General features: G+C 67.3%; 103 protein-coding genes and 5 pseudogenes (2 of these 108 cut by a window edge). 54 read left to right on the plus strand and 54 right to left on the minus strand.

The genetic code is table 11. The features are described 5' to 3' along the window. From istA to acnA, 5 genes and pseudogenes are all read right to left on the minus strand, one after another. Positions 1 to 378 (minus strand): annotated as a pseudogene (istA, locus tag E5679_RS21565) (IS21 family transposase); it reaches 858 nt to the left of the window's first position. 652 nt (positions 379 to 1,030) lie between these two features. Further along, positions 1,031 to 2,512 carry an NAD-dependent succinate-semialdehyde dehydrogenase gene (locus E5679_RS02795; RefSeq protein ID WP_138413576.1) on the minus strand — a complete coding sequence of 494 codons (1,482 nt, stop codon included), beginning with the start codon at positions 2,510 to 2,512 and terminating at the stop codon, positions 1,031 to 1,033. 59 nt (positions 2,513 to 2,571) lie between these two features. Further along, positions 2,572 to 3,492: pseudogene (locus E5679_RS02800) on the minus strand (thiamine pyrophosphate-dependent enzyme); the annotation flags it as partial. Between the two features lie 183 nt (positions 3,493 to 3,675). Further along, positions 3,676 to 4,158: a ribonuclease E activity regulator RraA gene (gene rraA / locus E5679_RS02805; protein WP_138413577.1), complete on the minus strand. Its 483-nt coding sequence runs from the start codon at positions 4,156 to 4,158 to the stop codon at positions 3,676 to 3,678. A gap of 33 nt (positions 4,159 to 4,191) precedes the next feature. Beyond that, complete coding sequence (acnA, locus tag E5679_RS02810) at positions 4,192 to 6,816, minus strand: aconitate hydratase AcnA (protein ID WP_138413578.1); 2,625 nt, start codon at positions 6,814 to 6,816, stop codon at positions 4,192 to 4,194. Positions 6,817 to 6,887: 71 nt separating this feature from the next. On the opposite strand from acnA, the gene E5679_RS02815 reads away from it, so the two are divergent. From E5679_RS02815 to E5679_RS20740, 6 genes and pseudogenes are all read left to right on the plus strand, one after another. Continuing rightward, positions 6,888 to 7,601 carry a GntR family transcriptional regulator gene (locus E5679_RS02815; protein WP_249335913.1) on the plus strand — a complete coding sequence of 238 codons (714 nt, stop codon included), beginning with the start codon at positions 6,888 to 6,890 and terminating at the stop codon, positions 7,599 to 7,601. A 168-nt stretch (positions 7,602 to 7,769) separates the two neighbouring features. Beyond that, entirely contained in the window at positions 7,770 to 9,110 is a 1,341-nt protein-coding gene (locus E5679_RS02820) for an MFS transporter (protein WP_138413579.1), read from the plus strand. A gap of 1 nt (position 9,111) precedes the next feature. Then, positions 9,112 to 10,197, plus strand: a complete 1,086-nt coding sequence (locus E5679_RS02825; protein WP_138413580.1) for a lactonase family protein — start codon at positions 9,112 to 9,114, stop codon at positions 10,195 to 10,197. Positions 10,198 to 10,515: 318 nt separating this feature from the next. Then, a pseudogene (locus E5679_RS02830) lies at positions 10,516 to 10,997 on the plus strand (recombinase family protein). Between the two features lie 75 nt (positions 10,998 to 11,072). Next, a complete protein-coding gene (locus E5679_RS21405) occupies positions 11,073 to 11,207 on the plus strand; it encodes a hypothetical protein (RefSeq protein WP_275092537.1) in 135 nt (44 codons plus the stop codon). A 111-nt stretch (positions 11,208 to 11,318) separates the two neighbouring features. Continuing rightward, positions 11,319 to 11,480, plus strand: coding sequence for a hypothetical protein (locus tag E5679_RS20740; protein ID WP_171042227.1), 162 nt, complete (start codon positions 11,319 to 11,321; stop codon positions 11,478 to 11,480). 178 nt (positions 11,481 to 11,658) lie between these two features. Here E5679_RS20740 and E5679_RS20745 read toward each other — a convergent pair whose 3' ends face one another. From E5679_RS20745 to E5679_RS02840, 3 genes are all read right to left on the minus strand, one after another. Continuing rightward, positions 11,659 to 11,799 carry a hypothetical protein gene (locus tag E5679_RS20745; RefSeq protein WP_171042228.1) on the minus strand — a complete coding sequence of 47 codons (141 nt, stop codon included), beginning with the start codon at positions 11,797 to 11,799 and terminating at the stop codon, positions 11,659 to 11,661. A gap of 308 nt (positions 11,800 to 12,107) precedes the next feature. Further along, positions 12,108 to 13,514 carry an NAD(P)-binding protein gene (locus E5679_RS02835; RefSeq protein ID WP_138413581.1) on the minus strand — a complete coding sequence of 469 codons (1,407 nt, stop codon included), beginning with the start codon at positions 13,512 to 13,514 and terminating at the stop codon, positions 12,108 to 12,110. 350 nt (positions 13,515 to 13,864) lie between these two features. After that, on the minus strand, positions 13,865 to 15,037 hold the full coding sequence (locus E5679_RS02840; RefSeq protein WP_249335914.1) for a serine hydrolase domain-containing protein: 1,173 nt from the start codon (positions 15,035 to 15,037) through the stop codon (positions 13,865 to 13,867). 243 nt (positions 15,038 to 15,280) lie between these two features. Between E5679_RS02840 and E5679_RS02845 the strand changes: the two genes are divergently transcribed. Further along, on the plus strand, positions 15,281 to 15,625 hold the full coding sequence (locus E5679_RS02845) for a hypothetical protein (protein WP_138413582.1): 345 nt from the start codon (positions 15,281 to 15,283) through the stop codon (positions 15,623 to 15,625). Between the two features lie 42 nt (positions 15,626 to 15,667). On the opposite strand, the gene gvpJ is transcribed toward E5679_RS02845, so the two are convergent. Further along, positions 15,668 to 16,117 (minus strand): gas vesicle protein GvpJ, encoded by a 450-nt coding sequence (gene gvpJ, locus E5679_RS21675; RefSeq protein ID WP_249335915.1) that lies wholly within the window; start codon positions 16,115 to 16,117, stop codon positions 15,668 to 15,670. A 197-nt stretch (positions 16,118 to 16,314) separates the two neighbouring features. Next, positions 16,315 to 16,851 (minus strand): GNAT family N-acetyltransferase, encoded by a 537-nt coding sequence (locus E5679_RS02855; RefSeq protein ID WP_138413584.1) that lies wholly within the window; start codon positions 16,849 to 16,851, stop codon positions 16,315 to 16,317. Between the two features lie 203 nt (positions 16,852 to 17,054). Here E5679_RS02855 and E5679_RS02860 point away from each other — a divergent pair, with 203 nt between their 5' ends. The 6 genes from E5679_RS02860 (at position 17,055) to E5679_RS02885 (ending at position 21,349) form a co-directional block, all read left to right on the plus strand. Beyond that, complete coding sequence (locus E5679_RS02860; RefSeq protein WP_138413585.1) at positions 17,055 to 17,417, plus strand: hypothetical protein; 363 nt, start codon at positions 17,055 to 17,057, stop codon at positions 17,415 to 17,417. 15 nt (positions 17,418 to 17,432) lie between these two features. After that, positions 17,433 to 17,729 carry a hypothetical protein gene (locus E5679_RS02865; protein ID WP_138413586.1) on the plus strand — a complete coding sequence of 99 codons (297 nt, stop codon included), beginning with the start codon at positions 17,433 to 17,435 and terminating at the stop codon, positions 17,727 to 17,729. Between the two features lie 172 nt (positions 17,730 to 17,901). After that, entirely contained in the window at positions 17,902 to 18,498 is a 597-nt protein-coding gene (locus E5679_RS02870; RefSeq protein ID WP_138413587.1) for a TetR/AcrR family transcriptional regulator, read from the plus strand. Positions 18,499 to 18,845: 347 nt separating this feature from the next. Next, complete coding sequence (locus E5679_RS02875) at positions 18,846 to 19,244, plus strand: hypothetical protein (RefSeq protein WP_138413588.1); 399 nt, start codon at positions 18,846 to 18,848, stop codon at positions 19,242 to 19,244. Positions 19,245 to 19,335: 91 nt separating this feature from the next. Next, positions 19,336 to 19,539 (plus strand): cold-shock protein, encoded by a 204-nt coding sequence (locus tag E5679_RS02880; protein ID WP_138413589.1) that lies wholly within the window; start codon positions 19,336 to 19,338, stop codon positions 19,537 to 19,539. A 772-nt stretch (positions 19,540 to 20,311) separates the two neighbouring features. Next, positions 20,312 to 21,349, plus strand: coding sequence for a LysM peptidoglycan-binding domain-containing protein (locus E5679_RS02885; protein ID WP_171042229.1), 1,038 nt, complete (start codon positions 20,312 to 20,314; stop codon positions 21,347 to 21,349). A 118-nt stretch (positions 21,350 to 21,467) separates the two neighbouring features. Here E5679_RS02885 and E5679_RS02890 read toward each other — a convergent pair whose 3' ends face one another. Further along, positions 21,468 to 22,544, minus strand: coding sequence for a transglycosylase domain-containing protein (locus tag E5679_RS02890; protein WP_138413591.1), 1,077 nt, complete (start codon positions 22,542 to 22,544; stop codon positions 21,468 to 21,470). Positions 22,545 to 23,026: 482 nt separating this feature from the next. Here E5679_RS02890 and E5679_RS21155 point away from each other — a divergent pair, with 482 nt between their 5' ends. Then, on the plus strand, positions 23,027 to 23,299 hold the full coding sequence (locus E5679_RS21155) for a TetR/AcrR family transcriptional regulator (RefSeq protein WP_249335916.1): 273 nt from the start codon (positions 23,027 to 23,029) through the stop codon (positions 23,297 to 23,299). Further along, positions 23,299 to 23,535: a hypothetical protein gene (locus tag E5679_RS21160; protein ID WP_249335917.1), complete on the plus strand. Its 237-nt coding sequence runs from the start codon at positions 23,299 to 23,301 to the stop codon at positions 23,533 to 23,535. Before E5679_RS21155 ends, E5679_RS21160 begins: the two co-directional genes overlap by 1 nt. Before the next feature lie 101 nt (positions 23,536 to 23,636). On the opposite strand, the gene E5679_RS20750 is transcribed toward E5679_RS21160, so the two are convergent. Beyond that, positions 23,637 to 23,813 (minus strand): hypothetical protein, encoded by a 177-nt coding sequence (locus E5679_RS20750; RefSeq protein WP_171042230.1) that lies wholly within the window; start codon positions 23,811 to 23,813, stop codon positions 23,637 to 23,639. 299 nt (positions 23,814 to 24,112) lie between these two features. Between E5679_RS20750 and E5679_RS02900 the strand changes: the two are divergent. Continuing rightward, positions 24,113 to 24,940: pseudogene (locus E5679_RS02900) on the plus strand (ComEC/Rec2 family competence protein); the annotation flags it as partial. 232 nt (positions 24,941 to 25,172) lie between these two features. Here the strand turns inward: E5679_RS02900 and E5679_RS02910 are convergent. The 8 genes and pseudogenes from E5679_RS02910 to E5679_RS02940 all read right to left on the minus strand — a co-directional run bounded on the left by E5679_RS02910 (position 25,173) and on the right by E5679_RS02940 (position 37,085). Beyond that, the gene (locus tag E5679_RS02910; RefSeq protein ID WP_138413593.1) at positions 25,173 to 25,904 is read right to left on the minus strand and encodes a cyclodeaminase/cyclohydrolase family protein; all 732 of its coding nucleotides are present in this window, start codon (positions 25,902 to 25,904) and stop codon (positions 25,173 to 25,175) included. Between the two features lie 13 nt (positions 25,905 to 25,917). After that, complete coding sequence (locus E5679_RS02915; RefSeq protein WP_138413594.1) at positions 25,918 to 29,085, minus strand: HAD-IA family hydrolase; 3,168 nt, start codon at positions 29,083 to 29,085, stop codon at positions 25,918 to 25,920. Positions 29,086 to 29,092: 7 nt separating this feature from the next. Beyond that, positions 29,093 to 30,247: an acetate/propionate family kinase gene (locus E5679_RS02920; protein ID WP_138413595.1), complete on the minus strand. Its 1,155-nt coding sequence runs from the start codon at positions 30,245 to 30,247 to the stop codon at positions 29,093 to 29,095. An 8-nt stretch (positions 30,248 to 30,255) separates the two neighbouring features. Beyond that, positions 30,256 to 32,406 (minus strand): phosphate acetyltransferase, encoded by a 2,151-nt coding sequence (gene pta / locus E5679_RS02925; protein WP_138413596.1) that lies wholly within the window; start codon positions 32,404 to 32,406, stop codon positions 30,256 to 30,258. Beyond that, positions 32,403 to 33,944, minus strand: a pseudogene (locus E5679_RS02930) (phosphoketolase family protein); the annotation flags it as partial. The pseudogene E5679_RS02930 and the gene pta, both read right to left, overlap by 4 nt. Then, on the minus strand, positions 33,863 to 35,728 hold the full coding sequence (ppsA, locus tag E5679_RS02935) for a phosphoenolpyruvate synthase (protein WP_420821039.1): 1,866 nt from the start codon (positions 35,726 to 35,728) through the stop codon (positions 33,863 to 33,865). The gene ppsA and the pseudogene E5679_RS02930, both read right to left, overlap by 82 nt. Before the next feature lie 83 nt (positions 35,729 to 35,811). Beyond that, positions 35,812 to 35,937, minus strand: a complete 126-nt coding sequence (locus tag E5679_RS21410; protein WP_275092538.1) for a hypothetical protein — start codon at positions 35,935 to 35,937, stop codon at positions 35,812 to 35,814. 92 nt (positions 35,938 to 36,029) lie between these two features. Next, the gene (locus E5679_RS02940) at positions 36,030 to 37,085 is read right to left on the minus strand and encodes a zinc-binding dehydrogenase (protein ID WP_138413598.1); all 1,056 of its coding nucleotides are present in this window, start codon (positions 37,083 to 37,085) and stop codon (positions 36,030 to 36,032) included. Between the two features lie 111 nt (positions 37,086 to 37,196). On the opposite strand from E5679_RS02940, the gene holA reads away from it, so the two are divergent. Continuing rightward, positions 37,197 to 38,234, plus strand: coding sequence for a DNA polymerase III subunit delta (gene holA / locus E5679_RS02945; protein ID WP_138413599.1), 1,038 nt, complete (start codon positions 37,197 to 37,199; stop codon positions 38,232 to 38,234). Positions 38,235 to 38,320: 86 nt separating this feature from the next. Here the strand turns inward: holA and rpsT are convergent, their stop codons facing one another. Further along, a complete protein-coding gene (rpsT, locus tag E5679_RS02950) occupies positions 38,321 to 38,581 on the minus strand; it encodes a 30S ribosomal protein S20 (RefSeq protein ID WP_138413600.1) in 261 nt (86 codons plus the stop codon). A 286-nt stretch (positions 38,582 to 38,867) separates the two neighbouring features. On the opposite strand from rpsT, the gene lepA reads away from it, so the two are divergent. Both lepA and hemW read left to right on the plus strand, forming a co-directional pair. After that, complete coding sequence (gene lepA / locus E5679_RS02955; RefSeq protein WP_138413601.1) at positions 38,868 to 40,721, plus strand: translation elongation factor 4; 1,854 nt, start codon at positions 38,868 to 38,870, stop codon at positions 40,719 to 40,721. A gap of 65 nt (positions 40,722 to 40,786) precedes the next feature. Beyond that, positions 40,787 to 42,025, plus strand: coding sequence for a radical SAM family heme chaperone HemW (hemW, locus tag E5679_RS02960; protein ID WP_138413602.1), 1,239 nt, complete (start codon positions 40,787 to 40,789; stop codon positions 42,023 to 42,025). A 34-nt stretch (positions 42,026 to 42,059) separates the two neighbouring features. Here hemW and E5679_RS02965 read toward each other — a convergent pair whose 3' ends face one another. Both E5679_RS02965 and E5679_RS02970 read right to left on the minus strand, forming a co-directional pair. Beyond that, the gene (locus E5679_RS02965; protein WP_249335918.1) at positions 42,060 to 42,464 is read right to left on the minus strand and encodes a DUF4870 domain-containing protein; all 405 of its coding nucleotides are present in this window, start codon (positions 42,462 to 42,464) and stop codon (positions 42,060 to 42,062) included. Positions 42,465 to 42,515: 51 nt separating this feature from the next. Next, the gene (locus E5679_RS02970; RefSeq protein WP_138413604.1) at positions 42,516 to 43,358 is read right to left on the minus strand and encodes a DUF3097 family protein; all 843 of its coding nucleotides are present in this window, start codon (positions 43,356 to 43,358) and stop codon (positions 42,516 to 42,518) included. Between the two features lie 232 nt (positions 43,359 to 43,590). Between E5679_RS02970 and hrcA the strand changes: the two genes are divergently transcribed. The 3 genes from hrcA to E5679_RS02985 are packed head-to-tail and all read left to right on the plus strand — an operon-like array spanning position 43,591 to position 46,525. Further along, entirely contained in the window at positions 43,591 to 44,604 is a 1,014-nt protein-coding gene (gene hrcA, locus E5679_RS02975) for a heat-inducible transcriptional repressor HrcA (RefSeq protein WP_138413605.1), read from the plus strand. 13 nt (positions 44,605 to 44,617) lie between these two features. Beyond that, complete coding sequence (dnaJ, locus tag E5679_RS02980) at positions 44,618 to 45,748, plus strand: molecular chaperone DnaJ (RefSeq protein WP_138413606.1); 1,131 nt, start codon at positions 44,618 to 44,620, stop codon at positions 45,746 to 45,748. Continuing rightward, on the plus strand, positions 45,749 to 46,525 hold the full coding sequence (locus tag E5679_RS02985) for a 16S rRNA (uracil(1498)-N(3))-methyltransferase (protein ID WP_138413607.1): 777 nt from the start codon (positions 45,749 to 45,751) through the stop codon (positions 46,523 to 46,525). Between the two features lie 28 nt (positions 46,526 to 46,553). Here the strand turns inward: E5679_RS02985 and E5679_RS02990 are convergent, their stop codons facing one another. Continuing rightward, positions 46,554 to 47,498 (minus strand): GerMN domain-containing protein, encoded by a 945-nt coding sequence (locus E5679_RS02990; protein ID WP_138413608.1) that lies wholly within the window; start codon positions 47,496 to 47,498, stop codon positions 46,554 to 46,556. A 214-nt stretch (positions 47,499 to 47,712) separates the two neighbouring features. On the opposite strand from E5679_RS02990, the gene E5679_RS02995 reads away from it, so the two are divergent. The 5 genes from E5679_RS02995 to E5679_RS03015 all read left to right on the plus strand — a co-directional run bounded on the left by E5679_RS02995 (position 47,713) and on the right by E5679_RS03015 (position 53,100). Beyond that, positions 47,713 to 48,792, plus strand: coding sequence for a PhoH family protein (locus E5679_RS02995; RefSeq protein ID WP_138413609.1), 1,080 nt, complete (start codon positions 47,713 to 47,715; stop codon positions 48,790 to 48,792). Beyond that, positions 48,789 to 49,262: an rRNA maturation RNase YbeY gene (ybeY, locus tag E5679_RS03000; protein ID WP_138413610.1), complete on the plus strand. Its 474-nt coding sequence runs from the start codon at positions 48,789 to 48,791 to the stop codon at positions 49,260 to 49,262. The genes E5679_RS02995 and ybeY overlap by 4 nt, the downstream gene beginning before the upstream one ends. Beyond that, the gene (locus tag E5679_RS03005) at positions 49,259 to 50,587 is read left to right on the plus strand and encodes a hemolysin family protein (RefSeq protein WP_138413611.1); all 1,329 of its coding nucleotides are present in this window, start codon (positions 49,259 to 49,261) and stop codon (positions 50,585 to 50,587) included. Before ybeY ends, E5679_RS03005 begins: the two co-directional genes overlap by 4 nt. Continuing rightward, the gene (gene era / locus E5679_RS03010) at positions 50,580 to 51,557 is read left to right on the plus strand and encodes a GTPase Era (protein ID WP_138413612.1); all 978 of its coding nucleotides are present in this window, start codon (positions 50,580 to 50,582) and stop codon (positions 51,555 to 51,557) included. Before E5679_RS03005 ends, era begins: the two co-directional genes overlap by 8 nt. 67 nt (positions 51,558 to 51,624) lie before the next feature. Next, positions 51,625 to 53,100 carry an LCP family protein gene (locus E5679_RS03015; protein WP_138413613.1) on the plus strand — a complete coding sequence of 492 codons (1,476 nt, stop codon included), beginning with the start codon at positions 51,625 to 51,627 and terminating at the stop codon, positions 53,098 to 53,100. Between the two features lie 109 nt (positions 53,101 to 53,209). Here E5679_RS03015 and E5679_RS03020 read toward each other — a convergent pair whose 3' ends face one another. Further along, on the minus strand, positions 53,210 to 55,177 hold the full coding sequence (locus tag E5679_RS03020) for a M13 family metallopeptidase (protein ID WP_138413614.1): 1,968 nt from the start codon (positions 55,175 to 55,177) through the stop codon (positions 53,210 to 53,212). A 265-nt stretch (positions 55,178 to 55,442) separates the two neighbouring features. Here E5679_RS03020 and leuA point away from each other — a divergent pair, with 265 nt between their 5' ends. The 3 genes from leuA to E5679_RS03035 all read left to right on the plus strand — a co-directional run bounded on the left by leuA (position 55,443) and on the right by E5679_RS03035 (position 58,901). Further along, the gene (gene leuA / locus E5679_RS03025) at positions 55,443 to 57,197 is read left to right on the plus strand and encodes a 2-isopropylmalate synthase (protein WP_138413615.1); all 1,755 of its coding nucleotides are present in this window, start codon (positions 55,443 to 55,445) and stop codon (positions 57,195 to 57,197) included. A gap of 82 nt (positions 57,198 to 57,279) precedes the next feature. Continuing rightward, complete coding sequence (gene recO, locus E5679_RS03030; RefSeq protein ID WP_138413616.1) at positions 57,280 to 58,089, plus strand: DNA repair protein RecO; 810 nt, start codon at positions 57,280 to 57,282, stop codon at positions 58,087 to 58,089. After that, the gene (locus E5679_RS03035) at positions 58,086 to 58,901 is read left to right on the plus strand and encodes an isoprenyl transferase (protein ID WP_138413617.1); all 816 of its coding nucleotides are present in this window, start codon (positions 58,086 to 58,088) and stop codon (positions 58,899 to 58,901) included. Before recO ends, E5679_RS03035 begins: the two co-directional genes overlap by 4 nt. Here the strand turns inward: E5679_RS03035 and E5679_RS03040 are convergent. Then, positions 58,826 to 59,791: an alpha/beta hydrolase gene (locus E5679_RS03040; RefSeq protein WP_171042231.1), complete on the minus strand. Its 966-nt coding sequence runs from the start codon at positions 59,789 to 59,791 to the stop codon at positions 58,826 to 58,828. The genes E5679_RS03035 and E5679_RS03040 overlap by 76 nt on opposite strands. A gap of 67 nt (positions 59,792 to 59,858) precedes the next feature. Between E5679_RS03040 and E5679_RS03045 the strand changes: the two genes are divergently transcribed. Beyond that, positions 59,859 to 60,950 (plus strand): quinone-dependent dihydroorotate dehydrogenase, encoded by a 1,092-nt coding sequence (locus tag E5679_RS03045; protein ID WP_138413619.1) that lies wholly within the window; start codon positions 59,859 to 59,861, stop codon positions 60,948 to 60,950. Here the strand turns inward: E5679_RS03045 and E5679_RS03050 are convergent. Next, on the minus strand, positions 60,925 to 61,512 hold the full coding sequence (locus E5679_RS03050; protein WP_138413620.1) for a DUF3043 domain-containing protein: 588 nt from the start codon (positions 61,510 to 61,512) through the stop codon (positions 60,925 to 60,927). The two genes, E5679_RS03045 and E5679_RS03050, sit on opposite strands and share 26 nt — an antisense overlap. Before the next feature lie 95 nt (positions 61,513 to 61,607). On the opposite strand from E5679_RS03050, the gene E5679_RS03055 reads away from it, so the two are divergent. The 6 genes from E5679_RS03055 to E5679_RS03080 all read left to right on the plus strand — a co-directional run bounded on the left by E5679_RS03055 (position 61,608) and on the right by E5679_RS03080 (position 67,598). Continuing rightward, positions 61,608 to 63,011 carry a dipeptidase gene (locus E5679_RS03055; protein ID WP_138413621.1) on the plus strand — a complete coding sequence of 468 codons (1,404 nt, stop codon included), beginning with the start codon at positions 61,608 to 61,610 and terminating at the stop codon, positions 63,009 to 63,011. A 100-nt stretch (positions 63,012 to 63,111) separates the two neighbouring features. Then, positions 63,112 to 63,477: a HesB/IscA family protein gene (locus tag E5679_RS03060; RefSeq protein ID WP_138413622.1), complete on the plus strand. Its 366-nt coding sequence runs from the start codon at positions 63,112 to 63,114 to the stop codon at positions 63,475 to 63,477. Positions 63,478 to 63,691: 214 nt separating this feature from the next. Continuing rightward, positions 63,692 to 64,549 (plus strand): aa3-type cytochrome oxidase subunit II, encoded by an 858-nt coding sequence (ctaC, locus tag E5679_RS03065; RefSeq protein ID WP_138413623.1) that lies wholly within the window; start codon positions 63,692 to 63,694, stop codon positions 64,547 to 64,549. Positions 64,550 to 64,557: 8 nt separating this feature from the next. Continuing rightward, a complete protein-coding gene (gene ctaD, locus E5679_RS03070; RefSeq protein WP_138413624.1) occupies positions 64,558 to 66,276 on the plus strand; it encodes an aa3-type cytochrome oxidase subunit I in 1,719 nt (572 codons plus the stop codon). Further along, entirely contained in the window at positions 66,277 to 66,678 is a 402-nt protein-coding gene (locus E5679_RS03075) for a cytochrome c oxidase subunit 4 (protein ID WP_138413625.1), read from the plus strand. 185 nt (positions 66,679 to 66,863) lie between these two features. Beyond that, positions 66,864 to 67,598 (plus strand): GntR family transcriptional regulator, encoded by a 735-nt coding sequence (locus tag E5679_RS03080; protein ID WP_138413924.1) that lies wholly within the window; start codon positions 66,864 to 66,866, stop codon positions 67,596 to 67,598. Positions 67,599 to 67,719: 121 nt separating this feature from the next. Here E5679_RS03080 and qcrB read toward each other — a convergent pair whose 3' ends face one another. The 4 genes from qcrB to ctaE all read right to left on the minus strand — a co-directional run bounded on the left by qcrB (position 67,720) and on the right by ctaE (position 72,093). Beyond that, positions 67,720 to 69,393 carry a cytochrome bc1 complex cytochrome b subunit gene (gene qcrB, locus E5679_RS03085; RefSeq protein WP_138413626.1) on the minus strand — a complete coding sequence of 558 codons (1,674 nt, stop codon included), beginning with the start codon at positions 69,391 to 69,393 and terminating at the stop codon, positions 67,720 to 67,722. Then, positions 69,390 to 70,445: a cytochrome bc1 complex Rieske iron-sulfur subunit gene (qcrA, locus tag E5679_RS03090; RefSeq protein ID WP_138413627.1), complete on the minus strand. Its 1,056-nt coding sequence runs from the start codon at positions 70,443 to 70,445 to the stop codon at positions 69,390 to 69,392. The genes qcrB and qcrA overlap by 4 nt, the downstream gene beginning before the upstream one ends. Before the next feature lie 111 nt (positions 70,446 to 70,556). Beyond that, entirely contained in the window at positions 70,557 to 71,342 is a 786-nt protein-coding gene (gene qcrC, locus E5679_RS03095; RefSeq protein WP_138413628.1) for a cytochrome bc1 complex diheme cytochrome c subunit, read from the minus strand. Between the two features lie 85 nt (positions 71,343 to 71,427). Further along, the gene (gene ctaE, locus E5679_RS03100; RefSeq protein ID WP_171042232.1) at positions 71,428 to 72,093 is read right to left on the minus strand and encodes an aa3-type cytochrome oxidase subunit III; all 666 of its coding nucleotides are present in this window, start codon (positions 72,091 to 72,093) and stop codon (positions 71,428 to 71,430) included. A 145-nt stretch (positions 72,094 to 72,238) separates the two neighbouring features. Here ctaE and trpD point away from each other — a divergent pair, with 145 nt between their 5' ends. Further along, positions 72,239 to 73,297, plus strand: coding sequence for an anthranilate phosphoribosyltransferase (gene trpD, locus E5679_RS03105; protein WP_138413629.1), 1,059 nt, complete (start codon positions 72,239 to 72,241; stop codon positions 73,295 to 73,297). Between the two features lie 21 nt (positions 73,298 to 73,318). Here trpD and E5679_RS03110 read toward each other — a convergent pair whose 3' ends face one another. Together E5679_RS03110 and E5679_RS03115 are read right to left on the minus strand one after the other, a co-directional pair. Next, positions 73,319 to 73,597: an Lrp/AsnC family transcriptional regulator gene (locus E5679_RS03110; RefSeq protein ID WP_138413630.1), complete on the minus strand. Its 279-nt coding sequence runs from the start codon at positions 73,595 to 73,597 to the stop codon at positions 73,319 to 73,321. Positions 73,598 to 73,651: 54 nt separating this feature from the next. Then, a complete protein-coding gene (locus E5679_RS03115; protein ID WP_249335920.1) occupies positions 73,652 to 74,050 on the minus strand; it encodes a DUF3054 domain-containing protein in 399 nt (132 codons plus the stop codon). A 103-nt stretch (positions 74,051 to 74,153) separates the two neighbouring features. Between E5679_RS03115 and E5679_RS03120 the strand changes: the two genes are divergently transcribed. From E5679_RS03120 to E5679_RS03130, 3 genes are all read left to right on the plus strand, one after another. Next, positions 74,154 to 74,624 (plus strand): VOC family protein, encoded by a 471-nt coding sequence (locus E5679_RS03120; RefSeq protein WP_138413631.1) that lies wholly within the window; start codon positions 74,154 to 74,156, stop codon positions 74,622 to 74,624. Positions 74,625 to 74,707: 83 nt separating this feature from the next. Beyond that, positions 74,708 to 75,082 (plus strand): YciI family protein, encoded by a 375-nt coding sequence (locus E5679_RS03125; protein ID WP_138413632.1) that lies wholly within the window; start codon positions 74,708 to 74,710, stop codon positions 75,080 to 75,082. Further along, entirely contained in the window at positions 75,079 to 76,305 is a 1,227-nt protein-coding gene (locus tag E5679_RS03130; RefSeq protein WP_138413633.1) for an RNA polymerase sigma factor, read from the plus strand. Before E5679_RS03125 ends, E5679_RS03130 begins: the two co-directional genes overlap by 4 nt. Here the strand turns inward: E5679_RS03130 and E5679_RS03135 are convergent. After that, positions 76,282 to 76,770, minus strand: a complete 489-nt coding sequence (locus E5679_RS03135; protein ID WP_138413634.1) for a hypothetical protein — start codon at positions 76,768 to 76,770, stop codon at positions 76,282 to 76,284. The two genes, E5679_RS03130 and E5679_RS03135, sit on opposite strands and share 24 nt — an antisense overlap. Before the next feature lie 469 nt (positions 76,771 to 77,239). Here E5679_RS03135 and E5679_RS03140 point away from each other — a divergent pair, with 469 nt between their 5' ends. Continuing rightward, complete coding sequence (locus E5679_RS03140; RefSeq protein ID WP_249335954.1) at positions 77,240 to 77,932, plus strand: sigma-70 family RNA polymerase sigma factor; 693 nt, start codon at positions 77,240 to 77,242, stop codon at positions 77,930 to 77,932. Between the two features lie 62 nt (positions 77,933 to 77,994). Here E5679_RS03140 and E5679_RS03145 read toward each other — a convergent pair whose 3' ends face one another. Continuing rightward, entirely contained in the window at positions 77,995 to 78,543 is a 549-nt protein-coding gene (locus E5679_RS03145) for a dihydrofolate reductase family protein (RefSeq protein WP_249335921.1), read from the minus strand. Positions 78,544 to 78,669: 126 nt separating this feature from the next. Here E5679_RS03145 and E5679_RS03150 point away from each other — a divergent pair, with 126 nt between their 5' ends. After that, a complete protein-coding gene (locus E5679_RS03150; RefSeq protein WP_138413637.1) occupies positions 78,670 to 78,948 on the plus strand; it encodes a DUF2277 domain-containing protein in 279 nt (92 codons plus the stop codon). A gap of 12 nt (positions 78,949 to 78,960) precedes the next feature. Here E5679_RS03150 and E5679_RS03155 read toward each other — a convergent pair whose 3' ends face one another. From E5679_RS03155 to E5679_RS03170, 4 genes are all read right to left on the minus strand, one after another. Beyond that, positions 78,961 to 81,354, minus strand: a complete 2,394-nt coding sequence (locus tag E5679_RS03155; RefSeq protein WP_138413638.1) for an ATP-binding cassette domain-containing protein — start codon at positions 81,352 to 81,354, stop codon at positions 78,961 to 78,963. 58 nt (positions 81,355 to 81,412) lie between these two features. After that, positions 81,413 to 82,702 carry a hypothetical protein gene (locus E5679_RS03160; RefSeq protein ID WP_138413639.1) on the minus strand — a complete coding sequence of 430 codons (1,290 nt, stop codon included), beginning with the start codon at positions 82,700 to 82,702 and terminating at the stop codon, positions 81,413 to 81,415. A gap of 12 nt (positions 82,703 to 82,714) precedes the next feature. After that, positions 82,715 to 83,353, minus strand: a complete 639-nt coding sequence (locus tag E5679_RS03165; protein WP_138413640.1) for a hypothetical protein — start codon at positions 83,351 to 83,353, stop codon at positions 82,715 to 82,717. Positions 83,354 to 83,772: 419 nt separating this feature from the next. Beyond that, complete coding sequence (locus tag E5679_RS03170) at positions 83,773 to 84,699, minus strand: hypothetical protein (RefSeq protein ID WP_138413641.1); 927 nt, start codon at positions 84,697 to 84,699, stop codon at positions 83,773 to 83,775. A 93-nt stretch (positions 84,700 to 84,792) separates the two neighbouring features. Between E5679_RS03170 and E5679_RS03175 the strand changes: the two genes are divergently transcribed. The 3 genes from E5679_RS03175 to E5679_RS03185 all read left to right on the plus strand — a co-directional run bounded on the left by E5679_RS03175 (position 84,793) and on the right by E5679_RS03185 (position 88,195). Continuing rightward, positions 84,793 to 85,020, plus strand: a complete 228-nt coding sequence (locus tag E5679_RS03175; RefSeq protein WP_138413642.1) for a phospholipase D-like domain-containing protein — start codon at positions 84,793 to 84,795, stop codon at positions 85,018 to 85,020. A gap of 65 nt (positions 85,021 to 85,085) precedes the next feature. Continuing rightward, the gene (locus E5679_RS03180; RefSeq protein ID WP_138413643.1) at positions 85,086 to 87,068 is read left to right on the plus strand and encodes an APC family permease; all 1,983 of its coding nucleotides are present in this window, start codon (positions 85,086 to 85,088) and stop codon (positions 87,066 to 87,068) included. Positions 87,069 to 87,109: 41 nt separating this feature from the next. Next, positions 87,110 to 88,195 (plus strand): Gfo/Idh/MocA family protein, encoded by a 1,086-nt coding sequence (locus E5679_RS03185; protein ID WP_138413644.1) that lies wholly within the window; start codon positions 87,110 to 87,112, stop codon positions 88,193 to 88,195. Here the strand turns inward: E5679_RS03185 and E5679_RS03190 are convergent. The 6 genes from E5679_RS03190 to E5679_RS03215 all read right to left on the minus strand — a co-directional run bounded on the left by E5679_RS03190 (position 88,192) and on the right by E5679_RS03215 (position 95,053). Continuing rightward, the gene (locus E5679_RS03190; RefSeq protein WP_171042233.1) at positions 88,192 to 89,055 is read right to left on the minus strand and encodes a GNAT family N-acetyltransferase; all 864 of its coding nucleotides are present in this window, start codon (positions 89,053 to 89,055) and stop codon (positions 88,192 to 88,194) included. The genes E5679_RS03185 and E5679_RS03190 overlap by 4 nt on opposite strands. Before the next feature lie 36 nt (positions 89,056 to 89,091). Continuing rightward, positions 89,092 to 90,594: an arylsulfotransferase family protein gene (locus E5679_RS03195; RefSeq protein WP_138413646.1), complete on the minus strand. Its 1,503-nt coding sequence runs from the start codon at positions 90,592 to 90,594 to the stop codon at positions 89,092 to 89,094. Positions 90,595 to 90,720: 126 nt separating this feature from the next. Beyond that, a complete protein-coding gene (locus tag E5679_RS03200; protein ID WP_138413647.1) occupies positions 90,721 to 92,865 on the minus strand; it encodes a beta strand repeat-containing protein in 2,145 nt (714 codons plus the stop codon). Beyond that, the gene (locus E5679_RS03205; protein ID WP_138413648.1) at positions 92,862 to 93,365 is read right to left on the minus strand and encodes a hypothetical protein; all 504 of its coding nucleotides are present in this window, start codon (positions 93,363 to 93,365) and stop codon (positions 92,862 to 92,864) included. Before E5679_RS03205 ends, E5679_RS03200 begins: the two co-directional genes overlap by 4 nt. Before the next feature lies 1 nt (position 93,366). After that, on the minus strand, positions 93,367 to 94,509 hold the full coding sequence (locus E5679_RS03210; RefSeq protein WP_249335922.1) for a COG1470 family protein: 1,143 nt from the start codon (positions 94,507 to 94,509) through the stop codon (positions 93,367 to 93,369). 91 nt (positions 94,510 to 94,600) lie between these two features. Next, the gene (locus tag E5679_RS03215; RefSeq protein WP_138413649.1) at positions 94,601 to 95,053 is read right to left on the minus strand and encodes a hypothetical protein; all 453 of its coding nucleotides are present in this window, start codon (positions 95,051 to 95,053) and stop codon (positions 94,601 to 94,603) included. Between the two features lie 397 nt (positions 95,054 to 95,450). Between E5679_RS03215 and E5679_RS03220 the strand changes: the two genes are divergently transcribed. Genes E5679_RS03220 through E5679_RS03230 form a run of 3 tightly spaced genes read left to right on the plus strand, consistent with a single transcriptional unit; the run spans position 95,451 to position 97,933 of the window. Then, on the plus strand, positions 95,451 to 96,341 hold the full coding sequence (locus E5679_RS03220) for a LysR family transcriptional regulator (protein WP_138413650.1): 891 nt from the start codon (positions 95,451 to 95,453) through the stop codon (positions 96,339 to 96,341). A gap of 21 nt (positions 96,342 to 96,362) precedes the next feature. Continuing rightward, positions 96,363 to 97,238, plus strand: a complete 876-nt coding sequence (locus tag E5679_RS03225) for a hypothetical protein (RefSeq protein WP_138413651.1) — start codon at positions 96,363 to 96,365, stop codon at positions 97,236 to 97,238. Between the two features lie 47 nt (positions 97,239 to 97,285). Then, positions 97,286 to 97,933: a peptide deformylase gene (locus tag E5679_RS03230; RefSeq protein WP_138413652.1), complete on the plus strand. Its 648-nt coding sequence runs from the start codon at positions 97,286 to 97,288 to the stop codon at positions 97,931 to 97,933. On the opposite strand, the gene E5679_RS03235 is transcribed toward E5679_RS03230, so the two are convergent. Beyond that, a complete protein-coding gene (locus E5679_RS03235) occupies positions 97,930 to 99,951 on the minus strand; it encodes a S9 family peptidase (protein ID WP_138413653.1) in 2,022 nt (673 codons plus the stop codon). The genes E5679_RS03230 and E5679_RS03235 overlap by 4 nt on opposite strands. A gap of 41 nt (positions 99,952 to 99,992) precedes the next feature. On the opposite strand from E5679_RS03235, the gene E5679_RS03240 reads away from it, so the two are divergent. Continuing rightward, entirely contained in the window at positions 99,993 to 100,850 is an 858-nt protein-coding gene (locus E5679_RS03240; RefSeq protein ID WP_138413654.1) for a methyltransferase domain-containing protein, read from the plus strand. On the opposite strand, the gene yczE is transcribed toward E5679_RS03240, so the two are convergent. Beyond that, positions 100,828 to 101,592 (minus strand): membrane protein YczE, encoded by a 765-nt coding sequence (yczE, locus tag E5679_RS03245; protein ID WP_212746903.1) that lies wholly within the window; start codon positions 101,590 to 101,592, stop codon positions 100,828 to 100,830. The genes E5679_RS03240 and yczE overlap by 23 nt on opposite strands. 60 nt (positions 101,593 to 101,652) lie before the next feature. On the opposite strand from yczE, the gene yczR reads away from it, so the two are divergent. The 4 genes from yczR to E5679_RS03265 all read left to right on the plus strand — a co-directional run bounded on the left by yczR (position 101,653) and on the right by E5679_RS03265 (position 105,278). Beyond that, positions 101,653 to 103,053, plus strand: a complete 1,401-nt coding sequence (yczR, locus tag E5679_RS03250; protein ID WP_138413655.1) for a MocR-like transcription factor YczR — start codon at positions 101,653 to 101,655, stop codon at positions 103,051 to 103,053. A 100-nt stretch (positions 103,054 to 103,153) separates the two neighbouring features. Further along, positions 103,154 to 103,621, plus strand: coding sequence for an NfeD family protein (locus E5679_RS03255; RefSeq protein ID WP_249335923.1), 468 nt, complete (start codon positions 103,154 to 103,156; stop codon positions 103,619 to 103,621). A gap of 21 nt (positions 103,622 to 103,642) precedes the next feature. Beyond that, entirely contained in the window at positions 103,643 to 104,752 is a 1,110-nt protein-coding gene (locus E5679_RS03260) for an SPFH domain-containing protein (RefSeq protein ID WP_249335924.1), read from the plus strand. A gap of 181 nt (positions 104,753 to 104,933) precedes the next feature. Continuing rightward, positions 104,934 to 105,278 carry an RNA polymerase-binding protein RbpA gene (locus E5679_RS03265; RefSeq protein WP_138413656.1) on the plus strand — a complete coding sequence of 115 codons (345 nt, stop codon included), beginning with the start codon at positions 104,934 to 104,936 and terminating at the stop codon, positions 105,276 to 105,278. A 92-nt stretch (positions 105,279 to 105,370) separates the two neighbouring features. Here the strand turns inward: E5679_RS03265 and E5679_RS03270 are convergent, their stop codons facing one another. The 7 genes from E5679_RS03270 to E5679_RS03300 form a co-directional block, all read right to left on the minus strand. Continuing rightward, positions 105,371 to 106,105: a polyprenol monophosphomannose synthase gene (locus E5679_RS03270; RefSeq protein WP_138413657.1), complete on the minus strand. Its 735-nt coding sequence runs from the start codon at positions 106,103 to 106,105 to the stop codon at positions 105,371 to 105,373. A 379-nt stretch (positions 106,106 to 106,484) separates the two neighbouring features. Continuing rightward, on the minus strand, positions 106,485 to 108,122 hold the full coding sequence (locus E5679_RS03275) for an amidohydrolase (RefSeq protein WP_138413658.1): 1,638 nt from the start codon (positions 108,120 to 108,122) through the stop codon (positions 106,485 to 106,487). Between the two features lie 55 nt (positions 108,123 to 108,177). Further along, positions 108,178 to 111,129, minus strand: a complete 2,952-nt coding sequence (locus E5679_RS03280; protein WP_138413659.1) for a DEAD/DEAH box helicase — start codon at positions 111,127 to 111,129, stop codon at positions 108,178 to 108,180. 9 nt (positions 111,130 to 111,138) lie between these two features. After that, positions 111,139 to 111,933 carry a twin-arginine translocase subunit TatC gene (gene tatC, locus E5679_RS03285; protein ID WP_138413929.1) on the minus strand — a complete coding sequence of 265 codons (795 nt, stop codon included), beginning with the start codon at positions 111,931 to 111,933 and terminating at the stop codon, positions 111,139 to 111,141. A gap of 44 nt (positions 111,934 to 111,977) precedes the next feature. Next, positions 111,978 to 112,262: a Sec-independent protein translocase subunit TatA gene (gene tatA / locus E5679_RS03290; RefSeq protein WP_138413660.1), complete on the minus strand. Its 285-nt coding sequence runs from the start codon at positions 112,260 to 112,262 to the stop codon at positions 111,978 to 111,980. 27 nt (positions 112,263 to 112,289) lie between these two features. Next, complete coding sequence (locus E5679_RS03295) at positions 112,290 to 112,676, minus strand: hypothetical protein (protein ID WP_138413661.1); 387 nt, start codon at positions 112,674 to 112,676, stop codon at positions 112,290 to 112,292. A gap of 9 nt (positions 112,677 to 112,685) precedes the next feature. Beyond that, on the minus strand, positions 112,686 to 114,614 hold the 3' portion of the coding sequence (locus E5679_RS03300; RefSeq protein WP_138413662.1) for a helix-turn-helix transcriptional regulator. Its footprint extends 51 nt past the window's final position; the window shows 1,929 of its 1,980 coding nt (coding positions 52-1,980); the start codon falls outside the window, past its right edge; its stop codon occupies positions 112,686 to 112,688.

Below are 114,614 nucleotides of genomic sequence, written 5' to 3' on the forward strand. Positions count from 1 at the left end.
CCCTGGGCGGGGAACCACAGGTCGCACTGGGCCTGGTCGCCCGGGGCGTACTCGAGCCGGTCGGCCGGGTCCTTGGGCGCATACTCCGGGCGCAGCAGCGCGACCTTCTTCCGGAACCAGGAGGCAGACCCCTCCCAAGCCCAGACGCTCCGCGATCACCGAGGCCGGCATCGAGGGGAACTCGGCTAGCAGGGCCCGCACCCGGGCCTCGAACCCGTCAAAGGCCGAGGACCGGTGCGGCGCGCGGAACTCCGGCGGCCCATCGGACGCCAGCGCCTTCAGGACAGTGGTCCTGGAGATCCCGAGGTCTCTGGCGATCCGAGCCTTCGGTATCCCTTCAGCCAGATGAAGCCTGCGGATAAGGGCCCAGTCTTCCAATCTGATCACCCATCCAATCGTGGTGAGGTGTCCAGATCTGCAAGAGCGAAAGTGTTCAGTTCTTCAGGAGCGCTGACAGCGCGGGCTAAAACGTACCGCGCAAGTACCGCAGCTGCTTGGGCACTCCCCTCGGTTCGATGAGCGCTCGGGGGCGGGCTAACGCTCGTGGGTCAGTGGCCAGATTCGGGAACGAAGGGGATCTGGTTCGTGGGTTCACTGCGGCGACCTCGTCGAGGGCGATTGTGTGGCCGTTAGTGGCGCTCCCAGGGCGTGGACAACGTGGTGCTGGACCAGACATCGACACCTCGATCGTGCTGGGGAAAATGTTCCACAGCTTCGGGGTGAGATGAGGCAACGGCAAGCGTCGTCGCGTGGGCTGCACGGAGTTGGAGCAGCCCGAGCTGGACGATATGGACGGCATCGTCGCGCTGCCCGCCGGTACCATTCACTGGCTACCAGCTGCCCTAGAACCGGAGGGGTGGAGTTACGTCCGGATCACGAGCGCTGATGCGCGATGCCTATATGACAGTGGCGACTGGGACAGCATCGTTCAAAGCCTTGGTTTGCGTCAACGCAGATCAGGGCAGCAAGGGGCCTCCCAGTTGCGAGAACGGGAGGCCCCTTGCATCGTTTGGCCGTTTGCTGTGCAGCTCTAGCCGGCGTAGGGGTCGGCGATGCCGACGTATTGGGTGGAGAGGTATTCTTCGATGCCTTCGGAACCGCCCTCGCGGCCCAGGCCCGACTGTTTGACGCCACCGAACGGCGCGGCAGCCGTGGAGATGACGCCAGCGTTGAGGCCGAGCATGCCGGTCTCGAGCCTTTCGCTAACGCGCAGGCCGCGGCTGAGGTCCCTCGTGAAGACATAGGCGACCAGGCCGTACTCGGTGTTGTTGGCCAGGCGGATGGCGGCGTCCTCGGAGGCGAACGTCACGATCGGTGCAACCGGTCCGAAGATCTCCTCCCGGAGGATGCGGGCGTCCTCGGCGACGTTCTTCAGCACGGTGGGCTGGTAGAAGTAGCCGGGGCCGTCGACGGCTGCACCGCCGGTGACTGCTTCGGCGCCACCTGCCAGCGCGTCGCTGACCAGGGCATGGACGCCGTCGCGGGCTTTGCCGTCGATCAGCGGACCGACCGTGCATTCGGGCTCGGTGCCGCGGGCGGTGGTGAGGGAAGTGATCTTCGCCGCGAACTTCTCCGCGAAGGCGTCGGCGATGGACTCGTGGACGATGAAGCGGTTGGCCGCGGTGCAGGCCTCGCCCATGTTCCTCATCTTGGCGGCAAGGGCGCCTTCAACGGCCTTGTCTAGATCGGCGTCCTCGAACACGACGAACGGTGCGTTGCCGCCCAGTTCCATGGAGGTTCGTAGGACCTTGTCCGCTGCCTCCTTCATCAGCGCTTGTCCGACCGCCGTTGATCCGGTGAAGGAGATCTTGCGGAGGCGGTCGTCCTTGATGAGCGGGCCGGTGACAGCGCCTGCGGTGGAGGTCTGGATGACGTTCAGGACGCCGGCCGGGAGGCCTGCTTCCTCCATGACCTGGGCGAACAGGAGGCTGGTCAGCGGGGTCAGGTTTGCGGGCTTCAGGACCATGGTGCAGCCAGCGGCGACGGCCGGGGCGACCTTGCGGGTGGCCATGGCCAGGGGAAAGTTCCAGGGGGTGATCAGCAGGCAGGGCCCGACGGGCTTCTTCTGGACCAGAAGGCGGTTCTTTCCGTCCGGCGCGGGCAGGTAGCGTCCGCCGATGCGGACCGCTTCCTCGGAGAACCAGCGCAGGAAGTCTGCGCCGTAGGCGACTTCGCCCCGGGCTTCCGCCAGCGGCTTGCCCATTTCGAGGGTCATGAGGAGGGCGAAGTCTTCTGCGCGTTCGGTGACGAGATCGAAGGCGCGGCGCAGGATCTCACTGCGTTCGCGCGGCGCGGTGCGGCCCCAGCCGGCTTGGGCGGACGCTGCGGCATCCAGTGCGGCGGCGCCGTCTTCGGTGCCGGCGTCGGCGATGCTGAGCAGGACCTTGCCTGTGGCGGGGTCTTCGACGTCGAAGGTCCTTCCGGACGACGCCGGACGCCACTGGCCGTTGATCAGCAGGCCGGTGGGGATGGAGGTGAGGAGCAGGGATTCGTCGTTCAGGGAATCAGGCATTGTCTTCCATTCATTCAGGGTGCACGGCATGGCTGGGGCCGGGGCGCCGGCCGCCGGGGCTAGTAGGCCTTGACGCGCTGCTCGACTACGAGGTGGACGAGGGCGAACACCCTATCCCGCTCGATCGCCTGCAGGGCTGCTTCGAGTGCGGCCGGGATGTCCCTGTCGTGTTCGACTCTGGCGCCGAAGCCGCCGAAGGCCTGGGCCATCAGCGCGAAGTCCGGATTCTTCAGCTGGGTGCCGGAGATCCGCTGCGGGTACTGCCGCTCCTGGTGGGTGCGGATCGTGCCGTATTCCTGGTTGTCCATGACGATCACCAGCGGCGTGGCTCCGTACTGGGCTGCCGTTGCCAGCTCCTGTCCGTTCATGAGGAATTCGCCGTCGCCGACGATGGTGACCACCCGCCGATCGGGGTAGGCCAGTGACGCGGCGATCGCAGATGGCACCGAGTAGCCCATGGAGCCGTTTCGGGCGCTCAGCATGGAGGCGTAGCGCCGGGTCGGGAAGTAGCGGTGGGCCCAGTTCGTGTGTTCGCCCGCGCCGAAGGTGACGATGGCGTCGGAGGGAAGCGCGGACACGAGGTTCGCCATCAGAGTGTCCATGCGTGCTGGTCCTTCGCCTGGGGTCGCCGGCGGAAGGGCCGAGAAGGACTCCTGTTCAGCGCGCATTCTCGCGCTCCACTGCCGCCACTCATCCTTGACGGGGAGTTCGAGCTTGGAGAGGTCGCGGGCGAAGACGTCGGGTTTGGCCACGATCTGGTGGGAGACGGGCCCTGACCGGCCCCGCAGTGACGGGTCGATGGTGACAAGGAAGTTCTTCTTGTTCCAGTCCTGGCGGCACACGAATCCGTCGGTGATGACGTCGCCGGGGACGGTTCCGACGAAGACCAGCAGGTCGGTCTCTTCGAGGAGGTCGTAGGTGGGGCGTGGCCGGCCGTAGCCGATCGGGCCGACGTAGACCGGGGAGTCGAAGGGGATGGTCCTGGGGTCGAAGTCCCGGGAAGCCATCTGGCGTGGGGTCTCCGGGTACATGGATGTGTCCTTTCTGGTGGCGGTCCGCCTTCACAGCCGCAGCTACAGCGGCGCCGCGGGGACGAGCAGCGACGCGGCCATGCCGATGCCGACGACGGAGCGGCAGGGCCGCCACGGGCAGGGGGACGGGTGTCAGCGTTGGACGAGGATGCCGTCGTCGTCGCAGTAGACGGTCGCCCCGGGGCGGAAGACGGCTCCGCCGAAGGCCACGACGAGGTCGGTCTCGCCGGCGCCGGTCTTGGTGCCCTTGCGGGGGTTGCTGCCGAGGGCCTTGACGCCGAAGGGGAGGTCGGCGAGCTCTGCGCGGTCGCGGATGGCGCCGTTGACGATGACGCCGGCCCAGCCGTTCTCGAGGGCCTGGGCGGCCATGTTCCCGCCGAGGAGCTCGCAGCGGAGGGAGCCTCCGCCGTCGACGACGAGGACGGCGCCGTTGCCGGGGGTGGCGATGGTCTGCTTGAGCAGGAGGTTGTCCTCGTGGCACTTGAGGGTGCGGACGGGGCCGTGGAATCGGGTCCGCCCGCCGAAGGACTGGAACTGCGTGCTGACGGACTGGAGCTGTTCGCCGTACTCGTCGTAGAGGTCGGCGGTGTTGAGCTCTGCCTGCTGGCCGGTCATGGGATGGGTTCTCGTTTCTTCGGGGAGCTGCGCTCAGACGGCCTGGGTGTTCTGGGCGAGGATGGCGGGGATGACGCCCCCGTGGGCGAGGAGGCGGGTCTCGAAGGCGGTCTCCACTGCCGCGGTGGCGGTGAACTCAAGGGCGGGCTGGCCGGCCTTCAGGAGGGTGACCGGGATGGGCGCCTGGGGGTGGATGTTCGCGGGGGAGGCGTCGATGTGCAGGGTGTCGCCGGGTGCCATGCCCTGGAGCTCCTCGCGGACGCCGGCCGGGATGAGCAGGGGCAGGACGCCCATTCCGATGAGGTTGGAGCGGTGGATGCGCTCGAAGCTGTCGGCCAGGACGGCGCGGGCGCCGAGGAGCCGCTGGGCCTTGGCGGCCCAGTCGCGCGAGGATCCCATGCCGTAGCGTTCCCCGCCGACCACGACGACCGAGTCGCCGTGGGCGCGGTAGCGCTGCGCCGCGTCCCAGAGCGGCATGAGTTCCCCACTCGGGCCGTGGACGGTGTGCGCCACGGGAGCCGCGGGGGCGAGGGCGTTGCGGAGGGTCTTGCTGTGGAAGGCGCCTCGCACCATGACCTCCCAGTTGCCCCGCCGGGAGGCGAAGACGTTCAGGTCGTTGCGGGCTTCGCCGCGTTCGACGAGGAAGTCGGCGACGGCGCTGTCCCGGGGGATCGCCGAGGCAGGGGAGATATGGTCAGTGGTGATGTCGTCGCCGAGGACGAGGAGAGGATGGGCGGTGTACTCGCCCAGGAGGCACCCTTCGCCGAGGGAGGCGAACGGTGGCCGGCGCAGGATCGTGGAGGACTCGTCCCAGGGGAAGAGGTCCCCGGTGGGGGCCTCGATCTCGGCCCAGAGCCGGTTCTGGGAGGCGACGCGGAAGTCGCGGGCGAAGTCGGCCGGGTCGAGCGCCGCCGCGAGGGCGGCGTCGATCTCGTCGGCGCCGGGCCAGAGGTCGGCGAGGTAGACCTCGCGGCCGTCGGCCGTGCGCTGGACGGGCTCGGAGGAGAGGTCCTTGGCGGCGTCGCCGGCGAGGGCGTAGGCGATGATCATGGGTGGGGACATCAGGAACCCCAGGTCCAGGTCGGGGTGGACGCGGCCGGGGAAGTTGCGGTTGCCCGAGAGGATGGCCACCGGGCGGCTGCCCTCCGCCTGGAGGGCCTGGGCCACGGGCTGGGTGAGGGAGCCCGAGTTGCCGATGCAGGTAGTGCAGCCGAATCCGACGATGCCGAAGCCGACGGCGTCGAGGTCCTCGGTTAGGCCCGCCCGCCTGAGGTAGCTGGCGGCTGCGGGGGAGCCCGGGGCGAGGGAGGTCTTGACCCATTCCGGCACGGTGAGCCCGAAGGCCCGGGCGCGCCGGGCGAGCAGCCCGGCGGCGACGAGGAGCCTGGGGTCGGTGGTGTTGGTGCAGCTGGTGATCGCGGCGATCGCGACCGGGAACTCCGGGAGCCCCCCAGCGGCATGGGTCGACGGGCGCCGCTCGGCGGCGAGGGCGGCCGGGATGGCGCTGACGGGCAGGAGGTCCTGGGGCCGGCGGGGCCCGGCGGCGCTGGTCTCGATCGCGGAGAGGTCGATCTCCAGCGTTCGGGTGTAGACGGGCTCGGCCGCGGGGTCGAACCACAGGCCGGCCCGGCGCATGTACGCCTCGACGAGGACGACCTGCGACTCGGTCCGGCCGGTCTGCCGGAGGTACTCGACAGTCCGGGCATCGACAGGGAAGAACCCGGTCGTCGCCCCGTACTCCGGGGCCATGTTCGCCACGACGGCGCGCTCCCCGACGCTCAGGGCGGAGACGCCGGGGCCGTAGAACTCCACGAACTCGCCGGTGACCCCGAGCTCGCGGAGGCGGTGGGTGACGGTGAGGGCGAGGTCGGTGGCCAGGACGCCGGGGCCGAGGCGGCCGGTGAGGCGGACGCCGACGACGTCGGGGATCCGCAGGGTGGTGGGCATGCCGAACATGACGGTCTGGGCCTCCAGTCCGCCCACGCCCCAGCCCAGGACCCCGAGGCCGTTGACCATGGGGGTGTGGCTGTCGGTGCCGAGCATCATGTCCGGGACCGCCCAGCGTTCCCCGTCGCGTTCCTGGACCGTGACAACCGTGGCGAGCTGCTCGAGGTTGATCGTGTGCATGATCCCGGTGCCCGGCGGGTTGATGTGGACGTTGTCCATCGACTGCGCCGCCCACTTCAGGAAGCGGTACCGTTCGCGGTTCCGGCGGATCTCGTGGGCCATGTTACGCACCGGCGCTCCGGCGTGGGCATAGTCCTCCACCGCCAGGGAGTGGTCGATCGAGACCTCCACCGGCAGCAGCGGGTTCAGCGCCGACGGGTCCCCTCCTGCCTCGGCGACCGTGCTGCGCATCGCGGCGATGTCCACTAGCGCCGGGGTGCTGGTCGTGTCGTGCATGAGCACGCGGCCCGGCAGGAACTCGATCTCCTCCTCGCTGCTGGCCCGCTCGAGCCAGCGCACGAGGGCAGCCAGGGACCGCTCCCGCTCCCCAGCTTCCACGTTGCGCAGGACGTTCTCGGCGAGCAGGCGCAGGACCACGGGCCACCGCGCGAAGGCCTCTCCCGCCGCGGCCTGCACGTCCACGACGCGCAGCTCCGCGGCGTCGTGCACCAGACGTCTATCGGCGACAGTGCGCTCGGCTATGCGGCCCATTCCGCAACCTCCTAAGGTGAAAGACTCGTTATAGCTTATAACCTGCATCCTGTCGCCTACAACCGCTATTCTTGGAAGAACGTCTGACCCTCGAGATCGGAGCCGATGTGAGCGCCCCTGCGACCGGCATCTTCACCAAGAACGACTACGCCTACTCGGAGCTGCGCACCCGGATCCTCACAGGCCAGCTCGAGGCCGGGTCCGTCATCCCCCAGGTGCACCTGGCCGAGGAGCTGGGCCTGAGCACGACCCCGCTGCGGGAGGCTATCCGTCGGCTGTCGGCCGAGGGGATGATCCAGCTCGAGGCCCACCGCGATGCCAGGGTGACGGCTGTCAGCGCCGCGGAGGCCCGCCACCTCTACGAGGTGCGCGAGAGCGCCGACCCGCTCGCCGCAGGCCTCGCCGCCGAGCGGCGCACGGCGGCGGACCTGGCCCGGATCGAGGCCGCCCTCGGCCGCCTCTCCCCGATCAGGGACGCGGCGGACCTGAATGCACTCCTGGCCCACCGCGACTTCCACCGCGCCGTCTACAGCTCCTCGCACAACCCGATACTGACCGACATCCTCGAGCGGCTCTGGGACAAGGCCGACCGCTACCGCCTCGTCGGGCTCCGCTCCCGCGGGGACAGTCCCGGGGACAGCGAGCGGGTCGCCGCAGAGCACCGGGCGATCTTCGAGGCCGTGCGCAGCGGCGACAGCGAGGCAGCGGCCGCCGTGATGCGCGAGCACATCAGCGCCAGCCTGGGCCGACGGGCCATCGAGGCCCTCGAGCAGAGCCAGCGCTGATCAGGCGCACGAAGCCGGTGGTGGATATCACAGATTGCAGGTTATAACCTATATCCTGTGACTCGGATCGCACCCGGTCTCACCCCCCATACTCCGAAGCCTTCTTTCAGGAAGGCCTTCGTTATAAGCTATAACGGCCCTGCAGGGCCGGGACCCAGGAGAAACGCTTTGTCTGTCAACGCCGACCAGACGCTGGAGAAGCGCACGGTCAGGAAGATCGCCTGGCGCATCGTGCCCTTCGCCTTCCTGCTCTACATCGTCAACTACATCGACCGGGCCAACATCGGCTTCGCGTCGCTGCAGATGAACAAGGAGCTCGCCCTCACGAGCCAGGCCTTCGGCCTCGCCGCCGGCCTGTTCTTCATCGGCTACTTCCTCTTCGAGGTGCCCAGCAACGCGGCCCTGGCCAAGTTCGGCGCCCGCAAGTGGATCGCCCGCATCCTGCTGACCTGGGGGGCGCTGGCAACGGTGATGGGCTTCGTGCAGAACGACGTCCAGCTCTACATCGTCCGGTTCCTGCTCGGCGTGGCAGAGGCCGGGTTCTTCCCCGGCCTGATCGTCTACCTCGGCTACTGGTTCCCCCGCCGCTACCTCGGGACGATGATCTCCCTGTTCGTCGCCTCGATCCCCGTCTCCTACATCATCGCCTCCCCGCTGAGCACGTGGATCATGGAGCGGGTCGACTGGGCCGGGCTGGGCGGCTGGCGCTGGATGTTCGTCTTCGAGGGCGTCCCCGCGGTCATCCTCGGCGTCGTGTGCTACTTCGTCATGACCGACAAGCCCGCCGCCGCCCGCTGGCTCACCGGCGAGGAAAAGGACTGGATCCGGGACGAGCTCCAACGCGAGCAGGACGCCGACAAGGGCCACACCAAGCACCTGAGCGTCTGGAAGACCCTGGCCAACCCGAAGGTCCTCTACATGGGCGCGATCTACTTCATCTACCAGGTCGGCAGCCTCGGCACCGGCTACTGGCTGCCGAAGATCATCAAGAGCCTCTCCAAGGACCTGAGCACCTTCCAGATCGGCCTCGTCGGCATGATCCCCTACGCCGTCGCCACCGTCGCTATGATCTGGTGGTCGCGCCGCTCCGACAGGAAGAACGAGCGCAAGTTCCACAGCTGGCTCCCGCTGGCCGTCTCCGCCGTGGCCATGTTCCTCGCCGGCGTCCTCGCCCAGCCCTGGCTGGTCATCGCCGCCATCAGCATCGCCCTGGCCGGCCTGTACGCCTACAAGTCTCCCTTCTGGGTCGTGCCGAACCAGTTCCTCTCCGTCCCCACCGCCGGCACGGCGGTCGCCGCGATCAACTCCATCGGCAACCTCGGAGGCTTCGTCGGCCCCTACGCCCAGGGGATGATCACCGACGCGACCGGCTCGCCCCTGGTCGGGCTGCTCTTCTTCGCCGGGCTCACCGCCGTCGCCGCGATCATGATGGCCGCCATGCGGCTGAAGAAGGCCCCCGCCGGCGCAGAGGCACCGGCGCCTTCCGAGCACGCGGGGACCACCCACTGACATGGCACGGGAGCGCTTCGCCTATGTAGGGACCCGCACCACGCGGGAGCGGGACGGCCAGGGGCAGGGCATCGCCTGCTTCAGACTCGACGGGGAGGCCTGGGAGCAGGTGGCGATCACCCCGGCGGTCAACCCCGGCTTCCTCGCCCTGGACGCCCGCCGCCGGGTCCTGCACGTCGCCCACGGCGACCAGGACTACCTCACCTCCTACCGCATCGGGGAGGCAGGGAATCTGCACGAGATCGGCCGGCGCCAGAGCGAGGGCACCAACCCGGCCCATCTCGCCCTCGACCCCACTGGCCGGTTCCTCCTCGCGGCCAACCACACCAGCGGCTCCGTCACGGCCTTCCCGATCGAGGCGGACGGCTCCCTCGGGACCCTGTCCGGGAAGGTGCAGTTCACCGGCGAGCCAGGCCCGCACCGGAGCGACCAGAAGGGCTCCAAGCCCCACCAGGTGGCATTCGCGCCTGAGGGCGACGTGTTCCTCGTCCCGGACAAGGGCCTCGACACGGTATTCACCTGCGCGCTCGACCCCCGCTCGGGCCAGCTCGACATCCTCGCAGCGACCCGGCTGCGCGAGGGCAGCGGTCCACGGCACGTGGCCTTCCATCCGGGCCTGCCCGTCCTGTACAGCGTCAACGAGCTCGACAACACGGTCACCGTGCTGCGCCGCCGGGCCGCCTCGCCCGAGCTGCTGCCCCTCCAGATCGTGCCCACGATGCCCGACCGCGACGTGCGCGACAGCCGCTCCGCCGAGATGGCCGTCAGCCCCGACGGCAGGACCCTGTACGCCAGCAACCGCAGCGGAGCCGGCGATCGCACCCCGGGAGGCCCGGGCGAGGACACGATTGCCGTCTACCGCATGGGCGACGACGGTCTGCTCACCCTGCTCCAGCACGCCTCCTCCGGCGGCATCCGCCCACGGTTCATAACCCTCGGCCCCGACGACGAGGCCCTCTACGTAGCGAACGAGCGCACCGGCAGCATCGCGGCCCTCGCCCGCAGCCCCGAGGGCGCCCTCGGAGCACCACGCCGCATAGCCCAGGTCGGCTCGCCCGTCTGCATCGTCTTCTTCGAGCGTCCCTGAAACGGCCGCAGCAGGCGGTTCGGATGCCGCTTCGGTCGCCTCGCCTCGTGGGCCCACCCATGTCGGCGCATGGGCGAGACGGAGCCCCCAGTCAGCTTTCCGCTGGCCGGGGCTTCATCGCTGAGTGGGCACGACTCCCTCGTGATCGTCTCGTTAGATCCCAGAATTCGTCCTATTAGATAATCCTGCAAGCCCTAGGGGTGAATAGGACATGATCTTCGGCTATACCCGCGTCTCCAGTGTGGAGCAGGACGCGGCGCTGCAGCGGCGGGCACTGCTGGCCGCCGGCGTCGACGAGAAGCCATCTTCTCCGACGAGATCACCGGTGCCTCCGCTGCGGCCGCGCGCCCGGCGATGGCGAAGCTGCTGGACTACCTGCGGCCAGGGGATGAACTCCTGGTGTGGAGGATAGATCGGCTCGGGCGCAGCGTCGCCGACATGGTCGCCACTGGGAGCTCCTCCAGGAGAAGGGCGTCAAGCTCCGCTCCCTGGTCGAGCAGATCGACCCTGACACCCCGAACGGGCGGCTCATGCTGAACTTCATGGCGGTCCTGGCGGAGCATGAGCGGCAGCTGAACTCCGAACGGACGAAGGCCGGCATGGCCGCCGCGCGCGCCCGCGGGGTTAAGTTCGGCCGCAAGGGCCCGGACGCCAAGACGATCGCCGCCAAGCTCGCCACCGCCAAGAGCATGCTCGCCCAGAACCCCTCCGCGAAGGAGCCGCCAAGGCGATCGGCTGGTCCCGCTCCACCCTCTACCGCCATCTCCGCGAGCAGGAGGCGGTGCGGAGCGGGGGAGTAACGACGCGAGCCCGTGCCGCCTCCTAATACGCCTCCCTCTAGACCCTGCCCGCCAGAGACTGACAGGCAGCGCTTCATGAACGGGATCCTTGATGGCCGGCGACGGGATAAGCCCGAGCCGGTGCTCGAGCAGGTGCTCCTGCCCGAGCGGCACGAGTTGCGGGTCGCCGTCCCCGAGGGCGTCATAGTCCACGGGTATGTGCCCAGCTAAGAGATCTGGAACGAGTTCGTCCGGGTCAACATCGCCTTCGTCGACTTCCAGCAGGCCGCGGTCCATGACCGGCCTGCCCTTCAGCTGGCGGACGGGTCGTTTGCGCGGCTGGTGCAGGGGAGCGGCGGCGGGGGAGTGCGGTTCAGCAGTTGGTCGACGGCTTTCGTCCGTCCCGCCGCGGGCGCCGTGACGCTCGGGCTCGGCGGGGGACACCTCGGAAAGCCCGAGAAGGGCGTCCGGTTCACCCCGGTCATGGACCTCGAGATTCCCTAGCCGTGGGATAGCGGTGGCGCCGCCAGATCAAGAGCCTTTGGTCCTGAGACTGGCGAAAGCGCGGTGTTGAGAATGTGACTGGTGCGGGTTCGCCTGGGCGCCGGGCAGGTAGCGGGGCCCAACCCCCAGTGGCGAGCCCGCACCCGCTCGTGGCGCGATCACCGGAATTCTCCAGGGGTCAGGAGACGACGATCTCCTCGCTGTCGAAGAGCCCGTCCTCTTCGTCCCAGGAAGGCTCCTCTGGTGCGTCCTGGAAGTCCAGAGCGGGGTCCTCCCAGTTGGGGTGGCGGGCAGCATTGCGGTGGTCGCCGTTGACCATGGCACTCCTTCATCGTGGGAAAGAGGCCGCCCCGGTCGTGGTTGGCCGGGGCGGTTTGTCACATACGCGCTGAAGGGAGTCAGCCGCACGGGAGTGAGACTACGCCTCTCATCTGCTGCTGTACATGTGCGGAGGGCCCTAGCCGAGACGGCCCACTGCGCTCCCGGCCATAGACGTTCAACCGAATTTGCTCCCTAAGGGACGAATTCCTCATCGTATTCCTGCGTCGGCTGATCCGTCGTCTGGCGGCCGCGCGTGGCGACCCGGACCGTGGTCCCGGGAGCGTGCAAGGCGGAGTCCCCGCTCGGTCACAGTGGGACTGAGGCGGCGATCAGCCGCTGAAGGTTCGCCGGCGCGGCCGATGCGGCCTGGCCGTACCTGTGCAGCAGGGCGATCCGCGCCTCGTCTGTCGGGCTGACGTTCCGGGCCAAGCCGGAGAAGCTGTCGAGCCTGGAGCGGACGAGCCATTCCCTCAGATCGGGGTCCTGCCTCCAGCGTGCCTGGGCTGCCAGGTTGAACAGCATCGCTCCCAGCCAGTCCTGCGGCCGGTCGGTCATCGGGAATGGGGCGCAGAGCTCGTTCTTCTCCGCCTCGTCCCCCTTGGTGGCCTCTATGTGGGCGATGATGGCGCTGCTGAAGACGGGCTGGAGCGGGCGCACCATCTGCGGGGTGATCTTGCGCCCCTCGAAGACGGGGAAGGCGGGTCGGACGGCGACGCCCCGGGCCGAGCAGTCGATGTAGAGGCGGCGAAGGTCCGCTTCGACCGTGCCGTCGTCCAAGACGATCCTGTCGGGCTGGAGGCGACGGACCCGCCCCATGCGCACGACGCTGCGGATCTGCCGCAGGGCCTCGAGCTCGGCCTCGGAGACGGTCGCGCCGTGGTACATGCCCGGGGCCACCCCGGGGTCCAACCGCAGCATCTGCCCTGCGGCTTCCAGGCCGGTGAAGAGTTCCCCGACCGTGGCTGCAGTGGCCGCGATCTCGGCCTGGACAGCGAACGCGGTGAAGGTCTGCTCGAAGAACTCCTCGGCAGGCTGCAGCTTGGCCCGGTTCTGCATCCACGGATCGCGCGGCACGATCCAGGTGATCAGGTCCGGGGAAACGCCGTTCTCCAGCAGCCAGAGGCACACGTCGATGCCGGTCTTTCCCGCCCCGATGACCACGTACCCGCTCGGCGGCCGCGCCTGCTCCGGGAGCAGATTGGGCGGAATGCAGTGCACGCCGGGGGCCACCTCATACACGGGCGGGTGGGTCGAGGGGACCTCCGTGCGGAGGTACGAGGTGTCCACGACCTTCTCACGGACGCGCAGCTCGAGCGTTCGGCGGTCGAGCCGGGATGCAAGGCGGTGCGTCTGGTCGTAATCACCCTGGTAGTCGGTGAGGGGGAAGTAGTGCACCCGTCCGGTGGCGAGGAATTCGCGCATCACCTGCTCGTAGTAGGACAGGATCGTGGCGCTGCTGGCACGGTCGCAGAGGCCCAAGTTGAGGGGCGTGGTGTCGCGGGAGCCGTCGCTGAGCTGGCGGGAGTTGACCCCGTAGGTCGCCGAAGGCTGGTGGAGGCGGATGAAGGGGTAGGCCTCGTTCCAGTGACCGCCCGGGGCGTGATGTCGGTCTACGAGGGCAACCGTCGAGTCTGTCTCGTGGACCAGGACGTCGGCGAACGCCATGCCCACGGCACCGCTGCCGACGATCAGGTAGTCCGCTTCAAGGCTCACATTATCCTCCCGGGTCAGGCACGGAGATCAGGGGCCAGGGCAGAGAGCGCAGTGGGTCAGCCAGCTGGGTGGCCGTGCGAACAGTGTTCCTGCCCGGGCGGGATCTCATGTCCCTGGATGCAGGTCCTCTCCGGAGGGAGCGGTGGATCGTGCGAAGTGAAGAAGATTCCGCTCGATCCTCCCGACACCCCGGCATCTTCTCGCTTCAGCCATTCACCCAGATGCAATCCGTGGCGCTTCGGGTGCTCTTCGGACCCATGCTCCTTGTGCTCGAACGGGTTCTTGGCCATCGTGATCTCGTCCTTCCTGATTAGCGCCCCAAAGGATATTGGGAGTGGTTTCCGCTGGAGTCAATGGGCACTGCATAGCGAGTTGACCGTCTCGCTGAGCGTGGACTGCATCTGCTCGCCCATCGACTGGCGCTGCTGGTCAGCGCTGGGGTCCTCGGGGGTTCCGGGCAGGGGTGGCAGAGCGAGGACCATGGTCGCTGTGTACTTTCCGTCGCTGCTGGCCACGGCGACGGTGAAGGTGTACTCCTCGTTGCCCGCGATGTGGAACGATCCGCTGCTCGTGCAGCCCTGCGGGCCCTTCCAGATGCCGAGGGCGTAGGGCGCCGGCGAGGCGCCCTTCTCCATCTGCGCCAGCGATGCTGGCGAGAGGAGCCTGCCGCCGAAGAGGGCTGCGAGGAAGGCGTTCACGTCGCCCACCGTGGAGATCAACCCTTCGGCGGAGGAGCCGGCTAGGTGCGTGTTGTCCGTGGTGTCGATCCTCTGCCCGTGCAAGGTCAGGTAGCCGTGGAGGATGTCCTTCTGGGTCAGGTCGAGCCGGGACGTGGACGTGTGGGCCAGCCCGAGCGGGGCGATGACCTCTTCGTTGAGGACGTCGGGGAAGGGCTTCTTCCGCAGCGTCTGGACGAGCAGGCCGAGGGCTATGTAGTTGGTCTCGTCCCATTGGTAGTTTCCGACGGCGCTTGCGGGCCAGGGCTGGCCGGCGGCGTCCTTGAGCGCCTGCTCGAGCGTCAGCGGCTGGGCGAGGGCCGGGCGGAAGTCCACGCCGCCCATCGAGGCGGGGATGTAGCTGGGGATGCCGGAGGTCTGGCCGAGCAGCTCCCTGACGGTGATCGGCCCGGGCGGGTGGAGCTCGGCCTCGAAGCCGGGGATGACGCCGTTCACGGGGTCGTCGAGGCCGATCAGGTGGTCGTCGACCAGCTTGAGCACGGTGACCGCGGTGAACGTCTCGGTCAGGCTGCCCACCGACACCATGTCCCCGGGCTGGGCCGGGTCCTTTGTGTCGAGGTCCCGCACCCCGTAGGCGCTCGACCATTGCCCGCCGGGCCATCTCACTTGGGCGACGGCGGAGACGGCCCCACTGCCGATGAACAGCTTGGCCTGCTCGTCGAGGGAGGCAATGGCGGGGGACAGGCTGGCGCTCGGGGTGGATGAAGAGGTCGAGCCCGAGTACTGGCAGGCGGCGAGCATGAGAGCGAGGGGCAAGGCTGCGGCCATCCGTGACCGGCGTGCCATCGGGACCACGTCCCATCAAGTTTGAGGAATGACCGGCCTATGAGGCCCAGGCGGCGCCGAGGAGCGCGGACGTCCCAGCGGCATCAGGGTAAGCCCGAGCCCTCGGGGAGCGGGAGGGCGTGACGCGTCCACTTTCCCTCCAGCCGGGGACCTTTGCGACCGTTTGGGCGCGTTCTCGACCGCTGGCAAGCGCGCGTGTGGCAGTGTCGGTCGGGGGAGCATCGATGAAGATGGGGGATTGCGGTGATCGACAAGCGCGCGGCCAAGAACCTGCGGGCCCGGCTCGAGAAGGCGGCGAAGGACCTGGGGCCGGACGAGAAGCTCTGGCTCGAGGTCCACTCGCTCAGGCACCGGCGACGCGGCGGCAGGTGGAAGGCCGCGATCTGCCGGCGGCAGGAAACGAGCAAGGTGATTTCGGGCATGAGTTCAGACGGAGTCGTCTTCGGTCTCGACTATCCCAGCCAGCTCCCAGATTGGCTCGATGCCCTCGGGGTGGCCCCCGTGGAGCCGATGCCGGAGGACTGGAACGACATCACGGTCTTCGGGTGCGACGTCGAGGTCCTCGAGAATGAGACCGCCAGGTCCTGAACTCGACGCCAAGGCCGGGGCGTTTATCGCGATCTTCGCAATTCAGTCCTGGCCTCCGTCGTCGTCGCCGACGAGGTTCTCGGCTGCGTCCATGACGTGGCTGACCGCGCCCTCGACCTTCTCGGCAACTGTGGTGACTACGTCCTCGACCTTCTGCTGGACCGTCTCGATCGCATCCTTGGTCTTGTCCTTCGCGACTTTGCGGGCGAGGCCTTCGACGGTATTCTCGACCCCTTTCTGGACGATCTCCGTCAGGGGCCTGCCGCCCTGCTTCGTCAGGTCGAGGCGGCTGGTCGCCTCGGCGAAGCGGAGATAGGTGTCCACGCTCGCGACAACGATCCTGGCGTCGACGGTCAGCAGCTGGATCCCGAGCAGGGACACGCCAACGTAGGCGTCGATGACCAGGCCCTTGTCGAGGATCACGGTCAGGACGTCCGCCAGTGAGCTCGAATGGGGGCGGTCGAGGTAGCCACCACTGGAAGTGATGCTCACGGCTTCCATGCCTCGCGGTTCTGACAGCGGATGCCTGAAGTTGCCCAGCCGAGGTGGCCCCCAATCTGGTGCTCCCTTCGTCTGGGGGCAACGCTGGAGTACCGGGCGGAGAGCCGCCCCCTGGCGTCATTCGTCGCCCAGGACAGCAGATCGACTTCCTCATCGGCCTAATTCTTCGGGGCACCGAACGGTCCCGGTCACAGGATGCGCTGGTACATCCGGTGGTCCTCCCACGAGCCGGCGATCTGGATGTACTTGTGCGCGAGCCCGTAGAACTCGAAGCCGTTCTTCTCCAGCACCCGCTGGGAGGGCACATTCTGGGGCAGCGTCGCGGCCTCGAGGCGGTGCAGCCCGAGCCCGTCGCGGGCGATCTCCACGAGGACCCCGATCGTCTGGGTCATGATCCCTTGCCCCTGGGCGTGCTCGGCGATCCAGTACCCCAGGTGGGCGTTCTGGAACGCGCCGCGCACGACCGATGAGAGGGTGGCCCGCCCGATGATCGAGCCGTCCTGGACGAGGACGAGCGGTAGCGCGGTTCCCCTGAGGAGCTCCTCGAGGGAGTGGCGGATCGCCTGCTCCTGCCCTTCCTCGGTGTACCACTCCTCGGGGCGCACCGGCTCCCACGGTGCGAGGTACTCGCGGCTCTGGGCGTACGCACGCGCGAGCGGTTCGGCGTCCTCTGCCCTGAGGAGGCGCAGCATGGTGCCGTGGGCGAGCGTCCTGTCCGTCTCCATCGAAAGGAGCCTAGCCATCGCACCTCCCGCAACCTCGAACGAAGCCCAAGGGCGCCGCTTGTCGTGTTGCGTGACTGCAACTGTCATGTGCGGTCGGGACCAAAGTCCCTCCAGCCGCTTTCAAAACGCTGGATAAATTGGGGGCCTCGTACACCGCTGGGGGCAGCGCCTCCGCGTTGGAATCACTCGGGGGAGGTCTTTGCGTGGCACAGGAGGAAAGCGCCGGGACGGGCGCACTGTTCGAGGTGGGGGAGCGAGTACGGTTCCGCCGCGAGGTGAAGGACCCTGCAATGGCGCAGGTGAGGGCGGCAACGGGCGACCTCGGCGTGGTGGTCCACGTCCTTCCGGGCCTGAGCCCGGCGGCGGTCGTGGTGAAGCTCGACCGGGCACGGCTGCCGGAGTTCGCCCGGCTGGTAGTGCCCGCGGAACAGCTCGAGCTCGCCTTCCCCTCGGGCATGGAGGCGGCAGAGGTGGTGGCGGCCGCGGAGGCCATCACCCGCACAGCCTGGGCCGTCCCGCGCCCTCCGGCGACCGATCGGGGTGCGGGCCGGGCCAGACCCCAATGATGATCGCCGAGCACAGTGGACAGCTCCGCGAACCACCCTCCCGGCGGCTCTGAGGACCGGGCCCTCTGGGATGAGGCCGGGCTGCCATGCCGGGTCATCGCCGTCACACAGCACGGCGAGATCCACGGGTACCTGATCAGCAGGACCGATGAGAGGGGCAGGGTCGCCTGGCGCACCGCCTCGGGCCGGGTCCGGTACCTCCTCGCCCGCCCCTCCGACCTCCACCCGCCCAGCGGAGACCGGCCCTGGGAGGGTTTGGAGATCCCCTGGCTGCTCACGAGCAGGCCTACAGCACGCCCCAGGTCCGCCTGATCCGAAAAGAGCAGCCGCCGCATTGTGTATCCGGGCGGGCGCGACCACGGACAGAACGAGGAACCCGCGCGCCGGCCCCTCCGGCAGTCCGGACGGAGGGCCAAACGCCGCCCTGTCGGTGCGACCGCACGGACCGTTCTGTCTACCCGAGAGTAGTCAGTAACATGCGGGAATGACCATCGGCGAAGCAACGGGCAAACGGCTCACCCGTGCCGCGGTACCCGCACGACAGCGGGTCCTGGATGCCTCCTATGAGCTTTTCGCCCGACGCGGCATCCGGGATGTCGGGGTCGACGAACTGATCCACGCCTCTGGCGTGGCCAAGGCCACCTTCTACAAGCACTTCAAGTCCAAGGACGATGTCGTGCTCGCGTTCCTCCAACGCTGGTACGAAGAACGCACTGCCGCCATCGAGCAGGCAGTCGCCCGGTACGGGAACCGGGACGGGGGCGCCGTCCTGACCATCTTCGACCTGTTCGACGACTGGTTCCGGCAAGGGGCCGTGCAGGTCACGGCCTTCCTGCACGTCATGATGGAAATGGGCCCCCAGCACCCTCTCGGCAGGGCGAGCATCAGCTATCTCGAGAAGACCCGGCAGCAGATCGCGGACCTGGCCGAATCCGCAGGGCTCGCCGATCCCCAAGACTTCGCCTGGTCCATCCACATCCTCCTCAAGGGGGCCATGGTCGCCGACGCCGAGGGCGACGAGCATGCAGCCCAGAGGGCGAAACGAATGGCCCGAATCCTGATGGACTACCACCGGCCGTAAGCAAGGGCGGCACCGGCTGCCTTCTCGAGACGCCCGCGGCCGAGCTCGTGGCCTCCCCCGCGCCCGCTCCGACAAGGAGGGAACGGCTCGAGCAGCTTCCTCGAAACGCTCCAAGGAATGGCCGATGCCAGCCTCACCGCGGCCCACGCCCTTCGGCGAAGGCATCCGGCCTTCACACAATGGACAGTGGCTTCGGCGAAGGCATCCGGCCTTCACACAATGGACAGTGGCTTCGGCGCGCCTCTAGCCTCTAATCGAGTGAAGAAACCGGCTCATCCCCAACAGTGAAGCCCTTCGTGGGCGCCGCCAGGGCGGCCCCAGTAGCGCCTTGATGGGAGGGAGTCAGTGTGGACGACACAACCCTTGTGGCAAACCTCGTGTACGGGGGCACCTTCGTGGTCGGCAGTCTCGTGCTGTTCATCCTGGCAGCCCTTCTGATCGGCATGATGCTCCTTGCAGGGGTGGCCAGGGCAGTCCTGTCCCTCGCCGGCAGGGCCCGGCGCCCGTTCCTTTGGCAGGCGCAGCACTCGGCGGCAGCCGAAGCTGCGGTACCCTCGGACCCGCGGAATGCGGCGTTGCTTGAAAAGGCCAACGCGATCCTGGCCGCATTGCACGCCGGTGCGACCGAGGAGCAGGACGACGGGGCGGAGAACGGCCCCGCCACCGAAACTGCAGCGGTGCGGCGCGAGCGGCCAGGTGCTGACCCGGACACCGCCGTCCCGGTCACCACCGCTTGGAGGCAGTGAGCGCGGACACATAGGGTGGCAGGGAAGGACTGGCGTGAGAAGACCGGCCGCGAAGACTGCGGCCACGGCGCCAGCGGGGAAGGCAGCACCAATGGCTACAGGCACCGTGAAGTGGTTCAACTCGGAGAAGGGCTACGGCTTCATCGCCCCCGACGACGGGTCGGCGGACCTCTTCGCCCACTACTCGGAGATCGACGCGCGCGGCTACCGTTCTCTCGACGAGGGCCAGAAGGTCGAGTACGAGGTCGGGCAGGGCCAGAAGGGCCCGCAGGCCCAGAAGATCCGCCCCCTCTGAACGGACGGCGCGGCTAAACCCGGAACGGGGCTTCCCATTGGGAGGCCCCGTTCCGCTGTCCGAGGGCTCGGTTCAGCGCCGGCCGCTGGAGCTCGAGTTTCGGTGCGAGTCCGGGCCGTGCTGCTCGGACTGCTGGTGGTCGGCGGCCTGGGTCGGGACCGGCTGCGGCTGGGCCGCCTTACGAGCGATAGGCTGTGGTCACCCATAAACCACCCACTTTTGGGTGACCTGGCGGGAACAGTTGGGTAAGCTCGGCTCCACCTATTGGATAGTTTTCGCAGGTGAGAGGCTGAATCGGGGATGCGTTGGGCATCGTCGGGATCGTGCTTCTGTAAACAGAGGGTCACCGGTTCGAATCCGGCAGGGGGCTACGTGATCCATAGGATCCGGGGGAGCGGAGGCCCCCAAAGATCCCCGAGCTGTCTTCGTCGGGCGAGCCTTCGAGCGGGAGATGAGTGGGGGAGTGCGTTGTCCTCGGCGCGGATGCGTCCCAATCAGGTGGCGTAGTTCTGAGAAGGTATATGACTAGTGGCTACGGGATCCCGCCTTCTTCGACCGGCAGTTAACCCTCGAATCAGTAGAAGACGCGCCGCCGCTGCCATACCCACCGATCTCCGACCCACGTCATGACGCACTTGTAGCAAAGTTCAAGGAGAGACAAGAGCAAAAAAGACGTAGTCGCAACTTCGATAGGGCGCACCCTCGGCATGAAGCTCCAAGGATCCTTCGAGGAGACGTGCAAGCCTTGGCCGCGTTCGTTGGGATGCGCAATATGCTTCCTTTTGTGCGAGTGATCTGTGGGGGACGCCGTAGTCCGGCGTGGACGGTCTCGGTAATTCTGCTGGCTGTGCTCCTCGCCGGATGCTCGGCGCCTCCGCAGCCGAGCGCGGAATCTGTCTCGCCCGCACCGTCGGCCTCGCCGGCCCCGTCCGGTCCCGCCCCGCTGTCGGGGAAGATGGTTGCCGACTCGTGGAACAACGACGACTTCTATACACCGGTCTCCACTGACACATTGGCCGGGGTCGCGGCCTACTTCCATCTCTCAGCGGCCAGGCTCGCCCAGTTCAACGGGATGAGCATCGCGGACCCGCTCACCCCCGGCAAGCAGCTCCGGCTCATCCCGCCGCCCGACCCGACCCCAGGAGCGATGGGGAAGGCCACCTACGACGCGAACGGCATCCCGATCGAGTACGTCGTCGCGGAGAAGGACACCACAGGAGGACTGGAGTACCGATTCGGGCTCACGCTGCAGCAGTTGGCCGAGGCCAACCGTGTGGACCACGTGTACGAGCAGGGGAATGTGTACTACCTCCAGCCCGGCCGGCACATGTGGCTCCAGAAAAACCCCGTCGACAGCAGATCCGGCCGAGGAACGAGCGTCAACAATTCCTTCGGGCAGACCATTTACTACACCACCGTCGACGGTGACTCTTTCGATAGCCTCGGCTACAAATTCCGCTGCGCCACGGACCAGTTGCTGCGGTGGAACACGACCCTCACAGCAGATCGGCCCATACCCGCGGGGACCAAGGTAAGACTCATACCCAGTGAAGTCACCGTCGAGGGTGCACAGGGCTCCTTCACCGCCGACGCCGACGGGATCCCCCTGACCTACACCACCGCGCCCGGGGACACCGAGCGTCAGATCGCCTTCCGCTTCGGAGTGCCGGAGATCGCGGATCTGGAAGGCGCCAACCGCCCACTCACCGGCACAGACCGCGTCTGGTACACCTTCGCAGACTTGCCCTCCGGGGAGCTGAACCCGGGCCAGACCATCAGCCTCAACCTGACTAAACCTATCCACAAATGACCGCGGTGAGCCATCGAAAGTGTCGCTGCCGGCTAGGACGCGCCTGGGGACAGATTGTGGGGTTCGGGCCGAACCCATTGCCGCACTGTACCCATTGCCGGAGTGAGCCAGGGCTGGGTTAGCCGACGCCCGCGGACTGCAGCCGCTTGGCGACGTCCTGCGGCATCCGCGAACAGCCGTCCGGGTTGTCCTCGGTCGCCGCATGGTCTGCCGCGGTATCCGTGATCCCGATGGTCTTGACGGCAGCCTGCCAGCCGCCCATCCCCGCGAGCTGCCGTGGGACCCAGACGTTGGCCGCGCCGTTGATGAGCTCGACCGCCTCCGGACTCGCGCTTGCGCGGATGTCGAGGCCGCCGCCGGGCGCACGCCGCACGTTGTCCGGGTCCGGGAGCACCCCCATGAGCTGCGCCGACTCGAAGTCAGTGAGCTTCGAGGGCGGAATGCTGTAGTAGTACCAGCTTGCCGCGCAGATGCCGAACAGCTTCGGGCCGAACTGCGCGTAGTTGAGGTAGAGCTCCATGATCCGCTGCTTGGGCACGATGAGGGCGAATTCCGTGGAGAGCCCAGCCTCGATGCCCTTCCGCAGGGGATCGTGGCTCGGCCAGAGGAAGATGTTCTTGACGAGTTGCTGGGGGACTGTAGAGCCGCTCGGATCGGGCTGGCCCGAGGCGAACGCCTGCGCGCGTGCGGCGAAATCATCGCCCGAGAACGCGCCGACGCGCGTTCCGAGCTCCTCGTCTTCGTGCGCGACCACGGAGGCCACGGTGCAGCGGCTCACATGGTCGAGCGAGACGTACTGGTACACGATCGGCTCGCCGGCTTGGAGCATATACGAGGTCCGCGGCGGGGTGATCCAGATGTAGGCGAACGTCGCGACGAGGCTCGCTGCGAACGCGACGACGCTGATGACCGCCGTGAACCGCAGGGCCCGACGGAACCGTCCCCGAGGCTCCCTGGATTTGCGCCGCCTGGGCTTCGACGGCTGCGGGAAGCGGGGGAGACGGTCTCGCGGATCCTGCTCGAGAGGCTCCCAGTCCTCCTGCTCGGGCACAGTCAGGGGCGGCAGGCGACGGCGGTTCTTCCACCCCTGCTGCGCCAGCGCTGAGGGCTCGGCGTCCACCCGGCCCAACGGGGTGACCCCACGTCCAGGGAGGCGGGGAGGTGGCAGAGGCGTCGTGTCGGCCTGATAGTCCATGGTGAACGGGGCTCCTGAGGTTAGCGAGGGTGGTCCCATGGAGAGGGTGGGCCGGGTCAGTCTAGGCGACGAACCTCAACGCAAACGGCCGCCCACCCCGGAAGGCGGTCGCCGACGTCGTGCATAGGGCCGGGCGGAAGGCTAGTCCAGCGATCCGCTCATGCGGGCCGCGCGCTCCCAGTCCCCACTCCTAGAAGACCGGCCGGACGGACGCCGTTACCCGGAACTGCCCCGGCCACAGAACGGCACCTTCTCCCGGATGTCGGCACTCAAACACTAGGGCGGACGCCCGTGCGGTCCCTCCCCGCGAGTAGCGGTGCCACCGGGCCCGAGCGGACGCCGCTCCAATATTCTCGCCGTACCGACCGTTCTGTCTGCAATCAGGTAGTACGTACGATGCTGTGGTGACGTCCGGGTGAAATCGCCCGCGTGGTCACACGCCCAGGTCCGCCCGACAGCGAATCCTCGATGCCGCGTACGAATTGTTTGCCCGGCGCGGGATCCGGGACGTCGGAGTCGACGAACTCATCCAGAAGTCCGGGGTCGCCAAGGCAACCTTCTACAAGCACTTCAAGTCAAAAGACTATGTCGTGCTCGCCTATCTCGGTCGCTGGTACGAGGAACGGACACAAGCGATCAAACTCGCGGTCGCCCGCTACGGGACCCGCAACGGCGGGGCGGTGCTGACCATCTTCGACGTCTTCGAGGACTGGTTCCAGCAGGGCGCGGTCCAAGTGTCATCCTGCACGTTCTGATGGACATAGGGCCAGAACACCCTCTAGGCAAGGCGACCATCGGCTATCTGGAACGGACCCGACAGCAGGTTGCTGAAATTGCAGAGTCCGCCGGGCTGGCTGATCCGCACGAGTTCGCCTGGTCGATCCACATCCTCATCAAAGGAGCCATCGTGGCCGCGGCCGAAGGGGACACGCAGGCCGCCCAGAGGGCCAAGCGGATGGCGCGGGTCCTCATGAACGCCCACCGGCAGTAGCAGACAAGGCGGCTTGGCCATTGCTTGCCCGAGTCGATGCGGAGGTAGCGGCCGTCCCGTGGCGGGCATGGGAACAGAAACGCGCGTGGCCAACGCCTATCTCAGTCGTCTTCGTCGTCTCGGCGCGGCTTAGCCCTGTCGCCCTGGGCGGCGGGGAGGCGGAGTCGGAGGCGGACGGTCATGACGATGTGGCGGGCGAGCGCAAGGCGTTCCTCGCGGCTCATCTTCGCGATGGGCTTGCGGGGCCTCCAGGAGAATGGCGCATCATCCTCTGCCACATGATGAGCGTACCCGCGGGTCCAAGGGCGGCGGGGGAGTGCAGGCCTTGGATCCCCGACCTCTCGCATTTCGGCACCTGGCCCGCTTCGGACGCGAGGTTCTCCGGGCCGACCAGCCAGCGCAGGCTCCTCCACCGACAAGCTCATCCTCAGCCGAGACTGCTGGTCTTGGTGTTCATCGGGGTGGGCCTTCGAGGGGGAGACGAGGGGGTGAGGGCGTTGTCCTCGCGGGACGGGTCCGAATCCGGCGATCCAGTTCTCCGAAGGTATATACCTAAGGGACATTCAGCGGGGCGAACTTCGCGCTTGTCCTCGGAACTGTCGCCCTCGTCCTCCGAGCGGCCCGGCTCCCGCGGTGGGCCGTTGGCGTGACGTGCGGGCTGACCCTGCTCGCGTTCGTCGCCGTCGTCGGGCCCGAGGCCAGTGTCCTGCGCGCTGGTGCCATGGGGGCAGTCGGCCTGGTTGCCCTCTTCGCCGGTAGAGCCGGCACAGCCTGCGCGGCGCTGTGCTCGGCCGTCGTCGGCATCCTCCTCGCCGATCCAGCGCTCGCCCTCAGCTACGGCTTCATCCTCTCCGTGCTCGCCACACTCGGCATCACCCTGCTCGGGCGACCCCTCGCTGCAGCCCTGGCCCCACGTCTGGGCCACTGGTTGGCGCTGGTGATCTCCGTGCCGCTGTCGGCCCAGCTGGTCTGCGGTCCCGTCGTCGTGCTGCTCGACCCGGTATTCCAGTGTTGGACGCTGCCGGCCAACATCCTCGCGGGGCCGCTCGTGCCGCCGATCACCATCGCCGCGACCCTCTCGCTCGCCGTGGGGACGCTCTGTCCGCCGGTCGCGTGGCTCAGCACACTTGCCGCTGGCCCACCCGCCGTCGTCCTCGCTGGGCTTGCCCACGGTGCGGCTGCGTTGCCGGGATCCCGTCTTCCGTCGCCTGAGGGGGTCCTCGGCGCGGTCACGATGGCGGCTATGTCGACTGTGTCTGCGGCCCTCGTCCTTCTCTCAACCCCGGGAGCGGCGCGCCGAGCCCTGGGGCGAGCCTTCAGCTCGCGGGGCTCACCGAGAGGGCGGGAAGGCGCGCAAGGTGCGCCAGGACAGGATCGACCATTTCGACCGAGCGGAAAGCAATGACCCGACACTCAACAGCGATCCTCCCGATAGGGCGGAGAGCGCTGAACCTATTGCTCCCGCCGACAGGATGCTCCCGACCGATCCAATCGACAGGGTCGAGCCGACGGACCCGATCGACAGGACGGAGCCCACGGAGCCAATGGACAGCACCGAGCCCCGTGACCACAGGGACAGCACCGAGCGAGGAGAGGGCCGACGGGCGGGGAGCGCGGTTGACGTGGCCATTACCCCATCATCCACCGCTGCCGCTGCTCCGCGGCCCGCTGGCGTTCCTGATGGTGGGCGCAGAGGTGTCCGTGGGCGCGGCGCGATGGTCGATCTCGGCAGTCAGGGCGTCGATCCGGGCAATCGCCTCGTTGAATTGCGCGACCTTGGACCACAAGTCCGGATGATCCTTCTGGATCTGCTTCAGCGTCTTGCCTCCCGAACGGAGCGCTCCAAGGTCGAAACTCACGTTGGTTCGGGCTCCGGTGACAGCGGCCCGCAGGGCCCCGAGCGCGACCACGACGTCCGCCACCAGCGCGGGGTTGCCGTGGGTCGCGAGCCAGGCCAGATCGTCGAGGGCTTCGCAAGCCCTCTCGCCGACAGCCGCAGATGACCTGGCAGCATCCAAGGACGCGTTTCGGACGGCTTCCTCGCGCGCCGGACCCGGATCGAGGCGGAACGCGGCGCCAAACGCCTGAGAAGCCGACGCGTCGTCGTCGGCCAGCCTGAGAGCAGACGCGCGAAGAGACTGCGCCCGCGCGCGAATCCGGTCGACCTCGGCGCGCGCTTGCCCCTCCGTCTCGGTGTAGCCCGCAACCATGGAAGCCAACGAGGAGGCAACGGCAAGCATCAGGCCCGTTCCGGCACCGCCACCGGGTGAACCGGTAGACAGGGCCAAGGCGCTGGTCCACTCCTCAACCGTTGAGCTCCGCGTACTGACTTCCGAGCTTTGGGCACTGGCTTCGCGAGAATCACTCATGGCGTCCAGTCTGCTACCCCTCGAGGAGCGTGAAATGCTGTGACGCCCCGGGCGACAGCAGGACCTCCTGGTCGCCCAGCCGCAGGCATATCGGGCCAGCGTCGCCCGGGGCTGACGAGACGGAGAGCCGATGGCGCTCGAGGCGGATGTCAAGGAGGTGGTCCCTATACCGGACCCGGAAGGCGACTGAGCGCAGCTCGTGGGGCAGCTGGGGCGCGAAGACGAGTGCGTCGGAGGTGAGACGGAGGCCCGTGAAGCTGCGCTGCACCACGTCGATCGTGCCGGCCATGGCCCCCAGATGAACTCCCGCGCGGGTTGTTCCGCCCTGAGTGTCGTCCAAGTCTGCATCCAGCGCCTCTCGGAATGTCTCCCAGGCCCTTTCGGGATCCATGCTCGCGAGCACGGACGCGTGCGCCACGCGGCTGAGCGTGGAGCCGTTCGCCGTCCTGGCGAGGTAGTAGTCGACTGTCGTGGCGAGCTGTTCGCGCGTCGTCGGGTAGCCGAGCCGCTCGAGAAGCAGCATGAGCTCGTCCTGACCGAAGAGGTACAGGAGCATGAGGGCGTCGGCCTGCTTGGCCAGGCGGTAGCGGTTTGTGCTGTCCCCCTCGGCCTCGAGAATCAGGTCAAGCCGCTCGATGTTGTGATAAGTGTCCCGGTAGCCCGCCCAGTCGAACTCCATGAGGTCTCCATAGCCCGCGAATTGGCTGATGACTCCGTCATGGAAATGAAGGGCCATACGGCGGCTCATTCGGTCCCAGCGTTCACGCTCGGAAGCCCGGATCCCGAGACGATCGATCAGGTCGGCCAGATCGTGGCCCTCCAGGAGGTCGAGGACGCGGCACGCCGCCTGGCACACCCAGGCCACCATGACGTTCGTATAGGCGTTGTCGTCGATCCCGTCCGCCGGATGATCGGGGTAGCCCGTGTGGTATTCGTCCGGGCCCATCACGCCGCGGAGGTGGTAGCGGTCCTCCTGCCGATCGTAGTCGGCGAGTGAGGCGAACAGCCTCGTCACATCAACGATGAGCTGCGCCCCTTGCTGGAGGAGCCAGTATCTGTCGTTCGTGGCCTCGAAGTACTGCCACGCGTTGAACGCGACTGCGAGGCCCACGTGGCGTTGCCGTCGCGAATTGTCCTCCACCCAGCGTCCGGAGCGGGGATTGAAGATCCATTCCGGCGTCTCCTCTCGGCCGTCGCTTCCGCTCTGCCAAGGGAAGAGCGCCCCGTCGAGTCCTCGGAGCCGAGCGGCCTGCCGGGCCGCCGGCAGCCGGCGCCAACGGTAGGCGATGAGCGAGCGGGCGACGGCTGGAAGCCGCGAGGTGATCAGCGGGAGCACGAAGAGCTCGTCCCAGAAGACATGGCCGCGATAGCCCTCTCCATGCAGGCCGCGGGCCGGAACGCCGACGTCGAGGTCGGCGACGAACGGGGCGAGCACTTGCAGCACGTGGAAGACGTGGAGGTTCACCACGAGCTGCACGTGGGGCGGCGCATCGACGCCGACGGTGAAGAGCGGCAGGAGCCGACTCCAGGCCGCCGAGTGTTCGGAGAGAAGCTCATCGAACGATCGCTGCGAGCGTTCCAGGACAGCAACCGCTCCCGTCCTGGGCGATGAGATGGCGCGGTCCCGCGAGGTAGCGAAGGCCGCAGTCTTGACGACCCGGATCGGGACCCCATCCTTCATCGAAAGCGCAAACCGCTGGAAATGCAGCCCGCCGATGAGCCCGGGGCTGCGCTCCATCGCCTCGTCGCCCTCGACGACGGTGCGCATCGCCACGGCAATCCGCACCCTGCTCTGCGTCGTCTCTCCCTCGGCAATGAGGAAACCCTGCGCGCCCCCGGATGCTTCGTCGTCGTCCGCCGTGCCCACATCAAGCAGGTGCCGCCGCGCCAGCAGCGCGTCTTCGAAGACGTTCTCATTGCTCACGTCCATATCGACTCCGCTGCGGACGGCCACCGTCCCGCTCCAGCCCTCGGCGGTGAGCACCGTCTCAAGCGCCACGAGCTGCCGCTCCGCCATCGAGACGAAACGGCGCTGCCGCACTCTGAGCCGTCGCCCCTGATCATCGAGCAGCATCGCCTCCCGCGTGAGAATTGCCTGCCGCAGGTCCAGGACTCGGCGCTCTGAGGCGAGCGTCAGGGAGCCCTCGGACCACCAGCCCCCGTCCTCGAGCCGCACATCGAGGTGCAGCCAGTTCGGCCCGTTCACCATGTGCTCGTCTTCGGTCTCGCGGCTTTCGACGAGATTGGAGACCCGGTTGTAGACCCCGCTGAGGTATGTGCCGGGGTAGCCCACGCCGCCCCGGCCGCTCTCGGGCGCGGCACCCCGCACGCCGATGTACCCGTTGCCGAGCGTGGTGAGGGCCTCGCGGTGCCCTTCGTGGCCGGGGTCCGAGCCCTCGTAGACGAGCAGCCAGGGGTCGGCGATGACGAGGCCCAAGTCCAGCTGCCCGACGTCGTCGAGCACGACGTCGGCCCCAGCTGCCTCGAGCTCAGCCCGGTGGCCGCCCCTGTCGATCCCGACGACGAGCCCGAAGCCGCCGCGCCGGGCGGCCTCGACTCCCGCGGTCGAATCCTCGATGACCACGGAGCGTGCGCTGGGCGGCCCCAGCCGCCGCGCCGCCTCGAGGAACAGGTCCGGCTCCGGCTTGCCCGGCAGCCCAAGCCGCGCGGTTTCGACGCCGTCCACTACGGCGTCGAACGACCTCTCGAGATGGGCCGCGTGGAGCACAGCTTGGGCGTTCCGGCTGGCCGTCGCGAGGGCGACGGGAACCCGACCCGCGCGAAGGCGCTCAAGCAGGGCCACGGTTCCCCCGAAGGCGGAGACGCCGGCTTCAAGGCGCTTGCGGAAGAGCTGGTCCTTCAGCGCACCAAGTCCGAAGGCCGTCCACGTCCCCGGCTCGTCGGAAGGATCACCGCGGGGAATCTGGATGCTTCGGGACCGGAGGAAGGCCAGGACGCCCTCCTCCCTGGGGCGCCCGTCCACGAAGTCAAGGTAGTCGCTGCGCCGGAAGGGCCTCACGTCAGTCCCCGAAACGAGCCGCGGATCTTTCAGGACCTCGTCGAACAGCTCTCTCCACGCGGCCTCGTGGACGATCGCGGTGTCGGTGACCACCCCGTCGAGGTCGAAGATCACCGCGTCGAAGGGCGGCTTCGCTGCCTCCCAGGTCGGGGACCTCGTCATGGCCGGCTCAGCGCACGGCGGAGGTTCGCACGACCGCCGCCGTCGCCTCGGCAATAGCGCGTTCTTCATCGGTCGGCACGACGAGCACGGCGATGGCTGAGCCCTCCGTCGAGATCACGCGTGGATCGGGGGAGCGGAGGGCATTGGCATCCGGATCGACAGCTACGCCGAGGGCGCCGAGCCGATCCGCGACCAAGCTCCTGAAGACGGTGGAGTTCTCGCCGATCCCGGCGGTGAAGACGATCGCCTGTGCGCCGCCGACGGCGACGTGGTAGGCGCCGATGTACTTGGCGAGCCGGTAGGCGGCGACGTCGAGGGCCCTCTGCGCTTTCGCCTCGCCGCGCTCCACCGCCCCGACGAGAGTGCGCATGTCGTTTGAGCCACCGAGCCCCTTGAGCCCGGATTCGCGATTGAGCAGGTCGTCGATCTCGTCCGGGCTCATGCCCTGCCGCCCCAGGTACACGAGGATGGACGGATCCAGATCCCCCGAGCGGGTGCCCATCACGAGTCCTTCGAGCGGCGTGAAACCCATCGAGGTGTCCACGGACCGGCCTCCCTGCACCGCTGTTGCGGAGGCGCCGTTGCCGAGATGGAGCACGACGGCGTTGAACGCCTCGAGCGGGAGCTCCAGCAGGGCGGCGGCCCGACGGGCAACGTACTCGTGCGAGGTTCCGTGAAATCCGTAACGGCGGATGCCATGCCGGGTGTACAGCCAGTCCGGAACGGCGTAGCGCCAAGCGCGTTCGGGAATGGTCCGGTGGTAGGCCGTGTCGAAAACCGCCACCTGGCGCATTCCCGGCCATTTCTCCTCGATGGCCCTGATGCCTACTACATTGGCAGGGTTGTGAAGGGGAGCGAGGGGATTGAGCCGCTCGATGGCCCGTGTGATCTCGTTGTTGATCAGCACAGGTTGGGAGAAGCGCTCGCCGCCATGCACCACTCGGTGTCCGACCGCGTCGATCTGGCGTCCGCCGAGGGCGTCCTGAAGCGCGGCGTCCACGACGTCGAGGGCCGCCTCATGATCAGGGATCTCGATCTCGCCGTCCTCAGCGGGGAAGCCGATTCGCTCTACAATGCCCTCGACGAGGACCTCATCCGCGTCGACGTCCCGCAGCTGGTATTTGAGCGAGGATGAGCCGGAGTTGATGACGAGGACGAGCATGAGGCCTCCTAACCTGCCTGAGCCTGCAGCGTCTGAGCGTGGACTGCCTGGGCCTGCACGGCCGTGATCGCGACGGTGTTCACGATGTCCTCGACGGTGCACCCCCGCGAGAGATCGTTGACGGGCTTGCGGAGTCCCTGAAGAACGGGACCGACAGCCACTGCCCCCGCCGACTGCTGCACCGCCTTGTAGGTGTTGTTGCCGGTATTCAGATCGGGGAAGATGAACACGGTCGCCTGGCCCGCCACGTTCGAGCCCGGGAGCTTGGTCGCGGCGATCGAGGCGTCGACGGCGGCGTCGTACTGGATGGGGCCCTCGACGGCGAGGTCGGGGCGCCGCTCGCGGACGAGCTCGGTGGCACGACGCACCTTGTCGACCGTCGCCCCGCTGCCCGAGGCGCCCGTCGAATAGCTGAGCATTGCCACTCTTGGCAGGACGCCGAACTGGGCGGCCGTTTCGGCCGAGGCGATCGCGATGTCGGCCAGCTGCTCGGCGTCGGGCTCGGGATTGACGGCGCAGTCGCCGTAGACGAGCACGCGATCCGGCAGCAGCATGAAGAACACGGACGAGACGACCTTTACCCCGGGGCTCGTCTTGACGAATTCGAGCGCGGGCCTGATCGTATGTGCGGTCGTGTGCGCGGCGCCCGACACCATTCCGTCCACGAGGCCGAGCTGGACCATCATGGTCCCGAAGTAGCTCACATCCAGCATCGCCTCAAGGGCCCTCGGGAGGTCCACGCCACGGTGGGCCCTCAATCGAGCGTACTCGTGGGCGAAACGCTCGCGCAGGTCGCTTGTCGCGGGGTTGAGGATCGGCATCCCCGACAGCGATATGCCGTTGGAGCCCGCGATCTCCCGCACTTGGCCGTCATCGCCGAGGATCGTCAGATCGCAGACGTCACGCCGGTGGAGGATCTCGGCGGCTCGCAGGATTCTCACATCGGTTCCTTCGGGAAGGACGATGTGCCGGCGGTCCACACGTGCTCGTCCGACGAGCTCGTGGAGGAAGCGGAGGGGCGTCATGGTCTCGGGCCGCGGGAGGTTGAGGCGCTCGAGGATCTCGGCGTCATCGACCCTCTTCGACCATGCCCCGAGCGCGGAGGCGACCTTCCGCCGCTGGCCTGACCAGATCTCGCTCCTGACCTCCGAGACGCTCCGGGCCGCGTGGTAGGTGTCTTCCGGGTACGCGAAGATGGGGAACGGCGCGGGCGCGAGGAGCGGGAGGATGTGCTCGTCGGGGGATAGCCCACCCGTGAGGATCATGGCCGAGGGAACGGGGAATTCGGGCGAGAACGTGGAGGCGAGCGCTCCCACCATGATGTCCGCCCGGTCACCCGGGACAATCACGAGGTCACCCGTCTCGAGGACGCCGATGAAGTTCGCCACGCTCATGGCGGCAACTTTGACGTCACGCACTTCTCGTTCCATGTCCGCGCGACCCGCGATCTGACGGAGCGCGAGGAGGGAAGAGACCTCGCCCGTCGTCGGCCGTGAAATCTCCTCGATCTCGGGGATGACGTACACGGGACGGTGGGAGACCCCGGGCCGGATCGCGGCGGAGATCTCGTCGAGGTGCTGCGGGGCGGCGCGATTCACCATCATCATCAGGAGGCTGCAATGCGCGGCTTGGAGTTCCTTCCGCGCGACGTCGACCGCGTCGGCGATTTCCTCCGGGGTCCGATCGCGTCCGCTCACGACGGCGACCATCGGGCACCCGAGGTCGTTCGCGAGACGCGCGTTGAGCGCGAATTCGACGGCGGAGTCCTGGCCCACGAGGTCGGTGCCTTCGACGACGACGACGTCGCATTGGGCCGCTATCTCCGAGAAGACGTCGACGGTGCGCGCCCCGATTTCCTCGCGCTTCCCTTCCGCGAGGTACTTCCGGACTTCCCTTGCGGTGAGGCCCCCTCGGCAGACGGCGGGGTCGAGGTTATAGCGCGAGCGGATCAGCGCGACCATAGGATCCGCGTCCGGAGTCGTGCCCGCCACAACCGGCTTGAAGAACCCGATGCGATCCGTGTGGCTGTGGAGCGCCTCGGCGAGGCCGAGGGCCACGAGCGACTTCCCGGAGCCAGGGGTTGTGGCGCTGACGTAGATTCCTCGGGAGGTGCGCGTGCCGAGGCCCTCGGGCCGCTGCGCCGAGCCGCCACTGCTCATCGGCTGTCGTCTCCCGTGTCCGTGAACGCCGCGTTCGCGCCCGAGGCAGATGAGGGGTCCCAAGCCCATCCCGCAACGTCCGGGTGGTCCTCTCCGTGCTCACGGGTGTACTCGCGGGCGCGCAGCCGCGCGTCCTGCATCTCCTGACGCACGGTGCCGTATCGCTCCGTCAGCCCAGGCACCCGGTCGATGACGTCCATGACGAGGCGGTAGCGGTCGATGTCGTTCATCATCACCATGTCGAAGGGAGTCGTGGTGGTGCCCTCCTCCTTGTAGCCCCGTACATGGAGGTGCGGGTGGCCGTGGCGCCGGTAGGCGAGACGGTGGATGAGCCACGGGTAGCCGTGATAAGCGAAGATCACAGGAGCCTCGCGAGTGAAGATCGCGTCATACTCGCTGTCCGAGAGCCCGTGCGGGTGCTCGCCTTCGCTCTGCAGCCGCATGAGATCGACGACGTTGACGACGCGCACCTTGAGGTCCGGTATGCGCTTGCGCAGGATGGACGCAGCGGCCAGGACCTCGAGCGTCGGAACGTCGCCGGCGGCAGCGAGCACCACGTCAGGCTCCTCTCCGGGCATCTCCGTGCCAGCCCATTCGAAGATCCCGAGCCCGCGTGTGCAGTGCGCGACGGCTTCATCGATGGTGAGCCAGTTGAACCCGGGCTGCTTGCCTGCGACGACCACGTTCACGTAGTCCACAGAACGGAGGCAATGGTCGTAGGTGGACAGGAGCGTGTTCGCGTCGAACGGCAGGTACACGCGCACGACGTCGGCCTTCTTGTTGACCACATGGTCGATGAAGCCGGGGTCCTGATGGGAGTTCCCGTTGTGGTCTTGGCGCCACACGTGGGAGCTGAGAAGGTAGTTCAGCGATGACACAGGCCGACGCCATGGAATGCGCTTCGCTGACTCAAGCCATTTGGCGTGCTGGTTGAACATCGAGTCGACGATGTGGATGAAGGCCTCGTACGAGGTGAAGACGCCGTGCCGACCGGTCAGCAGGTAGCCCTCGAGCCAGCCCTGGCACTGGTGCTCGCTCAGCACCTCCATGACCCGACCCGCCGTAGCGAGATGATTGTCCTCGTCGATCGGCAGGTACTCGCCGTTCCATTGCTTGTCCGTCACCTCGTACACGGCCTGCAGACGGTTCGAGGCTGTCTCATCCGGACCGAAGAGGCGGAACGTCTCAGGATTCCGGTGCATGACGTCGCGGAGCCACCGCCCGAGGACCTCCGTCGCCTGACTCGTCGACCCGCCGGGCGACGGGACCTCGACCGCGTAGTCCCGGAAGTCCGGCAAGGAAAGCTCCTGCCGGAGCAGCCCTCCGTTCGCGACGGGGTTCGCGCTCATCCGGCGCTCGCCCTCCGGCGCGAGGGCCGTCACCGCAGCCAAGGGGGAGCCGCCGTCGTCGAACAGCTCCTCGGGGCGGTACGAACGCAGCCACCCCTCGAGAATTCTCAGGTGCTCCTCCGAGTCGCGTGCCTGGGCGAGCGGGACTTGATGGGCGCGCCAATTGCCCTCGGCGGCGCGCCCCGGAACCCCAGCATGGGGTTCTCCTCCGGCTCCTCGAACGCCGTGCCGCCCAGGAGGTTGGCGTACTCGTTGGTCTTGAAGTCGCTCAGCCGGACGATGGCGGGCTCTGGGTAGAACGGGCTCGCGATCTTGGCAATGCCCCTCGCGAGGCGGTCCACAAAGTAGTCTGCGGGGTCCGCGTAGCCGCGGGTGAGGTTTCGGATTGCGTCCGTGTGCTCGTCGTTCGCGATCCGGTCCGGGTGGACGAGCGCCATGGGATGGACCCGGATGAGGTTCGAGATGATGAACTCCATCCTCGCCAAACCCACGCCGGCCGCCGGAAGCTTCCACCAGCGGAAGGCCCCCGAGGGATCGGCGAGGTTCACCATGAGGCGGGTCCGAGTCGTGGGGAGGGCGCCGACGTCGGCCTCCTCCACGACGAACGGAACCAGGCCGCCGAGGACGAGGCCCTCGGCGCCCTCGGCGCAGGCCACGGTCACCGGGTTTCCCTCTGCAATGACGCTGGTTCCGTGCACGGTGCCGACGACGGCCGGAACCCCAAGCTCTCGGCTCACGATGGCGGCGTGGCTGGTCGGACCGCCGTGGTCCGTCACGATTCCAGCTGCGCGCCTCATGACGGGAACCCAGTCCGGGTCCGTCACGGTGGTCACGAGCACGCAGCCGTCGCGGAAGGCGCCGATGTCCTTGACGTCTCTGATGACACAGGCTTCGCCCGAGGCGATCTGATCGCCGACCGCAGCCCCCCGGGCGAGGACGGGGCCCGAACCCGTCAGACGGTGCATGCGCAGCACCGAGGCGCTCTGCGCCGATCGCACCGTTTCGGGCCGCGCCTGGACCAGGAACAGCTCTCCGGTGACGCCGTCCTTCGCCCATTCCATGTCCATGGGCCTGCCGTAGTGCTCCTGCACCGCGATCGCCCATCGAGCGAGACGGAGGATCTCGTCGTCATCGAGGACAAAGGCCTCCCTCTCCGAGGTCGAGGTTTCCAGCAGCAGGGTGCCGGACCCGCTGCGCGCGAAGACGAGTTTCGACTCCTTCGTCCCCAGCGTCTTTCCGATGATCGGCCGCGCGCTCGGGTCCGCGAGAAGGGGAGAGAACACCTCGTACTTGTCGGGCTCCACGCTCCCTTGCACCACGGTCTCCCCGAGGCCCCACGCGGCGCTGATCACGACCGCCCGCGGGAAGCCCGATTCCGTGTCGAGAGAGAACATGACGCCAGACCCGGCACGATCTGAGCGGACCATCCGCTGGACGCCGATCGAGAGGGAGACTCCCATGTGATCGATGTCGTGCAGTTCTCGATAGGTGATCGCACGGTCCGTGAAGAGGGAGGCGTAGCAGCGGCGACAGGCTTCCAGCAGTTCGCGCTCTCCGACGACGTTGAGGAAGGTCTCCTGAGCGCCGGCAAAGCTAGCTTCGGGGAGATCCTCCGCGGTCGCGCTGCTGCGCACCGCGACCGCGATCGGCGCTCCTGCTCCCGAAGCCGCCACCCGGGCGAGGAGCTCGCGGTACGCGGCACGAATGGCGTCCGCGCAGGGTGTTGGAAACTCTGCCGTGAGGATGAGTTCGCGGATCGCGGCGCCGGTGTCCCGGAGGCTGGACCGCCCCGATCGGTACTCCGCGAGCAGCAAGGCCATGGCCTCGCGGATTCCGTTCGCCTCGAGGTATTGGCGGTAGGCGAACGCGGTGGTCGCAAAGCCCTCTGGAACCGCAACTCCGGATGCTGCCAAGGCGCATGTGAGCTCCCCGAGCGAGGCGTTCTTGCCTCCCACGTCCGGCAGGTCCTTCATGCCGATGTCGCCGAAGCGGAGCACCAGAGCCGAATGATTCGGCTCTGGCGCGCCTGGGCGCTGTCCCTCGTCTGCGGGCGCGGTCATCTCTCACTCCGTGGAGTGCAGGCCATGGCCGCGTCGATGCATGCTCCGAGCGCCGCCCGCTGGGTCTCACCCATGTCAGGGGCTGCAGGATCGACGACGAGGGCCTCGCGGGACGGGGACATGGAACGCTCCTTTGGACACAGACGAGGGCGGCTGCCTCGTCCCTCGTGGTCGACTTTCGAAGCCATGGTGAGATCCCCCGGGCGAGCGTCTTCTACCGGCCCGCGATGACCACCTTCAGCGCGTGCTCGGTCGCGGCGTTGGCGAACGTGTCGTACGCCTCCATGATCTCGCCGAAGCCGAACCGGTGGGTCACGAATTTGCCGGGGTCGATCTCACCGGCGCTGATCTTTGCCAGCAGCTCAGGTGCGGTGGTGGCGTTGACGAGTCCCGTCGTGATGGTGATGTTGTTGATCCAGTCCCGGTCGATGGGAAACTCGACCGGCTTTCCGTGGACGCCGACGTTGGCGACCCGGCCGCCTGGGCGGATCGAGTCGAGGGCGGAGCGGAAGGTTGCGGGGATACCGACCGCTTCGATCGCAACGTCGACACCTAGACCGTCGCGGCTGAGCCTCTTCAGCTCTGCGGCGACGTCCACGCCCTCGCGGACGGTCACGGTGTCCGTCGCCCCGAACTTCGCGGCCTGCTCGAGGCGGTATTCGTTGCCGTCGACGGCCACCACCTTCGTGGCCCCAGCAGGGCCCGCGGTCATGATGGCCGCCAGGCCGACGGGGCCGGCCCCGACGACAGCAACCGTGTCGCCGGTCTTCACCGCGCCGTAGAGCACGCCGATCTCGTATCCGGTGGGGAGGATGTCGCTGAGCATTGCACCTTGCTCTGCGGTCACGCCTTCCGGAAGCGGGATGAGCCCGTTGTCCGCGAACGGCACCCGGACGTATTCGGCCTGGGTTCCGTCGATGAGATGTCCGAAGATCCAGCCGATCCCTCCGAGCGTCCGGCAATGCGAGGTCAGGCCAGCCGTGCAGAAGTCGCATTGCATGCACTTGCTGATGCAGGAGACGATCACGCGGTCTCCGACCTTTGCCTTCCTGCAGTCAGCGCCGACCTCGACGACAACTCCTACACCCTCGTGACCGAGGATGCGGCCGGAGGTGACGGCTGGGACGTCCCCTTTGAGGATGTGGAGGTCGGTTCCGCAGATTGTCGTCGTGTCCATCCGGACGATAGCGTCCGTCGGGTCCGCGATGACGGGATCGGGGACATCCTCCCAAGCCTTCTGACCGGGGCCGTGGTAGACGAGCGCTTTCATGTGGCCCTCCTCTCGTGGCGAGGCTCACGCTACGCTTCCGGATGCGGCGCCTGAAGGTCCAAAGGTCCTAGGTGGCTTGGTGGGCGGTGCAGCACATGGCAAGGTGGATCCGTGAGTCAATCGTCGGGGCGTCAGCCCAAGGCAGGACGCGGCAGCGCCCCAGCACATCTCGTCGACTTCCGTCAGGCGGCTCCCGCGCCCGTCGTCCTTATCTCGGGTCCTGAGGACTACCTTGCGACGCGGGCGCTCGACTCCATCCGGCGTCAGGCCCGTGCCGCTGATCCTGGCCTCGAAGTCACTCGCCTCGATGCTCAGTCCTACACCTCCGGAGAGCTCCTGCTCGTTGCCTCGCCCTCGTTGTTCGGCGAGCGGAAGCTCATCGAGGTGCATGGGCTCGAATCGATGAATGAGGACTTCCTAGCGGACGCCCTCGCCTACCTCGCCACGCCGGAGCCGGACATCGTGCTCGTCCTCCGGCACGCCGGCGGCACCCGAGGCAAGAAGCTGCTCGACGCCGTCAAAGCGTCGGGTGCGCCCGTCGTCGACTGCCAGCCCCTCAAGAAGGATTCCGACAAGGCGGCCTTCGTTGCGGCGGAGTTCAAGGGTTCTGGCCGGCGGATCGACCGCGATGCGATCGATGCGCTCGTGGCGGCGGTAGGAAGCAGTCTCGCCGAGTTGGGCGCGGCCTGCAGCCAACTCCAGCTCGACGCAACCTCCACCGTGGACGCTGCCACGGTCGAGAAGTACTTCGGCGGGCGCGTCGAGGCGACGGCATTCAAGGTCGCGGACGCAGCCCTCGCAGGCAAGAGCGCCTTGGCCCTCTCGTCGTTCCGCCATGCCCTCGAGACAGGAGTCGATCCGGTGCCGATCGTTGCCGCCATCGCATCGAAGCTCCGCACCCTCGCGAAGGTTGCCGGGGAACAGGGCTCCGCCCAGGGCATCGCGCGGACGCTCGGAATGCAGCCGTGGCTCGTGGAACAGGCGCAGCGGGACATCCGGGGGTGGACCCCGGCGAGTCTTGCTGCGGCAATCCGTGCCGTGGCGGAGGCCGACGCGGAGGTGAAGGGTTTGGCGCGGGACCCGGGCTACGCCGTCGAGCGTGCCCTCACCGTTGTGAGCGCCTCAGCCCGGGCCCGCCAGCGGGTCTGAGACCAGCCAGCCTGAGGCGCCTGAAAACAGGAAAGGGGCCGGCATCCGTGACGGATGCCGGCCCCTCGTTCAGCCTGACGTGTGTGTCAGAGTGCGCTGACCTTCTTGGCGATGGCCGACTTGCGGTTCGCCGCCTGGTTCTTGTGGATGACGCCCTTGCTCACAGCCTTGTCGAGCTTCTTGCTCGCGCGAAGCAGCGCAGCGGCCGCAGCTTCCTTGTCGGAGGCGTCGACAGCGGTGTTGACCGAGCGGATGAGGGTCTTGAGCTCGGACTTCACAGCCATGTTGCGCTGGCGGGCCTTCTCGTTGGTGAGAATCCGCTTCTTCTGGGACTTGATGTTCGCCACGTGTGAACTTTCTTGTTTTCGCTGACAGGGTCTAGAGGGCTTTCAGGCCAGCCTCGACTGAGCGGCGTGGGGATGCCTATGGCAGCTGGCCTTCAGTGCCCGTCGACCTGCACGGACACACAGCATTCGATATTACCAGAACGGGCGGCCGCGCAGGCTTCCGCACCGGCTGGCGCGGCGCGTCCGGAGGATCTCCGCGCGAGCGGGATCCGTGGGAGACTTGGAAGTCAGCACTTGTCAGAATCGGCAACAGGATAGCCGCACACAGCAGTAGAGGACGTACAGGGTGTCTCCACAGGCCCGCACCGCTCCGGTGCCCGCCGCGACCGATCCATCGATCATCCGCAACTTCTGCATCATCGCGCACATCGATCATGGGAAGTCAACGCTGGCCGACCGCATGCTCCAGTTCACTGGCGTGGTGCAGCCGCGTGACATGAAGGCCCAGTACCTCGACCGCATGGACATCGAGCGCGAGCGCGGCATCACCATCAAGTCCCAAGCCGTCCGGATGCCCTGGGAAGTCGATGGCACCGCCTTCGCCCTCAACATGATCGACACCCCCGGGCACGTCGACTTCACGTACGAGGTCTCCCGCTCGCTGGCTGCGTGCGAGGGTGCTGTGCTCCTCGTGGACGCCGCGCAGGGCATCGAGGCCCAGACGCTCGCGAACCTCTACCTCGCCATGGAGAACGACCTCCACATCATTCCGGTCCTGAACAAGATCGACCTCCCCGCAGCTCAGCCGGAGAAGTACGCGGAAGAGCTTGCGAACCTCATCGGCGGCGACCCCAACGAGGTCCTCAAGGTCTCCGGGAAGACGGGCGTCGGCGTCGAGGGCCTGCTCGACCGCATCGTGAGGGACATCCCCGCGCCGGTGGGCAACGCGGAGGCTCCCGCGCGCGCCATGATCTTCGACTCCGTCTACGACACCTATCGTGGCGTCGTGACCTACGTCCGCGTGGTCGACGGCGCGCTCTCCCCGCGTGAGCGCATCCAGATGATGTCCACGAAGGCGAGCCACGAGCTCCTCGAGATCGGAGTGATCTCACCGGAGCCGATCCCGAGCAAGGGGCTCGGCGTCGGCGAGGTCGGCTACCTCATCACGGGTGTGAAGGACGTCCGGCAGTCCAAGGTTGGCGACACGGTGACGAACCTGTCCCGCCCGGCAGCCGAGTCCCTCGGGGGCTACGAGGACCCCAAGCCCATGGTCTTCTCGGGCCTCTATCCCTTGGACGGATCGGACTATCCCGATCTCCGCGATGCACTCGACAAGCTCAAGCTGAACGACGCGGCCCTCGTGTACGAGCCCGAGACGTCGGCTGCCCTCGGCTTCGGCTTCCGCGTCGGCTTCCTCGGTCTGCTGCACCTTGAGATCGTCCGCGAGCGACTCGAACGCGAATTCAATCTGGACCTCATCTCGACGGCTCCGAACGTGATCTACGAGGTTACGCTCGAGGACCGGTCGGTCGTCACGGTGACGAACCCGAGCGAATTCCCGACTGGCAAGGTCAAGGAGGTGCGCGAGCCCATGGTGTCGGCGACAATCCTCGCCCCCAACGAGTTCGTTGGCGCAATCATGGAGCTGTGCCAGGGCCGGCGTGGGCAGATGAAGGGAATGGACTACCTCTCGGAGGATCGCGTCGAGCTGCGCTACTGGATGCCTCTGGCGGAGATCGTTTTCGACTTCTTCGACCAGCTCAAGTCGAAGACCCGCGGGTACGCGTCGCTCGACTGGAAGGCCGACGGGGAGCAGGCCGCGGATCTCGTCAAGGTGGACATCCTGCTCCAAGGCGAGCAGGTCGATGCCTTCAGCGCGATCACGCACCGCGACAAGGCCTACTCCTATGGCGTGATGATGACGTCGAAGCTGCGCGAGCTCATCCCGCGTCAGCAGTTCGAGGTCCCAATCCAGGCGGCCATCGGTTCCCGCATCATCGCCCGCGAGAACATCCGGGCCATCCGCAAGGACGTGCTCGCCAAGTGCTACGGCGGCGATATCACCCGCAAGCGCAAGCTCTTGGAGAAGCAGAAAGAAGGCAAGAAGCGCATGAAGATGGTAGGCCGGGTCGAGGTGCCCCAGGAGGCCTTCATCGCGGCGCTGACCACCGACGAGTCGAAGGACAAGGCAAAGAAGTAGACGTGAGCGAATCTTGGGTGCCCGCCCTTGGGATGGCGGGTGCAGCGAAGGTGGCGGTGAAGTAGGTGCCCAGCGCTCTGCCCTTAGGAGATCCCGCACCGGCCGACGGCGTCCTGCCGCCCCAGGCGGCAATCGGCGCCGAGGCGCGGGGCTTCTCGCTTTACGCCCACATCCCGTTCTGCTCGGTGCGCTGCGGCTACTGCGACTTCAATACGTACACCGCGTCCGAGCTCGGCGGGGGAGCATCGCAGGCGGAGTATGCGGCGACCGCCGTGGAGGAGGTCCGCCTCGCGGCCCGGGCGCTTGACACCTCGGGCGTGCCCCGCCGTCGTCTCTCGACAGTCTTCTTCGGCGGCGGGACGCCTACGCTCCTGCCTTCCCAAGACCTCGCAGCCATCCTGCGCGCTGCCGTCGACGAGTGGGGCCTCGAACCAGCCGCCGAGGTGACCACCGAGGCGAATCCCGACTCTGTCACCCCGGAGTCGCTCAAGGTGCTGCGCGAGGCCGGCTTCACGCGCGTCTCCTTCGGCATGCAGTCAGCCGTCCCGCACGTCCTGCGTGTCCTGGACAGGACTCACACCCCTAGCCGCGTTCCCGAAGCGGTCCGCTGGGCGCGTGACGCGGGCCTCGACGTCAGTTTGGACCTCATCTACGGAACGCCCGGCGAGAGCATGGAGGACTGGCAGACCTCGCTCGACGCCGCGCTCGCGTGCGAGCCAGACCATGTCAGCGCCTACGCGCTCATCGTGGAGGATGGCACCAGGCTGGCCGCCCAGATCCGCCGCGGCCAGGTTCCGGAGGTTGACGACGACGACCACGCCGCCAAATACGAGGTAGCCGATTCGGTGCTCGCCGGCGCCGGCTTCCACTGGTACGAGGTCAGCAACTGGGCGCGCGGCGCGGCGGACGAGCCCCGCTTCGAGTGCAGGCACAATCTCGCGTACTGGAAGGGCGGCGATTGGTGGGGGATCGGGCCTGGCGCCCATTCCCACGTGGGTGGAGTGCGCTGGTGGAATGTGAAGCACCCGCGCGCCTACGCTGCCCGCCTTGCGGCGGGCGATTCACCTGCGGCGGGACGCGAGACGCTCGACGACGCGACTCGCCTCGAGGAGCGCATCATCCTCGAGCTTCGGCTTGCCTCGGGACTTCCCGTCGAGGTGCTCGACCCTGCAGGGCGCCGCGAGGTGGCCGCGCTCATCGCCGAGGGACTCGTGGACGGCCCTCAGGCCTTCAGAGGGCGACTCGTGCTCACGTCTGCCGGGCGGCTCCTCGCCGACGCCGTGGTGCGCCGGCTCATGCCCTGACGACTCATGCCCTGACGACGGCGAACCGCAGTAGCTACTTGATCCAGCGGAGGTTGTAGCGGTAGCGGAACGGCTGGCCGCGGTTGACCTCGATGCCGGCCGCGACGGACATCACAGCGAGCGCGACCCAGACGAGGGTTGCGAGGACGGCGAAGACGTTGCCGACCACCGGGATCAGCGAGAGCAGGTTCAACAGCAGGGCGGCGAGCGTGGGAGGAAGCGTGAAGTTGAGGGCCTCCTTGGACTCCTGCGCCGTGAACGGGCCTCGGTCCTTGAACGCGAGGTACACGAGCAGCGAAGGGATGCATCCGAGGATCCCTCCGAAGTGGGCAAGTGTCGCCCACTGGCGGTCTTCACTCGCCGTGAATTGCTCGCCGCCACCGACGTTCCCGAGCCATCCGGTGCGAGGCTCGCGATGATCCTGCCAGTTCTGGGACACAGCACTTCCTTGCATAGCTCGAGGACCGGGGTTCGACCTCAGAATACCCAATCAGGCCGTGAGGAAGTCGATGGCTTCCTCGACGCGGCCGAGCAGCGCAGGCTCAAGGTCTGCGTAGGTGCGCACTGCTCCGAGGAGCTTCTGCCATGCGAGGCCGGTGTCTTCGGGCGTGGCGTGGGGCCATCCGAACGCACGCAGGACGCCCGTTTTCCAGTCTGTTCCTCTGGGGACGCTGGGCCACGCCGGGATTCCGAGTGTCTGAGGGCGGATCGCCTGCCACACGTCCACATAGGGGTGGCCCACGATCAGGACGTTCCCGGCAGCACCCGGGACGGCAAGGGCCCGCTCGGCGATACGGCTCTCCTTCGACCCGTTCACGAGGTGGTCCACGAGGATGCCCAGGCGCCGCTGGGGTCCCGGCTGGAACTCTGCAACGGCAGCGGCGAGATCGTCCACCCCGTGGAGGGGCTCGACCACAATTCCCTCGAGGCGCAGGTCGTCCCCCCACACCTTCTCCACGAGCTCTGCGTCGTGTTTGCCCTCGACCCAGATGCGGCTGGCACGGGCCACTCGCGCTCGGGCGCCCTCCACGGCGACCGAGCCGGAGGCGGTGCGCTTCGGGCCAGTCGGGGACGGCCGCGGCGAGGGTGGCGTGAGACGTACGGGGCGGCCCTCGAGGAGGAAGCCGTACCCGAGCTCGAACGTCCTGGACTTCCCGCGGCGGTCCTCGAGGCTGAACACGTACATGCCGCCGGACTTCTCGACCCGCGTGACGGCGCCGACCCATCCGGTCTGCGTGTCCTCGAGAACCATGCCCAGCTCGATGGGCACGTCCGGCGGCATGGTCTTCTTCGGGGCGACGAGCTCGGCCGGCCCCCACTGCTCGTAGGACATTCGGTCCTGCCTCCTGCGGGATTTCCAAGCGGAACCCGCACCATGGCGGGCCCGCCCATGCTATTCCGCGCTGCGGCCAAGCCTCACGAGGGCCTGCGGCGTGTCCCCGGTACAGCCTCGTGGCGACCGGGGAGCATAATAGATCTAGCACTTGGAGATGGAGAGTGCTAAGCAAGTCTGCACAAGCCACGGCGCGGGCCACCGCGCCGGTGCTGTCTGCGGGGGAGGTGGAATGAACGAGCCGCGCAAACTCGAGGTGCTGCGGGCCATCGTCGAGGACTACGTCCACTACCGGGAGCCTGTCGGTTCGAAGGCCCTCGTGGAGCGGCATCGTCTGGGCGTTTCGAGCGCGACGATCCGCAACGACATGGCTGCACTCGAGGATGAAGGGCTGATCGCGGCGCCGCATACGAGCGCGGGACGTGTACCCACGGACAAGGGGTATCGCGTCTTCGTCGACCAGCTGGCCGCGGTGCGTCCGCTGTCGCCGGCCGAGAAGCAGGCGATCCAATCCCTCCTCGATGGGGCCGACGACCTCGACGACGTCCTCGAGCGCACCGTGCGCCTCCTTTCCCACCTGACGAATCAGGTCGCCGTCGTCCAATACCCCCAGCTGGGGCGTGCGCGCGTGCGCCACGTCGAGGCGGTGGGACTCGCTCCCCGTCAGGTCCTGCTGGTGCTCATCGCAGACAGCGGAACAGTCGAGCAGCGCGTCGTCACCGTGGGTGAGGACCTCGACCACGATCGGCTCTCGCTGCTGCGCCAGAGCTTCCTCGCCGCGACGTCAGGCAAGCCTGTGGCGCAGCTGGGCGCAAATCTGGCCGGCCTCATGGACTCGCTCCTGCCGGAGGACAGGGCCGTCGCTGCGGAGCTCGCCGCGGGACTCGCCGCCTTGGCGGCCTCGAGCCGAGAGGACCGGATCGTCACGGCAGGCACGGCGTACCTGGCACGGTCGAACAGCGACTTCCTCATGAGCATCTCGCCCGTGCTCGAGGCCCTCGAGGAACAGGTGGTGCTCCTGCGCCTCCTGTCCGAGATGGCTGCGGATGCTCGGGGCGTCGCCGTGGCCATCGGCCACGAGACCGCGGCCGATTCACTCTCCGAAACCTCGATCGTCGCGACGGGCTACGGGCGCGACGACGCCAAGATCGGGGTTCTGGGCCCCACGCGAATGGACTACTCGGCGAGCATGGCGGCGGTCCGCGCCGTCGCGCGGTACCTCTCGAAGATCCTCGCCGGAAGCTAAGAGAAAGAAGACAGTGAGCAGCCACTACGAAACCCTCGGCGTGTCTCCGGATGCGAGCGGCGAGGAGATCAAGAAGGCCTATCGGAAGCTGGCCCGCAAGCTTCATCCCGACGTCAATCCGGGTGAGGAGGCGTCCGAGCAGTTCAAGGCGGTCACGCACGCCTACGAGGTCCTCTCGGACCCGGAGAAGCGTCGGGTCTACGACATGACGGGCAACGAGAACGGAACCGACAACGGCTTCTCGGGCGCCTACAACGGTGCCGGCTTCGCGTTCCAGGACATCTTCGAGACGTTCTTCGGCGGCGGAGGCGGTCAGGCAGGTCCGGCGTCGCGGGTGCGCAGGGGCCAGGATGCCCTCATCGCGGTCCGCATCGAGCTGAAAGACGCTGTCTTCGGCGTCAACAAGAAGATCGAGGTGGACACGGCCGTGCTGTGCACGCGCTGCGAGGGCTCCTGCTGCGAGCCGGGGACCCACCCCGTGCGCTGCAGCGTGTGCGGTGGTTCCGGGCACGTGCAGCGGGCTGTGCGCTCGATCCTCGGCCAGGTCATGACCACGGCGACCTGCCCGACCTGCGGCGGCTTCGGCACCGAGATCCCCAGCCCCTGCAATGAATGCGGCGGCGAGGGACGAGTGCGCAGCCGCCGTTCGCTGACCGTCAAGATCCCGGCCGGCGTCTCGACGGGCACGCGGATCCAGCTCGCCGGCCAGGGCGAGGCGGGCACCGCGGGGGGTCCGACCGGTGACCTCTACGTCGAGATCCGCGTCGCCTCGCATGCGATGTTCACGCGGGACGGCGACAACCTGCATGCGACGTTGAGCGTCCCCATGACGGCCGCGGCGCTCGGCACTGACCTTACGTTCGAGACGTTCGACGGCGAGCAGACGATCACCCTCCGGCCCGGAACCCAATCCGGCGACGTGATCACGCTCCCGCATCTTGGCGTCGCGCGGCTGCGCGGAGCCGGCCGCGGGGATCTGCTCGTGCATATCAACGTCGAGGTCCCCACGAAGCTCGACGCCGAGCAGGAGGAGCTGCTCCGCCAGCTCGCGAAGCTCCGCGGGGAGCACGTCGCCGAGGGCAAGCTCGTCGGCACGGGTGGGGGAGTGTTCGCGAAGCTCCGCGACAAGTTCGGAAACCTCTGAGTGTCGAACCCGGTCTTCTTCGTCCCGCCCGGAAGCCTTGACGGCCTCGGACCCAAGTCCGTCGCCACCGTGAGCGGCGCAGAGGGACACCACGCCGCCACCGTCAAGAGGCTAGCCTCCGGGGAGCCCGTCGATCTCGTGGACGGCCAGGGCACGCGGGGCCGCGGCCGCGTCCAGCGTGCGGAAGGCGACGTGCTCGCCGTCGTCCTCGACTCGGTTGAGCGCGAGCCTCGGCCGCCCTACCGGCTCGTGCTCGTCCAGGCCCTCGCCAAGGGCGACCGCGACGAGTTGGCCGCCGAGGCCGCCACGGAACTCGGGGTCGACGGCATCATCCCCTGGCAGGCGGAACGATCCATCGTCCGTTGGAAGGGCGACCGCGCTGCGAAGTCGCTCGGCAAGTGGCGCACCGTGGTCGGGGCTGCCGCGAAGCAATCCCGCCGCGCGTGGCTCCCTGTGGTCGAAGAAGTGCACGACGGCGCTGCCCTCGCCGCACGGATGAACCGGGCGGCTCTGGCTGTGGTTCTCCATGAGGATGCGGAGGAACCACTCGGCGCGTTGCTGGACGCCTTCTCTGAGACTGCGCCTGACGGAGATGGCGAGGTGCTCTTCGTCGTCGGCCCTGAAGGCGGAATCTCGCCCGCCGAACTGGACCGCTTCGTGGTTGCCGGCGCACGGCTGGCGCTGCTTGCCCCCCACGTCCTTCGCTCATCGACCGCCGGGCCTGCGGCTCTCGCCATCGCGGGCGATCGTCTGGGACGCTGGCCGGCCAGGCCCTGACGGGGTCGCTGGCGGGAGGAGTCGCGCCTCAGGGCCCGACCGTGACGTCCTTGGAGTCCCAGGCCGAGGCGGACGCGTCGCCCGTGCCCGGGTCGCTCGGGAAGACGCGCAGCACGTACTTGCCCGCGGGCAGGTTGACGGAGAAGCGGAACTGGCCCTGGGTTGGCCCGGCCCCGGCGGCGTCGACGTGGCCGCTGGCGAGCGGCGCAGCCTTCTCGCCCTTGACCTCCGCGCGGGAAACCTGCCAGAACACCTGCTCGCCGGGCGTCGTCGTGCGCCCGTACACGGCCAGCTGACCGTGGGCAGAGGTGGTCCCGGCCTGAGGATCGATGATCCACATGGGCGCTACCATCGACGGGTCGCGCTGCATGAGCTGCCCGAGCTGGACGCGGTTGAACGCCAGCTGGTCGGTGCGCCCATCCACCAGGAGCATGACTTGGACCGGCTGCCCGGTGTCGATCACGCCCGCGCTGGCTGCCGCGGCGGTTGCCGTGTAGACCAGCTGCTGGACGGCGAGCTGCGCCGTCTGCTCGTCGACGCTGCTGTTGAAGGCGTCAGAGGAGACATCCACAGTGATGACGTTGCGCCCCGAGATCGACGCCGCGAGCTTCTTGGGCGCCTGCCACGGCGTGAAGAGGTTCTGATCGAGCGGCTTGACAGACATCATGAGGCGCAGGGCCTTGGCCACGGGGTTCTCGTTGCCGCTCGCGTCTCTGAACTCGCGGTAGAGGTAGACACCGTCTCGGGCCCTGCCGAGCCAATACACGGGCGACTTCGTCGAGGTCTGCGAGGTCTCGAGGGGCACGCTCGCGGTCGCTCCCTGCCCCGAGATTCCCGGTGAGGCTCCGGCAGCGATGGTGGGCTGCGGCTGCCCGCTCGCCGTGCAGCCCGAAAGGAACAGCATTCCGACGACGGCGACGACGCCGAGGGCGCGGAGCCTGAGCGGCTTCCGGCTCGGTCGTCTAGCGGTCATGGAGTCCTCCGTGCTGGTCGCAAGGGCATCGCGCAGATGCCCAGAAGGCAGGGGTGCGCGTGGCCCCCTGCCAGCGCCTCCCCGGACTGATCCAGCTTGACACAGCAGGTCGGCCTCAACGCCGGCCAGAGCATGTTCGTGGCCCAAGTGATGCGGGATCGATACCTAGCGTTAGCATGGACCGACACGCACCGATCGAGGAGAGAAAAGGCCTTTGACAGCGGAGTTCCCGCACACGACGCCCACCACCCGGACAGAAGTCATCCGCTTCGCGTCAGGGGATGACATGGTCCACATCCTCGGCCCCCGCGATGAGGCCCTCCGGTACGTAGAAGAGCAGTTCCCCTCGGTATCGATCCACGTCCGCGGCAATGAACTGACGATCGTCGGGCCGCCGGCGGAGGCTCCCAACATCAAGCGCCTCTTCGAAGAAGTCGCGGCCCTCGCCGAGCGCGGAACCCCCGTCACCCCAGCCTCCCTTGCGCAGCTCGTGGCCATGCTGCGCGAGCAGACGGTCACGAGCCCGTCGGACGTTCTGACCCACAACATCTTGACAAGCCGCGGCCGCACGATCCGGCCGAAGACCGCGAACCAGAAGGACTACGTGGACGCCATCGACGCGAACACCGTGATCTTCGGTATCGGCCCGGCAGGCACCGGCAAGACCTATCTGGCGATGGCCAAGGCAGTCCAGGCCCTCCAGCACAAGGATGTGAGCCGGATCATCCTGACGCGCCCGGCCGTCGAGGCGGGGGAGCGGCTCGGGTTCCTCCCGGGGACCCTCAACGACAAGATCGATCCCTACCTGCGTCCGCTCTACGACGCGCTGCACGACATGATCGACCCGGAATCGATCCCGCGCCTCATGGCGGCGGGCACGATCGAGGTCGCGCCTCTGGCCTACATGCGCGGGCGGACGCTCAACGACGCGTTCATCATCCTCGACGAGGCTCAGAACACCACGCCGGAGCAGATGAAGATGTTCCTCACCCGACTCGGCTTCGGCTCGAAGATGGTGGTCACGGGAGACGTCACGCAGGTGGACCTGCCGTCTGGAACATCCTCCGGGCTTCGCATCGTCCAGGAGATCCTCGATGGCATCGAGGACGTCAGCTTCTCCGTTCTGGACGCCACGGACGTAGTTCGGCATCGGCTCGTGTCCGACATCGTCGACGCGTATGGGCGGTGGGACGACCGGCAGCGGGCGAAGGCGGAGCGCGCCCGGCAGCACTCCGACCGCCAGCGGCGGTCGGCAGGTGCCGAGCGATCCCCGGCGTCTAAGCTTGAGCCGTGAGCATCGAAGTCAACAACGAGTCCGGTATCGCGGTCGACGAGGAGGCCCTCGTCCGATTGGGACGGTTCATCTTCGATCGCCTCTGGCTGCATCCACAGACCGAACTCTCGATCCTCCTCGTCGATGAAGCTGCGATGGAACGCCTCCACCTCGAGCTCATGGACGAGCCGGGGCCGACGGACGTGCTCTCCGTTCCCATGGACGAGCTGACGCCCGGCACCCCGGGGCGCCCCACGCCTCAGGGAATGCTCGGGGACATTGCGATCTGTCCTCAGGTGGCGACCGCGCAGGCCGCACGCGGCGGCCACTCGACGGACGACGAGATGCTCCTGCTCGCCACGCACGGGGTCCTCCATCTGTTGGGCTTCGACCATGCCGAACCCGAGGAGCGCGAGGAGATGTTCGGCCTGCAGCGCGAGCTGCTCACCGAGTTCCTCGGCCGCCCCGCCCCGAAGGAGACGATGGCGTGACCGTCGCCGTCCTGCTGGCCATGGCGCTGGCGTTCACGGCGCTTGCTGCACTCCTGACGGCGGTTGAGGCCGCCCTCGCGTTCCTGCCGCGCCACGAGGCCGAGGAACGCATCGAGGAAGGCCACGCGAAGGCCCTCGCGACGGTGCTCGCGACCCCGATTCCCCATGTGCGTGCCCTGCGCTTCTGGCGCATCTGGTTTGAGACCGCTTCGGCCGTGGCGGTCGCCGTCCTGATGCTGAGCTGGCTGGAGAACATCTGGCTTGCCGGGCTCGCGGCCACCATCGTCATGGCCCTCATCGGCTTCCTGCTGGTCGGAGTGTCTCCCCGCCAGCTCGGGCGGAGGCATGCCCTCGCGGTCGCAGCGTGGACGGCGCCGCTGACCTCCTGGCTTCGGCGGATCCTCGGCCCCATCCCGGGATGGCTCGTCTCGATCGGCTCGGCCGCGACCGGCACGGACCCCAACGAAGAAGACGCGATCTACTCCACGGACGAGCTGCGCGAATTCGTGGAGCGTGCGAGCGATTCCGAGGATTTCGAGGACGCGCAGGCCGAGCTCCTGCAGTCTGTCTTCGAACTGGGGGAGACCCTCGTGCGCGCCGTCATGGTGCCGCGGACGGACGTCATCGGCATCGAGGCCGGTTCGACCCTCCGGCAGGCGATGTCCCTCTTCCTGCGGTCAGGCTGTTCGCGCCTACCGGTCTACGTCGAGAATCTCGACGATGTGCGGGGCATCCTCTATCTGAAGGACGTCGCCGCGAGACTCCACGAGGCGCCCGAGGCCGTCGGCGAGCCCGTCGAACTGCACGTCCGCGAGCCGCGCTTCGTCCCGGAATCGAAGCCCGTCAGCGAACTGCTCAAGGAACTCCAGCGAGAGTCGACGCACCTGGCCATCGTCGTCGACGAATACGGCGGCGTCGCGGGGCTCGTCACCCTCGAGGACCTCATCGAAGAGCTGGTGGGGGAGATCGCGGACGAATACGACGAAGACGATGTCGAGTCAGTTGAGGTCGAGCCGGGCGTCTACCGCATTCAAGCCCGGATGAGCCTCGATGATCTGGGCGAACTGTTCGACGAGGACATCGAGGACGACGAGGTCGATACCGCCGGGGGACTCCTGGCCAAGGCGATCGGGAGGGTTCCGATCGTGGGCAGTACGGCGGAGGTCGACGGCATCCGGCTGACCGCGGAGCGCCTCGAAGGCCGCCGCAAGCGGGTGAGCCACCTCCTCGTCCGGCGCGCCGAACCGGCGGGCTCCGAAGAAGACCAGTGGGCGGGCGAAGCCGGCCGCCATGACAGCGAAGCAACAGGGAGGCAGCATGGCTGAGCACAGGGGGCGCACCGCGCGCGGGCAGCAGGCGGAGGCAGCGGACGACGGCGGCTTCCGGGCTGGATTTGTGGTCCTCGTCGGCCGCCCGAATGCGGGAAAGTCGACGCTCACGAACGCCCTCGTGGGCCAGAAGGTTGCCATCACGTCGGCGAAGCCCCAGACCACGCGGCACACGATCCGCGGCATCGTGCACCGCGCGGATGCCCAGCTCATCCTCGTGGACACGCCGGGCCTCCACCGGCCTCGCACCCTCCTCGGGCAGCGGCTCAATGACCTCGTCGCCGAGACCCTCTCCGAAGTGGACGCGATCGGGTTCTGCCTGCCGGCCAACGAACGCATCGGCCCCGGTGACCGCTTCATCGCGAACCAGCTCGCCGCAGTCGGCCGCAAGCCGGTCGTGGCCCTGGTCACGAAGGCGGACCTCGTGGACCGCGGAGCGCTCGCGCAGCAACTCCTCGCGGTCACAGAGCTAGGACGGGAGGTCCTCGGCGGGGACGGTTTCGCGGACATCGTTCCGGTCTCCGCGAAGGACGGCTTCCAGGTCGAGACGGTGGCGGACGTCCTCATTTCGCACATGCCGCCCTCGCCGCCCCTCTATCCGGATGGGGAGCTCACGGATGAGCCGGAGGCCGTGATGGTGGCCGAACTCGTGCGCGAGGCTGCCCTCGAGGGAGTGCGCGACGAGCTGCCGCACTCGCTCGCCGTAGTGGTCGACGAGATCGTCCCGCGGGAGGGCCGGCCCGAGGACAATCCCCTCCTCGACGTGCGGGTGAACCTCTACGTGGAGCGCCCGTCGCAGAAGGCGATCATCATCGGCCGAGGCGGCGAGCGGCTGCGCGACGTCGGGTCGCGGGCGCGGAAGGGGATCGAAGGGCTGCTCGGGACCCGGATCTATCTGGACCTCCACGTGAAGGTGGCCAAGGACTGGCAGCGCGATCCGAAGCAGCTCGGGCGATTGGGCTTCTGAGCCATCACAGCCTCCGCTCAGGTGCTTCTGTAAACTGGAAAGAAGCATTTTCTACCGGAGGATCCACTTGGTCACATCAGGGCCCGCCCCGCGTCATGCCCGGACGCGCCGCAAAGTACCCCTGTGGGTCAAGATCCTCGGCGGCATCGTCGCCCTCGGGCTCGTCGGAGCCATTGCTTTTGCCGGGTACTGGACGTGGCGCCTCCAGAACAATATCCACGAGGCTCCGCTCAGCGCAGGCAACGCGAAAGCCGATGCGAGCAACGACGCGACCGACCCCCTCCAGATCCTCATCATCGGAACGGACACGCGGGCCGGCGCCGATGCCGCCTACGGCTCCCAGGACGACAGCTCCGGGTACGGCAACTCGGACGTCATGATCCTCATGAACATCTCGGCGGACAACAAGGTCGTCTCGATGACCAGCTTCCCGCGCGACCTCATGGTGCCGATTCCGGCGTGTCATGACCCGCAGACCGGGAAGGACTATCCAGCTCAGCCGATTGGCCAGATCAATGCGGCAATGAAGGAAGCCGGGCCGGGCTGCACCGTGGACACCGTGAACAAGCTGACCGGGCTCCAGATCGATCACTTCATGGTCGCCGACTTCAACGCGGTCAAGGACCTCTCGAACACGATCGGCGGCGTCCAGGTCTGCGTGACGGCCCCCATTGACGATCCGATGTCGGGCCTCAAGCTGCCCGCCGGGACCTCCACGATCCAGGGCGAGATGGCCCTCTCCTTCCTTCGCAGCCGCCACGGGGTGGGCGACGGAAGCGATCTTTCGAGGATCAAGTCGCAGCAGGAGTTCCTCGCCTCGCTCGCCCGCAAGGTCAAGTCGGACGGAACGCTCACGGACGTTCCCAAGCTCCTGAGCATTGCGGACACGATCACCAAGAACCTCACGGTCGACTCGGGCTTGGCCAATCCTCAGTCGATGATCACGATCGCCACCCGGCTGCGTTCCGTGGACCTCTCGAAGGTCGCGTTCGTCACCGTGCCCTGGGAGCCCTTCACGGAGGATCCCAACCGCGTTCAGGTCAAGCAGCCCGACGCCGGCGCGCTCTTCGAAGCGCTCAGGGCGAATCGCGACCTGACCGCACCGCCGTCCAGCGCACCGGCGAGCGCATCCAGCACGGCCGGGGCTACGCCGTCGTCCGCTGCTCCCACGGCCGCCGCGCCGGCGTACAACAAGGCCCTCCAGTCCGTTGCCGTGGCGAACGGAACGGGTGTTGCAGCGCAGGCTACGGCCCTCGCCACGTTCCTGAAGGACCAAGGCTTCACGAAGACGACCGCATTCGCGGCGCCGCCCGTCGCCACGACGAACGTCTACTACGGCCCGAACTTCCAGGATGTCGCCAAGGACGTTGCCGCCTCGCTCGGCATCCCTGAAGGGCAGGTCCAGGCCGCGGCCATCAGCGGCGTGCAGGTCTATGCCGGGCAGGACTTCACGAGCGGAACCCACTACACGCCGAAGCTCCCCGATACGGTCGTCTCGCAGACCGCTGCTGACAACACCTGCCAGGCAGCCTTCGGCCAGTAGTTTTCGGGTACAGCTACCACGCCCCATCAGCACCACGGGTACAGAAAGGGCCCCGGTTTCCTTCGCCTTCCCGAAGGAAACCGGGGCCCTTTGCTGCTGACTGAGGTGATTACCAGATCTCGACGCGATCCTCGGGCGCCAGCCACATGCCGTCCCCGTCGGAGACGCCGAACGCTTCATGGAACGCGGTCAAGTTCCGGGCGATGGTGTTGGTGCGGAACTCGTTGGGCGAGTGCGGGTCGATCGCGAGACGTCGGATCGCTTCCTCCGACCGGCAGACCTGCCGCCACACCGTGGCCCACGAGATGAAGAAGCGCTGGTCTCCCGTGAGGCCGTCGATCACGGGTGCCTCGGTGTCGCCGAGGTGTAGTCGGTACGCCTTGAAGGCAATTCCGAGCCCGCCCAGGTCCCCGATGTTCTCGCCGAGGGTGAGTCGTCCGTTCACCGTGTGGCCGGGCGCCTCGGCGGGGGAGAGGACTTCGAACTGCTCGACGAGGCGCGCGGTGAGCGCCTCGAAGGCCTGCCGGTCATCGTCGGTCCACCAATTGCGCAGGGCGCCGGTACCGTCGAACTGCGAGCCTTGGTCATCGAAGCCGTGACCGATCTCGTGGCCGATCACAGCGCCAATTCCCCCGTAGTTCACCGCGGGATCAGCGTCCGGGTGGTAGAACGGCGGCTGGAGGATCGCTGCGGGGAAGACGATCTCGTTCATGAGCGGGTGATAGTACGCGTTCACCGTCTGCGGCGTCATAAGCCACTTGATTCGATCCACGGGCTTGCCAATCTCGTCGAGGAGCCGGTCGAGCTCCCCTGCGTGGGCACGCCGCACATTCCCCAGAAGGTCATCTTCGCGGATCTCCACGCCAGAGAAGTCAATCCACTCGTCCGGATAGCCGATCTTGGACCTGAAGGCGGCGAGCTTCTCGAGAGCGCGCTCTCGGGTTTCGGGGCTCATCCACGGCAGCACCGAGATGCTCTGGCGGTACGCCTCGACGAGGTCGGCTACGAGGGCCTGCATCGACTCCTTGTGCTCGGCGGGGAAGTGGCGCTCGACGTACAGGCGCCCCACCGCCATGCCGAGCCCGTTCTCGACCGTGGCCACCCCACGCTTCCAGCGCTCCTTGTTCTCGGGGGTTCCGCTGAGCACGGTCCCGTAGAACGCGAAATGCCGGTCCACGAATTCGGGGGAGAGGAACGGCGCCGACGCCGACACCACGTGAGCGGTGAGCCAGCGCTTCCAATCCTCGAGCGGGACCTCGGCCAAGAGAGGGCCGACGCCGGAGAGGAAACCGGGATTGCCGACGACGAGCTCGGCTCGCGCGGTCTCCGTCACCCCGGTCTCCTCGCCCCAGGCGGCGAAATGCGGGAATACGGCTTCGGCTTGCTCGTGGGTGTACAGGTTGTAGGTCTTCTGGGGGTCCCGAAGGGTTACGCGGTCCCAGTGCAGGCCGGCGAGCCGCGTCTCGAGGCGGACGACGGCGGCGGCGTCTTCAGCAGGGTCGGCGGAACCTATGAGGGTGAAGACGTCCGTCAGATAGGTCGCATAGGCGTCCCGGACCTCGGCAAACCGCTCTTCGCGGTAGTACGACTCGTCCGGCAGCCCCAATCCGCCTTGGGAGACATAAAGCAGCACGCGCTCCGGGTTCCCGGCGTCGGGCGCAGCGTAGTAGCCGAAGAGGCCCTCGCTGCCGCCCCGAGCGAGTCGAGCCGACGTGCGCACGAGCCCTTCCGCATCGGCAATCCCATCCACCTCGGCAAGCAGGTCCCGGAGCGGCTGAGCGCCCAGCTGGGCGGCGCGCTCTTCATCCATGAAGGACCGGTACATCGCGCCGATCTTCTCCTCGTCGGAACCGGCCGGGTGCTCGGTCTCGGCGAGATCCCCGATGAGGGCGCGCACGTCCTCCTCGGCCCGATCCCGCAGCTGCACGAACGTCCCGACGAGCGCCCGGTCGGACGGGATCTCGGTCTCGCGGAGCCACGCGCCATTGACGTGCCGATAGAGGTCGTCTTGGGGGCGCACGCTGTCGTCGAAGTACTCACGGTCCACGCCGGATGGCGCAGTGGTGCTCTCGGTCATGGTGCCTCCTCGGCATGCTCGGGTGGCTTCATCTTAGGCGCGGCGAGGGGTCTGAGGCGGGTACCGCCGTCGTGCGTCCCGGGCCGCATGCTATGGTGGCGATGTGCCACACGCGCAGCGCCTTCTCCTTCTTAGCTGCCGTGGCGGGGCCCTGTAGCTGACGGACGGACCATTCCGGACCGGCTAGGCCGGATCCCCGCCGCGGAGTTTTCTCACGCCCGGCCGCAGTGGATCCCAGCTTTTGAGAAAGGCCTACAGTAAAACCATGCGCAATGCACAGAAGCCCTCGGGCATGCCCGTCCACCGCTACGTTCCGTTCCACGAGCAGATCACCGTTGAACTTCCGGACCGTACGTGGCCTGACAAGCGCATCGAGAAGGCACCCCGCTGGTGCGCTGTGGACCTGCGAGACGGCAACCAGGCGCTGATCGACCCGATGAGCCCGGCGCGGAAGCTGAAGATGTTCAAGCTCCTCGTGGAGATGGGCTACAAGGAGATCGAGGTCGGCTTCCCCTCGGCGTCGCAGACGGACTTCGACTTCGTGCGCCAGCTGATCGAGGGTGGCCACATCCCGGACGACGTCACGATCCAGGTCCTCACCCAGGCGCGCGAGCACCTCATCGAGCGGACGTATGAGTCCCTCGCCGGCGCGAAGAGCGCCATCGTGCACCTCTACAACTCGACCTCGGTGCTGCAGCGCCGGGTGGTCTTCAACTCGGACGAGGAAGGCATCCTGGACATCGCGGTCCAGGGCGCGCTGCTGTGCAAGAAGTACGAGGAGACCATCCCGGACACGCACATCACCTACGAGTACTCTCCCGAGTCGTTCACGGGCACCGAGCTCGAGTACGCCGCGCGGGTCTGCAACAGGGTGGCCGAGATCTTCGAGGCGTCGGCCGACAGCCAGGTGATCGTCAACCTGCCGGCGACCGTCGAGATGGCGACGCCCAACGTCTACGCCGACTCGATCGAGTGGATGAGCCGCAATCTGCACCCGCGGGAGGGCATCATCCTGAGCCTGCACCCGCACAACGACCGGGGCACGGGCGTTGCCGCGGCGGAGCTCGGCTATCTCGCGGGGGCCGACCGCATCGAGGGCTGCCTGTTCGGCAACGGCGAGCGCACGGGGAACGTGGATCTCGTGACGCTGGGGCTCAATCTGTTCGTGCAGGGCATTGACCCGATGATCGACTTCTCCAACATCGACGAGATCCGGCGCACGGTCGAGTACTGCAACCAGCTCCCCGTGGCGGAGCGCTCCCCGTACGGCGGGGACCTCGTTTTCACGGCCTTCTCGGGCTCGCACCAGGACGCGATCAAGAAGGGCCTCGAGGCGCTCGAGCGGGACGCGGCGGCCGCCGGCGTGCCGGTGGAGGACTTCACGTGGCAGGTTCCGTACCTGCCGATCGACCCGAAGGACATCGGCCGCACGTACGAGGCTGTGATCCGGGTCAATTCTCAGTCCGGCAAGGGCGGCGTGGCCTACCTGCTGAAGAACGAGCACAATCTGGATCTCCCGCGGCGGGCCCAGATCGAGTTCTCGCGGGTCATCCAGGAGCACACGGACACCGCTGGCGGCGAGGTCAGCCCGAGCGTGCTCTGGGAGATCTTCAGCGACGAGTACCTGCCGGCGTCGTCGGTCGACGGCGGCAAGGCGTGGGGCCGCTATGCGCTCTCCTCGGTGAGCACGGAGACGGGCGAGGACGGGAGCATGACCCTCGAGGCCACTCTGCGGATCGACGGGGCCCAAGTGCGCCGAACGGGCATCGGGAACGGTCCGATCGCCGCGCTGCTGGATATCTTCGCGCACGAGGGCGTCGACGTCCGCGTCCTCGACTACACGGAGCATGCCCTCTCTGAGGGCGGCAGCGCTCGGGCCGCTGCGTATGTCGAGTGCGGGATCGGCGAGCGGATCCTGTGGGGCGTCGGCATCGACGCGAACACGAGCCTCGCAGCCCTCAAGGCCGTCATCTCGGCCGTGAACCGCGCGCTCCGCGACGGCGCCCTCGAGGTCGCCTGAGTCTGACGCGATCTCCAGGCAACGTGCCCTGCCCGCCGGTCCTTGCAGGCGGCGGGCAGGGCACGGTGGGAGAATCTAATCCATGGCCGAATCGACGTTCGCTGCGCGGAGCTACCGCGACGACGGCGTCGTGCTGCGCACCTATCGGCTGGGGGAGGCCGACCGCATCATCGTCCTCCTCACCAAGCGTCACGGTCAGGTGCGGGCCGTGGCGCGGGGAGTGCGGCGCACGGGGAGCCGTTTCGGGGCCCGGCTTGAGCCGTTCATGGTCGCGGACGTGCAGCTCGTCCGCGGCCGTTCCCTCGAGGTGGTCGGGCAGGCGGTAGCACGCGGCACGTATGGCCGGGAGATCGCGGCGGACTATTCGCGCTACACCGCTGCTGCGGCCATGGCCGAGACCGCGGAGCGGCTCACAGCGAACGACGGCGAAGGCTCCCTTCCGCACTATCGGCTCCTCGTCGGGGGGCTTGCCGCGCTCAGCCGGGGCGCGCACGCCCCGGATCTCATCCTCGATTCGTACCTGCTCAGGGCCCTTTCGACGGCGGGGTGGGCGCCGAGCTTCACCGACTGCGCTCGGTGCGGCGAGCCAGGGCCGCATTCGGCGTTCTCGGCTGCTCTCGGAGGCATCGTCTGCCACGACTGCCGGCCGCCTGGTTCCCCTTCCCCCGCCCCCGAGACGGTGAGCCTCCTCGCAGCCCTCCTCTCCGGCGACTGGGGGGTAGCGGACGCTTCGGCCCAGTCCAGTCGCCGAGAGGCTTCAGGGCTCGTGGCTGCGTATGTCCAGTGGCATCTCGAGCGTTCCGTCCGTTCGCTCCGGCTCGTGGAACGCGACGAGGGCGTTCCCTCGAGCAGTCCGACCAGCAATCCCCGACAGGAGACCAGCACCACGTGACACCGCGCCGCGCGTCCCAGCCAGTGGCCCCCTACCCGCATCCGAGCGGGGCCCAGCCTCCCGCGATTCCTGCCCAGTTCGTGCCGCGGCACGTCGCGATCGTCATGGACGGAAACGGCCGGTGGGCGAATCAGAGGGGCCTGCCGCGCATCGAGGGCCACAAAGCCGGCGAGCCTGCGCTTCTCGATGTCGTGGCGGGCGCGATCGACATCGGCATCGAGTACGTCTCGGTCTACGCCTTCTCCACCGAGAACTGGCGGCGGTCGCCCGAGGAGGTCCGCTTCCTCATGGGCTTCAACCGGGACGTGCTGCGCCGCCAGCGCGACACGATGAACTCCTGGGGCGTCCGCGTACGGTGGGCGGGTCGTCGGCCCAAGCTCTGGGGTTCCGTGATCAAGGAGCTCGAAGAAGCCGAGGAGCTCACTCGGGACAACACGACGTGCCACCTGACCATGTGCGTCAACTACGGCGGGCGAGCCGAGATCGCCGACGCTGCCGCCGCCATCGCGCGTGACGTGGCCGAGGGGCGGCTGAGTCCGCGCGCTGTGTCGGAGAAAACGGTGCAGCGCTATCTCGACGAACCGGACCTGCCCGACGTCGATCTGTTCCTCCGCAGCTCGGGTGAGCAGCGGCTGAGCAACTTCATGCTGTGGCAGGCCGCCTATGCCGAGATGGTCTTCATGGACACGCTGTGGCCGGACGTGGACCGACGGACCCTCTGGGAGGCGGTCGAAATCTACGCGCGGCGCGACCGCCGGTACGGGGGAGCGGTCGACAAGGCGACGTCGAGCCAGGCACCGAGCCGCTCATAGGCTTCATGCCGCACGGCCGGGGCCGAAAGCAGGACATCATGCAGCCCGCCGGGTACGAGCACCTCGTCGAGTGACGAGCAGACGGCAGCGGCGGCGCGCCGCATCGGACGGATCGAGAGCACGGCGTCGCGGGTGCGCATGTGCTCGCGCCATACCAGGCCCGTATCGCTCTTGGCCGCCGCGAGCAGCAGGGCGGGTACCGCGATGCAAGGTCCGCTTGCCAGCTGCCGCTGGGCAGCGAGGATCGACCGCAGCCACCCCGCTCGAATGGGAAACGCCGTGCGAGGCCGATAGTCAGACCGCAAGTCCCACTCGCCTCCGGCCTCTCGCGCGATCGCACGCCAGAAGTACCCGCGCGCGGGAAGCGGGAGGATCCGGTCGGGACGGCGCCGCGCCGCGCCGTCGAGCACGCGTTCCAGCACACGCCCGGCCGTCCGCCCACCGTGAGGTGCGAGCCAGGGGCTGCTGAGGACGACAGCGCTCAGGCGCTCGGGTCGCTGCTGGGCCTCGAGCGCGACGGCGAGCCCTCCGGTCGAGTGCCCCATGAGCACCACAGGCCTTTGGCTCTCCTTGCACACCGCGGTGAGGGCCGCATCGATGCTGGCGAGGTAGTGACCGATGGATGGCAGGTACCCCGGTAGGCCGCCGGGTTGGATGCTCCTGCCGTGTTCGGGGAGATCGAGCGCGTAGAACCGCCACCCGCGCCGAACCGTGAACTGAGCGAGTTCCGCATTGAAGAAGTAGTCGCTCCAGCCGTGGACGTAGACAAGCGCCGGCGCCGCCTCCGCCGTCGTCTTCGGAAGGAAGCGCACAAGCGTCCCGCCCGGATCGCCAGCCAAAGCACGCTGCTCGAAACCTGGCCCGAGAAAGTCTGGGGCCCACTCATTCATCGCAAGTCCATTCCTTTGGTCCAGGCCAGTTTTGTCGACTCCTGTGAGCCTAGGCGACACTTGATCCATGCGCTTCTACCCCCTGTTCTTCCGTGCCGCCTTCTCGTGGATGGACGCCGAGCGCGCCCATCGGATCGGCTTCACCGCGATCCGGGCCGTGCACGCAGCGGGCTTGGGCAAGGTCCTGGAGCGCGCGACCGCACCGGCGCCGTCGTTGCGCACCACCGCGTTCGGCGTCGAATTTCCGTCGCCCTTCGGGCTCGCCGCCGGCTTCGACAAGGAGGGCAAGGGCATCGAGGCCCTCGCCGAGCTCGGCTTCGGCCACGTGGAGGTCGGCACGATCACGGGACAGGCGCAGCCCGGCAACCCCAAGCCCCGCCTGTTCCGGCTCATCAAGGACCGCGCAGTGGTGAACCGCATGGGATTCAACAACGACGGCGCCACCGCCGTTGCTCCCCGGCTCGCCGCCGCTCGGGCCTCCCTGGAGCGGAAGTACGGCGCGCACCGCCCCGTCATCGGCGTCAATATCGGGAAGACCAAGGTGGTTCCACTGGAGGAGGCGGCGGACGACTACCGGATCAGCGCCCGCACCCTCGCACCCTACGCCGACTACCTCGTGGTGAACGTCAGCTCCCCGAACACTCCGGGCCTGCGGCTGCTCCAGAGCGTCGAGACTCTCCGGCCGCTCCTCGAGGCGGTGCGCGAGGAGTCGACGGCGGCCACCGGCCGCCGCGTTCCGCTCCTCGTCAAGATCGCGCCGGATCTCGCGGACGCCGATCTCGACGGCGTTGCGCGCCTTGCGCTCGATCTGGGGCTCGAGGGCATCATTGCGACCAACACGACCATCGGCCGGGAGGGGCTCGTCAGCGACTCCGAGACGGTCGAGGCCTGCGGCGCAGGCGGGCTTTCAGGCGCCCCGCTCAAGGCCCGCTCGCTGGAGGTACTGCGTCGACTCGCCGAGATTGCCGGGGATCGGCTTGTCCTCATTTCCGTCGGCGGCGTCGAGACCGCGGGCGACGTACAGGAAAGGCTCGCCGCGGGGGCGAGCCTTGTCCAGGGGTACACGGCGTTCCTCTACGAGGGTCCGTTTTGGGCGGCCGCGGTCAATCGTGGGCTTGCCGCGGCCGGATTTGTCACGACGGGTACTGCCCGCGGCTGACCTGGGGCTTCGGCAGCCGTAGCGGCCGGAACTGGAGCGCGCGCATCGAGCCGTACCACACGGTGCCGCGCTCCACTTCGCCGAACTTGGCCGTCAGGCGCTTCTTGAGCTGGCGGGACAGCCAGAACGTGTCGAGGATGACGAGGATGAAGACGATCCAGAACGCCGCGAGGATATAGACCTGCGCGTCGCTGACCTGCGGGACGACGAACGAGATGACCACGAACACGAGCGCAGCGAACATGAGGTACTCGCCGACGTTGAAGCGGGCATCGACGACGTCTCGGGCAAAGCGCTTCTGCGGGCCCCGGTCCTTGAAGGGGAGGTGCCGCTCGTCGCCGGTCTCGAGTGCGCGCCGCACCCGAGCCCGCTCGTCCGCGGCAGCCTGGCGCTCCGCTGCCTTCGACGCCTTGCGGTCCGTGGGGACGAGAGGACGACGGCGGGCCGCCTCCTGGTCCTTGCGCCGTGGGGTCGGCGCTCCCTTGCCGACAAGGGGGGAAGTCGGCTGCTCCTCAGGCTGCCCGGCGCTCTCGGCCGCGGGCTCGTTCTTTCGTCCAAACACCACTCAAGGATAGCCAACCGGCCTGCGCATCGGTCCCGAACCGATCGCCTCGCTGCGCCATTGTCGCCCTCCGCGCCGGCTTGTACTGTGAAGCCATGATTTCAGAACTCCCCCCCGTCGAGTCCGATCTCGCCGAGCGCCTCCAGTCTGCTGTGGACCGCCGCTTCCACGACACGCTGGGGGACCTTGCCACTCTGGTTGCGATCCCGGGAATCGCGTGGGAGGCGTTCCCTCCTGAGGAGCTCGAGCGAAGCGCACATGCCGTCTCCGCGCTGGCGCAGGCGTCCGGCTTCGACGACGTCCAGATCCTGAGGGCCCCGCGACCCGACGGCGCGCCCGGGGGACCCGCCGTCGTCGCCCGCCATCCAGCGGCGCCGGGCAAGCCCACGGTCCTGCTCTACGCCCACCACGACGTTCAGCCCCCCGGAGACGCCACGCTCTGGGAGTCCGCCCCCTTCGAACCAGTCGTCCGGGACGGCCGGCTCTACGGCAGGGGAGCGGCCGACGACAAGGCCGGCCTGGTGGTCCACTTCGCCGCGTGGCGGGCGCTCCGCGAGGTCCTCGGAGAGGCGGACGGGGTCGGCGTGACGCTCTTCATCGAGGGCGAGGAGGAAGCTGGCTCACCGAGCTTCCGCACATTCCTGGAAACCTATCGGGAGCAGCTCGCCTCCGACGTGATTGTGGTAGCAGACTCCGGAAACTGGGCGATCGGCGTTCCGGCGCTGACAACCAGCCTCCGCGGGCTCGTCGACGGCACGATCACCCTCACGATCCTCGACCACGCCCTGCACTCCGGGGTGTATGGAGGACCGATCCTGGATGCTCCCACGCTCCTCGCGCGCCTCATTTCGACCTTCCACGACGACGAGGGCAACGTCGCCGTGCAGGGACTGGTCGTCGGGGACGACCCCGCCGTGGACTATCCCGAGGAGCAGTTCCGCGCGGACGCGGGCATGCTCGACGGCGTCCAGCTCGCCGGGAGCGGCAGCATCGCCGCACGTCTCTGGTCTCGTCCGGCCCTCTCCATCATCGGCATGGACGTGCCCGCGATCGCCGTCTCGTCCAACACGATCCACCCGACGGCGAGGGCGAAGTTCAGCCTGCGCATCGCTCCGGGGCAGAACCCGGCCGCCGCCATGGAAGCGGTCCGGCGCCATGTCGAGGCACACACTCCCTTCGGCGCCCGCGTGGACTTCGCGCCGGGGGAGAGCGGCAACCCGTATCTCGCAGACACCTCCAGTCCCGCTGCCCGGCTGGCCCTCGATGCCCTGCGCGCCGCGTGGCAGACCGAACCCGTGCAGATGGGAATGGGAGGCTCCATTCCGTTTGTTGCACATTTGAAGGCGGTATTCCCCGAGGCGGAGGTCCTGATCACCGGCGTCGAGGATCCGGACACGCGCGCGCACAGCTCGAACGAGTCGGTGCACGTCGACGAGTTCAGACGGGCCATCGTGGCGGAAGCCCTCATGCTGGCCGGGCTGTCGATGACGGAACGTTAGCGTCCACGACGGGGGTCGCCTTAGCATGGAACGAGGGGTGGCCGCGGTGCGGTCGCCCAACAGCACTCAGCGGCGCGGGCCGTGGAGGGAAGGTTATGGAATGAGCACTGCAACCAACGAGTCCACCGAGGCCCTCGGCACCCACGAGGTGACCCTCACCGACGTCGCGGCCGGCAAGGTCCGCAGCCTGCTCGAGCAGGAAGGCCGCATGGACCTCCGCCTGCGCGTCGCTGTCCAGCCCGGCGGCTGCTCCGGCCTCATCTACCAGCTCTACTTCGACGAGCGCCTCTTGGACGGGGACGCCGTGCGCGATTTCGACGGCGTCGAGGTGGTCGTGGACAAGATGAGCGTGCCGTATCTGGCTGGCGCCACCATCGACTTCGAAGACACCATCTCGAAGCAGGGCTTCACCATCGACAACCCCAACGCGCAGGGTTCGTGCGCGTGCGGAGACTCGTTCCACTGACGGGTCTTCCGCCCCACGTCGGCCGTGTCTTCCGTGCCCCTCATTCGAGGGCCGGAAGGCACGGCCGACGTGCTGTGGCCACATGTGGGCGATTCCTTTGGGTTAGCTGTAAGCTCTACACCGAGTAGTAAAACTATGCCGCCGGGGCGCGGATTTCTGCGGGAGAACCGTGGACGTGAGAGCCCGGCCGACGCATCAAGAGGAAGGGCCGTCTGTGAGGTCGCAGAACCGAACCAGCAGCCAGCGCACTCGGAATATCGCGGTAGCTGCAGTTGCCGTTGCAGGAGCGCTTGCACTGTCTGGATGTACAAGTCAGGTGCAGAACGGCTGGCTGCCGGGGTCGCGGGACACGACGAGCAACACGGGAATGATCACCGACCTCTGGGTCAACTCGTGGATCGCGGCAATGACCGTCGGTGCGGTGACGTGGGGCCTGATCCTGTGGTGCATCGTGGCCTACCGCCGCCGCAAGGGCACCGTGGGCTTCCCCCGGCAGACGAGCTACAACCTGCCGCTCGAGATCTTCTACACGGCCATCCCGCTCTTCCTCGTCGTGGTCTTCTTCTACTTCACGGACCGCGACCAGCGCGCGATCGACAATCCCAACGCGAACCCGGACGTCACCATCAACGTGGTCGGCAAGCAGTGGTCCTGGGACTTCAACTACAAGCAGGGCGGGATCGTCAAGGAGAACGCCTACGAGGCCGGCACTCAGGCCCACCTCAACGGCACGCCCATCGACCTGAACAACCTCCCGACGCTGTACCTCCCCGTCAACAAGAGCGTGACGGTCGAGCTGACGTCCCGTGACGTCATCCACTCGTTCTGGGTGCCCGCCTTCCTCCAGAAGCGGGACATGATTCCGGGCCACCCGAACACCATGTACTTCACTCCGCAGAAGGAAGGCACGTACGAGGGCAAGTGCGCCGAGCTCTGCGGCGAATACCACTCGGAGATGCTGTTCCGCGTGAAGGTTGTCTCCGAGGCAGAATTCCAGGCGCACCTCGCGGGCCTGCCGAAGGGGCTTCTCGACGCCCAGTATGACCGCAACCCGGATCTGATCCAGAAGTAGGGAATAACGTGGCTACCTATACACAGTCGCCCACAGCCGGGGCCATCAACGCACCGGTCGTGCCGAGGTCCAAGGGGCGCATCGTCGTCAACTGGATCACCTCGACCGACCACAAGACCATCGGGTACATGTACCTGATCGCTTCGTTCGTGTTCTTCTGCCTGGGCGGCGTCATGGCGCTGCTGATCCGTGCCGAGCTCTTCGAGCCCGGCATGCAGATCCTGCAGACCAAAGAGCAGTACAACCAGCTCTTCACGATGCACGGCACGGTCATGCTCCTGATGTTCGCGACGCCGCTCTTCGCCGGCTTCACGAACGTCATCATGCCGCTCCAGATCGGCGCACCGGACGTTGCCTTCCCCCGACTGAACGCCCTCGCATTCTGGTTCTTCCTGTTCGGCTCGACCATCGCCACGGCCGGCTTCATCACCCCGCAGGGTGCTGCATCCTTCGGATGGTTCGCCTACGCGCCCCTCTCGAACACCACATTCACGCCCGGTGTGGGCGGAGACCTCTGGGTCTTCGGACTGGGCCTCTCCGGTTTCGGCACAATTCTCGGTGCCGTCAACTTCATCACCACGATCATCTGCATGCGCGCGCCGGGTATGACCATGTGGCGCATGCCGATCTTCACGTGGAACGCCCTGATCACGTCGATCCTCGTCCTCATGGCGTTCCCGCCGCTCGCCGCCGCCCTCTTCGGCCTCGGCGCCGACCGCCGCTTCGGTGCACACATCTTCGATCCTGAGAACGGCGGCGCCGTCCTCTGGCAGCACCTCTTCTGGTTCTTCGGCCACCCAGAGGTGTACATCATCGCGCTGCCGTTCTTCGGCATCGTGTCGGAGATCTTCCCGGTCTTCAGCCGCAAGCCGATCTTCGGCTACAAGGGCCTCGTCTTCGCGACGATCGCCATCGCGGCCCTTTCGGTCACCGTGTGGGCCCACCACATGTACGTCACGGGCGCGGTGCTCCTTCCGTTCTTCTCGTTCATGACGATGCTCATCGCCGTCCCGACCGGCGTGAAGTTCTTCAACTGGATCGGAACGATGTGGCGGGGCTCGCTCACCTTCGAGACCCCCATGCTGTGGAGCCTCGGCTTCCTCATCACCTTCCTCTTCGGCGGCCTGACCGGCATCATCCTGGCCTCGCCTCCGCTCGACTTCCACGTCTCGGACACGTACTTCGTGGTTGCCCACTTCCACTACGTCGTCTTCGGCACCGTCGTGTTCGCCATGTTCGCGGGCTTCTACTTCTGGTGGCCCAAGTGGACAGGCAAGATGCTGAACGAGCGCCTCGGCAAGATCCACTTCTGGATGCTCCTCGTGGGCTTCCACGGCACGTTCCTCATCCAGCACTGGCTGGGCGTCATGGGCATGCCGCGCCGCTACGCGGACTACCTGCCGCAGGATGGCTTCACCTGGATGAACCAGTTCTCGACGATCTCCTCGTTCATCCTCGGTGCGTCGCTGATCCCGTTCTTCTGGAACGTCTACATCACGGCTCGGAGCGGCAAGCGAGTTCTGGTCGACGATCCGTGGGGCTTCGGCGCCTCACTCGAGTGGGCCACGTCCTGCCCGCCGCCGCGCCACAACTTCACGTCGCTGCCCCGCATCCGTTCGGAGCGGCCCGCGCTTGACCTCCACCACCCGGAGCTCTCGGTGGCCGGCATCGTGCAGCACTCTCAGGCAGCCGCAGCAGTCACCGCCGACCGTAAGGAAACCCACTAAGTGAAAATCGAATCCTGGCTCTTCGGAACCGGAGTCTTCTTCTTCATCCCGGTGGCCATCGTCTATGGGTTCCTCACCCACTGGTCGGAGTGGGTCGGCATCATGGGCATGCTCCTCGTGGGCGGCCTGGCTGGCATGATCGGTTCGTACCTCGGCGTCACCGCTCGTCGCGTGGGAGCCCGTCCTGAGGATCGTGAGGACGCCGAGATCCACGAGGGCGCCGGCGAGCAGGGCCACTTCAGCCCCTGGAGCTGGTGGCCGCTCGTGCTGGGCACCGCTGCTGCCACCGCGGTCCTCGGCATCGCAGTCGGCTGGTGGATCTTCTTCATCGGCGCGGGCATCGGCATCGTCGCCCTCGTCGGCTGGGTCTTCGAGTACAGCCGTGGAGACCACGCGCACTGAGGTCCAACCAAGCGTCCCGCCAAGGGCCCGGCATCGTCACGATGCCGGGCCCTTGGCGCATTCCGGGCCAGAGCCTGACGTGCGAAAACGTGTAGCCTTCAATAGGTAGCACTGGATCAGGAGGCACACGAGTGGAAGACGCCGACAGCATCGTCGGGAAGCTCGACCGGACCTCGAAGACGGCAATGTATGTGCAGCTCCGTGAGCTGCTGCGGGAACACATTCAGACAAAGTTGACCCCCGGCGCACCTCTGCCGTCCGAACGGGATCTCGCGCACCGGTTCGGCTTGGCTCGCATGACGGTCCGCCAGTCGATTGACGCCCTCGTCGCCGAGGGGGTACTGGACCGCATCGTGGGGCTCGGAACGTTCGTGAGCCGCCCCAAACTGGATCTCCAGATGAAACTGACCTCGTACAGCGAGGAGATGCAGCGGCGGGGGATGGTGCCCGACGCGAAAGTGCTCAGCTTCGAGGAGATCGGCGCCTCGGCCCACCTCGCCCGTGAACTGCAAGTGGAGGAGGGGACGGCCGTTGTCAGGTTCCGGCGACTGCTCCTCGCCGACCAGGAGCCCATGAGCGTGGATGAGAACTACATCGTGGCCCATCGCGTCCCGGGATTCACCGACGGACCGCCGCCTACCTCGCTCTATCAGGTCCTCAGCGAACGCTACGGTCTCGTCATGGAGTGGGGCGAGGACATGATCGAGGCTACAGCGGCATCCCCTTCGATCGCGCGCCTCCTCAAGGTGGACATGGGATCACCGCTTCTCAAGATCCAGCGGCACGCCTACGTGGCCAAAGCCATGGTCGACTATTCGGTCTCGTATTACCGAGCCGACCGCTACAAGCTGTGGGTGCCTCTCCAGCGTCCCGGAGCGCGCACCCCGCGTTCCTACTCGACCAAGCGCTTCACGGGCTAGGAGAGCGGCTCCACGCGGCTCTCAGGGCTCCTTCCAAGCAAGCACAGAGCTTCACAGAGACAGAGAGGCCCCGCAGCGTTTTTCCGCTGCGGGGCCTCTCTGTCTGCGTTTGCCAGCCTGATCAGTGACCGGCAGACGTCGGCGCGGCCTCGATGGCCTCGTGATGACCGTGACCGTGTGCCGCCTCGAGCTCGGCAACGCTCACCGGGGCAACACGATCCTCGAAGTACCACTTCGACAGCTTCGCGCGACGGCGTTCCTTGCGGTCCACAACACCCTTCCCGTTCGGCTGCGCCGGCAGCACTCCGGGGGAGTCGAAGGCCACAAGCCGGTAGCGCTTGTACTCATCGAGCGGGGCGTGGACTTCGATGAACTCGCCGTGGGGGAGTCGGACGATGCGTCCAGTCTCGCGGCCATGGAGCGCGATCTCGCGGTCCTTCCGCTGAAGGCCCAGAGCGATGCGCTTCGTCACGACGAAGGCGATGATCGGACCCACGAAGAAGAGCGCACGCAGCCAGTACGTCACATCGTTCAACGACACGTGGAAGTGCGTTGCGATCAGGTCGGAGCTGGCGGCCGCCCACATGACGCAGTAGAACGTGAACCCGGCCATGCCGATCGCGGTTCGCGTCGGCGCATTCCTCGGGCGATCGAGCACGTGGTGCTCGCGGTCATCCTTCGTGATCCAGCGCTCCACCCAGGGGTAGATGAACAGGACTGTGAATACGATGCCCGCGGGAACCAGGGCCGGAAGCAGGATGTTCAGGGACAGCGTCTGCCCGAAGAGCACGAACTCGAAGTGCTGGCGGTAGCCGTTGATGTCGCCAAGCACACCCGGCATGAGGCGCAGGGCACCGTCCACCCAGCCGATGTACCAGTCAGGCTGGGTACCGGCCGACACCGGCGACGGGTCATAGGGACCGTAGTTCCAAATCGGGTTGATCGTGAAGGCAGCAGCGATGGCGGCCAGCACGCCGAACACGATGAAGAAGAAGCCGCCGGCCTTCGCCGCGTACACCGGACCCAGCGGGTAGCCGACGACGTTGCGGTCATTGCGGCCCGGGCCGGGGTACTGCGTGTGCTTGTGCACCACAACGAAGATCAGGTGCAGGGCCACAAGGCCCAGGATCATCGCGGGAATCAGCAGGATGTGCAGAACGTAGAGGCGACCGATAATCGCGTCGCCGGGGAACTCGCCGCCGAAGAGGAACATCGAGATCCAGGTTCCGATCACCGGGATCGCCATGATGACGCCGTCGATGATGCGGAGGCCGTTGCCGGAAAGCAGGTCGTCCGGGAGCGAGTAGCCGGTGAACCCGGCGGCCATCCCCATAATGAGCAGGACGCCACCGATCACCCAGTTCATCTCACGCGGCTTGCGGAACGCGCCCGTGAAGAAGACACGGAGCATGTGCACCGACATCGCCGCGACGAACAGCAGAGCCGCCCAGTGATGCAGCTGGCGCATGAACAGGCCGCCGCGCACCTCGAACGAAATGTGGAGGGACGACTGGTAGGCGACCGACATGTCCATCCCGCGCATGGGGATGTACGCACCGTCGTAGGTCGTCTCGGCCATCGACGGGTTGAAGAAGAAGGTGAGGAAGGTGCCCGACAGCAGCAGGATGATGAAGCTGTAGAGCGCGACCTCGCCGAACATGAACGACCAGTGGTCGGGGAAGACCTTGCGGCCGAACTCGCGGGTGACGGTCGAGAGACCCGTCCGCTGATCGACATACTCGGCGATGCGCCCGACCTTGGTCGGTGCTTGGTATGCGGTGGTGGTGTCGCTCACGAGTACTCACGCTCCCAGTAGCTCGGTCCAACAGGTTCGTGGAAGTCGGACGTGGCCACAAGGTAGCCCTCGGAATCGACTTCGATCGGCAACTGGGGGAGCGGGCGGCTCGCCGGGCCGAAGATCACCTGGCACTCGTTCGTCAAGTCGAACGTCGACTGGTGGCACGGGCACAGGAGGTGATGGGTCTGCTGCTCGTACAGCGCCACAGGGCAGCCGACGTGGGTGCAGATCTTCGAGTAGGCAACGATGCCGTTGTAGCCCCAGTTCTCGCGTCCTGGGGACACGTGCAGGTCCTGGGGGTTGAGGCGCATGAGGAGGACGACCGATTTGGCCTTCTCATTGAGCTTGCCCTCGTGCAGGTCGTTCAGACCCTCGGGGATCACGTGGTACGCCGATCCAATCGTGACGTCTGCGGCCTTGATCGGAGTTCCGTCGGGGTCACGGGTCAGGCGGACCTTCTTGCCGGTCTGCGCATTGGGGGCCCACATGGTGTGGCGGAGCTTGTCGTTCGCGTTCGGGCCGAGGTCGCCGAAGACGGCGAGTGCCGGCAGCGGGGCGAGCGCGAGGGCTCCGATGAGGGTGTTGCGAATCAGAGGACGGCGCTTGATGCCCGTCTCCTCGATGATGTCGTCAACGATCTTGACGGCGGCTTCGCGGTCCTTCTCGCTCCGAAGCTCGTGACGCGCCTCCGAGACCTCATGGTCGGGCATGAGCGCCTTGGCCCAGTGCACGATGCCAGTACCAATGCCGAGCATCGCGAACGCCGTGCTGAGGCCGAGCAGGATGTTCTGGGTCCTGATCGCGTCAACGGTCGACGTCGGTCCGAGGTCGATGGCGAAGTAGGAGACGAGGAACACGATGGTGCCGATCACCGAGATGATGAACAGCCACGTGACCTGGCGCTCCGCTCGCTTGGCGGCTCTGGGGTCGGTGTCAGCCAGGCGCGGGCGGTGAGGCGGGAGTCCCGGATCCTCGAACTGCCCTCCAGCCTGACCAGCCGTAGCTACGGTGCCCCCTTGCTGTGGGGCGCCGTCACTAGGGTTGCCCATAATTCCCCTCATCCTTCCTGTGCCCCGCTTGCCGGGGGCAGATGTTCAAATCAGATGTGCCGCTGTCCAGATTGCTTGTACTGGGCGGCGAAACGAGTGCTGCAGGCCCTGTCAAGAAGTCCGCGATGTCAGCCAGATCGTGAAGGCGATGATGATGCCGAGTCCAGCGACCCACATGAAGAGGCCTTCGGAGACGGGGCCGAGGCCACCAAGATCAGCGCCACCCGGGGAGCCCTGCTTCTCGATGGTCTGGAGGTAGGTGATGATGTCGCGCTTGCCCTCGGGGGAGATGTTGGCGTCGCTGAACACCGGCATGTTCTGGGGACCGGTCTCCATCGCCTCGTAGATGTGCTGGGCGGACACGCCAGCCAGCGACGGCGCGAACTTTCCGCGAGTGAGCGCACCGCCCGCGGCAGCTGCGTTGTGGCACATCGCGCAGTTCACACGGAAGAGCTCGCCACCGTGGGTCGCGTCACCCTGGCCATCCAGCATTGCCTGATCAGGCAGGGAGGGGCCAGCGCCAAGCGAGGCGACATAGGCAGCCAGCTGGCGCGTCTGGTCCTCGTTGAACTGCTCCGGCTTCCGCTGGGCCTGCGGGCCCTGCATCTGCATCGGCATGCGGCCCGTGCCGACCTGGAAGTCGACGGCGGCGGCGCCCACGCCCACGAGCGACGGCCCCGACGCCGAGCCCTGAGCGCCCATGCCGTGGCAGGTGGCACAGTTCGCGACGAACAGCTTCTGCCCTTCGCTCACATCCGATGCCGAGAAGCCGGTGTCCGCCTTGGCCTTGTTGGCCGAGGTTGCCACCGCGTAGAGGAGGCCGGTCAGCAGGAGGCCCATGACCAGCAGTGCCACCACTGCTAGCGGATGCCGCCGCTTCTGGGAGAGTGCCTTCACGTAATCGTTCCTATCCGTCTGTCCGCGACCCCAATGAGCGCGCGATCGCGATGTCAAAAAGTTCTGCTGCCCGCCGCAGCCGGTACTACCTGAGGACGTAGATGACCAGGAAGAGCCCGATCCACACCACGTCGACGAAGTGCCAGTAGTACGACGTGACGATGGCCGATGTCGCTTCGAAGTGGCCGAAGCGCTTTGCGGCGAAGGCGCGCCCGATGATGAAGAGGAACGCGATGAGCCCGCCGATGACGTGGAGGCCGTGGAAGCCGGTCGTGATGTAGAAGGCCGAGCCGTACGCGTTGGAGGACAGCGAGACGTGCTCGGAGACGAGCATCGTGTACTCGGTAGCCTGCCCCGCGACGAAGAAGGCCCCCATGAGGAACGTCAGGACGAACCACTCGGTCATGCCCCAGCGCGCGAACTGGAACAGCCCGCCGCCCCGCCGCGGCTGAAGCCGCTCCGCAGCGAACACACCCATCTGGCACGTGAACGAGCTCGCGACGAGCACGATCGTGTTCACGAGCGCGAACGGGAAGTTCAGCTTCGCCGTCTCCATGGCCCATAGGCCCTCTGTCGAACCTCCGCCCAGGGAGACCTGGCCGGCCGCACGAAGGGAGAAGTACATGGCAAAGAGTCCGGCGAAGAACATCAGCTCGCTCGAGAGCCACACAACGGTCCCGACGGAGACCATATTGGGGCGGTTCAGCGTGGGATGTGCCGGGGTTGTCGGGGCATGAGTCGCTGTCGTCACAAGGACATTATGTCTACAAAAGACGGGTTCGCCCAACGCGAACCGCCTCTTCCGGGAACTTTTTCTACAAACCCTCGAAATTCCGGGGAAGGACGGTCCCGGTCACACGTTCGCCGGGCACGCGAGGGGTCGATAGCATCAGGGGGTGACCACTCAGGATCCCGCAGCGAACCCCCTCCACAGCTGGCGCGCCCTCATCGGATCACTCGTCAAGGGCGGGGATCTCTCGAAGGAGCAGACCGCGTGGGCCATGGACACGATCATGGCCGGCAACGCGACGGACTCCCAGATCGCAGGGTTCCTCGTTGGCCTGCGGGCCAAGGGCGAGACCGTGGACGAGCTCGCCGGGCTGGTAGAGACCATGGTCGAACGCGCGACTCCGATCACCATTCCGGGGGAGAAGCTCGACATCGTCGGCACGGGCGGCGACCAGCAGAACACGGTCAACATCTCGAGCACGGCTGCCCTGGTGCTCGCGGGTGCAGGCGCCCGCGTGGTGAAGCACGGGAACCGCGCAGCCTCCTCGTCGGCTGGTTCCGCGGATGTGCTCGAGGCTCTCGGCGTCCGGCTGGACATGAGCGTCGACCGGGTGGCTGCGTCGGCGGAGGCCTGCGGGATCACGTTCTGCTTTGCCCAGGTGTTCCACCCGTCCTTCCGCTACACGGCCGTTCCGCGCCGGGAGCTGGCCATCCCCACCGCCTTCAACATCTTGGGCCCGCTGACAAACCCCGCACGCGTCCAGGCCTCCGCGGTCGGCTCGGCCGATCCCCGTATGGCCCCCTTGATCGCGGGCGTCCTGGCCGACCGGGGGAGCCGCGGGCTCGTCTTTCGCGGCGATGACGGCCTCGACGAACTCACGGTCACCACTACGTCGCGGATCTGGGAAGTGCGGAACGGCGCCGTCGTCGAGTCCGAGCTCGACCCCCTGGACCTCGACATCTCCCGGGCCTCGCTCGAGGATCTGCGCGGCGGCGACGCCCAGCACAACGCTGGCGTGGTGCGCAACGTCCTGGCGGGGGAGAAGGGCCCCGTGAGGGACGCCGTCGTCCTCAACGCTGCCGCTGGGCTTGTCGCCTTCGATCAGAGCGCCGAAGGTTCATTGCTGGACCGGCTGGCCGCAGCCAAGCTGCGTGCCGAGGAAGCGATCGACTCCGGTGCTGCCTCGCGCGCACTTCAGGCGTGGGTGGAGTTCAGCCAATCCTGAAACTATCGGGCGACCCTGAGGCTACTCGAGGCCGATCGAGAACGCTGCCTCGAGATCATGCCGGGAGTACGCCCTGAACGCGATGTGGGTGGTGGTCTCCACGACACCGTCCACCTTCGAAAGGTGATCTGCGACGACGTCCGCGAGGTCCTCGTGCTGCTGCACCCGGGCAATCGCAATGAGATCCCACTCGCCGGTAACGGAGTAGACCTCGCTGATGCCCGGAAGCGCGGAGATCTTCTCTGCAGCCTCGGGGATCTTGTTCGATTGGGTCCGGATGAAGACAAATGCGGTGATCATGGTTCTCCGATCGGTCGTCGCGCCCTGCTGAACCCACCCTATAAGTTCGCCGCTCTAGGAGCGCCCAGCCACCCGCCGGACGAGGAGCGCGATCGCGCGCCATCCGAGCAGCGCCACGCCGAGGACGGTCAGTGCCACGACGAGGAACGGTCCCGCGAGGCCCTGTCCAGTGAGCCCTCGGAGGAGCATGCCCACTGCATAGGTGGCGAGCCACACGAGGAGGCCTGCAGGCCAGACTGCGAGGGGCCGCCGTCGTACGAGCGGAGTCGCCCAGGCGACAATCAAGCCGACCCCGAAGGGCCACGCAGTGGCCAGCACGCCGAGGACAGGATTGGCTTCGCCGTGGAAGCCGCGCCCCATCGCTGCGAACACCAGAACGACGACGGCGTCCCCCGCGAGGGCGAGGATCGAAGCGCGGGCGCGGCGGACTGAGGGGGAAATATCGGTGGTCACCGGTCAAGCGTACGTGGACTAGGGCCGCAGGGCCTTCACTCACGGTGCCGGAAGGGGAAGAATCCCTAGCACCCTGACCGTGACCGACCCCGGAGGATCTGCCATGCCGGACATCGTCCCCTGTCTCTGGTTCGACACCGAGGCCGAAGAGGCGGCCAACTTCTATGTTTCGGTCTTCCCCAACTCGAAGGTCACACGTGTGGACTACTACGGAGACGCTGGCCCCCGTCCCGCGGGGACCGTCATCACGGCAGAGTTCGAGCTGGACGGCAAGCCCTTCGTGGCGTTGAACGGCGGGCCCGAGTTCACCTTCGACGAGGCAGTCTCGCTGCAGGTGCTCTGCCAAGACCAGGCTGAAGTAGACCACTATTGGAACGCGCTCACGGCAGATGGCGGCGAGGAAAGCCAATGCGGGTGGCTCAAGGACCGCTTCGGATTCTCGTGGCAGATCGTGCCCATCCGGCTGATGGAGCTCCTCCGGGATCCCGACCCCGGACGCTCGGGCCGCGCCATGCAGGCGATGCTCCGGATGCAGAAGATCGTGATCGCAGATCTTGAGGCCGCCGCCGCATAGATTGCTTGTCGAAAAACGGCGCACCCGATCGTCCAGTAGGCGAGAGTCACTCCGGCTCCCACAGAACAGGAAGGCGAACGGCCATGACACAGTATCTGATCAGCATGTACCAGCCCGACGGCGTAGTGCCTCCGCCAGAGGTGCTCGGCCCCGTGATGGAGAAGATCGCGGAGTTCAATGCGGACCTCCGGGCCGCGGGCGCCTGGGTGTTCGGCAATGGGCTCACTGATCCTTCGTCGGCGACAGTGCTCAGGCACACCGGGAACGAGGTGCTCGTCACCGACGGCCCGTACCTCGAGGGCAAGGAGCACCTCGGGGGTTTCGAGATCGTTGAGGCGCCCGACCTCGATGCCGCGCTTGCCTGGGGCCGTCGGCTTGCCGAGATCACCGGTCTCCCCATCGAGGTGCGGGCCTTCGCCTCCGTGCCACAGGACGAGACGGTGAGCGGGTCCGCATGATCCCTGCGGACGCCGTCGCGGCGGTATTCCGCGAGGAATATGGCCGCGCCGTGTCCGTCCTGCTGCGGACGACGCGCGACCTCGACCTCGCCGAGGACGCCGTCCAGGAGGCCTTTGCGGCTGCGGCAGAGCGCTGGCCCCGAGAGGGATTTCCCGAGCAGCCCGCCGCATGGATCATCACGACGGCGCGGCACCGCGCCGTCGACCGTTTCCGGAGAGAGGCAGCGCGCGGCGGGAAGGAGGCAGAAGCCGCCCTCCTGCATGCCGCGGAGATGGCCGCCGACGACCTTCCGGGGCATGACTTCGGCGATGACCGGCTGAAGCTGCTGTTCGCTTGCTGCCATCCGGCCCTCGCGATGCCGGCGCGAGTGGCATTGGCGCTGCGCGTTCTGGGAGGGCTCTCGACGCCGCAGATCGCCGCGGCATTCCTCGTGAGCGAGACGACGATGGGGCAGCGCATCTCCCGCGCGAAGGCAAAGATTCGCGATGCCGGGATCCCGTATCGGGTCCCGGCCGCCGCAGAGCTGCCGGAGAGGCTCGCGGGAGTGCTCGCCGTCGTCTATCTCATCTACAACGAAGGCTATTCCGCTGGCTTGGGGAGCCCCAGAGCGCGCACGGACCTGTGCGCCGAGGCGGTCCGACTGGCGAGGCTGCTGGACCGGCTCCTGCCGGGGGAACCGGAGGTGCAGGGGCTCTTGGCCCTCATGCTGCTGTCGGAGTCGCGTCAGGCGGCCCGCGCCGGCGATGCCGGCATTTTGGTGCCGTTGGCAGAGCAGGACCGCAGCCGCTGGGACGCGGAGCTCATCTCGGAGGGCTTGGCCATCGTTCACCATTGCCTTCAGCGCGGTCAGCTGGGGCCTTACCAGATTCAGGCGGCCATTCAAGCAGTGCACAGCACGGCGCCCTCGGCCTCGGCGACGGACTGGCCCAGAATTCTCCGTCTGTACGGCATGCTCTCGCGGATCTCGCCGGGGCCGGTCGTAGAGCTCAACCGTGCCGTGGCCCTCGCCGAGGTCGAGGGTGCCGCGGCGGGGCTCGGCGTCGTGGATGGGCTGGCGCTCGGCGGGTACCACGTCTTCCACGCCGTCCGAGCCGACCTGCTCCGGCGGCTTGGCCGGGTCGACGAGGCCGTCAAGGAGTACGCCGAGGCGGCCCGGCATGCCCCTGGTCCGGGGGAGAGGGCCTTCTTGGAGGCGCGGCTACGCGAGCTCCAGTCCGGATGAGGCGTGACGTCGGCGTCGCGGCTTGGCTGCCCACTTCACGGCCAGAATCACCATGACGGCACACAACACCGCGGCTCCCACGTGGGTCACGACCAGGACGTGGAGGTCGACGCCGGCTATTGGCTGGAGCCCCGTCATCTGGAGCTGGGGGGAGGAGTTTCCGTGAACGTGGGTGGTTGCAGGAAAGAGCGGGCCGCCAAGGCCAGCGAGGGCAGTCAGCGCCAGATGCAGAGCCTGCTGAGCTGCTCCGCTCGCTACCCCGACCGTCCAAGGCGGCAGGCGCAGCCGGCTCAGGCCTGCGGCGAGAAGGCTCACCAGGGCGGTCAGAGCGAGGATCACGGTTGCCGGTGGCGCAATTCCGCCGCCGAGGATGTGCGCCACGACGCCGAGGCCGACGGCGGTCGGACCAGCAGTCAGCGCAATAGCGGCCGTGCGCCGGCGGGGGAGAACTGCGCGTGAGCCCATGCTCCATCTTCGCAGCCGCGGGCCGTTATGGATTGGTGACCGGTGCCCACGGATTGATCACAGCTTCCCCCATCTCTGGACAGAACGTTCTGTCTAGCTGTAGCGTCCAAAATATGGCGAAGATGCACAGGGCCGGGGCATCGGCGGACACGCAGCGTCAATGCGCTGCGGCAGACCGCCTTGCGCCCTCTCCATCCTTCGCATTCCAGAACGGCATTCGCCGTGGAGCAAGCCGCGGACCGTCGTCGTACGCCCGAGGAGGTAGGGACACCCGGATCGAGCGCTGAACAGTCAGACTTCCGACCCCAGCGAGGAGGAGACTCACGCGATGGAAAGTGTTCACGAACGGTCTGTCACCACGGCAGAGCCAAACGCGCACCAAGGACAATCGGACCGACCTCAGCCCGACGGCGACTGGCCTCTCGAGGGTCTCGCGACCGCAACCGACGAAGCGGCCTCCTCGGCCACCATGGCCCGCGCCAGCGCAGCAGGCGATTTGGCAGTCGAATACCTCGGCGTCGCTGACGCCCTAGCCCGGCGTTTTCGATGCCCGGGCCACGATCCAGACGACCTGCGGCAAGTTGCGCGGCTCGGTCTGATGAAGGCCGCACGGAGATACCGGACCGGCCTCGGACACGGCTTTGTCCCCTATGCCGTGCCGACCATCACAGGGGAGATCAAGCGGTATCTCCGCGACCAGTCATGGATCGTCCGACCGCCGCGCGGGGTGCAGGAACTCAGGCTCAAGGTGAACGCAGTACGACCACGCTTGGCGCAGCGCCTGGGACATGAGCCCAGCACCCGGGAACTCAGCCGTGAGCTCTGCGTCTGCGTCGAAGACGTGGCCGAGGCGCAGATTGCCGATGCCTCCATGGTTCCGGACTCCATCGAACACGGCGACTCGCCCGACGACCCGGAGGCCCGCCGTCTCAGCGTGGTCGTGTCAACGGAGGACGCTGGCTACGAGCACGTGGAATCCATGCAGGCTCTGAATGACGCGCTCATGGACGCCTCGGAGCAGGACAAGCGGCTGCTGCACCTCCGCTTCGTCAAGGAGCTGACGCAGGAAGAGATCGCGAAGGAACTGGGCGTCAGTCAAATGCAGGTGTCCAGGCTCTTGCGCCGACTGCTCGGCAGGCTTCGGCGCCGCATGGCAGCCTGACATTTCGAAAGGAACATGGGTCGGTCCGAGCTGTGAACTCGGGCCGGCCCATTTCCATGTCATCAAGAGGGGAGGGGCTGAGCGCGACTGTAGCGTTCGTAGATCACGCGGGAGGCGAACGTCCTGGTCTCGAGCAGATCCAGCCCAATGTCCGTCCTGACCGGCGGGAAGAAAGGCGTACCGCCGCCGACGACGATGGGCCTGCGGAAGATGTGGAATTCGTCCACGAGGCCGAGCTCGATCGCCTCAGCAGCAAGGCTTGCGCCGCCGATCGAGACGCCCTTGTCGGTTGCCGCGAGGGCAGCCTCGACCTCCTCGGCGACCGAGGCCTCAGCCAGGCGGGCGTTGCCTTGGACTCTGCTCATGCTGCGGTTGAAGACGACCTTGGGCAGTGCCACCCAGACATCTGCGAACTCGGCGAACAGCTCATTGCTGCGCATCGAGGGATCAGATTCCCACGGCAGCATCGTCTCGTAGAGCCGGCGGCCGCACAGATAGCACCCGAGGCCCCCAACCTCCTCGAGGTGGACGCGGAATTCCTCTTCGCTGGGGGCTGTCCAGTCGAAGGAGCCTTTCCGGTCGTTGATGTAGCCGTCCACCGAGGTGCTCATGGAGTAGATCAACATCGTCGGGAGAGCCCCCTCTTTTCTTTAGTTGACATAATGTAGATTATCGGCGCTTAGCGATCGGCTTCTGGAAGCTCGAATTGGCTGCGGGCTGGAGCGTATCGTCGAGGCATGTGCCGGAACATCCACACGCTCCATAACTTCGAGCCAGCTGCCACGTCGGAGGAAGTCCATGCCGCCGCACTGCAGTATGTGCGCAAGATCGCTGGGACGACCAAGCCGTCGAAGGCAAACCAGGATGCGTTCGAACGGGCGGTCCACGAAATCGCCCACATCACTCAGCATCTGCTCGACGACATGGTCGCGACGACGCCGCCCAAGAACCGCGAGGAAGAAGCCGCCAAGGCTCGTGCCCGCGCTGTACGTTCAGGACGGTACGCAACGGCGTGACCTGCGCTCGCCTCAGCGGCCCACGTAGTCGGCCAGGTGCTTTCCTGTCAGGGTGCTCCGGCCAGCCACAAGATCAGCCGGCGTGCCCTCGAAAACAACTCGGCCGCCGTCGTGCCCTGCTCCGGGACCGAGGTCGATGATCCAGTCGGCGTGCGCCATCACCGCCTGATGGTGCTCGATGACGATGACTGACTTGCCCGAGTCCACGAGGCGGTCCAGAAGTCCCAGGAGCTGCTCGACATCCGCGAGATGCAGCCCTGTTGTGGGTTCGTCGAGAATGTAGACCTCGCCCTTCTCGGCCATCTGCGCAGCGAGCTTGAGGCGCTGGCGCTCGCCTCCCGAGAGGGTGGTGAGGGGCTGGCCGAGTGTCAGGTAGCCCAGGCCGACGTCGGCCAGGCGATCGAGGATCTTGTGGGCGGCAGGGGTACGGGCCTCCCCCTCGCTGAAGAACTTCTCCGCCTCTGCCACGGGCATCCCAAGCACTTCGGCGATGTTCTTGCCGCCAAAGGTGTACTCGAGCACCGACGCTTGGAATCTCTTGCCGTCGCACTCCTCACAGGTGGATTCGACGGTCGCCATCACGCCCAGATCCGTGTAGATGACCCCAGCCCCGTTGCAGGCAGGGCACGCGCCCTCCGAATTCGAACTGAACAATGCGGGCTTGACGCCGTTGGCCTTCGCGAACGCCTTGCGGATCGGCTCGAGCAGGCCCGTGTAAGTCGCCGGATTGCTCCGTCGGGAGCCCCTGATCCCGGTTTGGTCGATGACCACAACACCGTCGCGACCTGCGACCGAACCATGGATCAGCGAGCTCTTGCCGGAACCAGCCACACCGGTGACGACGACGAGCACGCCAAGCGGGATGTCGAGGTCAACGTCGCGGAGGTTGTGGGTTGACGCACCCCGCACCTCAAGCGCCCGGGACGAAGAGCGCACGGCGTCCTTGAGGGTTGCCCGGTCGTCGAGGTGCCGCCCCGTGGACGTGTCACTCCCCCGCAATCCCTCGACGGTGCCCTCGAAGCACACCGTTCCCCCCGCTGTGCCGGCCCCGGGTCCGAGGTCAATCACGTGATCTGCGATGCCAATCGCCTCAGGCTTGTGCTCGACCACCAAGACGGTGTTGCCCTTGTCCCTCAGCTGCAGAAGCAGCTCGTTCATCCGCTCGATGTCGTGCGGGTGAAGGCCAATCGTGGGTTCGTCGAAGACATACGTGACGTCAGTCAACGAGGAGCCGAGATGCCGGATCATCTTGGTCCGCTGCGCCTCTCCCCCAGACAGGGTGCCCGATGGACGATCGAGCGAGAGATATCCCAGGCCGATTTCCGCGAACGAATCCAGAAGGTGCTGGAGGCCGGCAATCAAAGGGGCAACGGAGGGTTCCCGGATTCCACGGACCCATTCCGCAAGGTCGGTAATCTGCATGGCACACGCATCCGCAATGCTCTTGCCGTTGATTTTCGACGACCGTGCCTCAGGGCTGAGACGTGTCCCCTCGCATTCCGGACAGGTCGTAAAGGTGATCGCCCGGTCAACGAAGGCGCGGATATGCGGCTGCATCGCCTCCGGGTCCTTCGAGAGTATCGACTTCTGAATCTTCGGAATGAGCCCTTCGTAGGTGAGGTTGATGCCTTCGACCTTGATCTTTGTGGGCTCCTTGTAGAGGAGGTCGTGCAGCTCCCGCTTGGTGAATTTCCCTATCGGCTTGTCCATGTCGAAGAAGCCGCTCCCCGCGAAGATCCGGCCGTACCACCCATCCATCGAGTAGCCCGGAATCGAGAGGGCACCTTCGCTCAACGACTTGCTCGCGTCGTAGAGCGCGGCGAGGTCGAAGTCCGTGACGGAGCCCATGCCCTCGCACCGCGGACACATGCCCCCCAGGCGGTGGAACGTCGCCTTTTCCGTCTTGGTCTTGCCCTCGCCGCGCTCCACAGTGATGGCTCCGGAGGCCTTCACCGAAGGAACGTTGAAGGAGTAGGCATTCGGGGATCCGATGCGGGGCTCGCCGAGACGGCTGAACAGGATCCGCAGCATCGCGTTCGCGTCGGTGGCTGTCCCTACCGTGGAGCGGGGGTTGGCTCCCATTGGCTCCTGGTCGACGATGATCGCGGTCGTGAGGCCCTCGAGGACGTCGACGTCGGGGCGGGACAGGGTCGGCATGAACCCCTGCACGAAAGCGCTGTAGGTCTCATTGATCATGCGCTGCGACTCGGCTGCGATCGTGGCGAACACGAGCGAGCTCTTCCCCGATCCCGAGACCCCCGTGAACACCGTCAGGCGACGCTTTGGAATCTCGACGCTGATGTCTTTGAGATTGTTCTCTCGGGCGCCGTGGACGCGGATTACATCGTGGGTGTCGGCGACGTGTCGAGCGGTCGAGTCCGAGGCGACCCTGGTAGCGATGCTCATGGTCGTCATGCTAGCCGCGCCTCACGGCCGCATGCTTCTCAATTCCTGACCATTCCGTCTACTCGTCGACCCGATACACGTGAAAGCTGTTCTCATTCGCCAGCACATCCCGAAACACGCCATTCGCGGACGCCGTAATGCTCCGGCCCTCGCCGACCACCTCGACGGCGCGGCCTCGGACCCCTGACGGAAGTGTGAAGGTTCGCGGCCCGGGCGTGGACGCGCCGTCCGTCATGGCAAAGATGTAGATCGAGTGGTTGTACTGCTTGAGCATGGTGTCCAGTCCGCCGCCGAACGAATAGTCGAACGACTGCGTATTGAGCACCGGCGCCAAGTCCCTGATGAGCGAATCGATCTTCTTCACGGCCGCGACCTGGTCCGCTGCGCAGAATCCGGCTTCGATCTGAGATTGCCTGAAGATGCTCCCGCCCTGGCAGGGGCCGCTCAGGCTCTGATTGAAATAGACGATCCCCCGCGCCTCGTGGATGAGCGAATTCATCACCGCCCCCTCCAACTGTTCAGGCGTGATTTCCGCAGTGAACGGCTGGTCCCCCGGCCCGCCGTTCAGATTCTCGACGAACTGCCACAACGGCTGGAGCTTCCCGTCTGCCGCATCCCGCTGCCGGAGCATCTGCATCGTCTTGCCGTAGCTGGACGCCGTCCTGCACTGGGGCTGAGGGATGGGGATCAGGTAGTTCTCCCGGTAGGGCGAGCCGCTGCAGAACGGGACCGTGTACCAATACATGTCCACGGAGACCACGTCGGTGAAGTCGTTGACGTAGGCATTGGCGTCGGGGTCGGCCATGTCCTTCGCGATCACGGATTGCGTGTAGTTGGTGTACGCGAAGCGCCCATCTGCCTTTGCCTTGTCCGAGAGTTCCTGAAGGTGAGCCCGCCCTCCCTGGGGCGAGTACCTGCCGTCAACCTCGTCGTCGAGGAATTCGCCGACCCAGTTCCGGCTGGAGGTCGTGAACGTGTCATTGAGCGGCGGGCCGATCCAGAACATCCCGTTGTCTGCAAACAAGCTGTAGGGGGTAGCTGCATCCATTCCAATGTAGGTATTGATGCCGAGACTCCTGTCGTACTGCGCCTCGTCATTGGAACTGATCCCGTTGTACCAGGCGACGATCGGAAAGAAGGCCGGATCGGACCAGCCCGCAGCATCGGCAACGGGAAACTTCTTCCAATAGTCGGACCCGCCTTCCCAGGGAATTCTCGGGAGATCGAGCAAGGCCGCGGGACCTGCAGAACCCGCACCCCCGACCGCGCCGCTGCCAGGCAGCGCCGCAACAAGCGCCAGCCAGAGAAGCAGGATTAGCGCTCGTGCGGAGCCGGCCTTGACGACCATGAGTCGATGAGCCTAATGGAGTCCGATGAGCAGCATCTGGGAGGTGCCGGGGATGCATGTCTGGAGGAAGATCGGCGGGTAGCCTCCGGCGAATCCCGCGAGAACACTCTGGCCAGCGCCCTGAGGGACCACCATGCGCTGGAAGGCGGTATACGTGCCGTACCCCTGGACCGTGACGACAGTTCCGGGCTGAATCCAGCTCATCCGGCTCCAACCGCCGCAGAAGTCATGCTCCGCAATGCTGACGGACGCAGTGACGGGGGTAAATCGCACCGGCCCTGCGCAAGCGTCGACGGCGGATTGGCCACCTGCCCCGACGACCGGGATGTAGGCCGTGGGTGCGGCGGGTGGAGCAGCGGCCTGCGGCTGTGCGGCGGCCGCCGGCGCGGGGGCTTGAGCCTTCTGGGCCGCAGCGGCTTGGGCCTGCTGCGCCGCCGCCTGGGCCTGCTCGGCCTGCTGCGCTGCCGCCGCCTCCGCTTGCTGGGCTGCCTCTGCCTGACGTTGGGCCTCGGCCTGACGGTCCGCCTCCGCCTGACGTTCCGCCGCCGCTTGCCTCTCCGCCTCAGCGGCCTGCTCGGCGCGCAGCTGGGCCGCCTGCTCCGCCCTGAGGCTCACCGCCTCGGCGGTGCGGGCCCGGGCGGTGGCAACCACCTCCTGATGCTCTTGGAGAAGGTCTGGTGCGGGGGGATTCGAAGCCGGGGACTCGTGCTGCGAAACGGTTGACGTCGACGAGGCAGGAATTGCGACAGAAAGCCCCCCGACCACCAGCAATCCGCCGACGACGGCCGATGCGGCAATTCGAGAGGGTTTGAATTCTGGGGTCGGTGGCATTGGCGAGACCTTTGATCCGGGCCGGCCCTTATTCCGGCGTCGTGCTTCAAAGGTCTTGGGGCACCAAGGAGGCGGTAAAGGCGACTTGGGCGAATCGAGTCCTAGCCCCGGGCAATTCGAGTGGTGGTCCAGGCGGCGGGATTCTGGTCAGGTACTACGGGCGCGGGCAGTAAGTAGCCCCTCATCGCGCGTAGTGCGTAGGTATTCGGCGCGTTCCGACTGGCCGGGCAAAGACCAATTCAGAGGCGGTCGAGCCTCTCCCGCGCGCGCCTCGCCGCGGAATGCTCCTGCTCGGCAAGCCGCGCGGCGAGCTTGCGCGTTCGCTCGGCATAGCCTGCTTCGCGGTCGACGGCGGTCAATTCCTCTTCGAGCTCGGATATCCTCGCGCGGAGCTCGCCCAATTCCTTATTCAGCTCGCTTCTTCGGGAGGCAACCTCGGAGAGGTGGTGCTCGGCATCCGAGAGCTCCGCCTCGGCCTGCTGGACCGCGCGTTCGGCCTCGTCGACCTCGGTCTGGGCTTCTTCTCGCTCACGGCGCTTTTCTTCCGCACGGCTTTCTTCCGCCCGGCGCTCCTGTTCCGCACGGCGCTCCTGTTCCGCACGGCGCTCGCCGTCGTCGTCCGCGGTTTTCTTCGCCCTCTTGTGAGGCGCTTCCGAGAGCACGCCCGGAACCGCGACAGCCCCGGAGAGGTCGACTGGCTCGAACCCATTGCTCGCGAGGGTGCGGACCAGATGGCCGCTTCGCACGGCGTCGGCGGCGTCCGGGTCGGCCATCGCCGCGCGAAGCGTCGCCTCCATCTCGGTCGCCGCAGCGTCGCTCACCGTGACGCCAAGGTCGGTGGCGAGGGCCCGTGCTTGGCGGACGACGGCGGCGAGCACCTTGTGCCGCTGCTGCCCCAGCTCGCGCATGCTGGCCGGGTCCAAGTCCTCCTGGGCTCGACGGAGGGACTCCCCCAGCTCGAGCACTTGGGCAACCTCGTCCGGCTTGCGCAGTGCGAGCATGTTCACGGCCCACGCGGCCGTCGACGGCTTCGGCAGGCGCCCGATCTGCTTGGCCAGGAGCGAGTTCCCCTCCGCGCGCGCGGCCTTGGCCGCCCGATTGCGCTCAGCCGTGAACTCGGAGGGCAGCAGCGCATAGAGCTTGGCCGCCGCGGAAGCGAGATCCATGCCTCGCATCATAGGTCGTGGCTCGCTCGCCTCCTCCCAGCAGATTGGAGACAACGCTCGCGGGTAACGCTCGTGACACAAGGAGGAAAAACCATGATCGAGCGCGGCAGCAACAAGCACGGTCCCCATATCGACGACGAGATGAAGCACGAGATCGACGGCGTCCTCAAGGGCGGGCGTCCAGCCCACGTCGAGGAGTGGCGCCAGACCGAGCCCTTCCCCGACGACACGGATGATGAGGAAGTCCAGGCGGCTATGGAGCAAGGAGTTCCGCCAGCCGGAGGGACTTCCGAAGAATCAGGCGAAGACTCAGGCGACTGACCAACCCACTCGTAGCGATGCGGCCTCCGTCCCACGGGACTGGGGCCGCGTTCGATGGAGGAAGCATGAGTGCACCGGTGCGGTATTCCATGCCGGCAAGCGTGCCCGGCCCCGCACGGAAGGCGCAGGCCCACAGCCCCTTTGCCCGTTGGCTCCTGGAAATGCGCGTGCAGCAACCTGTTGGCCCGGAAGCGCCCGAAGAGCATGCGGGTCAGCAGAGTTGGTGGAAGGTCATGTGCCTCACGGGCGTCGATTACTTCTCAACGCTCTCCTACCTGCCCGGCATCGCCGCCCTCGCGGCGGGCGCGCTCTCCCCCTTGGCGACCCTGCTGATTGTGGCGCTGACGATCCTCGGCATGCTGCCGATGTACCGGCGGGTAGCAAAGGAAAGCCCCCATGGCCAAGGCTCGGTGGCCATGCTCGAAGACCTTCTGCCGTTCTGGAGAGGAAAGCTCTTCGTCCTCGTCCTGCTCGGCTTCGTCGCGACCTCATGGATTATCACGATCACTCTTTCCGCGGCGGACGCGGCCGTCCATCTGACGGAGAATCCGCTTCTTCCTCGAGGATTTGAAGGCCAAGGCCTGCCCATTACCCTTGTGCTCCTGGTGATCCTCGGGGGCGTCTTCCTGCTCGGATTCAGCGAGGCCGTCGCAGTGGCAATTCCGCTCGTCGCGGTGTTCCTGCTGATGAACCTGGTGATCATCGGCGTCGGGCTTGCGGATATCGCGACCCGGCCTGCCGTCGTCGCGAATTGGACGGCGGCGTTGACCCAGAGCGGGGGCGGCCCGCTCGGTGTCCTCTGGCCGGCGCTGCTGGCCTTCCCGCTCCTGGTGCTTGGCCTCTCGGGTTTCGAAACGGGCGTCAGCATGATGCCCCTCATTGCTTCGCGCGGCGCAACGGATGAGACCAAGCTTGAATCGCGGATTCAGAACACCCGCAAACTGCTGACTTCCGCCGCGGTGATCATGAGCGTGTACCTCATCGGGAGCAGCCTGGTCACCACTCTGCTCATTCCCCCTGCAGAATTCCAGTCCGGAGGAGGCGCGAACGGCCGCGCCCTCGCCTATCTGGCCCACGAGCGCCTCGGGCCGATCTTCGGCTCCGTCTACGACATCAGCAGTGTGCTGATCCTGTGGTTCGCGGGCGCCTCGGCCATGGCCGGATTGATCAATATCGTGCCCAGATATTTGCCCTCCTACGGTATGGCTCCCGAATGGGCCCGGCATATCCGGCCCGTGGTGCTGGTCTACACGGCCATCAGCATTCTCATCACGATCGCATTCCGCGCGGACGTGAACGCCCAGGCTGGGGCTTACGCGACGGGAATTCTGGCCATGATGGTCTCCGGTGCCTGCGCTGTTGCCATTTCCGCGATTCGCCATCGCCAGCGCGGAGCCGGAATCGCCTTCTCCGTGCTGAGCCTGATTCTCCTCTATGCGCTGGGCGCGAACGTCGTGGAGAAACCAGATGGACTAGCGATTTCGGCTCTCTTCGTTGCCGGCATCATCGTCATTTCACTCATCTCGCGGGTGAGCCGAACCACCGAACTGCGTGCGGACCGCATTGAGTTCGATGAGCAAGCTCGGCGCTTCATCGTTGAATCCCTCGAATACGACGACCGGCTGGACATCGTGGCCAACCGGCCGGATGCGAGGGACGAGGCCGAATACGCGCTGAAGGAGGCGGATCAAAGGGAAGCCAATCCCCTGCCAGGCACCGCCGATGTGATCTTCCTCGAAATCGACATCGCCGATCCGTCCGACTTCAGCGACACGCTCACGGTCCGAGGAGTCGAAGTGGGGCAGCACCGCGTCCTCCGCGCGGCGAGCCCCGCCGCCCCCAACGCCATAGCTGCCATCCTGCTGGCTCTCCGCGACGCGACGGGGGTCATCCCCCAAGCACATTTCGAGTGGTCCGAGGGCAATCCGCTCGTGCACCTCATGCGGTATCTCCTGCTCGGACGAGGCGACACCGCTCCCGTGGTGCGGGAGATCATCAGGGAACAGGAGCCCGATCCCGGTCGTCGTCCGCGCATCCACGTCGGGTGATGGCCCATAACCAGAAGCTGAGGCAACCGAAAGGACACAGAATGGGCGGCGCCGCTCCCCTCCGCATCGCCGTTGTGGGCGCGGGCTGGAGAGGCCAGTATTTCGTGAAGCTGGCGCGCCTGTTCCCGGAATCGCTCGTCTGTGTGGGAGTGGTCGTGCGCCGCGAGGGCCTCCGTCGCGAGGTAGCGGACCGCTGGGCGGTGCCGGTGTTCGCCTCGGTCGAGGAGCTGCTCGACCGAGAACGTCTGGACTTCGTGATCTCGTGCGTGAGCTGGGAGGCAAACCCCTCCGTCATCGAGGAAGTGGTCTCTCACGGGCTTCCCGTCCTTGCCGAGACTCCCCCGGCCCCGGATCTCGAGGAGCTGCGTCGCCTCTGGTCTACGGTCGGGAGCTCCGGCCTCGTTCAGGTCGCCGAGCAGTACTGGCTGATGCCCACGCATGCCGCCAGAATGGCCGTCGCAGAGCAGGGAGTAATCGGCGAGATCGGCTCGGTCCAGATCTCATCGACACATCTCTATCACGCTGTGAGCCTCATCCGCGGGTACCTCGGCGTCGGCTTCGAGTCGGCAACGGTGAGCGCGCGTCGGTTCGTCCAGCCGCTGGTCCAGCCAAGCGATCGTTCCGGGTGGACGCACGACGCAACGCCCCGTCCTGTCACGACGACCATCGCAACCCTCGAGTTCGAAAGCGGCCGCAGCGCCCTCTACGACTTCACGGACAACCAGTCTCGAAATCACCTCAGATCCAGACGCCTCCTGCTGAGAGGCAGCCATGGCGAGATCAACGACCACAGGGTGATCCGCTTGAGCGGCCCTGAGACCATCATCGAGTCGCAGATTGTCCGGCGGCAGACCGGCTATGAGCTCGACCACGAGGGCTTCGACACCGCGCACCTGAGCCTCGACGGCAGCATTCTCTGGCGGAACCCCTTCTTCGGGCATCGCCTGAACGACGAAGACATCGCGATGTCGGGCATTCTCCTCGCCACGGCACGCTGGGTGCGCGACGATGGCCCTCCCCCGTATCCCCTCGCGGAGGCGTCGCAGGATCACCTCATCGGGATCGCCATCGAACGAGCCGTGAAGGAGGGCGGGCTCGTGTCCACTGGCATAGCGGAATGGGTCTAGTGCGATTCCAGCGCGTCGCGCCGCGTGAGCGGCAGCTGCAGCAGGAAGGTGTCGATCCATCGACCATGCTTGAACCCCACCCCTGCGAGGCGACCCGCCTCGGTGAAGCCCAGTCGCCGGTGGAGCGCGGCCGACGGCGAGTCCAGCGTCTCGGTGAGCACCGCCACCATCTGCCGCATGCCGACGTCGGCCGCCTCTGCCACGAGCGCGCCCATGAGCCGCGAGCCCACCCGCAGCCCTGTGGCCTCGGGAGCCACGTAGACCGTGTCCTCGACGGTGAAGCGGTAACCGGTCTTGGGCCGCCACGGGGCGGCGTAGGCGTACCCGACCACGCGGTCTCCGAGCTCAGCGACGAGGAACGGCAGGCCGCGAGCGGCAAGATCGTCAAGCCGCTCCTCGAAGTACTCGGGCGACGGCGGATTCTCCTCAAGCGTCGCCACGGTATTCACCACGTAGTGGGCGAAGATTCCCGCGACCGCCTCGAGATCGGCGTACCCGGCGCGGCGGACGACGACGTCATCCGCCTGGGAGCGGGAGCGCCTCGCTATCGCTGCCATCACCTCGCCGCGGGAGAGTCCGCGCTGCTTCACCGCATGCTCGACGGCGAACTCGAGGGCCTCGCTCTTCCCGCCTGGCAGCAGCTCGGCCCGAATCGTGTGACGGCCGAGCTGCTGCGCCGCCGCCAACCGGTGGTGGCCGTCGGCGAGCAGGAGGCGCCCGTCGACCTCGAAGACCGTCACGGGCTCCGCCTCCTCGAAATGCTCCACGTAATACGCCACGCGGCTCTCGTCGAGGTGACCACGGCCCTCGAGGATCGGCTGCTGGATGAGATCCGCGATCAAGATGTCGTTGACGGCCATGGGACCATCGTGCACCATCCGATGCGCCTTCCCCGCCTACGCTGCAATGGCCACCGAAGTCGCCAAGACCTTTCCGGAGGAGTCGAGGGCCTGTGCCGCCACAGTGGAGGCGGCGGCGACGGCAGCCGTCGTCTCGAATCCCGTCCGCTTGACCACGACAGCCTCGGAGAGGGCCGTGGCGTCGTTGCCGGTGAGGAATCTCCAGCTCGCGACGGCTGTGGCACCGTTCCAGCTCGCGTACACCTGCATGGTGGAACCGTTGCCCGTTAACGCCGCGACATCCGGCAGGGTCTCGGGAGTGGCGGCCCATTCGGCGCGGTATACCCGGTAGGTCCCGCCTCCGATCTCGGTGGCCTCGAAGACCGGCGTCCCGTCGGCCGCGAATTCCGTTGCCGCCGGGTCCGATCCCCAGCCCACCAGATAATGCCCGTTCGGGAGGAACTGCACGTTGCCCATCGCGTTCCCCCTGTGCCCTCCGCGCGCGAGCTCGAGCTTCACCCTCGCCGTCCGTCTCGTTTCGTCGACGGCGAGGAGAAGGCCGCGGGACGTGCCGGTGGTTCCGTCCTTGTAGTGGTTGTCGAACATGCTGATGACACCGGCGCCACGCTGGCGGACATCGTGCTGCCAAGCGAAGACCGCGTCGGCGGGGAGCGCGAAGTCGCCGTTCTTTCCTCCCAGTCGCCATGCCACCGATCCCGAGCGGGTCACCAGATAGATCGTGTGGGTGTGGCGGAAGGACACGAGGTATCCGTCCGAGCGGAGGTCGACTGCGTTGAGGTGATAGGGGTCGTACGCCGTACTGGCCGAAGTGCCGTTCGCGGTCTGGTCGTCGGAGGGCCTGACGTAGCTTTCGTCGAGACGAATGTGATCGGACGCCGTCCAGTCGAAGAGCAGCTCGCCCGTCGCGATATCGACTTCCTGGACGTGGCAGTCATACATGTAGCCCTTGTCCGGGCCACCGACGCTCGAGAGGTCGCGTTGGATGGTCGGGTAGGAGGTGAGGAGGGCCGTGCCCGAAGGGGTGAGGGTGAACTCGTGGAGATCCGCCTTGAATCCGTTGCCGGCCGACACCTCCGCGATCGTGCGGTAGGCGGTGTCCTTGATGATCCCCTTGCCTTCCCCGTGGCCGCCGATGCCCTGGCCGCTCCAGTACGTGAGCACCTGCCTCCCCAAATACGACTGCACGCGCAGATCAGTCACCCCGGCTCCGGTCGGTTCCATCCAGACGGGACGGCCTTCGTTGTCCATGATGAGCCCGTTGGATCCGTGTCCCATCGGCCCCGCGAAGAGAAGCCCTGGCGCGGTCGTGCCGGAGGACCACACACTCACGTGGGGCGTGGTGAGCTTCGTGCTGACGAACGTGTGATCGGGCGGCGAGGTGGGCCCAGCGGAGGTCGTGGGCGACGGCATGGGTGTCGCCGCGGCGGCGCTCGCCGGCAGGGGAAAGACACTGGAGCGGGCGACAGTCGCCCCCGCGACCGCGCCGAACACTGCGATTCCCGCGCCTTCGATGAAATGACGACGACTGACCCTGAGCATGCGGCCATGCTAGGGAGCACTTCTGTGGCCCAGGGAGCGGGACTCTGTGGATCAACTGAGAGAGCACCGGAGGCGGGCTGGTGCCGCTTCCGGTGCTCTCTCAGTTGACTGCGGTCAGAACTGCGGTCAGAAACGTGATGGGCTACCCGAGGCCGCTTGCGTTCCCAAGGGCGCTCCCTGAGTGTCGGTGAGGCCGCCAGCGGGGGGCAAGTACGACGCCGCAGCGTTGCCGACGTTGGGTACTGCAGTCCCAATGCCCTTGCCGGTGGTCGCATCACCGAGCGAGATGGTCAATGTACTGGACGTGGCGTCGCTGGCGAGAGAGACGCCCGAGGACGTCGCCTTGGTTCCATTTCCGAGGACGAAGATCAGATTCCCGCCGTTGACGTAATTGGCGCCGAGGGCGATCGTGCCGATCGTGCAGCCGCTGGCGCTGACGGACAGCGAGTCCTGGGTTCCACCGTCGGTGATCGTGACCGAAACCCCTGCTCCCGTCAGGCTTCCACTCGTTCCGGTCCAGCCACTGCAGAACTTGCTAGCGTTCATTTGCTCACTGAACGTCACCAGCACCTTGTCACCCGTGTCGGCGGTTCCGGAGGTGCTGCCGACGCCGTTCTGGAGCGTCACGTTGGTGACCTTCGGTCCGATGCGGCTCGTCGCCGTGTTGGACGCACTTACATTCCCATAGGGATCGGTGGCCTGGGCCGAGAACGTCACAGGTCCGGAATTGAGGCTGTTCAGGTTCATCGTCGCCGTCCAGACGCCGGACGCATTGGCAGTCACCGTTGCCGTCGCCGTATGCGAGGCAGGGTCGCTGGCCGTGAGAACGACGGAGGCACTGGGGTCTGACGTGCCCGTGATCTGAACCGCTGAGACGGTATCGCTGGTGATGGTGGTAGGCACGGTCGTGAACTGCGGCTTCGCCGAGGTCGTGTCCTTCAGACCCGTCTGGGTCCCAGCGGCCCCGGTGTTGCCGGCTGCGTCAGTCGCCGTAGCAGAGTAGGTCAGCTGCCCCTCCGCGAGCGCCGAGAGATTGAGGCCTGTGACGGACCAGTGTCCGGCGCCGTCTGCCGTCGCACTTCCTGTCACGGACGCCCCGGCGCTGTCGGTGACCTTGAGCGCGATCCTCGCGCTGGCCTCCGACGTGCCGCTCACGCTGAAGGACGCGGCGTTCGCGGAGGAAACCGTCGCCGGAGCCGTCAAAGCAGGCGCTGCCGGCGTCTGGGTGTCCTTCTGGGCCGTGGCCGTCGTCGCCGGGCTCACGTTGCCCGCGGCGTCCTGCGCAGTGGCCTTCACGGTAATGGTTCCGTCGGCAAGACCGGACACGTTGAGGGTGGGAAGAGACCAGGAACCGGACGCATTCGCGGTGGCTGTGCCGGTCACCGAGTGACCGGAACCGTCGGACGCGGTCACGGTAACGGTGCTGCCGGACTCGGCGCTGCCGGAGATCGGCACCGCGCTCGCGTTGGCCGCGTTGATCACGGCTGGCGAGCCCAGGGCCGGGGCCCCCGGCGCCAGAGTGTCGATCCGTACCGTCAGCGTCTGGTTCCCGGAAGCGTTGCCCACAGCGTCGGTGGCCGAGTAGACGAGTGTGTGGGTGCCGTCCCCGCCGATGGAAACGCTGGCGCTGGCGCCGGAAACGGTCACGGGCTGCCCGCCGTCGAGCACGTAGGTGATCGAGGCAACGCCGCTGCCGCCGACGTTGTCCTGTGCTGCCAGCGAGACGGTCACGGGGCTGCTGTTGTTGTACCCCGCTGCGTTCGGGCTGGGAGTGATCGAGGCGACCGCCACGGTCGGTGCAGTAACGTCCGTGACGACTCCTGCGCTTCGAGTGCTCTCCGCTCCCGCCCAATTCCCCAGCACTGGGGTGACCGTGTAGAACCATGTGCCGCCCGGAACGCCCGCCTCGGTGCACGACAGGTTGCTCACGACTCCCGCGCAGCCGCCCGTCGCCGCCACGGCGGCGCCGCCCGTTGCGGCGCTGTATCTCGCGATCTTGTACCCGGAGACCGCGCGGCCGCCCGTCGTCGTGCTCGCCGTCCACGAGAGGGAGACGCCTCCGTTGGCGAAGGTCCCTGACGGGCGCGCGCCCTGGCTTACGGTGTCGGCCACCACGAGCCCGTCGGGAGAGGTCGACGTCGCCTGCCAGTAGGCGAAAGCGGCCGCGCCGCTTCCGGCAACGACGACGACGGCGGCGAGGGCCGCACCGCTGCGACGCCCCACCCGCAGGAGGCGCCGTGGGTTGCCCTGGGACTTCTGGTCGTCGATCACTTGCGCACCTCGAGAGTCAGCGGAAGGTTGAAGTGAGCTCCCTGGCAGCCGGCGTCGGACGTGAGCCCCATGGAGACGCTGCTCGGGATGGTCACTGTCTGCGTTGCATTGGCAGGAATGGTCACGGGCTGGGCGAGCGGGTTCTGGTTCTGGAACGAGACCCCCGTCGTGACGCACTGGGGATGGCTGGCGTCGGCTGTCGCCGCGCCCGCCGAAACGACGCTGAAGAGCTGGACGTCGTAGGAATTCGGGTTCGACACCCGGACCACGGCATCGGCCGTTCCGCCCGGAGAGAGCGGTTGCTGCCCTGGGGCGGCTTGGACGAGTGCCTGCGTCGCCAGGGTTTGAAGCTGCCCCGCAGAGGCGCTACCCGAACCCGTGCCAGACGTTCCCCAGTAGGCGTAGGCGGTTCCGCCTGCGAGGACGAGCGCGGCTGCCCCCAGCACTGCCGGCACTGTGCGGCGTCCAGCCCGCCACGTCGCGTTCTGCAACCCCTTCATGTCAGTTCCCCTGTCCTGATCCGGAGTAGGTCAGCACGAGCGAGGCGCCCTTGCATCCGTCCTGGTTTGCAGTCGTATCGAGCATCGAGATCTTCGGCCACTGGCTGGCAGGCACACCGACCGACGTCAGCGAGCTGCTCCCGGTCGGCAGGGACAACGGATATGGCCCGCTGTATTGAGTGATGGCGAAGTCTGCGGCTGTGCAGGGAAGCCCTTGCGCCTTCGCGGTAGCGGTCTGGCTGATGCTCGCGATCGTGACCGAGAGGTTTGTCACCGAGATCGGCTGATTGTTCGGGTTCGAGAAGGCGAGGCCGAGCGTCCGGGACACCCCGGGAGCGAGCTGCGAGGCCGCGTCGCCGGAGATCGAGAAGGCCTTGCCATTGCTGACGACGCCGAACTGGACGCTCGCGTACCCGTACTGGGTTTTGCCCGTCGCGTCCTGGCCCGAGCCCACGATGTACAGGGTCCACGAGCCTGCCGACGCCGAGGGCGAGGCGGTCACCTGAAGCGTTGTGTTGTTGCCGGTGGCCGGGCTCGGGCTGAACGAGGCGGTGACGCCCTGCGGCAGCCCTGAGAGGCTGAACGAGATCGGCCCCGTGAGGTTCGTCCTTGAGATCGAGAGGCTGTAGGCCCCGCTCGAACCGGGCGAGATGCTCAGTGACGCGGGGGCGCTCGAGAGCGAGAAGGACCCCGAGAGCGGGTAGTTGACGGTGAGCCCCGCGGTGGTCGACGCCGTCGTCTTCCCCGAGGTTCCCTGGATCTGAGGGCTGTACGTACCCACGGGCGTCGACGCCGTTGTCGACACCGTGAGCGTCGTGGTGGCGTTTCCGCCTGCCCCGACGTTGAGGTTCGCGGCGGAGAAGGCCGCCGTCGAAGAGCTGGGGAGCGCCGACGCGGACATCGCCACGGGTCCGGCGAAGCCGTTCTGCGAGGTCACGGTCACGGTGTAGCTGACGGCTGAGCCGCGCACCACCGATTGGCTGCCGGGCGAGACTTGGACGCTGAACGTTGGCTTGGTGACCTGGCTCGCGGCGAACAGCGCGCCTGCCGGCAGCATGATGCCGAGCATCGTGATGACGGCGATCTTCACCGCCCGTGCGCCCGACCGCGGCGCGGCCTTCAGGAGATTCCCCAGTCGTCTCACCCTTGTGCCCCTCTTGCTTGGTTCTCGCCGAGTGCTCGGCATGGATGCACGTCGGGTGGGGCGGGCTTGTCCCGCCCCACCCGACGGCCGGCTAGTTGCTCGTGACGTTGACCGTGATGGTGGCGCCCTTGCAGGCGTCCTGGTTTGCGGTCGAGTCGTTGAACGTGAGGGTGCCAGTGCCAACCTGCGTTCCCTGGGCGTGTGCGGCGACAGTCGCGCCAGAGGCATTCGCGGAAACTGTGAACCATGCCGGAAGGCACTCGGGGACGTTCGTGCTGACCGTAGCCGCAAGCCCGTTAACGACTGTGTTCGAGTCGTTCCCGTTGTCCGCTGTGTAGGTGACCGGCGAGGACTGACCCGGGGCGAGCCCGGCGTTGAACGAAGCGTGCACGGTCACCGTGCCGCCTCCGGTGGAGGCGGCTGCCGAACCGGTGCCGGTGCCCGTCGTCGTCCAGTACGCGAACGCGGCGGCGCCGCCAACGCTCAGCATGCCCGCCGACGCGACGGCGAGGACAGCCTTGGTCTTCTTGGTCATGGTGTTCATGGGAGTGCTCCTTCTAGGGGTGTGAACGCGCGATACGAGAGGCGGCGCCGAAATGCCCCACCAGTTCAGACGCTGTGCGGACTTCGGATCGGCTAATCCTTGGAGCCCGATGCGAAGACTTTCCCAGCCGACGAGGCCCCCCGACTACACTTGCGGCTACTCGTTTATGCGGCCCAGTACTCCCCTACTGAGTACTCGCGTTCTCCGTTTCGGGTACGCGAAAGACCGCTGTCGGCGTCGGCGCAGCGCGCCCCCGGACTGCGGATCGGCAGAGGTCAGCGGGCGGGACCTGCTCGGTGTACTCGATTGCATCGGCTGACCGGATCGCTCAGAGAACCGCCCGTCGGCAAGATCGAGCGGAAGAATTTTTCGCTCCGCAAGCCCATACGCTGGGAACATGACCGTCCGGGATTGGGACCTTCGCCACTACCGCTTCCTCGCGGCGCTCGCCGCACACGGAAGCATTGGCGCCGCTGCCCGTGAAACCGGCATGGCCCAGCCCAACGGGTCCCGGCTCCTCGAGCAGATGGAAGGCTCAGCCGGGTTTGCCCTCGCCCGCCGGACGCCACGTGGCACCGAGCTCACCGACCGGGGCAGGGTCATTGCGGGACTCGCCTCGGACGTCCTCGAGGCGGCCGAGAGCGTGGCACGGGCCGTCGGGGCGCTCGAGAGGGACCGAGGCACCCTCCACGTCTCTGCGAGCATGACGGTCGCAGAACATCTCATGCCGTCATGGCTCGCCGCTGCTCAGGAGCGTCTGCCCGGGATGAACCTGACCCTCGATGTCGGCAATTCCGATGAAGTCTTCGACCGCCTCCGCTCGGGCGAGGCAGACCTCGGCTTCGTCGAAGGACCCACCGTGCAGACGGGCTTCCGGTACCTCGATGTCGCGCGGGACGAACTCGTCGTCGTCGTCCGTCCCGATCATCCGTGGGCCGCCCGAGGCGAGATCACGCCCGAAGAAGTGGCCACGGCAGGACTGGTCGTTCGGGAACGCGGATCGGGAACGCGGCAGACCGCCGACCTCGCGCTCGCGGCACACGGGACTGGCCCACGGTTCGAGGTAGGCAGCAATGCGGCGCTCGCAGCGAGCGTTGCGGCGGGGCTCGGGCCGGGCGTCGTGAGCCGACTCGCCGTCCAGCTTGCGCTGCGCAGCGGCCGCCTCGCCGAAATCGCCACGCCGGGCCTGCGTCTCCGTCGCGTCCTTCGCGCCGTCTGGTCGGCTGCCGAGCCGCTCCCCCGCTCGGCTCAGGAGTTCCTTGCGATGATCGGCAACCCCGCCTCGTGATCCGCCGCGTAGCCTAGACCCATGCGTCCGCGAGTCCGCAGTCTTCGCCTCGCCGTGCTCGCCCTCGCGTGCGGATTTGGCGTGGCCGGATGTTCCGGCTCAGGCGCGGGTCCGTCGTCGTACTCCACCACAACCGGCAGCGGCGCGGCGAGCACGTCCCAAGCCCCACTCACCGCCGTCGTCGACCAGTTCCGCGACGAGTACGGCACCGGCACCATCATCCTGCAGCTCAACAATCGAACCTCGACCAGCAGAACGCTGATCCGGGCTGAGCTCGTCGGCTCGGACTTCGCGTCGGGGGCGCCCTGGACCGGGAGCATCGAGCTCCCGCCGGATCAGCCCCTCAGCCTGCCGGCCAGCGTGGCCGCACCCGCCTGCGCGTACAGCGGCGGGACGAATCCCTCCGTCCGAGCTGTCTTCGCCGACGGAACGTCCATCACGGTGCCCGCAACCGACCCCCACGACGTCCTGTCCCGCGTGCGGACGGAACAGTGCTTCGCGTCCGTCGCCCAGCGCGCCGTCGACCTCCGCTTCGCCGACGAGCTCCAGCCCGGACCCTCACCACAGACCGCGGTCCTCGAGCTCATCGTGACGCCGCCTGCTGGGAGTCCGAGCGCCGCCGCGACCCTCGTCTCCGTCAGCGGGACCACGCTGCTGGCTGAAGACCCGTCGGCGCCGTGGCTCCACGATCTCGCGCTCTCGGCCGACGGCTCCCGCGTTCCGCTCACCTTCCGCCCCGCGCGTTGCGATCCGCACGCAGTGGCCGAGGACAAGATCGGAACGCTCATCCCGCTCACGCTGAGGGTCGCTGGGCAGACCGGAGTCGTGAAGGTTCCAGCGAGCGCGGCGCTCAAAGCGGCCGTCTACGCCTTCGTCGGAAGGGCCTGCGGGTGGTGACGTCGCGCCTCCCCTGCGGGAGGCCCGCCCCGACCTAATCTGAGGGCATGAGTCCCGCATCCCGCAGTCGCTGGTCTGCCGCACGCCTGGGCGAGAAGGCCGCCGAAATCGTTGCGGCGGACGAGCTGCCGCCGATCGTCCAGGCCGGGCATCCCGTGCTGCGCAGCGAGGCCATCCCGTTCGACGGCCAGCTCGACGACGCGCTCCTGCGAGCCCTCATCCAAGTCATGCGGCGCACGATGCATGCGGCTCCCGGCGTTGGGCTCGCCGCCCCGCAGATTGGGCTCCCCCTCCAGCTTGCGGTCCTCGAGGACATGTGGGCAACGGACGACGACGTTGCACGGGTCCGCGATCGTGGCCCGCTGCCCTTCTTCGCCGTCCTCAATCCCGCCTACGCCGCCATTGGGACCGATCAAACCGCGTTCTACGAAGGCTGCCTCTCAGTCCGCGGGTACACCGCCGTCGTCCGTCGGCACACCCGCATCGAGGCGAGGTGGACGACTCCCGAGGGCGCAGACCGCCGCGCGGAATTCGCGGGGTGGCCTGCGCGCATCGTCCAACACGAAACCGATCATCTCAGCGGAACGCTGTACCTCGACAAGGCGGATCTCAGGTCTCTCTGCAGCAACGAGGAGTATGCGGCGAGGTGGTCCCACCCCACGCCCGATGCCGCAGCACGCGAGCTGGGCTTCTAGGGGGAAGGGTTTGCCGCGGTCGGCAGATGGCGCCCCCACCACCGTAGGATGTGCTCGAACCGCTGCTTGCGGTGATGCGGCGTCCCGGACCGCGAGAGCTCGTGGTTCTCGCCCGGGAAGACCAGCAGCTCGGTCACGACTCCGCTGAGTTTCAGAGCGGCGTAGTACCGCTGCGCCTGTTCGATCGGGCAGCGCCAGTCTTCCTCGGAATGGATGACGAGGGTCGGCGTGCGCACGTCGTCGACGCAGGCCATGGGGCTCTGCGCCCGCATGTCCTCCGGATCCCATCCGGTGTATTCCCCGGGGAAGAACCAGCCGATGTCGGCGGAGCCGACGAAGCTCACAGGATCGAGGAAGCCGCGTTCTACGATCGCTGCCCGGAAACGGTGTTCGTGGGCGATGATCCAAGCCGTGAGATAGCCCCCGTAGGATCCTCCCATCACTCCCAGCCGCTCGGCGTCCAGCTGGGGGAAGGCGGCGAGCGCGGAGTCCAGGAAACCGAGGACGTCTTCGAAGTCCACCGTCCCCATGCGGCCCTTGATCGCCGGCGCGTGGGCCTCTCCATACCCGGCGGATCCGCGGGGGTTGCACAGGAGGACGCAGTAGCCGGCTCGCGCGTAGACCTGCGCCTCGTCGAACCACGCGCCGGTGTACTGCGCAAAGGGTCCGCCGTGGATCGTCAGGAGGACCGGATGGGGTCCCTCGCCTTCCGGCAGCACCAGCCAGCCGTGAACCTCTGCCCCGTCTGCGCTCTTTCCCGTGAATTCCCTCGGGATCAAAGCCGGCGCCACCTCGCGGAGGCCGGCCCCGAAGTCGGTGAGCCGGGCGAGGCCGTCCTCCCGGACCACAGCCAGCTCGCCGGGGCTCTCGGCGTCCGCGAGGGAGAGTACGACGACGCCGCGCGCCGAGTCGACGCCAGTCACCACCCGCTCGCCGTCGCAGAGTAGGTCTCTGCCCCCTTCGCGCGTGTAGGCGACGGGAAGCAGGGCTCCGCGGGTCCGTACAAGGCCGAGCGCACGGCCGTCCTCGTCCACCCGGAGGCTCCCGGGCGCCTCGCCGAAGTCGTCCCCGTCTTCGCTGATTCGCTTCGTGCTGCCGTCGACGAAGGCGTGCCAGAAGAGCCTGGCGCTGCGTCCTACGAAGTCGGTCCCGGAGTCGCCCAGGGACGCGGCGAGGACGAAGAGTCCGCTTCCGTCGGGTGCCGGTTTCGCAGACTGCACCGAGGCCGCTTCCGGGTTGCCGAGCTCGACGATCGTGCTCGGTCCTCCTTCAACCGCCGTTCTGACGAGCCGAGACGTCAGGGTGTCGATCGATTCGGGGTCAGCCAGCGAGACCGTGTAGATCGATTGGCCGTCTGCCCCGAAGGTCGGCATCGAGTGGTCGACTGACGCCGACGTGAGCTGGCGTGCCTTGGGAAGTCCGGTCGAGGTGTCCCGTTCGCCGTCGGCAGTCTCCTTCGCCCGTCCTCTGGCCGCGACGAACGGCTCTTCATTGGCGTCCGGGAGGTCAAGGACGAAGAGTTCGGCAGGCTGGTCCAGCGTGTAGCCGCGGCCGTTCAGCCGGTAGTTGAGCCGAGTGATGAGCCGGGGATCCTCGGCACCGGGGCCAACGCCGTCGGTACTTCCGTACCGCCCGGCCTCCGGCTCACGGGAGGTGAACGCGAGGCGCGCGGAGTCTGGGGACCACGCGAAGGCCTCCACTCCGAGCAGGCGATCGGTCAGCGCACGCGGCTCCCCGCCCTCCGCCTCGACAGCGAACAGCTGCGGTCGCCCGCCGGGCTGAGCCCGCAGGAAGGCAATCCATTGCCCGTCCGGCGAATACTGTGGCGACGTGTCGCGGAAACCGCGGGTGAGCCGACGCGGCGGACGGAGTCCGTCCGTGCTCACCTCCCAGAGCTGCCCGACCGCTGCATCTGCGCGGAAGTCGGGCCGGGTGACGGCGACAACGCAGCGCTCGCCCGAAGGATGGACGGTCGGAGCGGAGAGGGTGGCAATGACATCCAGCTGGTCAGGCTTCACGCGTGAAGCCTAGCTGCGAGCGCCGCGGCTAGCATGGGGGCATGCCGTTCCCCGCCCTCGAACTCCTGCGCTGTCCGGTGTGCAGGAACGGGTGGGATGGCCCGAACAGCAGCGAACGGACACTGCTGTGCGCTTCGGGGCATCGTTTCGATGCTGCCCGCCAGGGCTACGTCAACTTCCTGACCGGCCGCGGCACGCGCTTTCTGCCCGATTCCTCCGAAATGGTCGCGGCCCGGGAGAGATTCCTCGCGACCGGCAGCTACGGACCCATCGCGCGGGCGCTGGCGGAGGGGTGTGCGGCCGCAACCGCAGGGGGCGACGACGGCGGCACAGGCCCTCGCGCGATCCTCGACGTGGGTGCCGGGACGGGGTATTACCTCGCCGCCCTCCTCGATCGGCTGCCGGGCTCCTGCGCCGTCGCCTTGGACATCTCGAAGTTCGCGCTCCGCCGGGCGGCCAAGCTTCCCCGCACGGCCGCGGTCGTCTGGGATGTGTGGAGAGACCTTCCGCTCGCAGACGCCGCCTTGGACCTCGTGGTGGATGTCTTCGCCCCACGGAACTTCCCTGAGTTCGCCCGCGTGCTCCGCCCAGGCGGCGCCGTGTGCATCGTCACGCCGAGCCCGGATCACCTTGCGGCCCTCCGCAGCCTCCTGCCCATGCTCGAGGTCCCGACCGGCAAGGCGGAAGCGGTCGCGACTTTGGCTGGCCCTGAGTTCGAGCCCGATTCGGTCCGCCTTGTTCGCTTCCCGCTCGTGCTGACCCGCGACGAGGCCGCGGATCTTGCGGTCATGGGGCCTGCCGGTCACCATTCGAGCAGAGAGAAGATCCTCTCTCTGCTCGCCGACGACGAGGTCCGCACCGAGGGGGCGGTGGAGCTCACCGTCCTGCGGCGTCGCTGACCTGTTCCCCCACTCGAGCGTATTCGCCTCCCGCAGGAACCTCTGAGCGGCCAGAACCCTCTGAGCGGCCAGAACCCTCTGAGCGGCCCAGATCCTTTGCGCGGCCTTTCGGCTTCGCAAGGTCGACCTGCAGCACCCGGAGCGCCAGCTGGATCAACGGACCGATGCCGAACGCGAAGACTGCCGTCCCGATTCCCACCGTGCCGCCGAGGAACCAGCCAAGGGCTGTCACCAGCACCTCGATGCCAGAGCGGACCAGCCAGACTGGCCATCCCATCCTTCCGACGATTCCGGTCATGAGGCCGTCGCGAGGGCCGGGCCCGAGCCCAGCACCGATGTACAGCGCTGACGCGAAGGCGAGGAGGACCAGGCCGACCGCGAGGAAGGCGCACTGTGCCAGGACCGTCGCCCAGGGCAGCGCCGTCGAGGCAGGAAGGAACGCGAGGCCGAGATCCGCGAAGACCCCGACGAGGAGGGCGTTCGCGAGGGTCCCCCAGCCAAGACGCTGCCGCAGAGGGACCCAGAGCAGGAGCACGACCACACTGACCGCCACGGTCGCCGTTCCGAAGCTGACGCCGATGGCCTTCCCGACGCCCTGGGCGAGGACGTCCCACGGTGAAGCTCCAAGCCCCGCGCGGAGGATGAACGCGATGGCCACCCCATAGGCGAACAGTCCGGCAAAGAGCCTGATCAGACGCAGGGACAGACGGGAGGTTGTCAGAAAGTCTCGGACGAAGGGCATGTTCCAAGCTTTCTGGAAACTGGACTGCTAGGAAAGGGCCAATTATGGAAATATGGCCTCATGACCTCCGTCACAGCGGCACGATTGGCCTCCATCCTCGGCGCGTGGAAATCCACTGCACCCGCCTACACCGCCCTCGCCGATCGCATCAGGCTTGTCGTCGCGGACGGACGCGTCGCACACGGGGCGCGCCTGCCCGCTGAACGCGACCTCGCGGCGGCCCTTCAGGTGAGCAGGACGACGGTGGCGGCCGCCTATGCACGATTGCGGGAACTCGGCACGATTGAGAGCCGCCAGGGATCGGGCAGCTATGTGTCGCCGGGCTCGAGGCCGGCCGCCAGCAGCAGCGCCGTCGCAGTCGCCTTCGACCTCACGAAGGCGGCCATGCCGGCGGCGAGCGCGGTCGGAGAGTGCTTCCGCATCGCGGCCGGGAACATCGGCCCCGAGCTCTCCGGATCTGGCTACGAAATCGTCGGCCATCCCGCGCTGCGACTCGCGATCGCCGAGCACTATCGGCGTCGAGGGGTGCCGACCGATGCCGAGCAGATCGTTGTGACGTCCGGCGCCCAGCATGCAATCGCCCTGCTCACCCGCCTCCTCGCCTCCCCTGGCGACCGCGCGCTGATCGAACAGCCCACCTACCCCCACGCAATCGACGCGCTCCTGGCCGTCCGAGCGCGTCCGGTTCCCCTCCCTGTTACCCCCGACTGGGGGTGGGATCTCGTTGAAGCGGAATCGGCCCTGCGGAATGCGACTCCCGTTCTGGGCTACGTGATGCCTGACTTCCAGAACCCGACCGGAGCGAGTCTCTCCGACGAAGACCGCGCGAAGCTCGCACGGGCAGCGGATCGGCATGGCACTGTCCTCATCGCGGACGAGACCACGATGTGGCTCGATCTGGGACGTGGTCCCCGTCAGGCCTTGGCCGCAGCCTCGCCCTCGGTGGTGACTGTCGGCAGTCTCGGCAAGCTCGCCTGGGGCGGTCTCCGCGTCGGCTGGATTCGCGCGAGCCGGAGCCTCGTCACGCGGCTGGTGCAGTCGCGGACCAGCATGGATCTCGGGACCCCGGTCTTCGAGCAGCTGGTCGCCGTCGAACTCCTCCACCGGGAGGAACAGCTGGTCGCCGAACGCCGCGCTCAGCTTGCGCGCGGGCTCGAGGCCCTCAGAACGTCGGTCGCCGAGAACTTTCCCAGCTGGCAGCTGCCTGACTGCGACGGAGGCCTTGCCCTCTGGGTCAACTGCGCGCCGTGGTCCTCCTCCGAACTCGTGCTCGCCGCCCAGGAGGAAGGGCTTGCGCTCACGGCCGGCCCGCGGTTCGGTCTCCACGGCGCGTTCGAGAGCCGATTGCGCCTCCCCTTCACCGACGCCCCGGTGACCGTCACGGCGGCTGTGCAGGCGCTCCGCCGCGCGGCAGACAGGCGCGCGAGCGGGACAGTCAAGGAGCCTCTCGTGGCCGTCTGAAGTCCTTGCCCATCCGTGGCGAACCTGTTATGCGGTGGCCGGTCCCCGTGGTGTTCTGCTGGGCTAGGGTAGTGGAAGGAGCGGGGGATGGAGGGGCGCCGTGGACTGGGTCATGCAGAACGCATGGATGCTGTGGCTCGTGCTTGCCCTGGTGCTCGGCGGCATTGAAATGATCAGCCTGAGCCTCGTCTTCGCCATGCTCTCGGGCGGCGCGCTCGCCGCGTTCGTCACTGCCGTCCTCGGAGGCCCAGCCTGGCTCCAGGGACTCGTCTTTGCGGTCGTCTCGCTCGGCATGATTGGCTTCGTGCGTCCTGTTGCCATGCGCCATATGCAGCAGCGCAGCATCGAGGATGTCCGCACCAACGTCGACCGTCTGGTCGGCGCGCGGGCCACGGTCATGGAGGCGGTCGACAGCAGCAGGGGGCTCGTGAAGATCGGCGGTGACGTCTGGACCGCGCGGGCCGAGAGGGGCGAATTCCTCCCGGGCGACGTCGTCCAGGTCGTCGCCATCGACGGCGCAACAGCCGTCGTCGCGCCGGGCAACGAGACTTCACCGTATCGGAGCTGACCACATCACAAGGGGGACATCATGGACGTTGGCGGAGTTCTGCTCATCGTCGTCGTCATTGCACTGATCCTGTTCGTCGGCACTGTCCTTGTCAGGTCAGTGCGCATCATCCCGCAAGCCCGTGCCGGCGTCGTCGAACGCCTTGGCAAGTACCAGCGGACGCTCACTCCTGGGCTGACGCTGCTGATCCCCTTCGTCGACCGGCTCCTCCCCCTGCTCGACCTCCGCGAGCAAGTCGTCTCGTTCCCGCCGCAGCCCGTCATCACCTCGGACAACCTCGTCGTCTCCATCGACACCGTCGTCTACTTCCAGGTGACCGATCCCCGAGCCGCGACCTACGAGATCGCCAACTACATCCAAGCGGTCGAGCAGCTCACCATCACCACCCTCCGCAACGTCGTCGGCGGCCTCAACCTCGAGGAAGCCCTCACCTCCCGGGACCAGATCAACGGTCAGCTGCGGGGCGTGCTCGATGAGGCGACGGGACGCTGGGGCCTGCGGGTCTCCCGCGTCGAGCTCAAGGCCATCGAGCCACCCCACTCGATTCAGGACTCGATGGAGAAGCAGATGCGCGCCGAGCGCGACCGCCGCGCAGCGATCCTCACCGCCGAGGGCACGAAGCAATCCGCGATCCTCACGGCAGAGGGCGAACGGCAGTCCCAGATCCTGAAGGCGGAAGGCCAGGCGAAGGCCGCCGTCCTGAAGGCAGACGGCGAGGCCCAGGCGATTCAGAAGGTGTTCGAGGCGATCCACCGTGGGAACCCGGACGGCAAGCTGCTCGCCTACCAGTATCTGCAGACTCTCCCGAAGATCGCCGAGGGCGGTTCCAACAAACTGTGGATCATCCCGAGTGAAGTCGGCGAGGCCCTCAAGGGCATCGGCGGGGTCATCGGCAACGTCGGTCAGGCTGCGGCGTCGGGGGCGCCGTCACCGCTTCAAACGCCCGACGACGGCGCCCCAGCCCTCGATCAACCGAAACCGAGCCTCGGGTCGAGCAAGGCCGACAGCCTCGAAGAGGATGCTCGCGCCTTCGAGGAGGAAGCCTCACGTCCTTCCGAGCTCGATGCTGAGGCCCAGGGGATCCTCGAGCACCACGCGCGGCGCCCCGGATCGGACGACGGAGCCGTCTGAGGCGCTTCTAAGCACCGCTGAGCCGCTTCTCCAGAAGAAACCGGCGCCCCTGTCTGCAAAGGCAGGAGCGCCGGTTCCGGCTTATAATGGAAAGCCCGTCCGGGAACACGCGAGCCTGCCTAGGCGTTGACATGTGAGTCGGTTCCCGGGGTCGGAGAACGAAGAACGTGAGGGAGTAAATATGAGCGACCGCAGCCTGCGCGGCATGCGTCTGGGTGCACAGTCCATGGAAAGCGAGGCAGGCGTCGAGCCGGCTCCCCGCCAGCGCGTCGAGTATCGCTGCGAGGACGGCGAGCAGGTCTTCGTGACGTTCTCCTCCGAGGCGGAGATCCCCCCTGTCTGGACGTCCAAGACGGGCAAGGAAGCTTTCCTGGTAGACGGCGAGCGTCCGTCCGAGGGCGCGGAGAAGGCGGTGCGCACGCACTGGGACATGCTCCTGGAGCGCCGTAGCATCCCGGAGCTTGAGCAGATCCTCGCGGACCGGCTCGCCCTGCTGCGCGAGAAGCGCGGCGAGCGGGTCGGCTGACCCGGATCAAGCTGAACGCAGAAGGGGCGGGACCCGATGAGGGTCCCGCCCCTTCTTGCTGCCTCCGCCGAGCAGTCTCGCCCGGCGGCGATTCAGCCCTGTCGGCGCCCGGAGAGCTGCTTCAGGCGATCTGCGATGCCCCACTTGGTCACGTTCAGCATCGCCTCGACCACGATGTTGCCGCTCATCTTCGACGACCCTAGCTCGCGCTCGACGAAGGTCACAGGGACCTCCACGACCTTGAGTCCCATCTTCGCCACACGCCAGGCGAGGTCCACCTGGAAGCCATAGCCCACCGACTCGACGGCGTCGAGATCGAGCTTCTCCAAAGTGGTGCGGCGGAACGCGCGGTAGCCCGCTGTCATGTCCTTGATCTTCAGCCCCAGCATGGTGCGGGCGTAAGTGCTGCCCGTGCGCGAGATGAGCTGGCGGTAGAAGGGCCAGTTGACCACGGATCCGCCCTGCACCCAGCGCGACCCGATCACTAGGTCCGCGCCGGCCTCGACTGCGTCGAGGAGGCGGGGAAGCTGTTCCGGCTGGTGGGAGCCGTCTGCGTCCATCTCGACGATGACGTCGTAGTCCCGCTCGAGCGCCCAGTGGAAGCCGGCAATGTAGGCCGCGCCGAGGCCTTCCTTGCCGCGGCGGTGCAACACGTGGACCTGCGGGTCCTCGGACGCGATCCGGTCGGCGAGGTCGCCCGTGCCGTCCGGGCTGTTGTCATCCGCCACGAGAACGTCCGAGGCCGGGACCGCCGAGCGCAGGCGCCCGAGCGTCTTCGGGAGGGACTCGAGCTCGTTGTACGTGGGGATGATCGTCAGAATGCGCACGCAGGCGTCCCTTTCGGAGGCTGGTTCAGGGGTCCGGGGCCCTGCGGGAGGGCACGAACGCCCATTATATCCAGCCGCGAGGCAGGCCCACGCGCCTTCGGGCCAGTCGCGGGGCTGGCAGCTGGTCAGTCCCCCGACTGTTTTCTACTGACGTGTGGACCTGCCCCCAGGGCAGTGCCACCGCCTCACAGCTCGGCGGCGACTGGGACCGTGCTGGCGACGCGGCCCGATGTCAATCGATCCTACGTGGCACAGGTCGCGTGTCAACCGCCTTCCCACCTGCGAAAACGGGTGTTTCTCCTGCTCAGCGGCACGTTCGGACGCGCAAAATGAACCGTTTCGGGTCCGAATCTCCTGGTACGTGACCCCGATGACCTTCTCAGGCGCCGAACTCGTCGGACCAGAACAGCTCGTTGCCTCGATGCACGGTTGCAAGACAGGACGGAGGGTTCTCCGTGTCGAGCGCCGGCAGCAGCGGCGTTCGGGCACGGGGGTCAGTACTCCACGCCTGAACGCGCTCGTCCGCGACCTGCACCATGAGTTCATCGACGCGCCATACTGCGAAGCTGGCCGGAGCGCCGGGCACGAGCTGACCCATGAGCGGGTCGCGGTGCCGCAGCGCACGCCAGCCCGCCCGGGTGTGCCCGATGAACGCAGCCCTCGCCGAGATCCTCTCGGACGGCGTCGAATGGCCCAGGCACGCCGCGACGCTGGCCCAAGGGTCGAGAGCGCACACGGGCGAGTCGCTGCCGAAGCAGACGGGAACGCCCGCGGAGGCGAAGCTCGCGAAGGGATTCATACCCTCCCAGCGCCGCCCCAGCCTCCGTGAGTACAGGCCGCCTTCGCCTCCCCACGCCGCATCGAACAGGGGCTGCGCGCTCACCGTCACGGAGTGGGCAGCAAGAGCAGCGATGTCCTCGGGTGAGGCCAGCTCCACGTGCTCGAGGCGGTGGCCAGCAGCGCGAACGGCAGAGATTCCAACCCGATCGACCGCCTGCTGCAAGCCCTCCAGCGCAATGCCGAGGGCCGCGTCGCCGATGACGTGGAAGCCGCCTTGGATCCCCAACTCCGAGCACGCGGCAAGATGCTGTCCCACCTGCGCGGCACTCAGGTAGGCCGTTCCACGCTGGCCGGGAGCGTCGTCGTAATCGGCGGACAGCAGCGCAGTCCGGGAACCGAGCGAACCGTCAATGCTGAGATCGCCGGCAAGTCCATGGACATGGACGCCGAGCGATTCCAGAACCGCCCGGGCCTCATCCACGGACTCGACGAGCTCCCCCCAGTAGGCGAAGACCTCGGGCCGCCGGAACTCGCCGCTCGCCTCGCCAAGGAGGATCCGCAGGTCCTCGACGCCGGCGATCTGCGGTGCTGCCTGCTCCACGACGGCGACGTAGCCACGTGCGGCCGCGTGTCGGAGGGCGGCTTCGTGGAGGCGCGCGATCTCCTTCGGATCGGACGGACGCGCAGTGACCCTCACCGCGCCCAAGGCCTCGCGCGAGGCAACCGGACCCCCATCCCACCCCTGGACCGCTGTAGACCCCAGCCCGGCGGACGCCGCAAGCGCAGGCGAGACGAGCGCAGAATGAACGTCGACGCGCGTGAGGATCGCGTGGCGCCCTCCGCTTGCCCTCTCCAACTCCTCAACGGTGGGCAGCACGGGATTCGACCACGTCGAGTCATCCCACCCATGTCCGTACACCGTGCCCTCCGTGCCCTGGGCGGCGTGGGCGACGGCGTCGAGCAGGTCGGCGGCGGAGCGCACCGAGGAGAGGTCCAGCGAGCGGAGCGCTAAGCCCGTGTCAGAGAGGTGCGTGTGGGAGTCCACGAAGCCCGGCGTCACCACCGCCCCGTCGAGGTCCACAATGCGCATCGTGGAATCGGCGATGGAGGCAGCTGCTTGCTCCGTCCCTACCCAGGCGACGGTGCTCCCCTCGACGAGCATGGCCGTCGCGAGTGGGTCGGCAGTCGAATAGACGGAGCCGTTGCGGTAGAGGGTCAGCTGGCGCTCAGAGGACATGGAGCTGCCTTTCTGCAGGCGTGATTGAGGCTCGGGAGGTCAGGGAAGCGGACGGTCAGTCGGAGACCCCGGAGTACGCCACGACGCCGCGCTTGATGGAATCGATGGACGCCCGGCAGAGCCTGCGGATGCGCGGGTCGATCCCGGGGACGTCCGAGAGTTGGTCGAGGAGGTCCACGACCTGCTTGACCCAGCGCACGAAGTCGCCGGCTGCAAGCTCGGTGCCGGAAAGGACGTTCTGAAGGTCACGGCCTCGGGCCCACTTGTAGATCGGCCACACCAGTCCGAAGTCTGGTTCCCCTGTCCGGGGAAGCCGATTCTGCTCCTCCACGTCCTCGAGGTTGGACCACTCGCGCAGCAGAACGTCGACCGCGACGTCGAGCGAGACGCTCGGCATCTTGGGTGGCAGGCCCGGCTCGTCGCGCTTCGCCTGGTAGACGAGCGTGCTGGCGAGGGCCGCCAGTTCGGCCTCGTCGACGTCGTCGAACGCGCCTGCGCGCACGGCAAGCGCCGTCAAGAGGTCCTTGTCGCCGTAGATGCGCCGCAGCTGCTGGCCTCGATCGGTGACTTTGACGTCTCCGTCCGCCTCCTCGAGGCATCCGTAGGCCGTCAGGACGTCGCAGACCCTGTCGAAAGTCTTGGCGATCGTGTTCGTGCGGCCCTTGATCTGATCCACGAGACGGTCCGTCTCCCGCCTGAGCTTCGTCCAGCGCTCCGCCCACCGCGCGTGGTCCTCGCGCTCAGAACAGCCGTGACACGGATGGGCGCGCAGTTCGCGGCGGAGCTCCGTGATCCTGCGCTCCGTGTCCTCGTAGCCAGCCGCGAACGCGAAGTCCCGACGGGAGCGGCGATTCTTTCGCGCGCCGTCCCCTCCGTCCCGTGAGTGGTTCACGGCGTGCCGCATCGACGCCGCGAGGTCTCGGCGGTCCTTGGGGCGTTTCGGATCGAAGTGCTTCGGAATGCGGATGCGTGCGATCGGCTCAAGCGGGCCTTCGAGGTCCTGGTACCCGATGCGTCGCAGGTTGTGGTCGAAGGTCAGCACGTGGGGACGCGGTTCCCGGGCGTTGCTGTCTGCCGCGAGCACCACGGCGGACCCGCTGAGCCGGCCGTGCCCGATCTCCACTACGTCGCCGGGCTGCAGTCGCGCGAGAGAATCCAGCACCATTCCGCGCCGGGCGCGCCCCGCTTCCCGAGAGGCATACTTCTCCGCTGCGGTGAGCTCCTCACGGATGCGCTGATACTCCCGGAAATCCCCGAGGTGGCACGTCATAGCCTTCTCGTAGCCCGCGAGCGACTCCTCCCGGTCGCGGACCTGACGGGCGAGCCCCACCACGGAGCGGTCGGCTTGGAACTGGGCGAAAGAGCTCTCGAGGATCTCCCGGGTGCGCCTGCGGCCGAATTGGGCCACGAGGTTGATGCTCATGTTGTAGGTGGGCCGGAAGCTCGAATTGAGGGGGTATGTGCGGCGGGACGCCAAGCCGGCGAGGGCTGCAGGGTCCAGGCCCGGCCGCCACTGGACGACTGCGTGGCCCTCAACGTCGATTCCTCGCCGCCCGGCGCGCCCGGTGAGCTGGGTGTATTCCCCCGCCGTAATGTCGACGTGGGCCTCGCCGTTGAACTTCTCCAGCTTCTCGATGAGCACGCTGCGGGCGGGCATATTGATGCCTAGTGCGAGGGTCTCCGTGGCGAAGACGGCCTTCACGAGGCCCGCGGCGAAGAGCTTCTCGACGACCTCTTTGAAGGAGGGCAGGAGGCCCGCGTGGTGTGCGGCGAGGCCGCGGAGCAACCCCTCACGCCAGGACCAGAACCCGAGGACTCCGAGATCCGATGACGGAAGCTCCCGCGCCGCCTCCTCGATCACGGCCGAGATCTCGGCCCGCTCCGCCGGCGTTGTCAGATCGAGCCCAGCGTCGACGCACTGCTGCACAGCGGCGTCGCACCCAGCCCTGGAGAAGATGAAATCGATGGCCGGGAGCAGGCCTTGGCGCTGGAGGGACTGGATCATCTGGGGGCGGCTCGCCCGCAGTCCCTGCACTTGCGCGTGATCGGAGCGGCTCTGGCCGCCCTCAAGCGAGGCCTTGCTCCCCCGTTGGCGCTCTTCTCGCCGGTGCGCGCGGCCGCCGTGCGAGAACCGCGAGCGATGCTGTGTGTGGGTTTCCCGGCGCGCGATCTCCACCAGCTCCGGATTCACTGCATTGAGTTCACGGCCCGGAGCCCGCGCCTCGGGCGACGCCGCTGCTACCTCGGGGACCGCGTCGCCGTTCTCGCCCACATGGTCGTGGGCGTCAGCCAGATCCTCGAAAGACTGCCGGGTCGCGAAGAGGTCGACGAGGCGCCGGCCGACCATCACGTGCTGCCACAGCGGAACCGGCCGATGCTCGGAGACGATGATGTCCGTCTCGCCCCGGACGGTGTCCAGCCACGCCCCGAATTCCTCCGCGTTCGATACGGTCGCGCTGAGCGAGACGACCCGCACCTCCCGTGGGAGATGAATGATCACTTCCTCCCAGACCGCTCCCCGGAAGCGATCGGCAAGGTAGTGCACCTCGTCCATCACCACGTAGCCCAGGCCCTGCAGTGTCGAGGAGCCTGCGTACAGCATGTTGCGCAGGACTTCGGTGGTCATGACGACGACGGGCGCCTCGCCGTTGACCGTGACGTCGCCAGTGAGAAGCCCCACCCGGTCCTGACCGTAGGCCTCGGAGAGCTCGGTGTACTTCTGGTTGGAGAGCGCCTTGATCGGCGTCGTGTAGAAGGCCTTCAGTCCTTTTCGCAGCGCGAGATGCACCGCGAACTCGCCGACGACGGTCTTGCCGGCTCCCGTGGGGGCGGCGACGAGCACGCCACGCCCAGCTTCGAGCGCGCGGCACGCCTCACGCTGGAAGGGATCGAGAGGGAAGGGCAGTTCCGCGGCGAAGGCCCCGAGCTCCGTCTTCGCGAAGGCCCGCCGTTCGGCGTCGAGGGCGAAGCGTTCGGCCGGGCTCAGGTTCTCGGGGACGCTGGACATGAGACCAGCCTAGAACTTGTCGAGGTCCTCGCGTGAAGTCGGGGTGTCCGCCGACGACTCGGTTTCCTCGACCATCTTGGCCTGACGGCGCTCCCGGCTCCTGTCACGGAGGAGGCACAGGCCGATTGCCGCGAAGAACAGCGCGAGGAGCGGGACCGCCAGCATGAACATCGAGATGGCGTCCGCACCAGGCGCGGCGATCGCAGCGAGAACGAAGACGAGGAGCACGGTGATGCGCCAGGCCTTCAGGATCGTCTTGCCGGGAAGGATGCCTGCCGCGTTGAGTCCCACGAGGACCACAGGGACGAGGAAGGCGAGCCCCAGGAACAGGACCATGTGGGTCACGAAATCGATGTACTCGCGCCCGTCGATGAGGTTCGAGAACCCCGACGGTGTGAACTGCGTGAGGGCGCGCACCACGTTGGGCGTGACGATCCAGCCGATCCAGACGCCGGCGAGGAACAGCGGCACAGCTGCCGCCATGTAGCTCAGCGTGTAGCGCTTCTCCTTGGAGGTCAGCCCGGGCATGATGAAGGCCCAGACCTGGTAGATCCAGACAGGGCTGGAGATCACCAGCCCGATCTGGATCGCCAGCTGAAGCTTGAAGTCGAACGGTGAGCCGACCGTTGAGAAATTGACCCCGGAAATGCCTCCGGTCCTCTGCGCGATATCGCGAACAGGCGCCTGCAGCTCCTCGAGGATCGGGTCATACAGGAACCAGCCGGCGATGGCGCCGATGAGCACCCCGATGGCCGCTTTGATCAGGCGGTTCTTGAGCTCGCGCAGATGCTCGAGGAGGGGCATCCGGCCTTCGGGGTTGGCCTTCCGCCCTCTGGGCGTGGCCACGCTCAGGCGCGCTGGGACGGGCCGGCGGCCCCGCCGTCGCCCTCGTCAGCGGTCTTGGGGGGAATGACCTTCCCCTCGACCGGCGCCTCACCCGTGTTCGAGGTGGGAGCGGACGAGGACGACTGCTGGCCACCCTCGTTCTTCATCTCCTTCACCTCGGAACGCAGGATCCGCATGGATTGGCCGAGGCTCCGAGCCATCGACGGGAGCTTGGGCGCCGCGAACAGCAGCAGCGCAACAACGATGATGATGACGATAGGCCAAGGGCTATCGAAGAGTCGTCCCACAAGAAGTCCTTTCCTTCTTTGACAAGTCTAGATGAGTCCAACGTCACTGAGGGACTGTGGTTGGCCACGACGGGCGCGCCTTTCGACGCGACGCAGCCGTCGCGCGTTCCGCCGTTCGGCCTTGCCCTCGGCATACGCCCGCGCGACGGCCTCTGGATCGGCAAAGACGGCCTCTGCCGCCGTCGGAATCCCCCCAGCATGAGGCGAGAGGCCGACGTCGGAATTCACGCCGCCGTCGTCCGTCTCCCCCTGGGCGCCCCACCGTGCACCGGAGCCGATCCCTGCAAGGACCTCCCCCGCGTCCTGCACGAGGGCCATTCCCCTGCGGAAGAGCCAATATCCGGCGATGCCCGCCGAGGCGAGGCTGCTCAGAAGCAGCACCGCCCAGAGCAGTACCCAGAACCACCACGTCACCAAAAGAGCCTATCGGCTTGACGCGACGTTCAAGGCGCGGCCCAGCCATTCTCGGCAGGCCGCCACGGCATCAGCGGGTGCTTCGAGCGCTACAGAGCCGCCGAACTGGGCAAGGAATCTCGGCAGCCATTCGAGGCTGGCCACGCGCATGCGGACCCTGCGGCTGCCGTCCTCGAGGTCGACGCCATCCTCGGCCGCGTACTCGTGCTCGACCCAGAGCGCTTCCGGGGCGAGCCTGAGGACTGCCTCGACGCGCCCATCGGGCAGGGGGCCCTCCGCAGGGAGACTGACGTCAGCGGGAATGGCATGCGGGTCGGCCGGCTCGAGTCGAAGGATCCGATCGACGCGGAAGACCCGGAGCCCCTCCACACGGTGACAGAAAGCGTCCACATACCACCGGTCGCCGTCGGAGCGCACCGCGAGGGGATTGATCAGCCGCTCTGACCGCTCGTCTTTCGTGGGATTGAGGTATTCCAAGCGGAGCGTGCCGCCTTGCAAGATCGTCTCCCGCAGCAGGGGAAGCAGTTCCGCATTGCGCTGGGGTTCGGCCTTGACGTCGATTTGGGGCATGGAGCGCGCCCCCTGCGCCGTTGCAGCTCCGACCTTCGCAGCGAGGGCCCGGAGCGCGGGGGCTTCCTCAGGGGAGGCCATTGGTTCGAGCGTCTGCAGGCCCAGCTGGAGGGAAAGGGCCTCCTCGATGCTGAGGCGGCGCGGCCGGGCCAGTTCGGGTGCGTTCGCGAGGCTGACCATGCCATCGTGGACGTGGACCTCAATGAAGTCCTGCCACCCGCCGAGATCCGTGGGCCCCGAGTATTCGAGCACCGCAAGTTCCTGGAGAAGTGCTCGCGGGGTGATGCCGTAGCGGGCTGCGACGTCCTCGACGGGGACAGGACCACGCATGAGGAAGGGAACGAGATCGATGAGGCGGCTCAGCCTCTCATCCAGAGGCGTCGTCTTGCGAGCGGGCACCGCGGGGGCAACGGGCGCCCCCGGAGTGCCGAGAACCTCGAGTGCCCCTTCGAGCCGGCGGACGACGGCGGCGGCGAGTTCGGCGGGCCGCTCGACGACGACTGCATCGCCGAAGCCGGCGAGATAGTCGGCTGCAACGGTGAGATCCTGGAACGCGTAGTCCCCGGCTTCCCAGCCGTCGGGCGCTCCCCCGCCCTCCGGTCCCTCGCCCTCGAGGGGCGTCCATCCCCTCGTCCTCAGCTCGAGGGCGCGCCCTTCGGCGACCCGAAGCCGGGCCGTCTGGGTGGGAAGGTCGGCGAGGCGCTCGAGCTGCTCATGCACCGCGCCGGACGGCGGATCGTCGAAGGAGTTGTCCCTGCCCACCGTGATCGGGCCGCGGAGACGCGAGAGCCGGAAGACCCGAGGCGCGCCCCGCATCGTGTCGAATCCCACGAGGTACCACTGCCCGTACCGCTGCCCGAGGCCCCACGGCTGCACGGTCCGCTCTTCCTCTCGCCCAGTGCTCGTGGCGTAGTAGTGGAACGAGACGTCGGCTCGGCGCGACGCGGCGTCAGCGAGCGTTGCATAGCGCGGGTCGTCGATCCGCAGGCGCGGTTGGACGAGCGACGGCGGGGAATCCGGCAGAGCACCGGCGGCCTCCAGCCGCCTCAGCGCCGCTCGCGCAGGCGCCCCGGCCAAGGCGCCCTGGCAGGCGAAGCCGGCAAGGGCCAGGAGTGATTGCTCCTGAGGGGTGAACTCGAGCTCGGGCAGGCGAAATTGGCGGGGATCAATCCGATACAGGGAGGTAGGCGCCGCGCTGTCCGCGCGCTCGTACCCCTGCCGCTCGGTGATCTCGGCTCCCAATGCCCGAAGATCCGCCTTGTCGCGCTCGAACTGCCGCTCGACGGCCTCCCGTTCCCTCTCCGCTCCCGGAGCCCAGTCATAGACGTCGCGCAGAAGGCGCTCGCGCGACACTCCGAGCTCCGTGTG

Source organism: Sinomonas gamaensis, assembly GCF_005876955.1.
Classification (GTDB): Bacteria; Actinomycetota; Actinomycetes; order Actinomycetales; family Micrococcaceae; genus Sinomonas; species Sinomonas gamaensis.

Coding starts and splice junctions, on each gene's coding strand:
- acnA (WP_138413578.1), bottom strand. CDS start 6,816: ATGGGCCGCATAGCCGAGCGCACTGTCGCCGATAGACGTCTGGTGCAC.
- E5679_RS02880 (WP_138413589.1), top strand. CDS start 19,336: ATGGCTACAGGCACCGTGAAGTGGTTCAACTCGGAGAAGGGCTACGGC.
- recO (WP_138413616.1), top strand. CDS start 57,280: ATGGCCGAATCGACGTTCGCTGCGCGGAGCTACCGCGACGACGGCGTC.
- E5679_RS03145 (WP_249335921.1), bottom strand. CDS start 78,543: ATGAGCACCTCGGTGGACGGCTACATCAACGACCGGAAAGGCTCCTTC.
- E5679_RS02915 (WP_138413594.1), bottom strand. CDS start 29,085: ATGACGAGGTCCCCGACCTGGGAGGCAGCGAAGCCGCCCTTCGACGCG.
- hrcA (WP_138413605.1), top strand. CDS start 43,591: ATGAACGAGCCGCGCAAACTCGAGGTGCTGCGGGCCATCGTCGAGGAC.
- tatC (WP_138413929.1), bottom strand. CDS start 111,933: ATGCCCCTCCTCGAGCATCTGCGCGAGCTCAAGAACCGCCTGATCAAA.
- E5679_RS03170 (WP_138413641.1), bottom strand. CDS start 84,699: ATGGATCTCGCTTCCGCGGCGGCCAAGCTCTATGCGCTGCTGCCCTCC.
- era (WP_138413612.1), top strand. CDS start 50,580: ATGGCTGAGCACAGGGGGCGCACCGCGCGCGGGCAGCAGGCGGAGGCA.
- E5679_RS03190 (WP_171042233.1), bottom strand. CDS start 89,055: ATGGCCGTCAACGACATCTTGATCGCGGATCTCATCCAGCAGCCGATC.
- E5679_RS03225 (WP_138413651.1), top strand. CDS start 96,363: ATGCGTCCGCGAGTCCGCAGTCTTCGCCTCGCCGTGCTCGCCCTCGCG.
- E5679_RS02870 (WP_138413587.1), top strand. CDS start 17,902: ATGACCATCGGCGAAGCAACGGGCAAACGGCTCACCCGTGCCGCGGTA.
- yczE (WP_212746903.1), bottom strand. CDS start 101,592: ATGCCCTTCGTCCGAGACTTTCTGACAACCTCCCGTCTGTCCCTGCGT.
- E5679_RS03205 (WP_138413648.1), bottom strand. CDS start 93,365: ATGAAGGGGTTGCAGAACGCGACGTGGCGGGCTGGACGCCGCACAGTG.
- E5679_RS03040 (WP_171042231.1), bottom strand. CDS start 59,791: ATGAATGAGTGGGCCCCAGACTTTCTCGGGCCAGGTTTCGAGCAGCGT.
- E5679_RS02990 (WP_138413608.1), bottom strand. CDS start 47,498: ATGACCGCTAGACGACCGAGCCGGAAGCCGCTCAGGCTCCGCGCCCTC.
- qcrA (WP_138413627.1), bottom strand. CDS start 70,445: ATGGGCAACCCTAGTGACGGCGCCCCACAGCAAGGGGGCACCGTAGCT.
- E5679_RS03045 (WP_138413619.1), top strand. CDS start 59,859: ATGCGCTTCTACCCCCTGTTCTTCCGTGCCGCCTTCTCGTGGATGGAC.
- E5679_RS02910 (WP_138413593.1), bottom strand. CDS start 25,904: ATGAGTGATTCTCGCGAAGCCAGTGCCCAAAGCTCGGAAGTCAGTACG.
- E5679_RS03155 (WP_138413638.1), bottom strand. CDS start 81,354: ATGAGCATCGCTACCAGGGTCGCCTCGGACTCGACCGCTCGACACGTC.
- E5679_RS03080 (WP_138413924.1), top strand. CDS start 66,864: ATGTATGTGCAGCTCCGTGAGCTGCTGCGGGAACACATTCAGACAAAG.
- E5679_RS21160 (WP_249335917.1), top strand. CDS start 23,299: ATGGACATAGGGCCAGAACACCCTCTAGGCAAGGCGACCATCGGCTAT.
- E5679_RS02795 (WP_138413576.1), bottom strand. CDS start 2,512: ATGCCTGATTCCCTGAACGACGAATCCCTGCTCCTCACCTCCATCCCC.
- E5679_RS02920 (WP_138413595.1), bottom strand. CDS start 30,247: ATGCTCGTCCTCGTCATCAACTCCGGCTCATCCTCGCTCAAATACCAG.
- E5679_RS03240 (WP_138413654.1), top strand. CDS start 99,993: ATGCCGTTCCCCGCCCTCGAACTCCTGCGCTGTCCGGTGTGCAGGAAC.
- E5679_RS03195 (WP_138413646.1), bottom strand. CDS start 90,594: ATGCTCAGGGTCAGTCGTCGTCATTTCATCGAAGGCGCGGGAATCGCA.
- E5679_RS03280 (WP_138413659.1), bottom strand. CDS start 111,129: ATGTCCAGCGTCCCCGAGAACCTGAGCCCGGCCGAACGCTTCGCCCTC.
- E5679_RS03060 (WP_138413622.1), top strand. CDS start 63,112: ATGAGCACTGCAACCAACGAGTCCACCGAGGCCCTCGGCACCCACGAG.
- E5679_RS03185 (WP_138413644.1), top strand. CDS start 87,110: ATGGGCGGCGCCGCTCCCCTCCGCATCGCCGTTGTGGGCGCGGGCTGG.
- E5679_RS02970 (WP_138413604.1), bottom strand. CDS start 43,358: ATGTCCTACGAGCAGTGGGGGCCGGCCGAGCTCGTCGCCCCGAAGAAG.
- E5679_RS03125 (WP_138413632.1), top strand. CDS start 74,708: ATGACACAGTATCTGATCAGCATGTACCAGCCCGACGGCGTAGTGCCT.
- E5679_RS03180 (WP_138413643.1), top strand. CDS start 85,086: ATGAGTGCACCGGTGCGGTATTCCATGCCGGCAAGCGTGCCCGGCCCC.
- E5679_RS03135 (WP_138413634.1), bottom strand. CDS start 76,770: ATGGGCTCACGCGCAGTTCTCCCCCGCCGGCGCACGGCCGCTATTGCG.
- E5679_RS02885 (WP_171042229.1), top strand. CDS start 20,312: ATGCTTCCTTTTGTGCGAGTGATCTGTGGGGGACGCCGTAGTCCGGCG.
- leuA (WP_138413615.1), top strand. CDS start 55,443: ATGCGCAATGCACAGAAGCCCTCGGGCATGCCCGTCCACCGCTACGTT.
- E5679_RS03260 (WP_249335924.1), top strand. CDS start 103,643: ATGGACGTTGGCGGAGTTCTGCTCATCGTCGTCGTCATTGCACTGATC.
- E5679_RS03130 (WP_138413633.1), top strand. CDS start 75,079: ATGATCCCTGCGGACGCCGTCGCGGCGGTATTCCGCGAGGAATATGGC.
- E5679_RS03265 (WP_138413656.1), top strand. CDS start 104,934: ATGAGCGACCGCAGCCTGCGCGGCATGCGTCTGGGTGCACAGTCCATG.
- E5679_RS03215 (WP_138413649.1), bottom strand. CDS start 95,053: ATGAACACCATGACCAAGAAGACCAAGGCTGTCCTCGCCGTCGCGTCG.
- E5679_RS21410 (WP_275092538.1), bottom strand. CDS start 35,937: ATGTCCCCGTCCCGCGAGGCCCTCGTCGTCGATCCTGCAGCCCCTGAC.
- E5679_RS03110 (WP_138413630.1), bottom strand. CDS start 73,597: ATGATCACCGCATTTGTCTTCATCCGGACCCAATCGAACAAGATCCCC.
- E5679_RS02825 (WP_138413580.1), top strand. CDS start 9,112: ATGGCACGGGAGCGCTTCGCCTATGTAGGGACCCGCACCACGCGGGAG.
- E5679_RS03140 (WP_249335954.1), top strand. CDS start 77,240: ATGGCCCGCGCCAGCGCAGCAGGCGATTTGGCAGTCGAATACCTCGGC.
- E5679_RS03055 (WP_138413621.1), top strand. CDS start 61,608: ATGATTTCAGAACTCCCCCCCGTCGAGTCCGATCTCGCCGAGCGCCTC.
- E5679_RS03150 (WP_138413637.1), top strand. CDS start 78,670: ATGTGCCGGAACATCCACACGCTCCATAACTTCGAGCCAGCTGCCACG.
- E5679_RS02890 (WP_138413591.1), bottom strand. CDS start 22,544: ATGGACTATCAGGCCGACACGACGCCTCTGCCACCTCCCCGCCTCCCT.
- E5679_RS03275 (WP_138413658.1), bottom strand. CDS start 108,122: ATGTCCTCTGAGCGCCAGCTGACCCTCTACCGCAACGGCTCCGTCTAT.
- rraA (WP_138413577.1), bottom strand. CDS start 4,158: ATGACCGGCCAGCAGGCAGAGCTCAACACCGCCGACCTCTACGACGAG.
- E5679_RS03020 (WP_138413614.1), bottom strand. CDS start 55,177: ATGACCGAGAGCACCACTGCGCCATCCGGCGTGGACCGTGAGTACTTC.
- E5679_RS02940 (WP_138413598.1), bottom strand. CDS start 37,085: ATGAAAGCGCTCGTCTACCACGGCCCCGGTCAGAAGGCTTGGGAGGAT.
- E5679_RS03160 (WP_138413639.1), bottom strand. CDS start 82,702: ATGGTCGTCAAGGCCGGCTCCGCACGAGCGCTAATCCTGCTTCTCTGG.
- E5679_RS20745 (WP_171042228.1), bottom strand. CDS start 11,799: ATGGTCAACGGCGACCACCGCAATGCTGCCCGCCACCCCAACTGGGAG.
- E5679_RS03230 (WP_138413652.1), top strand. CDS start 97,286: ATGAGTCCCGCATCCCGCAGTCGCTGGTCTGCCGCACGCCTGGGCGAG.
- E5679_RS03175 (WP_138413642.1), top strand. CDS start 84,793: ATGATCGAGCGCGGCAGCAACAAGCACGGTCCCCATATCGACGACGAG.
- E5679_RS21405 (WP_275092537.1), top strand. CDS start 11,073: ATGAACGGGATCCTTGATGGCCGGCGACGGGATAAGCCCGAGCCGGTG.
- E5679_RS03220 (WP_138413650.1), top strand. CDS start 95,451: ATGACCGTCCGGGATTGGGACCTTCGCCACTACCGCTTCCTCGCGGCG.
- ppsA (WP_420821039.1), bottom strand. CDS start 35,728: ATGAAGGACCTGCCGGACGTGGGAGGCAAGAACGCCTCGCTCGGGGAG.
- E5679_RS02855 (WP_138413584.1), bottom strand. CDS start 16,851: ATGGAGACGGACAGGACGCTCGCCCACGGCACCATGCTGCGCCTCCTC.
- E5679_RS02840 (WP_249335914.1), bottom strand. CDS start 15,037: ATGGCACGCCGGTCACGGATGGCCGCAGCCTTGCCCCTCGCTCTCATG.
- yczR (WP_138413655.1), top strand. CDS start 101,653: ATGACCTCCGTCACAGCGGCACGATTGGCCTCCATCCTCGGCGCGTGG.
- pta (WP_138413596.1), bottom strand. CDS start 32,406: ATGAGCAGTGGCGGCTCGGCGCAGCGGCCCGAGGGCCTCGGCACGCGC.
- E5679_RS03120 (WP_138413631.1), top strand. CDS start 74,154: ATGCCGGACATCGTCCCCTGTCTCTGGTTCGACACCGAGGCCGAAGAG.